This is a genomic window from Acidovorax sp. T1, from assembly GCF_002176815.1.
Taxonomy (GTDB): domain Bacteria; phylum Pseudomonadota; class Gammaproteobacteria; order Burkholderiales; family Burkholderiaceae_C; genus Acidovorax.
In genome coordinates this window covers 3,291,761-3,406,775 of record NZ_CP021648.1, presented here as the reverse complement: position 1 = coordinate 3,406,775, position 115,015 = coordinate 3,291,761, and the positions used below count along the sequence as shown (strand labels likewise).

107 protein-coding genes, 1 other RNA gene and 1 pseudogene (2 of these 109 cut by a window edge) are annotated in these 115,015 nt (G+C 64.0%); 87 read left to right on the top strand and 22 right to left on the bottom strand.

Going from position 1 to position 115,015, the window contains the following annotated elements; translation table 11 throughout:
• The 53 genes from CCX87_RS15865 to CCX87_RS15605 form a co-directional block, all read left to right on the top strand.
• Positions 1-101, top strand: the end of a protein-coding gene (locus CCX87_RS15865; RefSeq protein WP_198314727.1) for a glycosyltransferase. It extends 2,935 nt beyond the left edge of the window; 101 of the gene's 3,036 nt are visible here — the last part of the coding sequence; its start codon lies beyond the left edge, outside the window; it ends in the stop codon at positions 99-101.
• Positions 102-108: 7 nt separating this feature from the next.
• Positions 109-1,512, top strand: coding sequence for a rhamnosyltransferase WsaF family glycosyltransferase (locus CCX87_RS15860; RefSeq protein ID WP_087747668.1), 1,404 nt, complete (start codon positions 109-111; stop codon positions 1,510-1,512).
• The gene (locus CCX87_RS15855; RefSeq protein WP_087747667.1) at positions 1,509-2,351 is read left to right on the top strand and encodes an ABC transporter permease; all 843 of its coding nucleotides are present in this window, start codon (positions 1,509-1,511) and stop codon (positions 2,349-2,351) included. Before CCX87_RS15860 ends, CCX87_RS15855 begins: the two co-directional genes overlap by 4 nt.
• A complete protein-coding gene (locus CCX87_RS21690) occupies positions 2,341-4,812 on the top strand; it encodes an ATP-binding cassette domain-containing protein (RefSeq protein ID WP_087747666.1) in 2,472 nt (823 codons plus the stop codon). Before CCX87_RS15855 ends, CCX87_RS21690 begins: the two co-directional genes overlap by 11 nt.
• Positions 4,809-5,477: an acetyltransferase gene (locus CCX87_RS15845; RefSeq protein ID WP_087747665.1), complete on the top strand. Its 669-nt coding sequence runs from the start codon at positions 4,809-4,811 to the stop codon at positions 5,475-5,477. The genes CCX87_RS21690 and CCX87_RS15845 overlap by 4 nt, the downstream gene beginning before the upstream one ends.
• Positions 5,478-5,499: 22 nt before the next feature.
• Entirely contained in the window at positions 5,500-6,948 is a 1,449-nt protein-coding gene (locus tag CCX87_RS15840; RefSeq protein ID WP_157667138.1) for a DUF2142 domain-containing protein, read from the top strand.
• Between the two features lie 110 nt (positions 6,949-7,058).
• Complete coding sequence (locus CCX87_RS15835) at positions 7,059-8,318, top strand: acyltransferase family protein (RefSeq protein ID WP_143218317.1); 1,260 nt, start codon at positions 7,059-7,061, stop codon at positions 8,316-8,318.
• Between the two features lie 53 nt (positions 8,319-8,371).
• Complete coding sequence (locus tag CCX87_RS15830) at positions 8,372-9,511, top strand: DegT/DnrJ/EryC1/StrS family aminotransferase (RefSeq protein ID WP_087747662.1); 1,140 nt, start codon at positions 8,372-8,374, stop codon at positions 9,509-9,511.
• Positions 9,512-9,591: 80 nt separating this feature from the next.
• Positions 9,592-11,553, top strand: coding sequence for a TonB-dependent receptor plug domain-containing protein (locus CCX87_RS15825; RefSeq protein ID WP_088132865.1), 1,962 nt, complete (start codon positions 9,592-9,594; stop codon positions 11,551-11,553).
• Positions 11,554-11,564: 11 nt separating this feature from the next.
• Positions 11,565-12,506, top strand: coding sequence for an ABC transporter substrate-binding protein (locus tag CCX87_RS15820; protein ID WP_087747660.1), 942 nt, complete (start codon positions 11,565-11,567; stop codon positions 12,504-12,506).
• The gene (locus tag CCX87_RS15815; protein WP_087747659.1) at positions 12,503-14,545 is read left to right on the top strand and encodes a hybrid sensor histidine kinase/response regulator; all 2,043 of its coding nucleotides are present in this window, start codon (positions 12,503-12,505) and stop codon (positions 14,543-14,545) included. Before CCX87_RS15820 ends, CCX87_RS15815 begins: the two co-directional genes overlap by 4 nt.
• Before the next feature lie 20 nt (positions 14,546-14,565).
• Positions 14,566-15,258 carry a response regulator transcription factor gene (locus CCX87_RS15810; protein ID WP_158211981.1) on the top strand — a complete coding sequence of 231 codons (693 nt, stop codon included), beginning with the start codon at positions 14,566-14,568 and terminating at the stop codon, positions 15,256-15,258.
• A 106-nt stretch (positions 15,259-15,364) separates the two neighbouring features.
• A complete protein-coding gene (locus CCX87_RS15805) occupies positions 15,365-16,402 on the top strand; it encodes a glycosyltransferase (RefSeq protein ID WP_087747657.1) in 1,038 nt (345 codons plus the stop codon).
• Positions 16,403-16,419: 17 nt separating this feature from the next.
• Positions 16,420-17,532, top strand: a complete 1,113-nt coding sequence (locus CCX87_RS15800; protein WP_087747656.1) for an acyltransferase family protein — start codon at positions 16,420-16,422, stop codon at positions 17,530-17,532.
• 353 nt (positions 17,533-17,885) lie between these two features.
• On the top strand, positions 17,886-20,582 hold the full coding sequence (locus CCX87_RS15795) for a hypothetical protein (RefSeq protein ID WP_087747655.1): 2,697 nt from the start codon (positions 17,886-17,888) through the stop codon (positions 20,580-20,582).
• Between the two features lie 97 nt (positions 20,583-20,679).
• On the top strand, positions 20,680-21,027 hold the full coding sequence (locus CCX87_RS15790) for a hypothetical protein (protein ID WP_087747654.1): 348 nt from the start codon (positions 20,680-20,682) through the stop codon (positions 21,025-21,027).
• A 27-nt stretch (positions 21,028-21,054) separates the two neighbouring features.
• On the top strand, positions 21,055-21,315 hold the full coding sequence (locus CCX87_RS15785) for a transposase (RefSeq protein WP_232476419.1): 261 nt from the start codon (positions 21,055-21,057) through the stop codon (positions 21,313-21,315).
• 41 nt (positions 21,316-21,356) lie between these two features.
• On the top strand, positions 21,357-22,466 hold the full coding sequence (locus tag CCX87_RS15780) for a transposase (RefSeq protein ID WP_087747653.1): 1,110 nt from the start codon (positions 21,357-21,359) through the stop codon (positions 22,464-22,466).
• Positions 22,467-22,737: 271 nt separating this feature from the next.
• A complete protein-coding gene (locus CCX87_RS15775) occupies positions 22,738-23,049 on the top strand; it encodes a type II toxin-antitoxin system RelE/ParE family toxin (RefSeq protein ID WP_087747652.1) in 312 nt (103 codons plus the stop codon).
• 2 nt (positions 23,050-23,051) lie between these two features.
• A complete protein-coding gene (gene nadS, locus CCX87_RS15770; RefSeq protein ID WP_087747651.1) occupies positions 23,052-23,342 on the top strand; it encodes a NadS family protein in 291 nt (96 codons plus the stop codon).
• Positions 23,343-23,547: 205 nt separating this feature from the next.
• Positions 23,548-23,820 carry a BrnT family toxin gene (locus CCX87_RS15765; RefSeq protein ID WP_087747650.1) on the top strand — a complete coding sequence of 91 codons (273 nt, stop codon included), beginning with the start codon at positions 23,548-23,550 and terminating at the stop codon, positions 23,818-23,820.
• Positions 23,780-24,088, top strand: coding sequence for a BrnA antitoxin family protein (locus tag CCX87_RS15760; protein ID WP_087747649.1), 309 nt, complete (start codon positions 23,780-23,782; stop codon positions 24,086-24,088). Before CCX87_RS15765 ends, CCX87_RS15760 begins: the two co-directional genes overlap by 41 nt.
• A 1-nt stretch (position 24,089) precedes the next feature.
• A complete protein-coding gene (locus CCX87_RS21145) occupies positions 24,090-24,227 on the top strand; it encodes a hypothetical protein (protein WP_198314726.1) in 138 nt (45 codons plus the stop codon).
• Position 24,228: 1 nt separating this feature from the next.
• Positions 24,229-24,741, top strand: a complete 513-nt coding sequence (locus CCX87_RS15755) for a hypothetical protein (protein ID WP_198314725.1) — start codon at positions 24,229-24,231, stop codon at positions 24,739-24,741.
• A 21-nt stretch (positions 24,742-24,762) separates the two neighbouring features.
• Positions 24,763-25,389 (top strand): hypothetical protein, encoded by a 627-nt coding sequence (locus tag CCX87_RS15750; protein ID WP_143218316.1) that lies wholly within the window; start codon positions 24,763-24,765, stop codon positions 25,387-25,389.
• A gap of 32 nt (positions 25,390-25,421) precedes the next feature.
• A complete protein-coding gene (locus CCX87_RS15745; protein ID WP_087747647.1) occupies positions 25,422-25,748 on the top strand; it encodes a type II toxin-antitoxin system RelE/ParE family toxin in 327 nt (108 codons plus the stop codon).
• Complete coding sequence (locus CCX87_RS15740) at positions 25,738-26,028, top strand: helix-turn-helix domain-containing protein (protein ID WP_087747646.1); 291 nt, start codon at positions 25,738-25,740, stop codon at positions 26,026-26,028. The genes CCX87_RS15745 and CCX87_RS15740 overlap by 11 nt, the downstream gene beginning before the upstream one ends.
• Positions 26,029-26,307: 279 nt before the next feature.
• Positions 26,308-26,643, top strand: a complete 336-nt coding sequence (locus CCX87_RS15735; protein WP_087747645.1) for a hypothetical protein — start codon at positions 26,308-26,310, stop codon at positions 26,641-26,643.
• Between the two features lie 275 nt (positions 26,644-26,918).
• Entirely contained in the window at positions 26,919-27,788 is an 870-nt protein-coding gene (locus CCX87_RS15725; protein ID WP_087747643.1) for a hypothetical protein, read from the top strand.
• Between the two features lie 163 nt (positions 27,789-27,951).
• Positions 27,952-29,145: a trypsin-like serine protease gene (locus tag CCX87_RS15720; protein WP_087748410.1), complete on the top strand. Its 1,194-nt coding sequence runs from the start codon at positions 27,952-27,954 to the stop codon at positions 29,143-29,145.
• A 168-nt stretch (positions 29,146-29,313) separates the two neighbouring features.
• Positions 29,314-29,901, top strand: a complete 588-nt coding sequence (locus tag CCX87_RS15715; RefSeq protein WP_232476417.1) for a hypothetical protein — start codon at positions 29,314-29,316, stop codon at positions 29,899-29,901.
• Positions 29,898-31,643, top strand: coding sequence for a type I secretion system permease/ATPase (locus tag CCX87_RS15710; RefSeq protein WP_087747641.1), 1,746 nt, complete (start codon positions 29,898-29,900; stop codon positions 31,641-31,643). Before CCX87_RS15715 ends, CCX87_RS15710 begins: the two co-directional genes overlap by 4 nt.
• Positions 31,644-31,663: 20 nt before the next feature.
• Entirely contained in the window at positions 31,664-33,394 is a 1,731-nt protein-coding gene (locus tag CCX87_RS15705) for a type I secretion system permease/ATPase (protein ID WP_087747640.1), read from the top strand.
• A 60-nt stretch (positions 33,395-33,454) separates the two neighbouring features.
• Positions 33,455-34,822, top strand: coding sequence for an HlyD family type I secretion periplasmic adaptor subunit (locus CCX87_RS15700; protein ID WP_087747639.1), 1,368 nt, complete (start codon positions 33,455-33,457; stop codon positions 34,820-34,822).
• A gap of 5 nt (positions 34,823-34,827) precedes the next feature.
• Complete coding sequence (locus CCX87_RS15695; protein WP_232476416.1) at positions 34,828-36,189, top strand: TolC family outer membrane protein; 1,362 nt, start codon at positions 34,828-34,830, stop codon at positions 36,187-36,189.
• Positions 36,190-36,248: 59 nt separating this feature from the next.
• Positions 36,249-37,004, top strand: a complete 756-nt coding sequence (locus CCX87_RS15690; protein ID WP_087747638.1) for a glycosyltransferase — start codon at positions 36,249-36,251, stop codon at positions 37,002-37,004.
• Entirely contained in the window at positions 37,001-38,104 is a 1,104-nt protein-coding gene (locus CCX87_RS15685; RefSeq protein WP_087747637.1) for an MraY family glycosyltransferase, read from the top strand. The genes CCX87_RS15690 and CCX87_RS15685 overlap by 4 nt, the downstream gene beginning before the upstream one ends.
• A 140-nt stretch (positions 38,105-38,244) precedes the next feature.
• Positions 38,245-38,598 carry a hypothetical protein gene (locus tag CCX87_RS15680; RefSeq protein ID WP_087747636.1) on the top strand — a complete coding sequence of 118 codons (354 nt, stop codon included), beginning with the start codon at positions 38,245-38,247 and terminating at the stop codon, positions 38,596-38,598.
• 5 nt (positions 38,599-38,603) lie between these two features.
• Entirely contained in the window at positions 38,604-39,611 is a 1,008-nt protein-coding gene (locus CCX87_RS15675) for a glycosyltransferase (RefSeq protein ID WP_087747635.1), read from the top strand.
• The gene (locus CCX87_RS15670) at positions 39,604-41,484 is read left to right on the top strand and encodes an ArnT family glycosyltransferase (RefSeq protein ID WP_087747634.1); all 1,881 of its coding nucleotides are present in this window, start codon (positions 39,604-39,606) and stop codon (positions 41,482-41,484) included. The genes CCX87_RS15675 and CCX87_RS15670 overlap by 8 nt, the downstream gene beginning before the upstream one ends.
• An 87-nt stretch (positions 41,485-41,571) precedes the next feature.
• Positions 41,572-42,462: an acetylglutamate kinase gene (gene argB, locus CCX87_RS15665; protein WP_087747633.1), complete on the top strand. Its 891-nt coding sequence runs from the start codon at positions 41,572-41,574 to the stop codon at positions 42,460-42,462.
• A gap of 143 nt (positions 42,463-42,605) precedes the next feature.
• A complete protein-coding gene (locus CCX87_RS15660; protein ID WP_087747632.1) occupies positions 42,606-43,298 on the top strand; it encodes a response regulator transcription factor in 693 nt (230 codons plus the stop codon).
• 38 nt (positions 43,299-43,336) lie between these two features.
• A complete protein-coding gene (locus CCX87_RS15655; protein ID WP_087747631.1) occupies positions 43,337-44,806 on the top strand; it encodes a sensor histidine kinase in 1,470 nt (489 codons plus the stop codon).
• A 178-nt stretch (positions 44,807-44,984) separates the two neighbouring features.
• Positions 44,985-45,653 (top strand): nucleoid occlusion factor SlmA, encoded by a 669-nt coding sequence (gene slmA / locus CCX87_RS15650; protein ID WP_087747630.1) that lies wholly within the window; start codon positions 44,985-44,987, stop codon positions 45,651-45,653.
• Between the two features lie 171 nt (positions 45,654-45,824).
• A complete protein-coding gene (locus CCX87_RS15645; protein WP_087747629.1) occupies positions 45,825-46,529 on the top strand; it encodes a TetR/AcrR family transcriptional regulator in 705 nt (234 codons plus the stop codon).
• Between the two features lie 4 nt (positions 46,530-46,533).
• A complete protein-coding gene (locus CCX87_RS15640; RefSeq protein WP_087747628.1) occupies positions 46,534-48,330 on the top strand; it encodes an acyl-CoA dehydrogenase C-terminal domain-containing protein in 1,797 nt (598 codons plus the stop codon).
• A gap of 56 nt (positions 48,331-48,386) precedes the next feature.
• Positions 48,387-48,821, top strand: a complete 435-nt coding sequence (locus tag CCX87_RS15635; RefSeq protein WP_087747627.1) for a DUF2147 domain-containing protein — start codon at positions 48,387-48,389, stop codon at positions 48,819-48,821.
• A gap of 56 nt (positions 48,822-48,877) precedes the next feature.
• Positions 48,878-51,277, top strand: a complete 2,400-nt coding sequence (locus tag CCX87_RS15630) for a 3-hydroxyacyl-CoA dehydrogenase/enoyl-CoA hydratase family protein (protein WP_087748405.1) — start codon at positions 48,878-48,880, stop codon at positions 51,275-51,277.
• Positions 51,278-51,431: 154 nt separating this feature from the next.
• Positions 51,432-51,944 (top strand): DUF4442 domain-containing protein, encoded by a 513-nt coding sequence (locus CCX87_RS15625; protein ID WP_087747626.1) that lies wholly within the window; start codon positions 51,432-51,434, stop codon positions 51,942-51,944.
• A 12-nt stretch (positions 51,945-51,956) separates the two neighbouring features.
• Positions 51,957-53,156: an acetyl-CoA C-acyltransferase gene (locus tag CCX87_RS15620; protein WP_087747625.1), complete on the top strand. Its 1,200-nt coding sequence runs from the start codon at positions 51,957-51,959 to the stop codon at positions 53,154-53,156.
• A 267-nt stretch (positions 53,157-53,423) separates the two neighbouring features.
• Complete coding sequence (locus tag CCX87_RS15615; RefSeq protein ID WP_087747624.1) at positions 53,424-54,248, top strand: acyl-CoA thioesterase; 825 nt, start codon at positions 53,424-53,426, stop codon at positions 54,246-54,248.
• Positions 54,249-54,306: 58 nt separating this feature from the next.
• Positions 54,307-55,083 (top strand): enoyl-CoA hydratase, encoded by a 777-nt coding sequence (locus CCX87_RS15610; RefSeq protein ID WP_087747623.1) that lies wholly within the window; start codon positions 54,307-54,309, stop codon positions 55,081-55,083.
• A gap of 184 nt (positions 55,084-55,267) precedes the next feature.
• On the top strand, positions 55,268-55,828 hold the full coding sequence (locus tag CCX87_RS15605; protein ID WP_087747622.1) for a bactofilin family protein: 561 nt from the start codon (positions 55,268-55,270) through the stop codon (positions 55,826-55,828).
• A gap of 78 nt (positions 55,829-55,906) precedes the next feature.
• Here CCX87_RS15605 and CCX87_RS15600 read toward each other — a convergent pair whose 3' ends face one another.
• Complete coding sequence (locus tag CCX87_RS15600) at positions 55,907-56,320, bottom strand: acyl-CoA thioesterase (protein ID WP_087748404.1); 414 nt, start codon at positions 56,318-56,320, stop codon at positions 55,907-55,909.
• A 40-nt stretch (positions 56,321-56,360) separates the two neighbouring features.
• Here CCX87_RS15600 and CCX87_RS15595 point away from each other — a divergent pair, with 40 nt between their 5' ends.
• Together CCX87_RS15595 and CCX87_RS15590 are read left to right on the top strand one after the other, a co-directional pair.
• Positions 56,361-58,175, top strand: coding sequence for an ABCB family ABC transporter ATP-binding protein/permease (locus CCX87_RS15595; RefSeq protein WP_087747621.1), 1,815 nt, complete (start codon positions 56,361-56,363; stop codon positions 58,173-58,175).
• A gap of 46 nt (positions 58,176-58,221) precedes the next feature.
• The gene (locus CCX87_RS15590; protein WP_087747620.1) at positions 58,222-59,154 is read left to right on the top strand and encodes a 2-hydroxyacid dehydrogenase; all 933 of its coding nucleotides are present in this window, start codon (positions 58,222-58,224) and stop codon (positions 59,152-59,154) included.
• Positions 59,155-59,236: 82 nt separating this feature from the next.
• On the opposite strand, the gene lldD is transcribed toward CCX87_RS15590, so the two are convergent.
• From lldD to lldP, 3 genes are read right to left on the bottom strand one after another with little or no spacing between them, the layout of a single operon-like run.
• Positions 59,237-60,376 (bottom strand): FMN-dependent L-lactate dehydrogenase LldD, encoded by a 1,140-nt coding sequence (gene lldD, locus CCX87_RS15585; RefSeq protein ID WP_087747619.1) that lies wholly within the window; start codon positions 60,374-60,376, stop codon positions 59,237-59,239.
• Positions 60,377-60,408: 32 nt separating this feature from the next.
• Entirely contained in the window at positions 60,409-61,188 is a 780-nt protein-coding gene (gene lldR, locus CCX87_RS15580; RefSeq protein WP_087747618.1) for a transcriptional regulator LldR, read from the bottom strand.
• Between the two features lie 23 nt (positions 61,189-61,211).
• Positions 61,212-62,903 carry an L-lactate permease gene (gene lldP / locus CCX87_RS15575; RefSeq protein WP_087747617.1) on the bottom strand — a complete coding sequence of 564 codons (1,692 nt, stop codon included), beginning with the start codon at positions 62,901-62,903 and terminating at the stop codon, positions 61,212-61,214.
• Between the two features lie 572 nt (positions 62,904-63,475).
• On the opposite strand from lldP, the gene CCX87_RS20935 reads away from it, so the two are divergent.
• From CCX87_RS20935 to CCX87_RS15545, 6 genes are all read left to right on the top strand, one after another.
• Positions 63,476-63,790, top strand: coding sequence for a hypothetical protein (locus tag CCX87_RS20935; RefSeq protein WP_143218315.1), 315 nt, complete (start codon positions 63,476-63,478; stop codon positions 63,788-63,790).
• A 346-nt stretch (positions 63,791-64,136) separates the two neighbouring features.
• Positions 64,137-65,768: an AMP-binding protein gene (locus CCX87_RS15565; protein WP_232476415.1), complete on the top strand. Its 1,632-nt coding sequence runs from the start codon at positions 64,137-64,139 to the stop codon at positions 65,766-65,768.
• Positions 65,765-66,220, top strand: coding sequence for a MaoC/PaaZ C-terminal domain-containing protein (locus CCX87_RS15560; RefSeq protein ID WP_087747614.1), 456 nt, complete (start codon positions 65,765-65,767; stop codon positions 66,218-66,220). The genes CCX87_RS15565 and CCX87_RS15560 overlap by 4 nt, the downstream gene beginning before the upstream one ends.
• Before the next feature lie 30 nt (positions 66,221-66,250).
• Positions 66,251-67,234, top strand: a complete 984-nt coding sequence (locus tag CCX87_RS15555; RefSeq protein ID WP_087747613.1) for a Bug family tripartite tricarboxylate transporter substrate binding protein — start codon at positions 66,251-66,253, stop codon at positions 67,232-67,234.
• 55 nt (positions 67,235-67,289) lie between these two features.
• Entirely contained in the window at positions 67,290-68,267 is a 978-nt protein-coding gene (locus CCX87_RS15550) for an NAD(P)H-dependent flavin oxidoreductase (protein ID WP_087747612.1), read from the top strand.
• Positions 68,268-68,344: 77 nt separating this feature from the next.
• The gene (locus CCX87_RS15545; RefSeq protein WP_232476414.1) at positions 68,345-69,238 is read left to right on the top strand and encodes a LysR family transcriptional regulator; all 894 of its coding nucleotides are present in this window, start codon (positions 68,345-68,347) and stop codon (positions 69,236-69,238) included.
• A 94-nt stretch (positions 69,239-69,332) separates the two neighbouring features.
• On the opposite strand, the gene CCX87_RS15540 is transcribed toward CCX87_RS15545, so the two are convergent.
• The 3 genes from CCX87_RS15540 to CCX87_RS15530 form a co-directional block, all read right to left on the bottom strand.
• A complete protein-coding gene (locus CCX87_RS15540) occupies positions 69,333-70,367 on the bottom strand; it encodes a DctP family TRAP transporter solute-binding subunit (RefSeq protein WP_087747610.1) in 1,035 nt (344 codons plus the stop codon).
• Positions 70,368-70,444: 77 nt separating this feature from the next.
• Positions 70,445-71,743, bottom strand: coding sequence for a TRAP transporter large permease (locus tag CCX87_RS15535; protein ID WP_087747609.1), 1,299 nt, complete (start codon positions 71,741-71,743; stop codon positions 70,445-70,447).
• Positions 71,740-72,300, bottom strand: a complete 561-nt coding sequence (locus tag CCX87_RS15530) for a TRAP transporter small permease (RefSeq protein WP_087747608.1) — start codon at positions 72,298-72,300, stop codon at positions 71,740-71,742. Before CCX87_RS15530 ends, CCX87_RS15535 begins: the two co-directional genes overlap by 4 nt.
• A gap of 184 nt (positions 72,301-72,484) precedes the next feature.
• Here CCX87_RS15530 and CCX87_RS15525 point away from each other — a divergent pair, with 184 nt between their 5' ends.
• The 10 genes from CCX87_RS15525 to CCX87_RS15480 all read left to right on the top strand — a co-directional run bounded on the left by CCX87_RS15525 (position 72,485) and on the right by CCX87_RS15480 (position 82,758).
• Positions 72,485-73,432 (top strand): LysR family transcriptional regulator, encoded by a 948-nt coding sequence (locus CCX87_RS15525; RefSeq protein ID WP_087747607.1) that lies wholly within the window; start codon positions 72,485-72,487, stop codon positions 73,430-73,432.
• 367 nt (positions 73,433-73,799) lie between these two features.
• Positions 73,800-74,699, top strand: a complete 900-nt coding sequence (locus tag CCX87_RS15520) for a transporter substrate-binding domain-containing protein (RefSeq protein ID WP_087747606.1) — start codon at positions 73,800-73,802, stop codon at positions 74,697-74,699.
• 106 nt (positions 74,700-74,805) lie between these two features.
• Positions 74,806-75,564, top strand: coding sequence for an amino acid ABC transporter permease (locus CCX87_RS15515; protein ID WP_087747605.1), 759 nt, complete (start codon positions 74,806-74,808; stop codon positions 75,562-75,564).
• Between the two features lies 1 nt (position 75,565).
• Positions 75,566-76,237 (top strand): amino acid ABC transporter permease, encoded by a 672-nt coding sequence (locus CCX87_RS15510; RefSeq protein ID WP_087747604.1) that lies wholly within the window; start codon positions 75,566-75,568, stop codon positions 76,235-76,237.
• A gap of 26 nt (positions 76,238-76,263) precedes the next feature.
• Positions 76,264-77,001, top strand: a complete 738-nt coding sequence (locus tag CCX87_RS15505) for an amino acid ABC transporter ATP-binding protein (protein ID WP_087747603.1) — start codon at positions 76,264-76,266, stop codon at positions 76,999-77,001.
• 69 nt (positions 77,002-77,070) lie between these two features.
• Complete coding sequence (gene pyrC, locus CCX87_RS15500; RefSeq protein WP_087748402.1) at positions 77,071-78,114, top strand: dihydroorotase; 1,044 nt, start codon at positions 77,071-77,073, stop codon at positions 78,112-78,114.
• Positions 78,111-79,223, top strand: a complete 1,113-nt coding sequence (locus CCX87_RS15495; RefSeq protein WP_087747602.1) for an NYN domain-containing protein — start codon at positions 78,111-78,113, stop codon at positions 79,221-79,223. Before pyrC ends, CCX87_RS15495 begins: the two co-directional genes overlap by 4 nt.
• 13 nt (positions 79,224-79,236) lie before the next feature.
• The gene (locus CCX87_RS15490; protein ID WP_087747601.1) at positions 79,237-79,998 is read left to right on the top strand and encodes a DUF3025 domain-containing protein; all 762 of its coding nucleotides are present in this window, start codon (positions 79,237-79,239) and stop codon (positions 79,996-79,998) included.
• A gap of 88 nt (positions 79,999-80,086) precedes the next feature.
• Positions 80,087-80,968, top strand: coding sequence for a protease HtpX (htpX, locus tag CCX87_RS15485; protein ID WP_087747600.1), 882 nt, complete (start codon positions 80,087-80,089; stop codon positions 80,966-80,968).
• Positions 80,969-81,177: 209 nt separating this feature from the next.
• The gene (locus CCX87_RS15480) at positions 81,178-82,758 is read left to right on the top strand and encodes a methyl-accepting chemotaxis protein (protein ID WP_087747599.1); all 1,581 of its coding nucleotides are present in this window, start codon (positions 81,178-81,180) and stop codon (positions 82,756-82,758) included.
• A 67-nt stretch (positions 82,759-82,825) separates the two neighbouring features.
• Here CCX87_RS15480 and CCX87_RS15475 read toward each other — a convergent pair whose 3' ends face one another.
• From CCX87_RS15475 to cysK, 3 genes are all read right to left on the bottom strand, one after another.
• Complete coding sequence (locus CCX87_RS15475) at positions 82,826-84,343, bottom strand: DASS family sodium-coupled anion symporter (RefSeq protein WP_087747598.1); 1,518 nt, start codon at positions 84,341-84,343, stop codon at positions 82,826-82,828.
• A 126-nt stretch (positions 84,344-84,469) separates the two neighbouring features.
• Positions 84,470-86,212, bottom strand: a complete 1,743-nt coding sequence (locus CCX87_RS15470) for an NAD(P)/FAD-dependent oxidoreductase (RefSeq protein ID WP_087747597.1) — start codon at positions 86,210-86,212, stop codon at positions 84,470-84,472.
• A gap of 88 nt (positions 86,213-86,300) precedes the next feature.
• Entirely contained in the window at positions 86,301-87,218 is a 918-nt protein-coding gene (gene cysK, locus CCX87_RS15465; protein ID WP_087747596.1) for a cysteine synthase A, read from the bottom strand.
• A gap of 102 nt (positions 87,219-87,320) precedes the next feature.
• Between cysK and rnpB the strand changes: the two genes are divergently transcribed.
• Positions 87,321-87,768: RNase P RNA component class A (gene rnpB / locus CCX87_RS15460), an RNA gene on the top strand.
• Positions 87,769-87,841: 73 nt separating this feature from the next.
• Here the strand turns inward: rnpB and CCX87_RS15455 are convergent.
• The 4 genes from CCX87_RS15455 to CCX87_RS15440 form a co-directional block, all read right to left on the bottom strand.
• On the bottom strand, positions 87,842-88,636 hold the full coding sequence (locus CCX87_RS15455; protein WP_087747595.1) for an rRNA pseudouridine synthase: 795 nt from the start codon (positions 88,634-88,636) through the stop codon (positions 87,842-87,844).
• A 170-nt stretch (positions 88,637-88,806) separates the two neighbouring features.
• A complete protein-coding gene (locus tag CCX87_RS15450; RefSeq protein WP_087747594.1) occupies positions 88,807-90,504 on the bottom strand; it encodes an MBL fold metallo-hydrolase in 1,698 nt (565 codons plus the stop codon).
• A 69-nt stretch (positions 90,505-90,573) separates the two neighbouring features.
• Positions 90,574-91,326, bottom strand: coding sequence for a maleate cis-trans isomerase family protein (locus CCX87_RS15445; RefSeq protein WP_087747593.1), 753 nt, complete (start codon positions 91,324-91,326; stop codon positions 90,574-90,576).
• A gap of 96 nt (positions 91,327-91,422) precedes the next feature.
• Positions 91,423-92,385 (bottom strand): Bug family tripartite tricarboxylate transporter substrate binding protein, encoded by a 963-nt coding sequence (locus CCX87_RS15440; RefSeq protein ID WP_087747592.1) that lies wholly within the window; start codon positions 92,383-92,385, stop codon positions 91,423-91,425.
• Between the two features lie 99 nt (positions 92,386-92,484).
• On the opposite strand from CCX87_RS15440, the gene CCX87_RS15435 reads away from it, so the two are divergent.
• A complete protein-coding gene (locus CCX87_RS15435; protein ID WP_232476413.1) occupies positions 92,485-93,165 on the top strand; it encodes a LysR substrate-binding domain-containing protein in 681 nt (226 codons plus the stop codon).
• Here CCX87_RS15435 and CCX87_RS15430 read toward each other — a convergent pair.
• Positions 93,157-94,242 (bottom strand): IS630 family transposase, encoded by a 1,086-nt coding sequence (locus CCX87_RS15430; protein WP_087748270.1) that lies wholly within the window; start codon positions 94,240-94,242, stop codon positions 93,157-93,159. The two genes, CCX87_RS15435 and CCX87_RS15430, sit on opposite strands and share 9 nt — an antisense overlap.
• Positions 94,243-94,331: 89 nt before the next feature.
• Between CCX87_RS15430 and CCX87_RS15425 the strand changes: the two genes are divergently transcribed.
• A complete protein-coding gene (locus CCX87_RS15425; RefSeq protein ID WP_087747591.1) occupies positions 94,332-94,523 on the top strand; it encodes a hypothetical protein in 192 nt (63 codons plus the stop codon).
• A gap of 96 nt (positions 94,524-94,619) precedes the next feature.
• On the opposite strand, the pseudogene CCX87_RS15420 reads toward CCX87_RS15425, so the two are convergent.
• Positions 94,620-95,093: pseudogene (locus tag CCX87_RS15420) on the bottom strand (glutathione binding-like protein); the annotation flags it as partial.
• Between the two features lie 149 nt (positions 95,094-95,242).
• On the opposite strand from CCX87_RS15420, the gene dapF reads away from it, so the two are divergent.
• From dapF to CCX87_RS15405, 3 genes are all read left to right on the top strand, one after another.
• Positions 95,243-96,121 (top strand): diaminopimelate epimerase, encoded by an 879-nt coding sequence (dapF, locus tag CCX87_RS15415; protein WP_087747589.1) that lies wholly within the window; start codon positions 95,243-95,245, stop codon positions 96,119-96,121.
• On the top strand, positions 96,118-96,813 hold the full coding sequence (locus CCX87_RS15410) for a DUF484 family protein (protein ID WP_087747588.1): 696 nt from the start codon (positions 96,118-96,120) through the stop codon (positions 96,811-96,813). The genes dapF and CCX87_RS15410 overlap by 4 nt, the downstream gene beginning before the upstream one ends.
• A 196-nt stretch (positions 96,814-97,009) precedes the next feature.
• Positions 97,010-98,005 (top strand): tyrosine-type recombinase/integrase, encoded by a 996-nt coding sequence (locus CCX87_RS15405; RefSeq protein ID WP_087748399.1) that lies wholly within the window; start codon positions 97,010-97,012, stop codon positions 98,003-98,005.
• A gap of 39 nt (positions 98,006-98,044) precedes the next feature.
• Here the strand turns inward: CCX87_RS15405 and CCX87_RS15400 are convergent, their stop codons facing one another.
• From CCX87_RS15400 to cadR, 6 genes are all read right to left on the bottom strand, one after another.
• Entirely contained in the window at positions 98,045-100,309 is a 2,265-nt protein-coding gene (locus CCX87_RS15400; RefSeq protein ID WP_232476412.1) for a two-component system response regulator, read from the bottom strand.
• 29 nt (positions 100,310-100,338) lie between these two features.
• Positions 100,339-101,079, bottom strand: a complete 741-nt coding sequence (locus CCX87_RS15395; protein WP_087747586.1) for a GGDEF domain-containing protein — start codon at positions 101,077-101,079, stop codon at positions 100,339-100,341.
• On the bottom strand, positions 101,080-101,469 hold the full coding sequence (locus CCX87_RS15390) for a DUF1987 domain-containing protein (protein WP_087747585.1): 390 nt from the start codon (positions 101,467-101,469) through the stop codon (positions 101,080-101,082). It abuts the gene before it with no gap.
• A gap of 32 nt (positions 101,470-101,501) precedes the next feature.
• Positions 101,502-102,074 carry a SiaB family protein kinase gene (locus CCX87_RS15385; protein WP_087747584.1) on the bottom strand — a complete coding sequence of 191 codons (573 nt, stop codon included), beginning with the start codon at positions 102,072-102,074 and terminating at the stop codon, positions 101,502-101,504.
• A gap of 11 nt (positions 102,075-102,085) precedes the next feature.
• Positions 102,086-103,318: a SpoIIE family protein phosphatase gene (locus CCX87_RS15380; RefSeq protein WP_087747583.1), complete on the bottom strand. Its 1,233-nt coding sequence runs from the start codon at positions 103,316-103,318 to the stop codon at positions 102,086-102,088.
• A 91-nt stretch (positions 103,319-103,409) separates the two neighbouring features.
• The gene (gene cadR, locus CCX87_RS15375) at positions 103,410-103,922 is read right to left on the bottom strand and encodes a Cd(II)/Pb(II)-responsive transcriptional regulator (RefSeq protein WP_143218374.1); all 513 of its coding nucleotides are present in this window, start codon (positions 103,920-103,922) and stop codon (positions 103,410-103,412) included.
• Positions 103,923-104,026: 104 nt separating this feature from the next.
• Between cadR and CCX87_RS15370 the strand changes: the two genes are divergently transcribed.
• From CCX87_RS15370 to CCX87_RS15325, 10 genes are all read left to right on the top strand, one after another.
• The gene (locus CCX87_RS15370) at positions 104,027-106,300 is read left to right on the top strand and encodes a heavy metal translocating P-type ATPase (RefSeq protein WP_087747582.1); all 2,274 of its coding nucleotides are present in this window, start codon (positions 104,027-104,029) and stop codon (positions 106,298-106,300) included.
• 161 nt (positions 106,301-106,461) lie between these two features.
• The gene (locus CCX87_RS15365) at positions 106,462-107,523 is read left to right on the top strand and encodes a CobW family GTP-binding protein (RefSeq protein WP_087747581.1); all 1,062 of its coding nucleotides are present in this window, start codon (positions 106,462-106,464) and stop codon (positions 107,521-107,523) included.
• Positions 107,524-107,703: 180 nt separating this feature from the next.
• A complete protein-coding gene (gene dksA, locus CCX87_RS21685; protein WP_087747580.1) occupies positions 107,704-108,489 on the top strand; it encodes an RNA polymerase-binding protein DksA in 786 nt (261 codons plus the stop codon).
• Between the two features lie 46 nt (positions 108,490-108,535).
• Positions 108,536-110,242 (top strand): STAS domain-containing protein, encoded by a 1,707-nt coding sequence (locus CCX87_RS15355; RefSeq protein WP_087747579.1) that lies wholly within the window; start codon positions 108,536-108,538, stop codon positions 110,240-110,242.
• 116 nt (positions 110,243-110,358) lie between these two features.
• Positions 110,359-110,925, top strand: coding sequence for an ATP-dependent protease subunit HslV (gene hslV, locus CCX87_RS15350; RefSeq protein ID WP_087747578.1), 567 nt, complete (start codon positions 110,359-110,361; stop codon positions 110,923-110,925).
• A 102-nt stretch (positions 110,926-111,027) separates the two neighbouring features.
• Positions 111,028-112,353, top strand: a complete 1,326-nt coding sequence (gene hslU / locus CCX87_RS15345) for an ATP-dependent protease ATPase subunit HslU (protein WP_087747577.1) — start codon at positions 111,028-111,030, stop codon at positions 112,351-112,353.
• Between the two features lie 363 nt (positions 112,354-112,716).
• Positions 112,717-113,145, top strand: a complete 429-nt coding sequence (gene mraZ / locus CCX87_RS15340) for a division/cell wall cluster transcriptional repressor MraZ (protein WP_086926582.1) — start codon at positions 112,717-112,719, stop codon at positions 113,143-113,145.
• 8 nt (positions 113,146-113,153) lie between these two features.
• Positions 113,154-114,083 (top strand): 16S rRNA (cytosine(1402)-N(4))-methyltransferase RsmH, encoded by a 930-nt coding sequence (rsmH, locus tag CCX87_RS15335; protein ID WP_087748398.1) that lies wholly within the window; start codon positions 113,154-113,156, stop codon positions 114,081-114,083.
• Entirely contained in the window at positions 114,080-114,391 is a 312-nt protein-coding gene (gene ftsL / locus CCX87_RS15330; RefSeq protein ID WP_087747576.1) for a cell division protein FtsL, read from the top strand. Before rsmH ends, ftsL begins: the two co-directional genes overlap by 4 nt.
• Positions 114,388-115,015, top strand: the 5' portion of a protein-coding gene (locus CCX87_RS15325) for a peptidoglycan D,D-transpeptidase FtsI family protein (protein ID WP_087747575.1). 1,118 nt of this gene lie beyond the right edge of the window; 628 of the gene's 1,746 nt are visible here — the first part of the coding sequence; the start codon lies at positions 114,388-114,390; its stop codon lies beyond the right edge, outside the window. Before ftsL ends, CCX87_RS15325 begins: the two co-directional genes overlap by 4 nt.

Genomic DNA, 115,015 nt, shown 5'->3' with positions numbered 1-115,015 from the left:
ACCCGTTTTTTAACCCCAATCTGGATCCACTTGCCACCAGCCCCAAGCCGAAGTTTCCCGAAACGCCGTGGCCCCGCGCACTGACGATTGGGCGGGAGTAAGCAAAAAATGGCCAATCCTCTCATCCAGGCAGCCGCCTGGGGGCTGGCGCGCCTGGCGCGCTACCAGCCCGTGCAAAACGGGCTGCGCAAACTGGCCCGCGCCTACCACCAGGAACAGGTGGTGTCCGAGGCATCTTCAGGGCACGAGATTCCAGAGGTCACCTCCTTGGTGCCGCGCATTGCACAGGCGCAGGGCGGCACTCGGCTCAACTTGCTGGTGCCCGCGGTGTCCGAGCGCCATGTCTTTGGCGGCATCGCCACCGCCTTGCAGGTTTTCGATGCGCTGCGCCCGCATTTTGACCAGGCACGCATCGTTGTTACCGACGAAGCCACCCCCGAGCCGCGGGCCGAGGCCTACTACGGCAACTGGCCCATCGTGCCCATGGCCGGCGATGCAATACCCGAAAACCACATCGTCCCCGCAGGCTCACGCTGGGCACAAACCCTGGCCGTCCATGCCCAGGACTATTTCATGGCCACCGCCTGGTGGACTGCGCACAACGCGCTGGCACTGCTCGATTGGCAACAGGCCCAATACCCTGAAACAATCCAGCGGCGCATGCTCTACCTTATCCAGGACTATGAGCCCGGCTTTTACCCATGGTCGTCACGCTACCTTCTGGCCCAGGCCACTTATGCGCAGCCCGAAAGAATCCTTGCCATCATCAATTCCCACTGGCTGGCCGACTACCTCACTGCGCAAGGCCATCATTTCTCCAGCAGCAAAGTGCTGCAGCCCCAGCTCAATCCCGCGCTCGCCGCTGTGCGTGCACGCTGCGAAACCTTTCACAAAGAGCGCATATTGCTCGCGTATGGTCGCCCTGGCACCGACCGCAACGCCTTCAGTCTGCTCGTTGCCGCCCTGCGCCTGTGGGCGCACCAATACCCGCAGGCCAGTCAGTGGCGCATTCTCGCGGCGGGTGAAGACTTTGCGCCCATTGACCTGGGCAATGGCTGCCAACTGCACAGCGTGGGCAAACTCGGCATCGAGGCTTATGCCGACCTGCTGTGCCGCACCGCTGTCGGCTTTTCCCTGATGGTTTCCCCGCACCCCAGCTACCCGCCGCTTGAAATGGCCGCATTCGGCGCCAGGGTGGTCACCAATCGCTTTGCCAACAAAGACCTCTCCAGGGTGTCGCCCTCGCTGGTGGTGGCTCAGCCTCCCAATCCAGAAGGGTTTGCCAAAGCCTTGCTGGCCCTTACCCGAGACTTCGACGAAGCCCCTCAGACCATGTCCGTGGTGCCGGCTTCAGGCATCGCCTGGAACGATCCATTCCTCGACAACGCCGGGGCCGGATTTGCATGGGTCGCAGAAGTCGCGGCAGAGCTGCTCGGTGATGCGCCGCTTTCTCCTGCGACGCAAGCCATACCCGATTCCAACCCTGTAAAAACAAAGATACTTGCCTCGTGAACCCTCTTGCCCGCAGTGCGGCGCCTTTGGCGTCGGCCTCTCCCCTCAACCTGCTGCGCACGGTCTTGCGGCACCGATTCCTGCTGCGACAGTTGGTGCAGCGTGACGTTGCCAGCCGCTACCGTGGCTCCCTGGCCGGACTGGTCTGGTCCCTCTTGCTGCCCTGCGTCATGCTGGCGGTGTACTTGTTTGTTTTCGGCTACGTATTCACCCCGGTCCGTCGGGTGGGGCAAGAGGGCGTGAACGCTGCGTTTGCCCTGTCATTGTTCGCCGGCATGCTGCTGCATGGCCTGGTGGGCGAATGCCTGTCGCGCGCTCCAGCGGCCGTACTGGCCCAACCCAGCTACGTGAAGAAGGTGGTGTTTCCCATCGAACTCTTGCCCCTGGCCGTGGTGGGCACGGCCCTGGTGCAATTCCTCATAGGCTCAGCCGTACTGCTGCTGGCGCTTCAGTTCACGCAGGGTCTGCCGGTCACCGCCTGGCTGTGGCCACTGGCCTGGCTGCCTCTGTTGGCATTTGCTGCGGGGGTTTCATTCATGCTGGCAGCACTCACGGTGTACCTGCGCGACCTGGCCCAACTCACAGGCTTCGTGGCCACCCTGCTGCTGTTTCTTTCACCTGTTTTTTATCCCCTGGAGAGTGCGCCGGCAGGCTGGCAGCAATGGCTGTTGTTCAACCCGCTCACCGTGCCCATCGAGGTGACACGCAACCTGTTGATCAAGGGCACGGGCATCCCACTGGCACTCTGGGGTTGGCACGCCGTCGCCAGCCTGGCCGCACTCTGGGCCGGCGGGTGGATATTTCAGCGTGCACGCAAGGGATTTGCCGATGTCATCTGAAGCGCAATCCACCGACTGGGCCATCCGTGCCCAGGGCCTGGGCAAAATCTATCGCCTGTACGACAAGCCCCACCACCGCCTGCTGCAATCATTGTGGCGCGGGCGCAAAAACTACTATCGCGAGTTTGCCGCCTTGCACGACGTCTCCTTCGAGCTGGCGCGCGGACAAACCCTGGGCATCATTGGCCGCAACGGCGCAGGCAAGTCCACCCTGCTGCAAATCATCTGTGGCACCCTGAACCCCAGTGCGGGAAGCGTCGAGGTGCGGGGGCGTATTGCAGCGCTGCTCGAACTGGGCACCGGCTTCAATCCCGACTTTACGGGCCGCGAGAACATCACCGTCAACGCCGCCATCCTGGGCCTGAGCCAGCGCGAAATTGCCGAGCGGCTGGACGACATCATCGCCTTTGCCGACATCGGTCCTTTTATCGATCAACCCGTCAAGACCTACTCCAGCGGCATGTATGTGCGGCTGGCCTTTGCCGTGGTGGTGCATGTCAACCCAGACATCCTCATCGTCGACGAAGCGCTCGCCGTGGGCGATGCCTTGTTCCAGGCCAAGTGCATGACCCGCATGCGCCGCATGCTGGACGACGGCCTCACCCTGCTGTTCATCAGCCACGACATCGCCGCCGTCAAGGCCCTGTGCCAGCGCGCCCTCTGGCTGGACCATGGCCAGGTGCGCGCCATAGGGCCCACCCCCGAGGTCACGCGCGACTACGACCACGACTGGATCCGCCAGGCCAACGCCGCCCAGGCCCTGGAGCCGGCGGTGTTGCCACAGGTCCAGGAAGAGCAGGGCAGTGACGCACTCCTTGAGTCAGCTGTGGGCACGGGCGTAGGCACCGGCACGGTCGCCCTGCTGGCCGCAGGCTGGGGCGCTGGCAGCATGTTCGGCACGCAAGCACGCGCCCAATACGGCGACACCCTGCACCTGCGCCTGCGCCTGCAAGTGCGCCAACCCTGCCGTGATCTCGTGGTGTCCTACCACATCAAGAACCGCCAAAACCAGCACGTTCTGGGCGGCCACAGTGCCGACCGGCCCGAAATCCATTCCCGCGCATGGCAAGCGGGCGAAGTTTTCGAGCTCGCCTTTGACATCCCGGTGCACCAGCACCATGGTGACTACGCCCTCACTGTGCTGGCCGCCAGCATTGCCGATGTCGAGCACTACACCGATGCCACTTTCCACCTCTGGGCTGACGACATCGCCACCTTGCATGTCATGCCCCGTGCGCGCTTTCCCCTCAGCGACATGGTCGAGCCGCCGCAGGGGCTGGGCGTCACCACGCAAGCACCCTGGTTGGTGCTCGACGATTTTTTCCCCAACCTGCTCACCGGCTTCAGGGTGGCCGAATACAACGCCCACCTCAAGGCCTTCCCGCAGCTGTCGGTGCTGTCCACCCTGGGCAACTTTGCTGCAGAGCACACCCGCTACGCCCAGCGCTATCCGGCGCTGGCCAGCCGGGTGCGCCCCTACGCGCCCAGCTGGCTGGCCGGGGCAGGGCTGGCCTATCTGAACTTCCTCAACAACGCACACCAGTTCCTACCCGCCCTGCAGCAGCACCAGATCCCCTTTGTGCTAACCCTCTACCCGGGCGGCGGCTTCGGCCTGGACGAACCTGAAAGCGACGCCAAACTGGCCGCCGTGCTGGCCAGCCCCTTGCTGCAAGCCATCATCGTCACCCAGCCTGTCACGCAAGACTACCTGCAGCGCTTCACTGCCCAGCGGGGTCTCGCGCTGCCTCCACTGCACCGCATCGACGGCGTGGTGGTCAACCCGCTGTATTTTGATGCCGATGGTTCCGCTCGCGCCCCTGCCTTCGGCCAGGGCAAGACCACACTCGACATCTGCTTCGTGGCCGAGTGTTACATGCCCCTGGGCGCCAACAAAGGCTACCCCGAATTCATCGCCGCCGCCCTGGCCCTGGCCGACTGCCCCGAGCTGCGCTGGCACATCGTCGGCGGCGGCTTCACTGCGCAAGGCATCGACGTCAGCGCTCTTGAGAACCGTATCCATTTCCATGGCCGCCTTGAAACCACGGCCCTGCGCCAGTTCTATGCAGGCATGGACCTCATCGTCTCGCCCAATCAGCCGTTCTTGTTGCACCCAGGCAACTTTGACGGCTTCCCCACCGGCGGCTGCGTCGAAGCCGCCCTGTGCGGCGTTGCGGTCATGGCCACAGACACCCTGCAGCAAAACCCTGGCTATATCGATGGCACATCCATGCTGCTGCTCGACACCAAGGCACCCGCCCCATTGGCGGTGCAAATCGAAACTTCCATTCGCCGCCTGCATGCGGAGCCCGCCATGCTGGCCAGCATCGGCAGCGCCGGGCAAGCCTTCACGCGCCAGCTCTACGCCCCCGAGCGGCAGATCGGCCAGCGCCAGCACATCCTGCGCGCGGTGGCAACCCGCCTTGGCCTGCCGGTCACCCTGGCGGAGCATCCTGCGCCATGACACCCCTTCTCATCTTTGGCGCCAGTGGCCACGCGCGTGAAGTGGCGCAAGTGGTTCACGACATCAACCAGGCGCGGCCAGGCAGCTGGCAGTTGCTCGGCTTCATGGCCGACCCCCAGGCCCTGGCCCTGCACCCCAAGCCCCTGCCAGCGCCGCTGCTGGGCAACAGCGAGCAGGCGCTGGCCGCCCACCCGGATGCGCACTGCATCATTGCCGTAGGCAATTCCCAGGCCCGCCGCAGCATCGCAGCCCGGTTGCTGCAGCAGCACCCGGGGCTGCGCTTTGCCACCCTGGTGCACCCCTGCGCCTGGGTTGCAACAGGGGCCAGCGTAGGGCAGGGCAGCGTGGTGTTTGCCGGCGCCCTCATCAATGTCGAGACCGCCCTGGGTGCCCACAACAGCGTCAACCTCGCTTGCACCATCAGCCACGACTGCCATCTGGGCGACTACGTGAGCCTGGGGCCAGGGGTGCACATGGCCGGGGCGGTCACGCTGGGCGAGGCGGTGGATGTCGGCACCGGGGCCTGCTTTCGCCCCCGTGTCAGTGTGGGCGCCAATGCAGTCATCGGTGCCGGGGCTGCTGTGGTGTGCGATCTTCCGGGCAACAGTACGGCCGTGGGGGTGCCTGCGCGACCCTGGTCGGGCCCCACCGAAAGAGGCCAATAGCGATGAGATGCTTGCAATGCATATGACGATTCACGCCACCGAATCCGCCCGGCCTGGATCCGAAAAACCTGTCGCCAACAGCGCACACGCCAACCGACATCCAGGCCCCTGGGCGATTCTGGCAATGGTCCTTGCCGTGTGTGTCGGCATGGTGATGTGCGTCGTGCAGCCGGCACTGAACGCACCAGACGAGGACTACCACTGGCAACGGGCCGTGCAAGTTTCGCATGGCCAATGGTTTGCGGACAGGTATGGACGGCAAGACTACGGCGGCAATATAGACCTCGCTGCACTGGAATTCGCCCGTTGGGCAAATGCGCACTTCCAGAACGCATCCGCGTTCAGCCTCAGCCAGGCAAGGCAAGTCTCGGCAGCGCTTGAAAACAGCCAGGGCATGGTCAAGGCATCGTTTCCAAGCAGCGCCACCTTTTCACCGCTCGTGTACCTGCCCCAGGCCACGGGCATTGCTGCCGCGCGCCAATGGGGGGGCGGAGTCTTTGAGCAAATGATCGCCGGCCGAATGGCCAACCTGTTGGTGTATCTCGCGCTCATGGCCTCAGCGGTTTGGGTGGCTCCCGGCGGGCGGAGCCTATTGGTGCTGCTTGCGCTGACGGCTCCCGCGCTGCATCTGGCAGCGTCAGTCAGCGCCGACCCGCTCAATTTCGCCTTGCCGGCCTTGCTCTTCGCCTGGTGCCTGAGGCTGCGCCTGGATACAACGACAAGCCTGTCACGCCGCGGATGCCTGGGTTTGGGGCTGATGCTGATAGCCTTGTCTTTGCTCAAACCGATTTATTTGCTGCTGGGAGCAATGGCACTGCTCGTGCCTGAGCGGCATTTTGGTGGCCGCCGCAGGCGAAACGTTTTTTTGATAGCGACAATGGCTGTAGGGCTGGCGCTTACGCTGGCCTGGAATGCCGCCTATCCATTCATGCCGGGGCGTTATTGGGGAACGGGAGCCGTCCCGAAGACGGTCTTGCTGAACATTTTTCAGGCTCCCGTTACCAGCTTGGCATACTTTGTTCACAGCCTGACCCATCAACTACCCATTATGTGGCTGGACGGATGGGGCCGGATGGGCGGCTATCCGCCGCCCTTCATGACCCTTGCGTCAACGGCGCTTTCCTGGGCCGGATTGGCGACGATGCTGGCAATAGCCACCGTGGACGGGCATCAGCCCCGCGATTTGCGCGCCTCTGCGTTCATGGCGGCACTTGCCGCGCTGTTCACGTCCCTCATATTTCTGGCCTTCTGGCTGACCTTTTCGCCGCCAGGCTCGGCAGTCATTCAGGGCGTGCAAGGCCGCTACTTCCAGCTTGCTTTTTTGCTGATCGGATGGGCTTTGGTTTATGCGACACCCTTCGGAAACGCCCTTCGGCAGATTCGTTCTCCATTGCTGCTTCTGGGCCTCACATTGCAGATGGCGTCGTTGCTGCAAGGGGTTGAGAAATTTCGTTTTTACTGGGCCAATTGAGCCCCTTGTTGTCCATCAGAGGGTTATGCAGGTCATCCTTAACCGCCCATCGATGGGTGTCCCAGCGCATCGCATCCCGGCGTGCAGCAGCATGGCTCGGTAACACCCCCGTGGCAAAAACCGCCCCAAGTGGATATCCAGCCCCGCGTCTGGAGGCGCTCACCGGCGCCCGCTTTTTTGCCGCTGCTGCAGTGTTGCTCATGCACTTCGCCGTGGTGGATGCGCTCGGCGCGCGCGACGACAGCTGGCACGGGCAATGGCTTTCGTTTTGGGTCACCACCGGCGGCGCCGGTGTGGGCTTTTTCTTTTTGCTCAGTGGCTTCGTGTTGGCGCACACCTATGCCCGCGCCTTCGCTTCTGAAAGCTGCCCTCGTCACGCAACAGGTCTCCGGCGCAACGCCCATATTCATTTTTGGCAGGCCCGGGCAAACCGCATCTATCCCACCTACCTTGCCGCACTGCTGCTCACCACAGGCAGCGCGCTGTGGCTGGGGCACCTGGGGCTGACCCCATGGGCCGAATGCCGGCTGGACTCCTGTGGCCTCCCTTGGCTTCTTTCGCTAGTGCCCTTGCAAGCCTGGTTTCCCGACGTCCACATCCAGCAGCTCTGGAATGCACCCGGCTGGAGCATCGCTGCAGAAGCTTTTTTTTACCTCCTGTTCCCCTTCCTTGTCACACCGGTGCTGGCCTGTGTGCGGCGCTGGGGCTGGGGTGTCGTTGCCGCTTTATGGCTGGCACAAAACACAGCGTTTGCTGCCCTGAGTGCTCTGGTCGCCAGCGCAAGCGACCCCGCCACACAAGCCGGGCTGGCATTGTGGTTGGAGCGCTTGCCCCTGCTGCGCCTGCCTGAATTTTTGCTCGGCGTTGCGGCATGGGGGCTTTGGCGCCCAACATCATCCGCAGCCCCAGGACCGCCGGACAGCAACCCCGCGCTGTCCTCGGCCTGGGTTTTCTGGGGCCTATTGATTGCTCTCGGCGCCCTGTGGTTTCTGCCCGTGCCCGCCACCCCCGGCTGGCTGCACACGCTCGCCAGCGCCAAGGCTTACTCCCTGGCAGCGCCGCTATTTGCCTTGCTCGTTCTTCACCTGGCGCACGCCAGCGCAGGCAGTGGGCCATCACATCTGGCCGCACGCATTCTCGGTTCGCGGCCACTGGTGCTGCTGGGTGAGGCCAGCTATGCCCTCTACATCCTGCACTGGGCAGTCTTGCAAAGCCTCTTTGCCGTGTACCGGTCGGCGGGCGGCGCTCCTCCTGTCTGGGCCGGTTATGCCGCGCTCATCGGTGCCCTGGTGTTGTCCCTGCTGGTGCACCAGTTTTTCGAGCTTCCCCTGCGCCGCAGGTTGGCCGCACGCCAAATGGCCAGCCGCTGAGCGCCCCGTATCATTGCAGCGCACAACGCTGCGCCATTCACACTTGTACCTCCGTGATTTCACCGCCCTCTGCCTTCCCCCAGCCCATCTACGTTACCCGGCCCCTGCTGCCGCCGTTGGGCGAGTACACAGAACTGCTGCAAGACGTATGGGCCAGCGGCTGGCTCGCCAATGGCGGCGCCCAACACCGGGCCCTCGAAGCAGAGCTTGCCCAGTGGCTGCAGGTGCCCCACCTCAGCCTGTTCAACAACGGCACCATCGCGCTCGTCGTGGCCTGCCAGGCGCTGCGCCTCACGGGTGAAGTCATCACCACACCCTTCACCTTTCCAGCCACGCCGCATGTGCTCAGCTGGAACAAGGTCACCCCGGTATTTGCCGACATTGACCCGGAAACACTCTGCATCGACCCCGCCAGCGTAGAGCCCCTGGTGACCCGCCACACCACCGGCATCCTGGGCGTGCACGTCTACGGCGTGCCCTGCAACGTGGACGCCCTGGGCGCCATAGCCCACCGCCACGGCCTGCGCGTGGTGTACGACGGAGCCCATGCCTTTGGCACGCAAATCAACGGCCGCCCCATCGGAACCTATGGCGACGCCACCATGTTCAGCTTCCACGCCACCAAACTGTTCCACACCGCCGAGGGCGGGGCGCTGGCCGTCAACGACCCCGAACTCAAGCAGCACATCGACCTGCTCAAGAACTTCGGCATCAAGAATGAAGACGAAATTGTCCTGCCCGGTATCAACGGCAAGATGAGCGAGTTGCAAGCCGCCCTGGGTCGCGTGGTGTTGCGCCACGTGGCGGCTGAACGCCTACTCCGCGCCGCCATTCGCCAGGTGTATGAGCAGCGCCTTGCGGGCATCACCGGCCTGCGCCTGCACGCCATGCCTGGCGCCGTCACCGACAGCCTGCAATACCTCGTGCTGCGCGTCAACGCCGAGCAGGCCGGCTGCAACCGCGACACCCTGCACGAACGCCTCAAGCGCTACAACATCATCACGCGCAAATACTTCCACCCCCTGTGCAGCGACTACGACTGCTACCGCCACCTGCCCAGCGCCAGCCCGCAGCACCTGCCCAACGCCTACCGCGTGGCCTCAGAGGTGCTGGTGCTGCCGCTTTACGGCGCGCTCACGCCAGACGACGTGCACCGCATCTGCGATGCCATTCACTACAGCCTTCGCGCATGAAGCTGGCTTACAGTGTTGCGTGAGCAAGGTTTCATTTCAATATTTTCCGGATTCCTGGACCCATCGTGAAGCATTTCCGCATGTTGCGCCGCAGCCAGCCCCCATGGGGGATGTGCCTGATTTTGAGTATCGGCGTCACCATGGCAGCCCGGGCGCAAAGCACAGGTTACGAGCTGTCGGAGCGCGACTTCCTCAGCGAAATACCGCATGTCTATTCAGCTTCGCGACTGCCCCAGCAACTCGAAGACGCTGCCGGTGCCCTCACCGTGCTCGACCGCGAATTCATCCGCCTGACCGGCGCGCGCGATCTGACCGAAGTATTCCGCTGGGTGCCTGGCTTTCAGGTAGCCACCTCGGCAGGGGGGCGACCGGTCGTGGCCTACCACGGGCTCTCGGGGCAGATATCGCAGCGCATGCAGGTTTATGTGGACGGGCGCTCGGTGTATGCCCCTTATCTGTTTGGCGGCATTGACTGGAGTGCGCTGAGCGTACCCCTTGACGAAATCGAACACATCGAAATACAGCGCGGCTCCAACTCCGTCACCTACGGAGCCAACGCATTTCTGGGTGTCATCCACATCGTCACGCGCAGCGCCGCGCAAAGCGTGGGCGTGCGGGCAGAGGTCGTGCAGGGCAGCGCTGGCGTGGCCGACAGGCACATCCGTTGGGGCCATGCGCAGCCTGCCGCACAGTGGCGAATTGCCGCCGGCCAGCGCTCGGACGACGGTCTGTCAGGGCGTCCCGACAGCTACCGCACCGACTACCTGGACCTGCGTGCGGAATTCCAGCCCTCCAGTTCCCAGGAATGGTCCATCACCTCCGGCATCACCCGCGGCCACCTGGGTACCGGCTTCGAAGCGCGTGCGGGCGACCCCGAGCGCACCGAAGTCGCCGAGTCCGCATCGTTTCAGGCCCGCTACCGCCAGACGGTTGATCCGGGGCAAGAGTGGAGCCTGACCCTGTCCTCCACCCATGACAGCGGAGACGACAGTTTCGAAATCCCCCTGCTCGACAGCGACCCTCTGCGCATCGACGGGCGCAGGCAAGCCAACCGCTACGCGCTCGACTACCAGCATTTCAAAGACTTCTCATCGCAATGGCGTGCCTCCTGGGGGCTGGGCTACCGGCAGGAAAGGGTCACCTCGTCGCAGCTGTTCAACACCAGCAGCCCTCAAACCAACACGTCATCGTCGGCCTTTCTCAACGCAGAATGGAAACCCTCCGCGCACTGGACCCTGAACCTGGGCAGCCTCATTGAGCGCGACAGTTATGCCCCAGCGCAATGGGCGCCCCGGCTGGCCATCAACTGGAAACCGACGAGCCAGCACACCCTCAAGCTGGGCTACTCATCAGCCTTTCGCACCCCCAGTCTTTTTGAACAACGCGCTGATTGGCGCATCGTCAGCGAAGGCAAAACGCTGGACATCCGCTACCTCTCCAGCGGAGGACTCTTGCCCGAGAAGGTGAACGTCTGGGATCTGGTTTACCTGGGCCAATGGCACGAGCAGGGCCTCACGCTGGATGCCAGACTGTTCCAGGAAAAACTCTCGCGCATCATCACCGGCCGTCTGGTTCTGCTGCCATCGGTCGCCACCGACATTCCGAACGCCACGGCCTATGACCTGCGCAACAACGCCTCGGCAACCAACCGAGGCATTGAATACCAGCTGAGCTGGCGCCCCGCCCGCGGCACCATCGTCAGTTGGAACCAATACTTCGCCCGGCCCCAGGCCTCGCCCGATGTCATCGCAGAGACCATCGCGCGGCGCAGCACGGGCTTGCTGGTCTCGCATGCCTGGTCCAACGGGTGGTCCACGGGGCTCTCCTACTCCAGTGTGAGCCCCGTGCGCTGGCTGGGCGAAACCACGCAGGCAGGCTCGCAACGATTTGCCTCCCTGCGCGTTGCGCGCTCCTTTCGCTTCAATGACTCCAGCATGAACGTCGCCGTCCGATGGCGCCAGCCCCTGGGGCAATCCGATGAATTCCGCGAGCTGCAACGCGAGCTGCGCAAAGTGTGGGTTTCCGTGAGCGTGGAATACTGAGGCGCACGAATGTGACCCGCACCATCGTCACCACCATGCTCAGGTATGCCATGGGCACCGCAGGGGTGCTTTTATGCCTTTGCGCGCAGGCAAACACCCTGGGCATCGTCACCAGCGGCCAAGGTGCGGCCTACGAAGAGTTCGTCGAAGCCGTGCGCACCGAACTCAAATCCGTGCCGGGCCTCAAAATCCAGCTGCTCGCACCCGGCGCCGAAGGTGCAGCCGCGCGCCTGCCCGACGACACCTTCATGGTGCTGGCCGTCGGGGTGCAGGCCACACGCACAACCCTTGCCGCCCAGGCCGAAAGCCGTTGGCCCCTGCTGAGCGTCATGGTGCCCCGCACCTCCTTTGATGCATTGAGTCCGGTCCCGCGCAACGCGCGCCGCATCTCCGCCATCTACATCGACCAGCCGCCGCAGCGCCAGCTGGAGCTGATACGAATATTGCTGCCAACCGCCCGCAAGATCGCCCTGGTAGTGGGGCCCACCAACCAGCGCGACCTCGACGCCCTGCGCACGCTGGCCACCACGAAAGGCGTGACCATGGTCACGGAAAAAGCGGCCCGCGATACCGAGCTGTACCCGGCGCTCCAGTCCGTCCTGAACACCTCAGACGTGCTGCTGGCGCTGCCAGACCCCTACGTCATCAACGTCTCCACGGCACAAAACCTGCTTCTCACCGCCTTGCGGTCACGGGTTCCGGTCATCGGTTACTCGGCCGCCTATGTGCGCGCCGGTGCCTTGGCCGCCGCCTACAGCACGCCGCGCCACATTGGGCTGGAAGCCGCCCAGGTGGCGCGGCAAGTGTTGCGCGGCAGCACCATGCCTGGGCCACGCTATCCGCGCGACTTCAGCATCGCCATCAACCGCGCGCTGGCAGAAAGCCTGGGCCTCAACCTGCCCGAAGAGGCCGCCGTGCAGCAGCGCCTGCAAACACTGGAAGCCAGCGAATGACGCCCGGCCCCATCGCTGCACGGCTGCTGCGCCCGCTGGCCTGGCGCCACATGGATTTGCGTGTGCGCCTGATGTGGTTGGCCATGCTGCCGGTGCTGGTCTTTGCCATGGTGTGGGGCGTCTACGTGATTCGCCAGCGCGACGCCGACCTGGCGGCACAGCTGCAGCAACGCGCCCAACTGCTGGCGCGGCAACTGGCGGTAGCGGCAGACTACGGAATATTCTCCTTCAACCAGTCGGCGCTGGACAACATCGCCCAAGGGGTGTTGCGTGAATCGTCGGTGATCTCTGCCACCATCATCGGCGCCGACGGGCGGGTGCTGGCAACCCGCCACGCGCAAGAGCAGGGCGGTGCAATCCCCCCGGGCACGCTGCAGTCCATGCTGGACGCCTCCCGGCGCAACGGTGGTGGCGGGGTCAGTAAACACAATGTAAATTGGGTGGCCCACCTGGAGCCGGTGCGCACCCCCTTGCTCGCCGTCGAAGATCTTCCCGAAGGGGCGTCCCCGCAGCGCAGCGGCACCCTGCAAGGCCATGCCATTGTGCAGGTCAGCACACGCAGCATCCAGACCGAACTCCTCGAGTTTGGGCTGCGGGTCATGGTGCTGCTGGCGGGGGTGCTGCTCAGCGGCTGGATCATGGCGCGCCGCATCAGCAACAGCATCGACCAGCGCATCCAGGCCGTGGTCCAGGCGGCACAAAAAATTGGCGCGGGCCACATCGGCATCCGGCTGCCTTCCAGCTCCATCCCCTCATTTGCACGCCTGTCGCAAGACATCAACAGCATGGCCGGGCAACTCGAACAATCCCGCCAGCGGCTGGAGCAGCGCGTGCAAGAAGCCACCCAGGCACTGCGCGAGCAGCGCGATGCCGCCCAGCAGGCCAACCGCGACAAAACCCGGTTTCTGGCGGCCGCCAGCCATGACCTGCGCCAGCCCATGCACGCACTGAGCATGCTGCTCGCAGCCCTGAAAGAAGAAACCCGACCTGAAGAGCGCGCCACGCTGCTCGAGCGCATCGACGCCAGCAGCCAGGCCATGAGCGCCTTGCTCGATGCCCTGCTCGACATCTCGCGGCTCGACGCTGCAAGCGTGCACTTTCAGCTGAACCCGGTCGAACTGCAGCCCCTGCTGACGCGACTGCGCGAAACCTACGAAAGCCAGGCCGAGCGCCGGGGCATTGCGCTCGTCATCCATACCTCGCGGGCCTGGGTGCGCAGCGACCCCATGCTGCTCGAGCGCATTGTGGGCAACTTCCTCTCCAACGCCTTGCGCTACACCCCACAAGGGGGCTGCGTGCTGCTGGCCGTGCGCCAGCGCGGCGCAAACTGCGTCATCCAGGTCCGCGACAACGGCCCCGGCATCGCGCCACAAGACCAGGCCTGCGTCTTTCATGAGTTTGTGCAATTGCACAACCCCCAAAGAGACCGCAGCCAGGGGCTCGGCCTCGGGCTGGCCATCGTCCGCAGACTCTCCCAGCTGCTCGACCACCCAGTGGGTGTGCGCTCCTGCACCGGGCGCGGGGCCACCTTTCATGTCCAGCTGCCCCTGTGTGCCGAGGGTGCGCCCCCCTTCGTGCCAGCCGCCGAGCCCCCGCTGCATGGCGCATCCATGCAGGCATCGCCAGGGCTGCAGGGCTGCCGCATCCTTTTGGTGGAAGACGACGCCCTGGTGCGCGACAGCTACGCGCGCCTGCTCCAGCTGTGGGGGTGCGATGCCCGCGTCCATGCCAACGCCGACGCGGTATTCGCCTCACTGGGCCAAGGCGGCTGGCGCCCCCACCTGGTCATCACCGACCACCGCCTTGGCGGCGCGCCCAATGGTCGCCAGCTGATCGACGCACTGCGCCAGCACTGGGGCGCCGAACTGCCCGCCGCCATCATGACCGGCGACACCGAAGACGCCGACCTGCGGCAAGCGCGCACCGACACCTTGCGCGTGCTCTACAAACCCCTCCGGCCCGCAGAACTGCGCCAGGTGCTGGTGCAACTGTGGCACGCAGGTGGCAGCGTGCACCCGGCGACGGCTCCAGCCCCTTGAGAGCCTGTAACATCTCACCCGTGAAAATCCTCATTGTTGACGACCATGGCCTGGTGCGGGAGGGCCTTCAAGCCATCCTCAGCCGATCCGAGCTTTTTGCCCAATGCGTCGAGGCATGGGATGCCGCGACACTCTGGAGCCAGCTGCAGCAGCATGCCGACATCGACCTGGTGCTCATGGACATCCAGCTGCCCGAAACCAGTGGCCTGAGTTTGCTGGCAGACATCACGCAAAGGTTCCCCCGCCTTCCCGTGATCATGCTGTCTGCAGACCACGATGCCGGCATCGTTCAGCACTCGCTTGAGCAGGGCGCGCGCGGCTTCCTGCCCAAGTCATCGCTCAACCAGGTGCTGGTTTCGGCCATACGGCTCGTGGCCGCGGGTGGCGTCTACGTGCCGCCCGAAGCCCTGCAAAAACCGGCCATCCGTTCCGCGCCCCCCGCCCCCCTTGCACACCCCGAGCCGCTAGCCGTGGCCAACGTCGCATCCCTGGGGTTCACCGCACGGCAATCCGAAGTGCTGGGGCTGCTCCTGCAAGGCATGTCCAACAAGCAAATCTGCCGAGCACTCGACCTGGCGGAACCCACAGTCAAAATCCACGTCCGCGGCATCCTGCGCACACTGGGTGTCAGCAGCCGTGCCGAAGTGATCGCCAAATTCAGCACGCTCAACATGCCACCCCCCATGTCCCGGCACGCAGCCGCGGGCGGTTAAGTGATTGATCCGGTCCCTTGATGTATCAAAACCGTTCAGGCTGATACTGCCGAAGGGCGCAGGGTGAACAGCATCCAGTCCTTGCAACAAACCGTGCCGCATCCCTATGCAAATATTCTCCAAAATATTGCGGCGCACCACTGGCGCGCCCCAGGTCAGCGTGGTGGTGGCCAGCTACAACCATGCCCCCTTTGTTCAAGACTGCCTGCGCAGCGCTTTAAGCCAAGGCATTGACGGGCTGGAAATCATCGTCACCGACGACGGCTCCACCGACGCCACGGCCGAGCAGGTCGCCGCCCTGGCCCACCCCCGCATCCACCTGCACCGCTTTGCACAAAACCGTGGCGCCTGCGCGGCCATGAACGACGCCATCCGCCGCTCGCGGGGGCGCTACATCGCCGTGCTCAACTCCGACGACCTGTTCCTGCCCGGCAAGCTCCAGCGCCAGCTCCAGTATTTGCAGCAAAACCCCCAGGTGGGCGCCGTCTTTGGCTGGCCCGCCTTCATCAACGAACAAGGCCAGCCCTTTGACGACCCGGCCCACAAAGACCATGCCGTCTTCCACCAGCCCAACCGCAGCCGCCACCAGTGGTTGCGCCATTTTTTCGACCAGGGCAACGCCCTGTGCCACCCCACGGCCCTGATTCGGCGCGAGGTCTATCAAACCGCCGGCCTCTACGACCCCCGCCTGGCCCAGGTGCCCGACCTCGACCAGTGGATCCGCGTCTGCATGCGCTACGACATCCATGTGCTGCCCGAGCCACTCACCGCCTTTCGCATCCGCAGCCACCAGCAAAACGCCAGTGCCGCCCGGCCCGAAGTGGTGCGCCGTGACGCCTGGGAGCGCGCCTGCATCCTGCGCCACTACCTGCAATTGCCGCCCGCACAGCTGCTGCAAATCTTCCCCGAGTTTGCCGGCCAACCTGCCAGCCTGGCCGAACAGCTGGCCCGCCACGCCCTGGGCCTGGGCACGCCGTTTCACCAGCGCTTTGCGCTCGATGCGTGGTTTCAGGCGCTGCCCCCGGGCGGCCACCTCGACCACACCGACCCGGCTGCGCAACAGCTGGCCGACCGCGACCCCACCGCCTGGCAGCGCTACATTGCCGCCAGCGGTGCCACCGACCCGCACCGCATCCACACCTGAACACCGGCCCCCGTTCCATGCAAACCACCCAGCACACCTACCTCAGCCGCCTGGACCACCTGCGCTTTTTTGCCGCAGCGCTGGTCGTGCTGTTCCACTACTTTCACACCCAGCTGGGCGATCTGCGTTCGGGCAACCCCCTGGTCTCGCTGGTGGACGAAGGCCACACCGGCATCGCCCTGTTCATGGTCATCAGCGGCTTCATTTTTACAGTGATTGCAGGCGACAGGCACATCCACTACGGCGGCTTCATCAAAAACCGCGTGCTGCGCATCTATCCGTTGTTCATCTTTGCCGTCTTTCTGCAGCTGTTCATCAGCACCTACAACGACCACCGCAACTACGGTTTTTTGCAGCTGCTTGGCTGGCTCATGCCGTTTCGCTCAGAAACCGTTCCCCTGTCGCCCTACTTTGTTCAGCTATGGACCATCTGGGTTGAGTTCCAGTTCTACCTGATCTTCCCCTTCTTGCTCGCCTTCAGCCGGCGCCACGGCAGCCGCTACCTCTGGGCCTGGCTGGGCCTGTTGGTGCTGGTGCGCGCCCTGGTGTTTGCCGCCAGCGGCAGCGTGCGCTTTGTGGCCTACGAAACCATCTTCGGCCGGCTCGACCAATTCATCATCGGCATGCTGCTGGCGCGCCTGTGGCAAGCGCGCGCCACCCAGGCGGGCGGGGCAGTGGCCCCCAGCCTGCCGCCCCTGTGGCTGGCGCTGGCCGGCCTGGCCGTGCTGCTGGGGCTGCATGCCTTCAGCCGCAAGGTGGGGTTTTCAGAGCTGGCCAGCCCCTTGTGGATCATCTGGCCCGCGCTGGAAGCCGCCCTGTGGGCCGGCTTTGTCTGGGCCTATTTGTGCACGCGCTGGCCGGGCCCGCAGGCACTGCGCCAGAGGGCCGACCGCGCGCTGGCCGCCCTGGGGGCCGTCAGCTTTTCCACCTATGTGCTGCACAACCTGGTCATTGCAGCCTACAAAGCCCACCTGCCACCGCTGGCCACCGGCGCCGGCCCCGTGGCAGACGCCCTGGCCACCGGCGCCCTGCTGCTGCCGGTGGTGCTGGCACTGGCCGCCATCACCTACCACCTTATAGAACGCCCCTTCCTGGCCCTGCGCGGCAGCTACCTCCGGCAAGCCGCGTAATCATCCCCCGGCGCAGCCGCAGCGGCTGCGCCACGCGGCACGCGCTTAAGCAAGGCAAGCACAAGGCCAGGTGTCGAAATGCAATAGCTATGTTGTTGGCGTGCAACGGGGTGGGATTAATCCTTTGGGATTGTTTTGTTAAAGTTCATATAGGATTTGCTGCTCTAACTGATTGATTTATAAGGAAAAAAAACAAATCAAGAACGGGCTTAAACGCCCGAGGTGGTAGTCCCTCAGTTAAGCCATTCCAAACGGTAGTGTTGCTAAATTCCATCGATAGAATGGTGCAGTCGACGGGCGGGGCATCCCCGGTCTCTCGGTCGATTTTTTCAACGTTTGAAAGAGATTTAAATATGTACTTCTCCACCGGTATTCAGCTGAGCGAAGCCCTGGCCGCACTGCCCTCTGAAAAAGTTGGCTCCTTTATCGCTTTTGACCCCGCCTTCTACGCACAGACGTACATGGGCGCATACCAAGGCACGCTGTCGCCCCTTGAGCACTTCGTGCAAATCGGTGCAGATCGCTTCTACAGCCCCAACGCCAAGTTCGACCCCACCTACTACAAGAACGCGTTCGCCGACCTGAAGAACACGAACCTCAACGCTGCCGACCTGCTGTACCACTTCATGCAGTACGGCCTGGACGAAGGTCGCACCCCCAATGCCGAACTGGCTACGTTCAATGGCGCGGCTTACCTGGTGGCCAACCCTGATGTCGCCGCCTACGTGAACGCCAACCTGGCCCAGTTCAACAACAGCGTTTCCAACGGCGCTCTGGCCCACTACGTCAAGTTTGGCGCTGCTGAAGGCCGTGCTGCTCCTGGTACGTCTGTTTCCAATGGCCAGACCTTCACGCTCACTACTGGTCAGGACGATCTGACTGGCACGGCTGGCAGCGATACCTTCAAGGCGTTGATTGTTGAAAACAACCTGGGCGACGCCGCGCAAACCATTCAGGGCTTTGACACCTTGAACGGCGGCGCGGGTACCGACACATTGGATGCTACCCTCCTCGACAATGTTGTCATCAACTCCACCAGTGTTGAAGTAATCTCTTTGCGCACAGGTGATGCAGAGGATTACACCGTAGGTGTGGCTGCCGATGTGGCCAAGCTGAACAACAACACGCTGGGTGCCCTGACCATTGATGGCGCCGTCGGCTTGGCGACGATCAATACCGGTGAGTTTGCTTTGACCGTGAATGACATGGAAGCGACGACCGTCGCCCTGAATGTCGATGGCGCTGACGAAACCACGGTGACCTTGAACGGCACCGACGCCGCCCAGACCCTGAACCTGGCCTTCGACGGCGTGCTGGCCGTTGATTCCGACGCCACCGAAACCCTGAACGTCACCGTCAACGGTGGCGGTAGCTTCGCTGGTGAGGACGCTGACTATCTGTATGTTGTTGACGGCGACGGCGCCCTTACGGCTGCCACCATCACCGGCAACGGCGATCTGTACTTCGGTATTGGTGAAGACGGCGCGGCCCTGGAAACCCTGGACGCTTCCACTCTGGTGGGCGGTGTGGATGCACACCTCGATAACAACAACCAAGTGCTGGCCACGGTCAAGGGTGGCCAAGGCAACGATTGGTTCGAATTCCACGGCTCCCTGGCCGCCGACGCCGCCGTGACCCTGGGCGCTGGTGACGACTACTTGGAAGTGTACGGTCAAGCCGGTTCCGTCACCGTCGACGGCGGCGAAGGCGCTGATGAAATCTACGTTGAAGCCATCGCTGATGAAACCACCACTGTGACCGGCGGCGCCGGTGACGACGAAATCGAAGTCTGGTCGGAGGGCCTGCTGTCAGACGCTACCGTCGAAATCGACGCCGGCGCCGGTGACGACTCCGTTGACGTGTCCTCCAACGGCCTGGACGAAATCACCGCGGCACACAGCATCGACGGCGGCGACGGCACGGACGAAATCCGCGTCGATGGCCAAGTGCTGGAAGCCGAAGACTACATCGTGCTGAACGAACTGGTGCAGAATTTCGAAGAAGTCCGCTTCACCTCGAATGACACCACGGTCGATGCCAGCGAGTTGGCTGGCTACAGCAAGCTGACCTTCGAAACCGACTACAACACGGTAGAAGTGACCGGCGTTGCCGCCGATCAAGCCATCGTCCTGAACGGCGAAGGTGCTGACGTGGTCGTGGAAGCCGATGGCTATGATGTCGATGCCGAAGACTTCGGTGGCGATCTGAACATCACGGTGGACCAGATGTGGGACGGTGATCACAACATCGCCGCGTATGGCGACGACGTGACGCTGACCGTCAATGCCGATGCGGACAATGGCTACAGTGCCAGCGTCTACCTCTCCGGCGACTTCCAAACCGCCACCGTCACGCTGAACAACGCCTACGACGACGCCGACGAGCCGACCGATACCGCCTACGCATTCGTGGAATTCGACAGCGCTGATGCAGGGAACGCCACTGACTTGACGCTGCAAGGTGACGGCTACGCTTACATCTACAACACGGATGAAACTGCGCTGGCCAAGGTGGACGCTTCCGATCTGAACAGCCAGGAAGATGATGGCGAAGGTGCTTTGGTGGCTGCTTATGGCATGTACTACGAAACCTTCAACGCCTCTGTGGCCGAGACGGTGAAGTTGGGTGATGGTATCGACGAGGTCTGGTTCTCGTCTAATGCCACCGATACATTTGCATCGACCGTGGCCAAGATGGACACCCTGACTGGCCTGAACCTGGTGGCCGACGCCGACGACGCGACCCTGCTGGATACCGATCTGTCGGACGCGATTGGTCTGTATGACTATCAGGCTAGTAGCTCTGTTACTGGCTTCGAACTGTTCGAACTGAGCGACGCCTCCGCTGGCCAAAGCTCGCTGAACGTCGCCCTGCTGGAAGTGGCCGCTTCCGACAGCGACTACGTGGTGTTCGAGTTCAAGGGCAACACCTATGTCTACGGCGACGTGGAAGACGTGCTGGTCGATACCGTCACCAACAACGACCTGTTGATCAAGCTGACCGGTACCTACGACACCGATCTGTTGCTGCAAGCCATCAACGTCGCTTAAGCAGAACGTTTCGAATGAACGTGATGGCTTAACCGGCCTTGTAGGGGAAGTCCTTTTGGACTACCCCTTTTTTGTTTGTGATTTTGGAGATACTGCAATGGCAAGTTCGCTTTATGTAAAGAAAGGCGGCAGGATTACCGCCGACGGTGAGTACTACACCGACAATGACAACAAAGTGCAGGCTGTGTCGCTCAAGAACGTGAGCGGCACGTCGGGCGCTGATGGACTCGATGTTCAACTGAGCTTTGTAGACAAGGTCACCGGCTCAGCCAAGGACGACACCGTCACCATGCTCACGGTGGCCGACAAGGACTTCGGTGTGATGTCCTTGGGCAAAGGCTACGACACGCTGGTGTTGACCCGTGGCAACGAAATCAAGCCAAAGATTGAACTGGACACCATCCACCGCTTGATGAATAAAAGGACACCCACTTTAGTTGCCTAAATAATCAGCACGCCCTACACTCACCCCATGACCCGCCCCCGCTGCGCCCTCGTTTCCCTGGCCGATACGCCCTGGTACCACGTTGTCAACCGCTGCGTGCGCCGCGCCTTCCTGTGCGGGCACGACGCGCACTCCGGTCAGGACTTTGAACACCGCCGTGGCTGGGTGGAAACGCGCATCCGTGAATTGGCCTCGGTCTTTGCCATCGACGTGGCAGCCTACGCCGTCATGAGCAACCACTACCACGTCGTGCTGCGCGTGGATGCAGCACGTGCCCGTGTAATATAAAGGACACCCATGTTTATTAATACCCTGATAGACTTTCCGCCATGACGCGCCCTCGTTCATCCTTGATCTCCTTGTCCGACACCCCTTGGTACCACGTGGTGAATCGTTGTGTGCGCCGTGCTTTTTTGTGCGGCGCAGACGATGTGACCGGCCAAAATTTTGACCACCGCAGGGGCTGGATAGAGACCCGCATCCGCGAGCTGGCCTCGGTGTTCACCATCGATGTGGCGGCCTATGCCGTCATGAGCAACCATTACCACATGGTGCTGCGTGTGGATGCTGACCGCGCCGCTGCGCTCGACGATGAGGCGGTGTTGCGCCGCTGGACGCAGTTGTTTGCCGGCCCGCTGTTGGTGCAGCGCTATCTGGCGGATGACCGCAATCAGATGGGCGAGGCCGAGCGTGCCAAGGTGCAAGAGTTTGCCGCCCTTTATCGCCAGCGGCTGGCGGATGTATCGTGGTTCATGCGGGTGCTTAACGAGACCATTGCCCGCCAGGCCAATGCCGAGGATCGTTGCAAGGGCCGGTTCTGGGAGGGGCGCTTCAAAAGCCAGGCGCTGCTGGACGAACAGGCGCTGCTGGCCGCCATGGCCTATGTGGACCTCAACCCCATTCGCGCCGGCATGGCAGAAACCCTGCACGACAGCGCCCACACATCCATCGCGGCGCGCTTGGCCGAGTTGCAGGGCCAGCCATTTGTGCCTGTGATGGCCCCTGTGGCGCAGCCACAAGCCGCCACCGAGGCGGCCCCCATGCCCGCATCTGTGCCCGCATCTGAATTGCCTGGCCTGCTACCAGAGACAGAGCTGGCGGCAATACCAGAGGCGCCGTTGATGCCCTTTGATGCAACCGGCCGCTTTGAGCAGGCCATTCCCTTTGGCCTGCATGAATACATTGAGCTGGTGGACACCATGGGCCGCGCCGTGCACCCTGCCAAGCGCGGCGCCATACCCGCCACCACCCCGCCCATCCTGGCCCGTCTGGGCATGGACGCAGAAGGTTTTATCAACGCCGCCGACCATTTCTTCAAAGACTTTGCCAGCGCCGTAGGCACACCTGCGAAGCTGATAGAAATTGCTGCCCGCCGACAGCAGCGCGCGCTGCGCGGCCTGGCCGCTGCCCGGCGGGTGTTCGAGGCCCGCGCGGCGTGATCACAAAAGGGGTCAAAATTTGCCGGAGGCACAAGGGGTGAATAATCGGGGTTAGATTCCAATTAAAGGTCAAATATGCCTCTAGCCCTTATGCAGCGGGCGCTGGCAGCTATAAAAATATCATGTTTGTTATCGTATCAACATATAAAGAACATATAAAGGACACCCACGTTAGGTGGCCACGTTAGGAGGGGCATAAGCACTCTTGGCCAGCGGGGCGCTGGCTAGCTCAGTCTTTACATTATCCGCCATTGGCGTATATACTGATACTATGGAATTCATTGAAACCCCGACCTTCACTCGTCTGCTGGCCAGCTTGCTGACCGACGATGAATACCGGGCGCTTCAGAATGTTCTTGTGGAAAACCCCGCACGCGGCGATCTCATCCCTGGTGGCGGTGGTATCCGCAAGCTGCGTCACGCCTTACCGGGTCGGGGCAAAAGTGGCGGGGTGCGGGCGATCTATTACTGGATCAGGGACGACGACGAGATCTACATGCTGTTGATCTACCCCAAGTCCAAGAAAGACAACCTGACCGACCAGGAAACCGCCGTGTTGCGTGAATTTGTGAAGGAGCTATGACGATGGACCAAACACTGTTCGATGATCTGGTGCAAAGCCTGAAAGAGGCCAAGGCCATCTCGCGGGGTGAGATGTCGGCTGCCCGGCGAACCCGCATCGACGCGCCTGACGTCAAGGCGGTGCGTGAGCAGATCGGGCTGTCGCAAAGTGAGTTCGCCCAGCTGATGCACGTCAGCATCAAAACTCTGCAAAACTGGGAGCAGCATCGCCGCAACCCCACTGGCCCGGCAGCGGCCCTGCTCAAGATCGTCACCACCGCGCCGGATGTGGCACTCAAGGCGCTGCATGCATGATGCTGGGTTCATTGGTGCTGGGTTCATTGGGGCCTTTAAATTTCAAGCCAAATCAGCCTCAAGCAGTCGCGCTATATAAAGGACACCCACATTTAAAACACGTAGCCTTCTACACAGCACCCCATGACCCGCCCCCGCTCATCCCTTGTTTGCTGTCAATATAAAGTGTCTTGATCTCATTAATAACGTAACTACAATAAGTGCCATGCAGATCGAGTTCGACCCCGACAAGCGCGATAAGACACTGACGGAGCGTGGATTGGACTTCGCCCATGCCGGCGAGGTGTTCGCCGGGGTGAATGTGACCGCCGAAGATGCCCGGTTTGATTACGGCGAGCCGCGATTCACCACCGTCGGTGTGCTGGGTGGCAGGATGGTCGTCTTGGTCTGGACGCCGCGCGGCGAGGTTCGCCGCATCATCAGCATGAGGAAAGCCAATGAACGCGAAATTGCAAAATTCGCCCAAGCCATGGATTGACCCGGACGACGCGCCGGAATTGACTCAAGATTTCTTCGAGCAGGGTGAGTGGAAAATCGGTGAACAGCCTGTATCGGCACAAGCAGGCGCGGACGCGCTGCGTGCGGCGCTTTCCCGTGGTCGCCCCAAGGCGCAAAGCACCAAACAGGCCCTGACGGTGCGTTATGACGCGGAGGTCATCGAGGCCTTCAAGGCTACCGGCAAGGGTTGGCAGACACGGATGAATGACGCCTTGAAAGACTGGCTTCAAACGCATTCGCCCGCATGACATGACCCGCCCCCGCTCATCCCTGATCTCGCTGGCCGATACCCCCTGGTACCACGTCGTCAACCGCTGTGTGCGCCGGGCTTTTTTGTGCGGCCACGATGCGCACACTGGCAAGACAGTTGAACACCGCCGGGGCTGAAATGGCCGACACCTACCGCGCACGGTTGTTCGATTTGTCTTGGTACATGCGGGTGCTCAACGAGTCCATCGCCCGCCAGGCCAATGCCGAAGACGGCGTGAAGGGTTGCTTTTGGGAAGGGCGCTTTAAAAGCCAAGCGCTACTGGATGAGCAAGCGCTGCTGTCGGCCATGGCCTATGTAGACTTGAACCCAGTGCGTGCAGGCATGGCCGAGAGCCTGGAGGACAGTGCCCACACTTCGATGGCCGCCCGCCTGGCTGAATTGCGCGGCCATGCGTTCGAGGTGGTGGATGTACCTGCATCTGCACCTGCGCCAGCGGTACCCGCCAGGCCCAACATGGCTGCGCGCCGCGTGCCCCCAGCCAACACTCCGCAGTTGCTACCGGAGCAAGCGCTGGCCGCTTTGACCGCGGCGCCGCTGATGCCTTTTGACCCCACAGCGCGGTTTGCGCTGGCCGTGCCCTTTGGGCTGGAAGAATGTAATTGGGGTCAGATTCCAATTAAATGTTATTAGCTATTAAAATGGTAGCAAATTTTGTTCACTTTTCTAAAAGTTGACACTAGGAGCGATCTGCACGGCGCCCCCGGCGGCAACCACGCCAAATACCTTTCGTACCGTCTGGCCCATGAGCGCATGCAAGGCGCCATAGACGCAGGTTTTCCGCTGGAAGCGGTCGCCATCGCAGAAAGCCTGATCACCGACCGAATGCTGTCGTTTGCCAATTTTCACGAGGCGGGCTTTGACCCGGACAAAACCACGTTAGTCAAAGCAGCCCAGAAGGTTGCCAAAATTTGCCGCAAGACCACTAACGACGAACCGGGCGCCAAACTGGCCACCAAAGCAGAACAATGGGCCGCAGACCGCAACGCCGTGCTGCACGCCATTGCCAAAAGCAGCCAGGGCACAGGCCCCAAAATTGCTGCCGATGGTTTTGTAAAACACGCCCACGGTGTGGCGCAAAAGGGCATGGCGCTGGTCAAAGACATCAAGGCCTGGCACAGCAAGCAACTGCGCGTACAAAAAAGACACCCACATTCATTGAATATCCTGGGTCACACCCAGCTCAAGAGGACGCAGCGCAGCGCTATGCGCACCAACGTTGCTCGAAGCGGTGGACAGCCGGGGGCAAGTGTCCGGGCTGAGCCTGGCGGTGTTCTTTGATGGGACTCCGCTTGTAGCGTACAATTCGACGCATGGTCTTTGTTGAGTTACCCATCTTCGTGCGCTGCGCACAAGATATGTTTTCGGACGATGACCTGCGTGAGCTACAAGTTACCTTGCTGAAAAATCCGGCCGCTGGGGATTTGATTCTCGGTGGCCGAGGTCTTCGCAAGTTGCGTGTTCCGTTGCCTGGGCGAGGAAAACGAGGCGGCGCCAGAGTGATCTACTACCACTGGGTCAGCCATGATCAGTGCTTGTTGGTCTTTGCCTACGCCAAGAATGTGGCCGCTGACTTGACCAAGGACCAGCTAAGGCGCCTGGCCGATGTGATTGATGTGGAGGTGAACCATGGACGATAAGCAATTTGACGACCTGCTGGCGAGCGTTCGCGACATGGGTCGCCACATGCGTGGCGAAGTGGTTGTGGGTGCGAAGGTACGCGAATTTCCAGAGCCCGACGTCAAGGCCATCCGGGAACGTACTGGCCTGAGCCAGACCCGTTTCGCTTACCTGATCGGCGTCAGGCCCAAGACCCTCCAGAACTGGGAGCAGCACCGGGTTCGTCCGGCCGGTCCCGCCCGTGCACTGCTGAAGATTGTCGAAGCCAACCCTAACGCACTGACGCTTCTTCACGCTTGACGCGGCGAGGGAAATGCCCGGCCGCTAACTGGCCGGATTCAAATAAAAGGGACACTCACCGTTGTTCACCTGCAGGGCATTGAATAACTATTGATCCGGCGCGGTTTATTCATGAGACTCGATGCCGTTCACCCTGGGGTCGAAGGGGTGTGCCAAAGCAGTGCCCTGGCTTCGCCAGGCTCAGACCGAACGGATAGGGTAAGACATCTGAGACAAGTCGCCGATCAGGCGAAATGGGTCTTTGGCGACTGCAGTTATTGTGTAGTAAGCTATTAAAATATGAGCACAACCAGCGCCTTCAATGCACAAGCCCATCCCGGTGCAAGCCCTGCACAGGCGCCCAAGGATGCCGGCAACGAGTTGTTGCCCATCCAGCGCATGAGCGTCAAGTACGAAGGACTGGAAGACCGCATCGCACTGGACGTTGCCAGCGCACAAGGCCGGGTGGCACGCCTGTGGCTTACCCGCTATGGTGCAGACACCATGGTGCTCGCCACGGCCGCGCTGGTCGAGTCCTACGCCACGGTTCAGCTCGCCAAAGCCAGGGTAGCGCCCAGTGATGCCGAAAAATTCGCCAGTCTGCCCTGGCCACCCAGCAACTCACGGCCCGCCTGACCAAGCGCAATGCCCCGGCGGTAGAGCTGACACCTGGCAGCACAGAACACCTCGTTATTGGCTTTGCCGTGCCCCCCCGCAAGCACGGCATCCAGCTGGTCTTTGTCTGCAGGCCCGAAATAAAAGCCAGGGTGGTGATGCAGCCGGCAGAGCTCTTTCAATGGCTGTCGGCTGTGCAGCGCCAATACCAGCGGGCCGGTTGGGCGCTTGATGTGTGGCCTGCCTGGCTTAGCCAGCGGCCCGTGCAGTAATCCCGGCGCCGGCAAGACTTGGCTATGGCCCTACCCAAACCCCAACGATCCGGCGGCCCCAAAACCGCCGCTGGCCGCCAGGCCGTAGCCGGCAATGCAATGCGCACCGGCGCCTATGCCGCCCAGGTGGTGTTGCCGGGCGAGGACCCCGCCCATTTTCAGGAGCTGGAACAGCAGTTTCTGCACGACTTTGCCCCGGCCGATGTTGCCCAGAGCGCACTGGTGCACCAGCTGGCCGTCATCACCTGGAAAAAGCTCCGCCTCGACCGCATCGAGCACAGCAATTACCTCGGCTTCATCCACCGCGAATACCTGCCGCTCGAGCTGGCCCCGGTGGCGCACCTGCTGCCGCCCGTGGGTGCGCTCGACTGGGTCAACGCCCTGCGCCACCACAGCCTGGCCGAGCGCGATGCCATCGCAGCGGCTGTGCAACTCGCTATCACGTTGTCTGCAGTGCCCGCCGGTGGCTACCCGCCCGACACGCTCGCCCATATCCAGGCCCAGGCACCGCTGCTCTACCAGCACCTGCAGCTGCAAGCCGCCGAGTTCAACCAGCCCATTGCCGAGTCCGAATGGCTCACCACCGAAGTGTGTGGCAACGACGCGCAAGACGTCATCTTTCTCACCTATGGCTGCACCAGCTTTTGCGAGGTGCACGATGACGGCCAGTGGCTGCTGCGCCACCGCGACGCAGCCGAGGCAGCCATTCGGCAGCTGCAAGAAAAACGCATCCTCATGGCCATGCAGCAAAGCGGGCTCAACCGCATCCACGACGACCTCGAGCGCGCCTTCCAGCGCACCTTGAACGAACTGCGCCGCCAGCAAAACTGGCGCCGCGACCGCGCCACGGTCACTGTCACCCCCGAGCCCGCACCACAGCCCACCAACCCATGAAGCGCCATTTTGCAAATCAGACAGGTTCTCATTGACTGGCGGAAAACCCCATTCGCTTCGTTAATTGGCTGGGGACGTAGTTCCGCCGCGAAAGGCCGCTCCATTGCAAGGAGCTTGGGCCGTTGCCACAATCACCCCTTCTTTATTGATAGAGTTAATGCACATGGTCACCACAACCGCGTCCTACACGGGTGCCCGCTACCGCACCTACACAGGCGAGGGCTACGACGGCGTGGTGCGTGTCAGCTATGGCGGTTACTACGGTACCGGCACTTTGCTCTTTGATGGCCGTGCCATCCTGACGGCGGCCCATTTGTTTGACGGGGTGACGGGATTTGCCAACGTGGCTTTTGAAACGGCCAGAGGCAGCCATGCCGTCAGCGCCACCGATATTTTGGTGCATCCCGGTTACGACGCAGAGGGTAACAACGACCTGGCCATCGTGTGGTTGGCTGCGCCTGCGCCCATTGCAGCCAATCGCTACGACATCTATCGGGGCAGCGACGAGATGGGTCAGGTCTTTACGCTGGCGGGCTACGGTGCGAACGGCACTGGAAGCACCGGCGAGACCAGCGGTGGCGATCTCCGCCTTAAATCGTCCAACCAGTTTGATGCCGATGCGGCCACGCTCACCACGTACCTTGGGAGAGTGATGGCTTGGACGCCGTTGGCGGGCTCTCAGTTGATTGCAGACTTTGATAGCGGCACCCGTTCCACTGACGCGCTGGGTCGGTTGATTTATCGCAGCGACCTCGGACAAGGCCTGAACGAGGGGCTGATAGCGTCGGGTGACAGCGGTGGCCCGGCGTTTCTTGATGGGCAGGTCGCGGGTGTGGCCAGCTACACCGCCAGCCTGAGCCTGGGCGGTGTCGATCCGGACATCGACACCACCATCAACAGCAGTTTTGGCGAAATCGCTGCGTGGCAGAGGGTGAGTTACTACCAGCAATGGATTGACCAGAGCGTGCGCGCCAACTACCCGGACGCGCCGACCAGGCCGCAAGAGGTCAAGAAAGCGGTGGCCGAGGGCAACAGCGGCGCCACCTACGCCTACTTTCTGCTGCAATTTACCGGCGTGCGCAGCGGTCCCGACCAGGTGCTGAGCGTGGACTACGCGACGCGCAACGGTTCGGCACTGGCCGGGAGCGATTATCTTGCGGCAAGCGGTACGCTCAACCTCTACCCTGGCGAAAACCAGGCAGTCATCCCGGTAGAGATCATTGGCGACCACGCGCCTGAGCCCAGCGAAACGATCTATCTGGATGTCTTCAACCCGGTGGGTGGCAGCTTTGGGGCGGGCGTGGTCAAACTGACAGCGGTGCGAACCATCGTTGATGACGATGGATGGTTCGTATGACACAGGGTTCAGCGCAGTTTTTCAGCAGAGGCCGGGGGTATAGACGGCCTTGAACCGCATTCTGAAAAATTTTTCAAGATTTTGTGAGTTTCATATAGGAGTTTGATAGACTCCGCCTCCTATATGAATAGTGTGCTGCGCATTCCTCTCAACGCTTCGCCTGAACAGGTGAAGCGTTTGCAAGCATTGCAAACAGGTTTTGCGCAGGTGTGCAATGCGCTGGCGCCGCTGGTGCAGCAGACCAGGGTGTGGAACCGGGTGGCGTTGCACCACCTGAGCTACCGGCAACTGCGTGAGCGGTTCCCCGAGATGGGCTCGCAGATGGTGTGCAATGCCATCTATTCGGTCTCGCGCACGGCGCGGATGGTGTTCCAGCACCCGCAAAGCCCCTTCAATCTGGCGCGCCTGGGCGACAAGCCTTTGCCGCTGCTGCGCTTTGCCGACAGTTGCCCGGTGTACTTTGACCGGCACACGCTGAGCCTGAAGGCGGGGCAGTTGTCGATGTTCACGCTGGATGGGCGCATGCGCTTTCAACTGGCGCTGGCAGCGCAGGACGAAGAGCGGTTTCACACGCAAAAGCTGCGCGAGATTGTGTTGTCGCGGCGCAGCGATGGCGTTTATGAACTGGCATTCATGCTGGTGAGCGAAGCAGAGGGTGGCAATGCCCCGGCGCAAAAGGGCGCAGATGCAACCGATGCGGCTGACGGCGCCATGGGCGAGATTCCCGAATACATCGTGGTCGAAGAAGTGCAATGAAACCAAACCAAAAACCGTCCGAGCTGCGCGAGGCCATCGCCTCGCTGCGGCCCTATTTTGTGCGCACGGGCTGGTTCAGCCTGGTGTGCAGCCTGCTGGTGTTGGCGCCTTCGGGCTACATGCTGGAGGTGTATGACCGCGTGGTCAACAGCCGCAGCTACACCACGCTGGTCATGCTCACGCTGTTGGTGCTGGGCGTCTATGTGGTGATGGAGGTGCTGGAGTGGGCGCGCAGCGAGGTCATGCGCGCAGCCAGTGCGGAGCTGGACCGCAAGATGAGTCTGCGCATTTTTAATGCCATTTTTGAGGCCAGTCTGCGCCGGATTCCTGGGGGCACACAGCAGCCGCTCAATGATTTCCGGCAGGTGCGCGACTTTTTGTATTCGCCGGTGCTGCTGGCCAGCATGGAGTCTCCTGTTTCGCTGGTGATGATGGTGTTGCTGTTCTTGATCAATCCGCTGCTGGGCTGGTCGGCACTGGCGTTTGCCGTGCTGCAGACCCTGGTGGCGTGGCTCAATGAGCGCAACACCAAGCCGCCGCTGATGCAGGCCAACCGCGCGGCCATCGAAGCCCAGCAATATGCCGACAACACGCTGCGCAATGCCGAGGTGATCGAGTCGATGGGCATGCTGTGCGACACGCACCGCCGCTGGCTGGCCAAGCAGCAAGAGTTTTTGGGTCAGCAGGCGCTGGCGTCAGAGCGGGCGGGGGGCTTTCAGGCCATCGCCAAGCTGCTGCAGAACACGCTCGCATCGCTGCTGCTGGGGCTGGGCTGTTGGCTGCTGTTGCAGGACAAGCTCAATGGCGGCGCGGGGATGATGATTGTGGCGTCCATACTGGGCGGGCGCATGCTGGCGCCGCTGGTGCAGGTGGTGTCGCAGTGGCAGACGGTGGTGAATGTGCGCGATGCCTGGGCACGCCTGGATGCGCTGCTGGAGGCGGTGCCTGCGCGCGACCCTGGCATGGCGCTGCCGGCGCCGCGCGGCGCCCTGCTGGTCGAGCAGTTGATTGCGGCGGCGCCAGGCAATCCGGCGCCCATCTTGCGCGGTGTGCAGTTTGCGCTGGCGCCGGGCGATGTGTTGGCGGTGGTGGGACCTTCGGCGGCGGGCAAGACCACGCTGGCGCGCCTGCTGGTGGGGCTGTGGCCGGCGCAGGGCGGCAAGGTGCGCCTGGATGGCGCCGACATCCATACCTGGAACAAGGCCGAGCTGGGCGTGCACCTGGGCTACCTGCCGCAGGGGGTGGAGCTGTTCGAGGGCACGCTCGCCGAGAACATTGCGCGCTTTGCCGAGGTGGAAACCGCCAAGGTCGAGGCGGCGGCGCGTGCGGTGGGCTTGCATGAGTTCATTCTTTCGCTGCCGCTGGGCTACGACAGCCCGGTGGGGCCCGAGGGCGCGCGCCTGTCGGGCGGGCAGCGCCAGCGCGTGGGCCTGGCACGTGCGTTGTATGGCGACCCGGTGTTCGTGGTGCTGGACGAGCCCAATTCCAGCCTGGACGAAGAAGGCGACGCAGCACTGGCCCGCGCCATAAAGGAAGCCAAGGCGCGCGGCACGACTTTCGTCATCATGACGCACCGCACCAGCGTGCTGGGCGTGGCCGACAAGATGCTGGTGCTGCGCGATGGCCTGCAGCAGGCTTTTGGCCCCCGCGACGAGGTGCTGGCGGCACTGCACCAGGCGCAGCAACAGGCGCAGCAGCCCGCCGCGCCGGCAGCGCGTGGCCCGGCGCTGGCGGCATCCTGATTTTCACAAGGTAGCCTTTCATGACGACCCCTGGTTTTTTTGAACGCAGCGAGCTGACCCGGGCGCTGTGGGTTTTTCGGCGCGAGTTTGTGGTGGTGGGTGTATTCAGCATGGTGGCCAACGTGCTCATGCTCTCGCCCACGCTGTACATGCTGCAGGTATTTGATCGGGTGATGGTCAGCCGCAGCGAGCTGACGCTGCTGGCAATGTCGCTGATCACCCTGTTTCTGTTTGGCGTGATGGCATTTGCCGAGTGGATGCGCTCGCGGGTGCTGGTGCGTGCGGGCGTGCAGCTTGATGGCCTGCTGGGCACACGGGTGTTCAACGCCAGCTTCGAGGCCAATCTGGCGCCCTCGGGGGTGAGCCCGGCACGTGCCTTTGGCGACCTGATCCAGATTCGCCAGTTTCTGACAGGCAATGGCATCCTGGCTTTCTTTGACACGCCATGGACGCCCATTTACATGGCGGTGTTGTTCATCCTGCACCCGATGCTGGGCTTTCTGGCACTGTTCTTTGCAGCGGTGCAGGGGGCTCTGGCGTGGTTTGGTCACCGCTCCACGGTGGCGCCGGCCGAGGCGGCTTCCAAGGCGGGCAGCGAAGCGTCGGCGTATCTGCAGGGCAAGCTGCGCAATGCCGAGGTGCTCGAACCCATGGGCATGGTGCACAACCTGCGCCCGCACTGGGCGCAGCGCCATGCCCATGCGCAGCAACTGCAAGGCCGGGCGCAGGCGCTCACGCACCGCATCACGGCGTGGAGCAAGTTCATCCGCTACGCGCAGCAGTCGCTGGCGCTGGGCGCCGGGGCGCTGCTGGTGATTGATGGCCAGCTCTCGCCCGGGGGCATGATTGCCGCCAACGTGCTGATGTCGCGCGCGCTCGCGCCCATCGACATGCTGGTGGGGGCGTGGCGGGGTTTCATCAGTGCGCGTGGCGCATTCGGGCGGCTGGAAGCGTTGCTGGGCGCCCACCCCGAGCGCGACCCGGCGCTGTCGCGGGTGGCGCCGCAGGGCGCGCTCACGCTGCGTGACGTGGTGGCGGTGGCGCCGGGGCGTGCCGAGCCCATCCTCAAGGGCGTGAGCGTGGCGGTGTCGCGTGGCACCGTGACGGTGGTGCTCGGCCCTTCGGGCTCGGGCAAGTCCACCCTGGCGCGTTGCATGGTGGGCATCTGGCCTGGAGTGTCTGGAGAGGTGCTGCTCGATGGCTTGCCCATCGAGGGCTGGGACCGCAACGAACTGGGGCCTTACCTGGGCTATCTGCCGCAGGACATCGAGCTGTTCGAGGGCTCGATTGCCGAGAACATTGCACGCTTTGGCGAGGTGTCGCCCGAGAAGGTGATTGCCGCCGCGCGCAGCGCTGGCCTGCACGAGATGATTTTGCGTTTTCCCAAGGGTTACGACACGCCCATTGGCGAGGCCGGCAACCTGTTGTCGGGCGGCCAGCGCCAGCGCATCGGGCTGGCGCGCGCGGTTTATGGCGATCCGGTACTGGTGGTGCTCGATGAGCCCAACGCCAATCTGGACGACGTGGGCGAGGCCGCACTGGTGCGCACGGTGCAAGAACTCAAGGCCAAGGGGCGCACGGTGTTCCTGATCACGCACCGCCCAGGCGTCGTGGCGGTGGCTGACCGTGTGCTTATTTTGCGCAACGGCATGGTGCAGGCCGATGGGCCGCGCGACGAGGTTCTGGCGGCGTTGCGTGCGGCGCAGACGGCGCCCGCCAGCCCCGGTGCCTTGCGCCCCCAGGCCGCCTGATGGGCATGGCCTTGGCGGTTGGTCCTTTTTTATTGATGCCACTTTTTGTCGGGTACTGACATGGTCAAATCTTTGTTGTCTTTGGGTAAAAAATCGGGCGAAGTGCAGATGGATGCTGCGTCAGATGCTACTGAAAATGTAGCCGCATCGGGTTCGGGGCACCCCGGGCGCATCGGCTTGTGGGTGTTGGCCGCAGGCTTTGGCGGGTTTTTGCTTTGGGCGGCATTGGCGCCCCTGGACGAGGGCGTGCCAGCCGCTGGCACGGTGGCCATCGACACCAAGCGCAAGGCCGTGCAGCACCTGAGTGGCGGCATCGTGCAGGAGGTGCTGGTGCGCGAGGGCGACGAGGTGCAAGAGGGGCAGTTGCTGATCCGCCTCGATTCGGCCGTGGCGCGTGCCAACCATGAGTCGGTGCGCCAGCGCTACCTGGGCTTGCGCGCCATGCAGGGCCGTCTGCTGGCCGAGCAGTCGGGTCAGGCGACGATCACTTTTCACCCCGATCTGGTGGCGGCCAGCACCGACCCGTTGATCCGCCAGCAGATGCAAAACCAGGAGCAGTTGTTCATGACGCGGCGCAGCCTGCTGCGCTCGGATTTGCAGTCGATCGAGGAAAGCATTCAGGGCCAGGAAGGTTTGCTGCAGGCGTACAAGGGCATGCTGGAGAACCGCTCCAGCCAGTTGCGCCTGATCAATGAAGAGCTGGGCCATCTGCGGGGGCTGGTCAAGGAGGGCTATGCGCCACGCAACCGCCAGCTGGAGATGGAGCGCATGGTGGCCGATTCGAGCACCGCCATCGCCGACCTGCAGGGCAACACGGTGCGTGCGCGCCGCACCATCGGCGAACTGCGCCAGCGCGCGTTGTCGCGCCAGCAGGAATATCGCAAGGAGGTAGAGACCCAGCTGGCCGACGTCAGCCGCGAGGTACTGTCCGACAACGAGAAGCTGCGTGCCGTCACGGACGATCTGGCACGCACCGAGATCAAGGCACCGGCCGCCGGACAGGTGGTGGGCCTGGTGGCACAGACCGTGGGTGGGGTGGTGCAGCCGGGGCAAAAGCTCATGGACATCGTGCCCAAGGATGCGCCGCTGTTGCTCGAAGCCCATGTGGCGCCGCACCTGATTGACCGCGTGCATACCGATTTGCCCGTGGATGTGCGTTTTTCCTCGTTTGCGCATTCGCCCCAGCTCGTGGTGGGGGGCAAGGTGGTGTCCATCTCGGCAGATTTGCTGACCGAGCCGCAAACCAATGTGAGCTACTACCTGGCGCGTGTGCAGGTCACGCCCGATGGGCTCAAGCACCTGGGCAAGCGCCAGTTGCAGCCCGGCATGCCGGTGGAGGTGATCTTCAAGACCGGTGAGCGCTCCATGCTGACGTACTTGCTGCACCCGCTGACCAAGCGGCTGGCTGCATCCATGACAGAGGAATGATGGCCATGACATACCGCACTGCATTCGCGCCGCGCACCCGCCTGGCCAGCGCTTGCCTGGCCTTGCTGGGCATGGCGGCGGCGCTGCCCGCCTGGTCGCTGGACCTGCGCCAGGCCTATGAGGCGGCCTATGAGAACGATGCCACCATCCGCGCCGCACGCGCGGGTGCGCAGGCCAGCCGTGAGAAGCTTCCGCAGGCGCGTGCCCAGCAATTGCCCAATGTGAGCCTCAACGCGAGCCGCAATCACAACGACCTGACCAGCAAGACGCAGAACATGCTGGGCCAGCAGACGACGAACGAGAACCAGTACTACAGCGGCAGCCAGTCGCTTTCGGTGCGCCAGCCTCTGTACCGCCCCTATCTGAGTGCGCTGGTGCGACAGGCGCAGGCGCAGGTGGAAGATGCCGATGCAGCGCTCGAGCGCGATGAGCAGACCTTGGTCACGCGCGTGGGCGAGGCCTATTTCGATGCGCTGCTGGCGCAAGACCAGGTGTTGCTGATAGAGGCGCAAAAGGCCACCTACGCCACGCAGCTGGATGCCGCGCGCAAGGGCCTGGAGGCGGGAACGGGTACGCGCACCGATATCGACGAGGCCCAGGCGCGCTTGGATCTGACGCTGGCGCAGGAGCTGGAGGCGCTGCAGAACGTGGAGTTCACCCGCCGGCGCCTGGAGTCGCTCACGGGCCGGCCGGCGGATGTGCTGGCAAGCCTGGATGTGCAGCGGTTCAACCCGACTGCGCCCATCCCCGGGCTGGTGGATGCCTGGGTTGAGCGTGCCGAGCAGGCCAGCCCGGAGTTGCAGTCGTTGCGCGCGCAGTTGGATGCCGCAGGCATGGAGGTAGAGAAGGCGCAGGCGGGCCACAAACCGACCCTGGACGCCGTGGCGCAGTGGTCGCGCAGCAGCAGCGACACCGTGACCAGCGTCAACCAGCGCTATGACAACAAGAGCATCGGGTTGCAGTTGACGGTGCCGCTGTATGCCGGTGGCTACGTTAGCTCCACCGTGCGCCAGGCGGTGGCGGCGCAGGAGCGCGCGCGTGAGGCGCTGGAGGCTGCGCGCCGCGATCTGGGCGTGCGTGTGCACCGGGAGTTCCGTGGCATGACCGAGGGCGTGCTGCGAGTGAAAGCGCTGGAACAAGCCGTGCGTTCGGCCGAGCAGGCGGTGCTGTCGAACCAGAAGTCATTCCAGGCGGGCTCGCGGACCACGGTCGATGTATTGAATGCGCAGCAGCAGAAAACGACGGCACAACGCGATCTGGCGCAGGCGCGGTATCTGTACCTGGTCTCGCGCCTGCGCCTGCAGGCCCTGGCAGGCGATGATCGGCAGGCGAGTGTGGAGCAGGCCAACAGCGCACTCGTTCCTTGAGCGTCGCTGTGCAGCCATTGACAAGTGCGCTCGCATCGGATGACCGCGGAGCAGGGCCCTTGGTTGTCTCCGTGGTGAGCCATGGACACCAACCGCAGGTGCAGGCCCTGCTGAACGACTTGGCCCAGTTCAGTGCGGCCACGGTCTCCCGTGTGGTGCTCACGCTCAATCAGCCCGAGGCAGAGCCTCGGGCTCCGTCCAGCGGTTGGCCGTTCGTGCTGCAGATCGTACACAACGCGCACCCCTTGGGTTTTGGTGCCAACCATAACCGCGCTTTGGCCGGTGCCGCCGAGCCCTTCGTGTGCGTGCTCAACCCTGATGTTCGGTGGGATCGTTGTGATCCCTTGGAGGCGATGGTCCTGGCAGCGGCGCAGCCCGGAGTGGGCTGCTCCTATCCCGCTCAGTTCGATGACGCCGGTAATCGGCAGGACAGCGAGCGCGATTTGCCCACTCCCATTGCACTGTTGCGCCGCCATATGCTGCGGCGGCGCGAGACCCGGGTGGATTGGGTGAATGCCGCTTGCCTCGTGATGCCGCAACCTGTGTGGCAGCGGCTGGGTGGATTTGAAGAGGCCTATTTCATGTACTGTGAGGATGTGGACCTGTGCCTGCGTCTGCGCCTGGCGGGTCTGACGCTGGCGCGCGCGCAGGGGCAGGTGGTGCACGCCGGGCAGCGCGCCAGCCACCGGCGCTGGGAGCACCTGCGCTGGCATGTGCAAAGTCTGCTGCGCCTGTGGCGTTCGCCGGTGTACAGGCAGGCGTGCCAATTGTTACGTGCGCAGGGCAAGGGCGCGGATACCATCGGTCGCTCATGATCTGGTTATCTTTGGTTGCTTTTATGGTGGCGGCGCTGGCTGCTGGGCTTATCGTTCGCTGGATGAGCGGGCACGCTTGCAGGTATGGCAATGGCATGCCCCAGCGCTTTCACCTGGGCGATGTGCCCCGTGTAGGTGGTGCTGCCGTGCTGTTGGGCATGGGTTGCAGTTGGGCGCTGGGGGTGGCGCAGTCGCAATGGTGGGGGGACACCGGTTCACTGCGGCTGGGCGGCTGGGTGGGGTTGTGGCTGTTGGTGCTGCTGCCAGCGGCGGTGAGTGGGATTGCCGAAGACCTGACCCAGCGGTTGACGGTGCGCTATCGCCTGGCCTTCACCGGCATCTCGGGCCTGCTGGCCGTCAACTTGCTGGACATGGCCGTGCCGCGCTTGGGTTTGCCATGGCTGGACGCCCTGCTGGTGGCTGCGCCTTGGCTGGGCCTGTGGATTGCCCTGCTGGCCGTGACGGGGTTACCCCACGCCTTCAATATCATCGACGGTTATAACGGTCTGGCGGGCATGGTGGCCATCATCGTCTGCCTGGCGTTGGCCCATGTGGCGCTGCAGGTGGGTGACCGGGGGCTGGCGGCGCTGCTGGTCACCTTGGCGGCTGCGACCGGGGGGTTTCTTATCTGGAACTACCCGCGTGGCATGTTGTTTGCCGGCGATGGCGGGGCTTACATCTGGGGCGTGGTGATTGCCATGGCCAGCATTTCCCTGGTGCAGCGCAATGCGGATGTCTCACCGTGGTTTCCCATGCTGCTTTTGATCTATCCGGTGTGGGAAACGATTTTTTCCATCTACCGCAAGGTGGCTCGCGGGGTGTCGCCAGGGGTGGCAGATGCGTTACATTTCCACCAGTTGATCTATCGGCGCATCGTGCGCAGGGTGTTCCATGATGACGAGTCCCGCCGCATGCTCATGCGCAATAACCGCACGTCGCCCTATCTATGGTGCTTCACGCTGCTGACGGTGGTGCCGGCAGTGCTGTTTTGGAACAACACCATCTTGCTGATCTGTTTCTGTGTGCTTTTTGTGGTGAGCTACGTGGTGGCTTACATGGCTATAGTTCGGTTCAAGGTACCGGGCTGGGTCAAGGGCTGAACGCCTGTCCGGACTGAAACGGCAGACTGGCGGCTGATACAAAGGCCAGGCGGCAAGTGCCGGGGTTCCTGTGGTTGGCTGGGTCGCAATGACGGGTTCCTGAAAATCGGTTCTGCAGGCATGGAGTCTTATTTTTATTTATGTCGATTCCTTTGATGTTGCTCACGGTGTTGTGCGTGGTCGGAATTTCCCTGGGTCAACTGCTTTTCAAAAAGGCCGCCATGGCATTGCCCGTGCAGGCGCAGTTGGGAGACTGGTTTTTCAATGGGTGGCTGCTGGTGGCGCTTGCCTTGTATGGACTCACCACGGTGCTTTGGGTCTGGATATTGCGCAGCGCGCCCTTGCATCTGGCGTATCCCTTCATGGGCCTGGCTTTCATGTTTGTCCCGGTGATCGGTTGGTATTTTCTGGGTGAGCCCTTGCATTGGCAGACCCTGGTGGGCGGAGGCTTCATCGTGGTGGGCGTGACCCTGGCAGCGCAGGTGACTCCTTGAACGCCATGCGCGTCGCGGTGGCCATTCCCTGCTATCGGGTGACCCGGCATGTCATGGCCGTCATTGATGCCATACCCGGGTCGGTGGAACGTATTTATGCGGTGGACGATGCATGCCCTGACGGCAGTGGGGAGTTCATTCGGACGCACTGCACCGATCCCAGGGTGCAGGTGTTGTTTCACGTTGAGAACCAAGGCGTGGGCGGTGCCATTGCGACTGCCTATCGCCAGGCCATCCAGGATGACGTCGATGTCGTCGTGAAAATCGACGGGGATGGCCAGATGGATCCCCGGTTGCTGCCGTTTTTTGTGCGTCCCATCATGCTGGGCCTGGCCGATTACACCAAAGGCAACCGCTTTTTCCGGCCTGAATCGGTGAGCGGCATGCCTTTCGTGCGCTTGTTTGGCAATGCGGCCCTTTCATTCTTGACCAAGCTCACCTGTGGTTATTGGCGGATCATGGATCCCACCAATGGCTATACCGCTATTCACATCACCGCATTGCGTGAACTGCCTCTGGACAAGCTGGAAAAACGCTATTTCTTCGAGAGCGATATGCTTTTTCGCCTGAACACCCTTCGGGCGGTGGTTCGTGATGTGCCCATGGATAGCGTCTACGCGGACGAGCAGTCCGGGTTGCGAATCAAACAGGTGCTCCCGGAGTTCATGCGCAAGCATGCGTCGCGGTTATGGCGGCGTTATGTGTACAACTACCTTGTGCGCGATTTCAACGTTGGGTCGCTCTACAGTATTTTCGGGGTGGTTTTGCTGCTGGCCGGGGTATTGTTCGGCGGCTGGCACTGGATCGAAAGTATCTGGCGCAACCAACCCGCCACCAGTGGCACGGTCATGCTGAGCGCCCTGCCCATCATGGTCGGCATCCAGTTTCTGATCGCATTTCTGCACTATGACGTCAGCAGTGCGCCCACTGAACCCTTGAGCCGTTTGCTGGGCCGGCTTGGTGAGCCGGATTTGCTGGAAGCCTCACCGGCAACAGGGGAGCCGGATGCCTGACCGGGTGCTGGCGGCTCTTTCAGTTCAAAGCGGATACGGAGTACCTGCCTGGTCGGTGATGACTGCCGGAGTTGGCGCCGTTCTGCTGTTCCAGCTCATGGGCTGGACTCTTTGGCGCGCAATTTGGCAGGCTGCAGGCGGTGCGCGCGGCTTACCGGCCCTTCTGGTTCTGTTCTTTCAGCAGGTGTTGGGCATCGGTGGCGCCATGCTGGTGCTTTTGGGGCTGGCGTTGGTGGGCGCCTTTCATGTGCCTGGCATCCTGGGGGCTTGTGTGCCCGTGGCCCTGGCAGCCTTGTGGTTGAAGCGGCGGCCTCCGCCCCAGGCCCTGGCTCGGGGCGATGCGATCGATGGGCCGGCTGGCGCGGCGGGGGCAGGTGTTGCGCTGTGGGAGTGGGCGGTCCTGCTGGTCGGCATGGTCTTTATGGGCATGGCTGCCTGGCGCTTTCCCGGTCACTGGGACGATACCGCCTACCACCTTCCGCTGGCGCGCACCATCGTTGAGCACCATGGGCTGGTGGCGAACGAGTGGCTGCGCTTTCCCTACTTTCCGGCCTATGCCCAGTTGCTGTTTGCTGCCGGCCTGCTGCTGGACGCATCCCTGGCGCAGTGGCTCGCCAATTGGCCTGTGGTGGTGACCTTGCTGGGGCTGATGGGCGCGGGCCGCTGGCTTTTGGGGCACGCCGCATGGGGGGTGGCGGCGTGGCTGATTTACGTGCGCATGCCTTTGGTGGAAAGCATCCTGGGATTTGCCTACCTGGACGTGCTGTTGGGGTTGTATGGTACGGCGGCGGGGTTGGCAGCGGTGGTATGGGTGCAGGCCGACGGGCGCAAAGAGCACCGGTGGCTTCTGCTGGCGGGGTTGTGTGCGGGCATCGCCAGTGGCATCAAACTGCACGGTCTGGTGGTGGCTGCAGCAGTTGGCATTGGGGTAATGGTCTTGTCGGGGCCTTTGCGTCAAACCTTACGCAATCTTGCTTGGTATGGATTTGCCTGTCTGGCAGTTTGTGTATTCTGGTATTTGCGCAGCTACTGGGTTACAGGCGACCCTATCCATCCTGCCGGTGGCAGTGTGTTTGGTTACTACCTGTGGACGCCGCAGGATCTACAGGCTCAAGTTGCAGAGCAGGCAGTGCACGGAGTCCCCAAGCGGTGGGCGAATTTCCTTGATGGCTTGCTGAAAGTTGAGGCCATTTTCCTGTGCGCAGCTCTTGTAATCCCGGTGTTTGCATGGGGGCGCCGCCGCCCGTGGCTGCTGATTTGGCTGGTAGTCGTTTTATTGGTACTTTTTTGGTTCTGGGTCAGCCAGGTCTCCCGCTACCTGATGCCTGTCCTGCCACTGGGCGCGTTGTTGGCCTTGGCGCCTGTGCGCTACTTGCTGGTTTGGGGCGCTGCGAAACTCCCACCGGTGCGCGGCGCTGGGGCATTGCTGGCCGTCGCTGCATCGGCGCTGATGTTGGTCCATGTGGGGATCACTGGCAGCAAGCAGTGGCAGCAGCCGACGGTGCAGGCGCAACGCGCGGGGCGTAGTGACGTGATTTTGCTGGAGCGTGCGCAGGCGCTGCAGGCACAGCATGGCCACCGAGTTCTAAACTTCGGTTTTGAAAATGCCTTCTTTTTTTACAGCGGTCAGTTGGTAGGAGATTGGTTCGGGCCTGCTTCTTTTTCTCAGGCCATTGTTTGCGACGACAGTTGCCGCATTCGTTCCACTCAAGTGCTGAATTTAATGAATCGCTTCGGGATCCGGATGGTGTTGATCCATGCAGAACGGTTTCCGTTTGACAAGGGCGAGTTTTCTGAGCACCTCGATTTGATTGCTACACACGGTAGCGGATACCTGTACGCATTGAAAGAGTCCGCTCGGCCCCCTTTCTGAGCTATCGTATCAAGCGTTTATCCGGCCCTGTCGCCGCTATTTTTTGATCACACGTACTAACTACGTAATTTCATGGCTTTGCCCCCTATGACCGACCTTCTTTCGATAGCACCCCGCGACAAGGCTGAAATCCTGGCCCAGGCGCTGCCCTATATCCGCAAGTTCCATGGCAAGACCATGGTCATCAAATATGGCGGCAACGCCATGACCGACCCCGACCTGCAGGCCGACTTTGCCGAGGACGTGGTGCTGCTCAAGCTGGTGGGCATGAACCCGGTGGTGGTGCACGGGGGCGGTCCGCAGATCGAGACGGCGCTCAATCGCCTGGGCAAGAAGGGCCATTTCATCCAGGGCATGCGCGTGACCGACGCCGAAACCATGGAAGTGGTCGAATGGGTGCTGGCTGGTGAGGTGCAGCAGGACATTGTGGGCTTGATCAATCAGGCCGGCGGCAAGGCTGTGGGCCTGACGGGGCGCGACGGCGGCATGATCCGCGCGCAAAAGCTCAAGATGCTGGACAACAAGGACCCGAACATCGAGCACGACGTGGGCCAAGTGGGCGACATCGTCTCTATCGATCCCAGCGTGGTCAAGGCGCTGCAAGACGATGCCTTCATCCCCGTCATCAGCCCCATCGGCTTTGGCGAAAACAACGAGAGCTACAACATCAACGCCGACGTGGTGGCCAGCAAGCTGGCCGAGGTGCTCAAGGCGGAAAAGCTCATGCTGCTGACCAACACCCCCGGCGTGCTGGACAAGGCAGGCAAGCTGCTGACCGACCTGACGGCGCGCGAGATCGATGCGCTGTTTGCCGATGGCACCATCTCGGGCGGCATGCTGCCCAAGATTGCCGGCGCGCTGGACGCCGCCCGCGCCGGCGTGAATGCCGTGCACATCATCGACGGCCGCGTGCCGCACGCCATGTTGCTGGAAATCCTGACCGATCAGGCTTACGGCACCATGATTCGTAGTCATTGAGATGCCCCCCCTGAGTCGCTTCGCGCCTTCCCCCCAGGGGGACGCCACCCGTGGCCTGGCAAAGCCAGTTCCACGGTGGCACTGGCCTTTGCAGCGCCAGTTCCATCGGCTTTGGACTGTGCGTTGCGCCGTAGGGCGTTGACATGCGGCTGCTGCTGGTCGAAGACGACGTCATGGTGGCCAGCGGCATCAAGCTGGGGCTCACCGACGCCGGCTATGCCGTCGATTGGGTGGGCAGTGGCGAGCGCGCTGAAGAGGTGCTGCGCACCGAGTCGTTCGATGCGGCCATCATTGACATCGGCCTGCCCGCCATGGACGGCCTGGAGCTGACGCGCCGCCTGCGCCGCCCCGGCATGGCCAGCCCCGCCATGCCGGTGCTGATCCTCACCGCGCGCGATGCCCTGCACGACCGGGTGCAGGGGCTGGACCTGGGGGCCGACGATTACATGGTCAAGCCCTTCGAGTTGCCCGAGCTGCTGGCGCGCTTGCGCGCCTTGTTGCGCCGTTCGCAAGCAGCCACCACGGCAGTGCTGAGCTTTGGCCCGCTGGAACTCGACACCGCCGGGCGACGCGCCAGCATCCGGCTGGATGATGCCGAGCAGGTGATTGATCTCGGCCCCCGTGAATGGACGGTGCTGGAATACCTGCTGATCCACGCCCCCAAGCCGGCCAGCAAAGACAAGCTGCTGCAGGCGCTGACCGGTTGGGACAAGGAGATCACGCCCAACGCCGTCGAGGTCTATGTGTCGCGGCTGCGCGGCAAGCTGGAGCCGCATGGCGTGGCCCTGCGCTCCATTCGCGGCTTTGGCTACCGGCTGGAATTGCAACCGCAGTAAATCTGCGCGCCACCATGCAGCGGCCCCGACTTCGCGCGATGACGTCCGATCTGCGCAATCGGCTGCTGCTGTTGCTGGTGCTGCCGCTGATGGCGCTGGCCCTGGTGGGCATCTGGCTTGATTACCGCTCGGCGGACGAGGCTGCAGAGCGGCACGACCTGCGCCTGCTGCGCCTGCTGCCGGCCCTGGCCGATTCGGTGCTGGCCCCGCCGATCCACGACCGCGAACCGCCCTTGCTGCTGCTGGCACCGCCGGTGGAAGACTTTTTGCGCCAGAACGCGGGTTACGCGGCGTACAGCGTGCGCGACACCTCGGGCCGCCTGTTGCTTGGCGATGCCTGGGTGCATGCTGACGTGCCCACCACGCAGGCGCCCGAGTTCCACAGCGTGGAATATGGCGGCGTCACTTACCGCGTGGCGGTGCAGCGCGGGCGCACCGGTGCGGGTGAGCTGGTGGTGGCGCTGGCCGACGGGTCGGATCCGCGCCAGCAATGGGCGCAGCAGTTGCTGCTGCGGGTGTTGCTGCCCAACCTGGTGCTGGTGGGCGCGGCCGGGCTGGCCATCCACTGGGCCGTGCGGCGGGCCTTCAAGCCGCTGGTGGATTTGGCGCACGCGGTGGAGTGCCGCTCCCCCCGCGACCTGAGTCCGATCGACGAAGCCGCATCGCCCGCAGAGGTGCGCCCGCTGGTGCATTCGCTCAATCGCCTGTTCGCCCTGGTGAACGCGCAGGCCGAAGGGCAGCGCCGCTTTGTGGCGGACGCGGCGCACCAGCTGCGTACGCCGCTGGCCGGCCTGCAGGCCCAGGTGGAAGCCTGGGCCATGATGGCGCGCGCCGCCGTGCCTGCGCCGCTGTCGCTGAATTTGGATAAAAAACAGCCTCTAGCGCAGGAGGGACGTGCGCAAGGTGCTATTGTTTTAGGAGTTGATCAGATCGAAAAGCTGCGGGATGCCACGCGCCGCACCTCGCAGCTGGCGCACCAGTTGCTGGCCCTGTCGCGGGCGGATGCGCGCAGCCTGGATGCCCAGCCCTCGCAGCGCGTGGGCCTGAAAGACCTTTGCGAAACCTTGCTCGAAGCCTTTCTGGATGCGGCCACGGGCAAGGGGCTCGACCTGGGGCTCGATGTGCAACCGGTGCATGTGACCGGCCACGGCTGGTTGCTGCGCGAACTGCTGTCCAACCTGGTGGACAACGCCATCAAGTACACGCCGGCGGGTGGCGTGGTCACCATTCGCTGCGGTGTGCGGCGCAATGCCCTGGGCCCACCCCGGGTGTTTTTGCAGGTGGAAGACGACGGCCCCGGTGTTCCGGAGGCCGAGCGCGGGCGCGTGATGCAGCGCTTTTACCGGGTGCCCGGCACGGTGGGCGAGGGCACTGGCCTGGGGCTGGCCATTGCCGACGAGATTGCGCGCGTGCACCACGCATTGCTGGCCTTGGGGCCTGGTGTGCAAGGGCGTGGGCTGGTGGTGACGGTGGTTTTTCCGCCAGAGCTGGCGGCGGCGGGCGCCTGAACCCGGGGTCCAGACGCCTGCCGGTGGTGCCGAGGGGCTGTGCGAGAATCATTTCCACACATGATTTACGCCCTGCCCATGAACGCCATCAACGCCAAGTGCGTTCACTGCCTGCCCAGCGCGCTTGGGTGCCTTGGCGGTGTGCGCGGGGCCGGTGCTTGCCATTCTTCATTCCTGCATGTCTGAACTTTTGCCCACCCCCGAGCCCGTCAGCACTGCCGATGCGGCCGACAGCGCCGCTGCGCGCAAGCGGCCCAAACCGGGCGAGCGCCGGGCGCAGATCCTGCAGGCGCTGGCAGAGATGCTGGAGCAACCAGGGGCCGAGCGCATCACCACGGCGGCGCTGGCTGCGCGCCTGTCGGTGAGTGAAGCGGCCCTGTACCGCCACTTCGCCAGCAAGGCCCAGATGTTCGAGGGCCTGATCGACTTCATCGAAGAGGCCATATTCACGCGGGTGACGCAGATTGTTGGGCGCGATCTGGCCGATGCGGGACAACCCGTGGAAGGCGGCGCCCACCAGGCGGCGCGCGTGGTGGCGCTGCTGCTGCAGTTTGGCGAGCGCAACCCGGGCCTGGTGCGCGTGATGGTAGGCGATGCGCTGGTGCTGGAGCACGAACGCCTGCAGCAGCGCATGAACCAGTTTTTTGAGCGCATCGAATCTGCGCTGCGCCAGTGCCTGCGCGCAGCAGCGGGCGCGGCGGGTTCTTCCACGCCCACGGTGGATGCCCAAGTGGCGGCCAGTGTGCTGACCTCCTTCACGCTGGGGCGGTTGCAGCGCTACGCGCGTTCGGGTTTTCGTCGATTGCCAACAGATCATCTGGACGCTAGCCTCGCGCTGATGCTTTGATGGCCCAGACGCCTGCGGCCGCAAAGCAGGCGAGCCGTCCGCCCGCATGGCAACACTGGCCGGTGGCGCGTGAACAACGCCCGGCGACAGAAGCCTCCAAATTTATTTCAGGGACATGGGGCGCACGATAAAAAATACTGCAAAATAGAACGAACGTTCGTTTTATTTTGCATGTCCTCACCCACCCAACCCCGTCCCATCACCCGTATTTCACGCTCTGCCAGCGGAACGGGCCGCGCGCTGCAAAAGGGCCAGCAGACCAAGGCCGTCATCGTGGAAGCCGCCCTGGGCCTGGCCACCCACATTGGCCTGGAAGGGCTGTCGATTGGTGCGCTGGCCGACATCACCGGCATGAGCAAGTCGGGCGTCTTTGCCCATTTCGGTTCGCGCGAAGAACTGCAGATCTCGGTCATCCGCGAATACCACACGCGTTTCGAGCAGGAAGTGTTCTACCCGGCCATGGAGGCACCGCGCGGCGTGGCGCGTCTGCGGGCCCTGTTTGACAACTGGATGAAGCGCACCTCGATCGAAATCGATTCGGGCTGCATCTACATCAGCGGCGCCATCGAGTTTGGCGACCGCACGGGCCTGGTGCGCGACGCGCTGGTCAGCTCGGTGATGACCTGGCACGCCGCCATGAAGCGCGCCATCGAGCATTGCAAGGAGCTCGGCCAGCTGCGCGACGAGGTGAGCCCCGAGCAGATGCTGTTTGAAATCCACGGTCTCATTCTGGCGCTGCACTACGAAGCACGTTTTCTGCAAACCCCGGGGTCCATCGATCGGGCCATCACGGGGTTCAACAACATTCTGGCCCGCTGCAGCCAACCGGCTGCCGCCAAGGGTCGCCCCGTTTCCATCCAAGCCAACAAGGAGTAACCCCATGCCTACCTACACGCCGCCCCTGCGCGACATGCAATTCGTCATGCACGAAGTCTTCAAGGTCACCGACGAGTTCAAGGCAATGCCCCAGCATGCCGAGGTGGATGTGGACACGGTCAACGCCGTGATTGAAGAGGCTGGCAAGTTCGCCTCTGAAGTGATCTTTCCGCTGAACATCAGCGGCGACACCGAAGGCTGTGTGCTCGACCAAGCCACCCACGAGGTCAAGACCCCCACCGGCTTCAAGGACGCTTACGACAAATATGTGGAAGGTGGCTGGGCGGCCCTGAGCTGCGACACCGCCTACAGTGGCCAGGGCCTGCCTTTTGTGCTGAACCAGTGCCTGTACGAGATGATGAACTCGGCCAACCAGGCCTGGACCATGTACCCCGGCCTGAGCCACGGCGCCTATGAAGCCCTGCACGCGCACGGCACCGACGAGCAAAAAGCCCTGTACCTGCCCAAGCTGACCAGCGGCGAGTGGACCGGCACCATGTGCCTGACCGAACCCCATTGCGGCACCGACCTGGGCCTGCTGCGCACCAAGGCCGAACCCCAGGGCGACGGCACCTACAAGATCACTGGCAACAAGATTTTCATCAGCGCTGGCGAGCACGGCATGGCCGCCAACATCGTGCACCTGGTGCTGGCCCGCCTGCCCGATGCGCCCAAGGGCAGCAAAGGCATCAGCCTGTTCGTGGTGCCCAAGTACCACGTGAACGCCGACGGCTCGCTGGGCGAGCGCAACCCCATCTACTGCACGGGCCTGGAGCACAAGATGGGCATCCACGGCAACGCCACGGCGCAGATCGCCATTGACGGCGCCATCGGCACCCTGGTGGGCCAGCCGCACAAGGGCCTGGCTGCCATGTTTGTGATGATGAACGCCGCCCGTCTGGGCGTGGGCAACCAGTCGCTGGGCCTGACCGAAGTGGCTTACCAAAACGCGCTGGCCTATGCCAAGGACCGCATCCAGATGCGCAGCCTTTCGGGCACCAAGGCCAAGGACAAGCCGGCCGATCCCATCATCGTGCACCCCGACGTGCGCAAGATGCTGCTCACGGCCAAGGCCTATGCCGAAGGCGCCCGCGCGCTGCAGTGCTTTTGTGCCGTGCTGCTGGACAAGGAACTGAGCCACCCCGACGAAAAGGTGCGCAAGGACTCCGGCGAAATGCTGGCCCTGCTGACTCCCATCGTGAAGGCCTTCATCACCGACAACGGCTTTGAAGCCACCGTGATGTGCCAGCAGGTCTTTGGCGGCCATGGCTACATCAAGGAATGGGGCATGGAGCAGCATGTGCGCGACGCGCGCATCAACATGATCTACGAAGGCACCAACACCATCCAGTCGCTGGACCTGCTGGGCCGCAAGATCCTGGGCAACAACGGCGCCTCGCTCAAGAAATTTGGCAAGCTGGTGGGCGCGCTGGTGGAGGAAGAAGGCGTCAACGAGAAGATGGCCGAGTTCATCAATCCCATCGCCTACCTGGGCGACCAGATGACCAAGTTCACCACCGAGATTGGTTTCAAGGGCCTGCAAAACCCCGACGAAGTGGGCGCCGCCGCCGTGGACTACCTGCGCGTGGCCGGCCACCTGGTGTTTGGCTACTTCTTCGCCCGCATGGCCCAGGTGGCCCTGCGCGAAATCGCCGCTGGCAATGCGGACCCGTTCTATGGCGCCAAGCTGCAGACCGCGCGCTTTTACTTCGCCAAGCTGTTCCCCGAAACCGCCACGCTCATGCGCACGGCGCGCGCCGGCAGCAAGGTGCTGATGGACACCGACCTGGCGCTGGCCTGAACGGTGGCACATCGGCGGATATGACGGATTTCAAGCTTTTTAGCACTGGAGCCCTTATGTATAAAGCGGTAACAGCTATTATTTTAATAGCGTCTGCAGCGCCTGTCTGGGCGCAGATGACGCCCGAGGGACTGTGGCGCAACATCGACGACAAGACCGGCGAGGCCAAGGCAGAAATCCGCATCCGTGACAACGGCGGCGCATTGCATGGCGTGCTCGAAAAGCGCCTGGCCAAGGACGCCAGGCCCGATGACCTGTGCAAGGAGTGCAGCGACGACCGCAAGGACAAGCCGCTGCTGGGCCTGGAAATCATTCGCGGCGCCAAAAAGGCCGAAGGCAAGGATGTGTGGGAGGGCGGCAAGATTCTCGATCCCGAGAACGGCCGCAACTACACGCTGCGCATGACGCCTGTCGAGGGCGGCAAGAAGCTCGAAGTGCGCGGCTCCATCGGCCCCTTTGGCCGCACGCAAACCTGGGTCCGGGTGCAGTGACGCCATCGCGTTGCGTGCGCGCAGCGCTGCAAGGCCAAAAACAAGGAACGAAAGACATGTCCCGATTTCAAGTGAAGAAAGTCGCCGTCCTCGGCGCAGGCGTGATGGGCGCGCAGATCGCTGCGCACATGGTCAACGTCAAGGTACCCGTGGTGCTGTTCGACCTGCCTGCCAAGGAAGGCGCCAAGAACGGTATCGTGACCCGTGCCATCGACAACCTCAAGAAGCTCAAACCCGCGCCGCTGGGCGTGGCGGACGATGCCGCACTGATTCAGCAGGCCAACTACGAAGAGCATCTGGAGCAATTGCGCGACTGCGACCTCATCATCGAGGCCATCGCCGAGCGCATGGACTGGAAGCTTGACCTGTACAAGAAGATCGCGCCGTTTGTCGCACCGCACGCCATCGTGGCATCGAACACCTCGGGCCTGTCGATCACGAAACTGAGCGAAGCGCTGCCCGAGAACATCAAGCCGCGCTTTTGCGGCATCCACTTCTTCAACCCGCCGCGCTACATGACGCTGGTGGAGCTGATCAACACCCCCACCACCGCCCCCGAAGTGCTCGACCAGCTCGAAGCCTTCGTGACCAGCGGCCTGGGCAAGGGCGTGGTGCGCGCGCACGACACGCCCAACTTCATCGCCAACCGCGTCGGCATTGCCGGCATGCTGGCCACGATGAAGGAGGTCGAGAACTTCGGTCTGACCTATGACGTGGTGGACGACCTCACGGGCAAGAAGCTCGGCCGCGCATCGAGCGGCACGTTCCGCACCGCCGACGTGGTGGGCCTCGATACCATGGCCCACGTCATCAAGACGCTGCAGGACAACCTCGACGAAAAGAGCGACCCGTTCTACGGCAGCTTTGAAACCCCTGTGGTGCTCAAGAAGCTGCTGGAACTGGGCAACCTGGGCCAGAAGGCCAAGGCCGGTTTCTACAAGAAGGTCGGCCGCGATGTGCTGCGCTTTGACCTGGAGGCCGAAGAGTACGTGCCCGGCGGCCAGAAGGCCGACGAGGTGTATGGCCGCATGCTCAAGAAGCCTGCCGCCGAGCGCCTGAAGCTCCTGCGCAATGCCGAAGGCGCGCAGGGCCAGTTCCTCTGGGCCATTTTGCGCAACAGCTTCCACTACGCTGCGGTTCACCTGGGCACCATCGCCGACAACGCGCGCGACGTGGATCAGGCCATGCGCTGGGGCTTTGGCATGCAGCAGGGCCCGTTCGAGTTGTGGCAGGAGGCTGGCTGGCTCGACGTGGCGAAGATGGTCCAGGAAGACATCGACGCAGGCAAGGCGCTGAGCCGCGCGCCGCTGCCCGAGTGGGTCTTCAAGGGCCCCGTGGCCGAGGCCGGTGGCGTGCACACCGCGCAAGGCTCGTGGAGCGCATCTGCTAACAAATTTGTAGCGCGCCGCGCTTTGCCTGTCTACGCCAGGCAGCATTTCCCTGAAAAACTGTTGGGCGAATCGCTGCCCGACTTCAAGACCGCCGGCAAGACGCTGCACGAAGACGATGCGATCCGTCTGTGGACGCTCAATGACGAGGTGCTGATTGCCAGCATCAAGACCAAGATGCACGCCATCAGCCCCGACGTGTGCGAGGGCCTGAACCTGGCCGTGGAGCTGGCTGAGAAGGATTACCAGGGCGTGGTGGTCTGGTCGGGCGATGAGCCTTTCAGCGTGGGCGCCGACCTGCAGGCCATGCTGCCCGCCTTCATGATCGCCGGCGTCAGCGCGGTCGAGGGCGCGGAGCACGAAATGCAGCAAACCATGCTGCGCCTGCGCTACGCCAATGTGCCCGTGGTGTCGGCCGTGCGCGGCATGGCGCTGGGCGGTGGCTGCGAGCTGGCCGTGCACTCGGCGCGCCGGGTGGTGCACATGGAAAGCTACATCGGCCTCGTCGAAGTGGGCGTGGGCCTGGTGCCCGGCGCTGGCGGCCTGACCTACATCGCCCGCCGCGCGGCCGAGAACGCCGCCACCTCCACGGGCAAGGACATCCTGCCCTTCCTGACCGAAGGCTTCACCGCCGCCGCGATGGCCAAGGTGGGCACCAGCGCGCTCGAATCGCGCAAGCTGGGCTACCTGCTCGAGAGCGATGTCATCGTGCCGCACAAGGATGAACTGCTCTACACCGCCATCAACGAAGCCAAGGCCCTGGCCAATGGCGGCTGGCGCGCGCCGCACAAGCGCCTGTTCCCGGTGGCGGGCCGCAGCGGCATCGCCACCATCAAGGGCTCGCTGGTGAACATGCAGGGCGGCGGCTTCATCAGCCAGCACGACTTCCACATCGCCAGCCTGATCGCCGAAGTGGTCTGCGGCGGCGACGTGGATGCGGGCACGCTGGTGAGCGAGGAGTACCTGATGGCGCTGGAGCGCAAGGCGTTTTGTTCACTCATCGAGCACCCCAAGACGCAAGAGCGCATCCTGGGCATGCTGAACACCGGCAAGCCGGTGAGGAACTGATGAAGCACCCCCTGAGTCGCTTCGCGCCTTCCCCCTCTCCTTCGGGAGGGGGACGCACCCGGTGGCCTGGCAAAGCCAGTTCCACGGGTGCACTGGTGTGGGCCGAGCCAGTTTCTTGCGATGCTGGCGGTGCGCAGCACAGCGGGCAACCGCCATGAGCAGCGCACAGGTCCCAAACAAACTGCAGCGCTCGCTGATGCGCCTGGACGAGGCCCCCGCGTTTATGCGCGGCTTCGTGCAGAACATCATCCTGCGCCGCGCTGTGCCTTTCACCGGCACGGCCGGGGTGCAGTTTGTGTCGCTGGCGCCCGAGCGGGTGGAGGTGCGCCTGGCCAACGAGCATCGCGTGCAAAACCACATCGGCGGCGTGCACGCCTCGGCCATGAACCTGCTGGCCGAAACGGCCACGGGCATGGTCGTGGGCATGAACGTGCGCGACGACTGCCTGCCGCTGGCGAAAGACCTGAGCATGGCCTTTCGCAAGCGCGCCACCGGGGCGCTCAAGGCCGTGGCCACGCTCACGGCAGAGCAGCGCGCCGCCATGCAGGCCAGCGACAAGGGAGAGGTTCAGGTCAAGGTCACCGTGACCGACGAAGCCGGCGTGGAGCCGGTCGAATGTGCATTTACGTGGGCCTGGGTTCCATCCAGCCGCCCCGCCAAGAATTGAAGGAGTTACCCCATGGCCAAACAAGTCCAGGAAGCCTACATCGTCGCGGCCACGCGCACGCCCATCGGGCGCTCGCACCGCGGCTTCTTTCGCAACATGCGTCCCGATGACCTGCTGGCGACCACGCTCCGCGCCGCGCTGGCCGCAGCGCCGGGGCTCGACCCCGCAGCGATCGAAGACATCATCTGCGGCTGCGCCATTCCCGAAGCCCAGCAGGGCCTGAACGTCGCGCGCATCGGCGCGGTGCTGGCGGGGCTGCCCACCAGCGTTGGCGGCATCACCGTGAACCGCTTTTGCGCATCGGGCCTGTCGGCCGTGCAGATGGCCGCCGACCGCATCCGCGTGGGCGAGGCCGAGGTGATGATCGCCGCCGGGGTGGAAAGCATGAGCATGGTGCCCATGATGGGCAACTCGCCATCCCTCTCACCTTCGATCTTCGAGCGCGAGGGCGACGTGGGCATTGCCTACGGCATGGGTCTCACGGCCGAGAAGGTCGCCCAGCAGTGGAAGGTGAGCCGCGAAGCGCAGGACGAGTTTGCGCTGCAGTCTCACCTGAAAGCCCTGGCCGCGCAAAAGGCCGGCTACTTTGCCGACGAGATCACGCCCATCGACGTGACCGACCGCACGGCCAACCTCGAAACCGGCGAGTCCATCGCCACCACCCGCACCGTGGGCCTGGACGAAGGCGCACGCGCCGATACGTCGCTCGAGGGCCTGGCCAAGCTGCGCACGGTGTTTGCCGCGCGCGGCTCCGTCACGGCGGGCAACAGCTCGCAGACCAGCGACGGCGCAGGCGCGCTGATCCTGGCGAGCGAGTCGGCCATCAAGCGCTTTGGCCTCACGCCGCTGGCGCGCTTTGTGAGCTACGCCGCCAAGGGCGTGCCACCGCACATCATGGGCATTGGCCCCATCGAGGCGATTCCTGCGGCGCTGCGTTACGCGGGGCTCAAGCAGCAGGACATCGACTGGTTCGAGCTGAACGAGGCGTTTGCGGCGCAGTCGCTGGCGGTGATGAACACGCTGGGGCTCGATGCTTCCAAGGTGAACCCGATGGGCGGCGCGATTGCGCTGGGGCATCCGCTGGGTGCCACGGGCGCAATCCGCTCGGCCACGGTGGTGCATGCGCTCAGGCGCAACAAGCTCAAGTACGGCATGGTCACGATGTGCGTAGGCATGGGACAAGGCGCCGCCGGCATCTTCGAGGCGGTGTAACTGGCTACCGAGCGGGCGTGATGCGTCGTTGCGGGGGCCGTCGGGAAATCCTCACGTACAGGAAGTACGTTCCGGTTTCCCGCCCCCGCGCCTAGCCTGACGCCCGCTCGCTACGCCCTTGAGGGCAGGGTGTGAAGGCAGGAGATGCGGACCCCAGTCCTCCCCCACCGTTCGGGCTGAGCCTGTCGAAGCCCCTCAGCCCAGCACGAACCACTCCAACTTCACCAGCCTGCGCAACCACCACCCATTTCGCGGCACACTTGCGGCATGACTTCCATTCATCCTCTGGACGAAGCGTTGCAGCTGTCGTCCTCGACCCCCGGCCAATACGAAGGCACCACCCATGCGGGCTACTGGAACATGGTGGGGCCGTTTGGCGGCATCACCGCAGCGACGATGCTGCAGGCCGTTCTGCTGCATCCCGCGCGGCTGGGCGACCCGCTGTCGCTCACCGTCAATTACGCAGGCGCCCTGATGGCGGGGCCATTCACCGTGCAGGCCACGCCGGTGCGCACCAACCGCTCTACCCAGCACTGGACACTGTCGATCCTGCAGGCCGACGCCGAGGGCGCCCAGGTGGTCACCACCACCGCCACGGCGGTGACGGCTGTGCGCCGCGAGACCTGGAGCGCGGGCGACGTGCCCATGCCCGGCGTGCCGCAGCCGGCAGACTTACCCGCCATTCCGCCGGGCTTTGGTTCGGAGTGGCTCAGCCGCTATGAGATGCGGCCCGTGACCGGCACACTGCCGCGCGCCTGGGACGGCAGCGGCGACCACAGTCTGACCCAGCTGTGGATGCGCGATGCGCCTCCGCGCCCGCTCGATTTTTGTGCGCTGGCCGCACTGGCCGATGTGTTCTTTCCGCGCGTCTGGTTGCGCCGCGCGCACCGCGTGCCGGCGGGCACCGTGTCCATCACGGTGTACTTTCACGCCAGCGCGGCCCAGTTGCAGGAGACTGGCATGGGCTACTTGCTCGGCCAGGCGCGCGGGCAGGAGTTTCGCAACGGCTTTTTTGACCAGACCGTGCAGCTGTGGAACGAGGCGGGCACCATGCTGGCCACCAGCCACCAGATTGTTTACTACAAAGAGTAAGAAACGGGGCACTGCGCCGCCTTTATCTCCCACCATTCAGAACCTCCCAAAGACCACCATGACCGAAGCCACCCAAGACATCCTCGTGCACACCGAAGCGGGCGTGACCACCATCACCTTCAACCGCGTGGACAAGAAAAACTCCATCACCGCCACCATGTACGCCGCCATGGCCGATGCGCTGGCCGCTGCGCAAGCCGACGCCAGCGTGCGCGTGGTGGTGTTCCAGGGCGATGTGGCGGTTTTCAGCGCCGGCAACGACATTGGCGACTTTTTGCAGCAGCCACCTTCTACGCAGGATTCGCCCGTGTTCCGCTTCCTGCGCGGCATCGCCGCCTTCCCCAAGCCGGTGATCGCGGCGGTGTGCGGCCCGGCCGTGGGCATTGGCACCACCATGCTGTTCCATTGCGATCTGGTCTATGCCGGGGACAACGCGGCGTTCTCCATGCCGTTCGTCAACCTGGGCCTGTGCCCCGAGGCCGCATCGAGCCTGCTGGTGCCGCAGATGATGGGCTACCACCGTGCCGCCGAAGCCCTGCTGCTGGGTGAGCCCTTCATGGCCGAGGCCGCGCTGGAAGTGGGCCTGGTCAACCGCGTGGTGCCGCCCACGGAATGCAATGGCGTGGCGCAGGCGCAGGCCCGCAAGCTGGCCGCCAAGCCGCTGACGGCCCTGATCGAAACCAAGCGCCTCATGAAACAGGGCCAGACCCCGCAGGTGCTGGCCGTGATGGCCGAGGAGGGCGCCAGCTTTGGCCGCATGCTGCGCGAGCCCGCCGCGCGCGAGGCCTTTGGCGCGTTCATGGCAAAGCGCAAACCCGACTTCAGCAACTGCTGAAATCAGCGCCGCTCCAGTCAGCGGCTGCAACCTGCAGCGCGCCTTGAACGCTCCGCAACCGGTGTGACCGTGCAAGTGGTGCAAGTGCATGCAACCGGAGAACGATTTGGTTACCGATCTTGCGCGAGACTGTAAGGTGAAATGACCAGGCGCTTCTACGATCCCTTCTTTTCAAGGAGATCCGATGGCCGTGCAGAACCCCTTTTTTGGCAAGCGTGAAACCGAAACCTTCCAGCCCCGCCACAACCCGGTCACTCCCAGCAGCAGCGTGAACAGCGTGGCGCCCAGTGCATCGGCCAGCACGAGTGCCGCCACCGTGGTGGCCGCAACGGCAGCCAAGGCACCCGCAGAAAGCAGCGGCAGCAAGCTCACCGTGGGCCCCAACATCAAGCTCAAGGGGGTGGAGATCACCGATTGCGACACCCTGGTGGTGGAAGGCACGGTCGAAGCCACAATGGATTCGCGGGTCATCCAGATTGCCGAGCAGGGCGCGTTCCGCGGTTCGGCCGACATCGACATCGCCGAGATCCGCGGCGAATTCAACGGCACCCTCACGGTGCGCGACAAGCTCGTCGTCTTTGCCACCGGCAAGGTCAGCGGGAAGATCCGCTACGGCAAGCTGGTGGTGGAAGAGGGCGGCCAGCTGTCGGGTGAAATCGAGGTGGGCGTCGTGGGCGCCACTGCCCGCGCGGCGGGCGCTGCGCGGCCCGTGGACGCACCGGTGCCGGCAGTGGCGCTTGCCTGACCTGGGGGGCTTGTCCCGCTGGTCGTGCCCCGCAGGCGGGGGCGCGCCTGTGGCGCCACGGGCCCGGTCGCCGCAGGCTCAGGACTGAACGGGAACCGGGCGTGGCCGGCCTTCGGCGTCGATGGCCACATAGGTCAGTTGCGCCTCGGTCACCTTGAGGTATTGGCCCTGCTGGGCCATGCGCTCGGCATACACCTCCACATCCACCGTGATGGAGGTGCGGCCGATGCGCGTGACGTGGGAGAAGAACGACAGGATGTCGCCCACCCGCACCGGCTGCTTGAACACGAATTCCTTCACCGCCACCGTCGCCATGCGGCCCCGCATGTAGCGCGCCGGCAGCACGGCGCCGGCCAAGTCCACCTGCGCCATCACCCAGCCGCCGAAGATGTCGCCGTTGGCATTGCTGTCGGCGGGCATGGGGATGACCTTGAGTACCAGCTCGTGGCTGCAGGGCAACGCGGGCGGGGCAAGGGTGGGCAGGTCGGTCATAGGCACAATCTCGGTAAAACAACCATCGGAATTGTCCTTCATGCGCCACCACGGCGAGCTTTCTCCCCCCTCTCCTGAAAATCCCGCGCAAAAGCGCTCCGATTGGGCTACGCTCTCGCGCCTGCTGCCGTATTTGTGGCAATACAAGTGGCGCGTGGTGTTGGCCATCGTGTTCATGGTGGGCGCCAAGGTCGCCAACGTTGGCGTGCCGGTGCTGCTCAAGAACCTGGTCGATGCCATGGCGTTCAAACCCGGCGACCCGGCCGCCGTGCTGGTGGTGCCGGCCGGGCTGCTGCTGGCCTACGGGCTGTTGCGCCTGTCCACCTCGCTGTTCACCGAGCTGCGCGAGCTGGTGTTTGCCAAGGCCACGCAGGGCGCGGCGCGCTCGATTGCGCTGCAGACCTTCGAGCACCTGCACGCTTTAAGCCTGCGCTTTCATCTGGAGCGCCAGACCGGCGGCATGACGCGCGACATCGAGCGCGGCGTGCGCGGCATCGAGTCGCTGATCTCGTTCACGCTGTTCAACATCGGCGCCACGCTGATCGAAGTGTTCATGGTGCTGACCATCCTGGCGCTGCGCTTTGATGCCTGGTTTGCCTGGATCACGCTGGCCGCGCTGGCGCTTTACATCACCTTCACGGTGGTGCTGACCGAGTGGCGCACGCAGTTTCGCCGCCAGGCCAACGAGTTTGATTCGGCCGCGCACAGCAAGGCCGTCGATTCGCTGCTCAACTACGAAACCGTCAAATACTTCAACAACGAAAGCTTCGAGGCCCGGCGCTACGACGAAAGCCTGCAGCGCCTGCGCACCGCGCGCCTGAAGGCGCAAAGCTCGCTGTCGCTGCTCAACACCGGCCAGCAGCTCATCATCGCCACGGGCCTGGTGGCTATGCTCTGGCGCGCCACGCAGGGCGTGGTCGATGGCCGCATGACGCTGGGTGACCTGGTCATGGTCAACGCCTTCATGATCCAGCTCTACATTCCGCTGAACTTTCTGGGCGTGATCTACCGCGAGATCAAGCAGAGCCTGACCGACCTGGACAAGATGTTCACGCTGATGGACCGCGAGCGCGAGGTGGCCGATGCCCCCGGTGCGCAGCCGCTGGTGGGGCTGGCCCAGCCCACGGTGCGCTTTGAAAACGTGCAATTTGCCTACGACCCGGCGCGGCCCATCCTCAAGGGCATCAGCTTCGAGATTCCGGCGGGCAAGACGGTGGCCGTGGTCGGCCCGTCGGGCTCGGGCAAGTCCACACTGGCGCGGCTGCTGTTCCGCTTTTATGACATCCAGCAAGGCCGCATCACCATCGCGGGGCAAGAGATCCGCGATGTGACGCAGGCCAGCGTGCGCCAGGCCATTGGCATCGTGCCGCAGGACACCGTGCTGTTCAACGACACGGTGGCCTACAACATCGCCTACGGCCGCCCCGGCGCCAGCCAGGCCGACATCGAGGAAGCCGCCCGCGCCGCGCGCATCCACGATTTCATCGCCTCCACACCTAAGGGCTACGCCACCATGGTGGGCGAGCGGGGGCTCAAGCTCTCGGGCGGCGAAAAGCAGCGTGTGGCCATCGCGCGCACGCTGCTCAAGAACCCGCCGGTGCTGATTTTTGACGAGGCCACCAGCGCGCTGGATTCGGCCAATGAGCGCGCCATCCAGGCCGAGCTGCAGGGTGTGGCGCAGAACAAGACCACGCTGCTCATCGCCCACCGCCTGTCCACCGTGGTCGATGCGCACCAGATTTTGGTGATGGATGCCGGCCAGATCGTCGAGCGCGGCACGCACAGCGAGCTGCTGGCGCTGGGCGGGCGCTATGCGAGCATGTGGTCGCTCCAGCAAAGTGATGCGGCCGCTTGAACTGCACCTTCATTTTTCTCTGTTTTTCTTTCGCGATTTTTGACCCATGAAGCCCGTCCTTCTCGCCCTCATGTTTCTGTCTGAAGAGCACATCGCCCAGATGGCCCAGACCTTTGAAGTGATCTACGCCCCCGACGCGCCGCAGGCCGCCGCCGCCATGGCGCAGCACGGCAGCCGCGTGCGCGTGGTGCTCACCATCGGTGCGGTGGGCCTGGGCCCGGCGCAGATCGATGCGCTGCCTGCGCTCACGCTGATCTGCACGCTGGGCGCGGGCTACGAGAACGTGGCCGTGGCCCACGCCAAGGCGCGCGGCATCGTGGTGGCCACGGGCGCAGGCACCAACGACGACTGTGTGGCCGACCACGCCTGGGGCCTGCTGATTGCCGCGCAGCGCCGCATCCTGCCGCTGGACAAGGCCACGCGCGCAGGCATCTGGCGCACGGCCTTGCCGTTGCCGCCCAACGTGTCGCACAAACGCTTGGGCATCATCGGCCTGGGCACCATCGGCAAGAAGATCGCCCAGCGCGCGCTGGGCTTCGAGATCGAGGTGGGTTACCACAACCGCAGCGCGCGCACCGACGTGCCCTACCGCTACTTTGCCGATGTGGTGGCGCTGGCCGGGTGGGCAGACTTCCTCGTGGTCGCCACGCCGGGCGGCGCAGGCACCAAGCACTTGGTGAACGCGACGGTGCTCAACGCCCTGGGTCCACGTGGCGTGGTGGTCAACATCGCGCGCGGCAGCGTGATCGACACCACCGCCCTGGCCGCCGCGCTGCGCGAAGGCCGCATTGCGGCAGCAGGCCTGGATGTGTACGAGAGCGAGCCCGCGCCTCCGGCCGAGCTGCTGGACCTGGACAACGTGGTGCTCACGCCCCATGTGGCGGGCTGGTCGCCCGAAGCGGTGCAGGCTTCGGTGGATCGCTTCATGGAAAACGCCCGCCGCCACCTGGCGGGCGAGGCGCCTGTGACGCCGCTATGAGCATCAAAATGGCCTCTAGCGCTTATCTATCAAGCGCAAGCAGCTATTAAATGCATAGCGATTGTGGTCTGTGTGGCGCCGTTCAGGCTTCGCGCACCAGCAGGTCCCCCGTGATGTCGGCCACCTTGGCCACGCTGGTCAGGGTCATGGCCACGCGCATTTCTTTCTCCAGCAGCTCCAGCAGGTGCTTCACACCGGCCTCGCCCGCCGTTGCCAGCGCGTAGATGTAGGCGCGGCCGATCATGGCGCAGTCCGCGCCCAGGGCGATGGCGCGCACCACGTCCAGCCCGTTGCGGATGCCCGAGTCGGCCAGGATCTTGATCTGCCCCTTCACCGCATCGGCAATGGCAGGCAATGCACGCGCCGACGACAGCACGCCGTCGAGCTGGCGGCCGCCGTGGTTGGAGACGATGATGCCGTCGGCGCCAAAGCGCACGGCGTCCTTGGCGTCTTCGGGGTCCAGGATGCCCTTGATGACCATCGGGCCCTTCCAGAAGGCGCGGATCCACTCCAGGTCTTTCCACGAGATCGAGGGATCGAAGTTGGCGCCCAGGTAGCCCATGTAGTCCTGCAGGCCCGTGGGGCTGCCGCGGTAGGCCGAGATGTTGCCCAGGTCGTGCGGGCGGCCCAGCAGCCCCACATCCACCGCCCAGCGCGGGTGCGTCATGGCCTGCCAGTAGCGGCGCAGCGGGGCGTTGGGGCCGCTCATGCCCGAATGCGCATCACGGTAGCGCGCGCCGGGCACGGGCATGTCCACGGTGAACACCAGGGTAGAGCAGCCTGCGGCCTGCGCGCGCTCCAGCGCGTTCTGCATGAAGCCCCGGTCTTTCAGCACGTACAGCTGGAACCACATGGGGCGCTTGAGTTTGGGGGCCACCTCTTCAATCGGGCAGACCGACACGCTGGACATGGTGAACGGAATGCCATGCGCGTCGGCGGCGCGCGCGGCCTGCACTTCACCCCGGCGGCGGTACATGCCGGTCAGGCCCACGGGTGACAGCGCCACGGGAATCGAGAGTTTCTCGCCAAACAGCTCGATGCTGGTGTCCAGTTGGCTCATGTCCTTGAGCACGCGCTGGCGCAGTGCCACGGCGGCCAGGTCATCCACGTTGCGGCGTAGCGTTTGCTCGGCGTAGGCGCCGCCGTCGATGTAGTGGAACAGGAAGGGGGGGAGGAACTTTTGCGCTGCTGCGCGGTAGTCGGCGCTGGAGGAGATGATCACGATGGCTCTCTTATGGATGTGGGAGTGCGCGGCTACGCTGCTGGCTGCAGCGTTGGCGCCAGGTCAAGGGGAAGGCGCGTGGAACGTTCGCGCCGTGCGCGGTCTTCGTCCATGCGCTGGATGGTGGTGCGCACATGCTCCAGGTGCTCGCCAATGCACTCGCGCGCGCGTTGTGGGTCGCCGTCCACAATGGCCTGCATCAGCGCCTGGTGCTGCGCCGTGAGCGCTTGCAGCGTGACGGGGGCGCTCAGGCGGAACATGTCGTGGCGGTTGCGCTCCACGGTGGACAGCACCACGGTGAACAGGCTGTGCATCACCTGCACCAGCACCAGGTTGTGCGAGGCCTCGGCAATGGCCAGGTGGAACTGCGCATCGGCGCGTGCTGCCAGCTCGGCGTGGCCGCTTTGCTGGTGCTGCAGCATCACTTCAAAGCAGCGCTGGATGTGCGCCTTGTCTTGCGCGGTGGCGCGCTGCGCTGCCAGCCAGGCGGTGCTGGTCTCCAGCGCATGGCGCGTTTCCAGCACGTCGTAGCGGTAGTGGGGGTCGGATTCGATCAGGCCCGCCAGTGGCACCATGGCGCCCTGCAGCCACGCTGCGGGTTGGTGGGTCTGCTGCACATAGGTGCCATCGCCGCGCCGGGCCGAGAGCACGCCCTGGCTGGTGAGCTTCTGGATGGCTTCGCGCACCGAGGTGCGCGACACCCCGAGCACCTCGGCCAGTTGCCGTTCGGCGGGCAGCTTTTGTCCGGGCTGCAGTCCGCGGTCTTGCACCAGGGCAAGCAGTTTTTCGACAACGTGATCGGCTAGGCGCATGGGGGGCTCTCGGATTCAGGGTTTCAATGACCCGGAATCATCCACGTAAACACATAGGCCTGCAGCGTGCAGATGATGCCGATGATGGCGGCGAACACCAGGCTGTGCTTGACCGTGAAGCGGAACAGGTCCGATTCCTTGCCCGCCAGGCCCACGGCCGCGCAGGCGATGGCGATGGACTGGGGCGAAATCATCTTGCCGGTGACGCCGCCCGTGGTGTTGGCCGCCACGGTGAGCACGGGCGACAGACCGAGCTGGTTGGCTGTGGTGGCCTGCAGCGCGCCAAACAAGGCGTTGGCCGAGGTGTCTGAGCCCGTGAGGAACACGCCAATCCAGCCCAGAAAGGGCGAGAAGAAGGTGAACGCCTTGCCCGTGTGGGCCAGCGCCAGGGCCAGCGTGGCCGACAGGCCCGAGTAGTTGGCCACGAACGCAAAGGCCAGCACCATACCGATGGAGTAGATGGGGATGACCAGCTCGCGCACCGTCTCGCCCAGCGTGGCCACGGCCTTGGCGGGGGAGAAGCGGGCAAAGGCAATGGTCAGGACGGCCGCGATCAGGATGGCCGTGCCGGTGGCGGCCAGCCAGTTGAAGGTGTACACCGCGCCGTAGGGCGTGGCAGCGGCCACCACGGGCGGCATCTTGGCCACCAGCTGGTCGAGCATGGGCACGGGGATGCTGATGATGGTGGAGGCCAGGGGCCCGCCTGCGGCGAACAACGCCTTGAAGGGCTTGACGCTCCACAGCGTGACCATGCCCGTCAGAATGATGAAGGGCGACCAGGCCTTGAGGATGGCGCCTGCGGTGAGGGGCGTTGCGGCGCTGGCCGCCGGCTGGGCCGTGGTGTTGGCGGCGACGCTGGCCGTGGCGTTGTCGCTGGTGTCAAAGCGGAAGATGTGCTTGGGTTGCCACACCTTGAGGAAGGCCGTCAGGGCAATCAGCGAGACGATGGCCGAGGTGATGTCGGGCAGCTCGGGGCCGATGAAGTTGGCTGTCAGAAACTGCACCAGCGCGAACGAGCCACCACCCACCAGCACGGCGGGCCAGGTCTCCTTCACGCCGCGCCAGCCGTCCATGATCGCCATGATCCAGAACAGCACCAGGATCGTCATGAAGGGCAGCTGGCGCCCGGCCATCTGGCCGATGATGAACGGGTCGATACCCGACACCTGGCCTGCCACGATGATGGGAATGCCCATCGCGCCAAAGGCGACGGGGGCGGTGTTGGCGATCAGGCACAGGCCAGCGGCATACAGCGGCTTGAAGCCCAGGCCCACCAGCAGCGCGGCGGTGATGGCCACCGGCGCGCCAAAACCGGCCGCGCCTTCCAAAAATGCACCAAAGCAAAAGCCCACCAGAATGAGCTGCAAGCGCTGGTCGTGCGTGACCGACAGGATGGAGCTGCGAATGACGTCGAACTGCCCGGTCTTGACCGACAGCCTGTACAGAAACACGGCCGCCACAATGATCCAGGCGATGGGCCACAGACCGTAGAAGAAGCCATACACGGCCGAGGCCAGCGCGGCGCTGACCGGCATCTTGTAGAAGAGCAAGGCCACGCCCAGCGCCAGCAGCACGGTCACGGTGCCCGCCTGGTGGCCCTTGAGCCGCAACTTGGTCAGGGCCAGAAAGAAAAAGACGATGGGAATCAGGGCTACGAGCGCAGACAGCCAGATGTTCCCAGCCGGGTCGTAGTTTTGTTGCCAGACGGTTTGCATAACGGTCAGTGAGGCATTGAAACGCAGACAAGGGCCCGTGGCCCCTGGCTTTCTTCACCGCAGTGGATGCGCCGCTTTGGGGCAGCGTTGTCTCCGGCCGCTGGCCCCGCAGGGCAGGGCGCCTGAGGGGTGGGCTGGCATGAAAGCAGGCGGGGCGCCTTGCCTTCATTGGTAGACGTTGGACTAAATTGGTATGACCAAAAATGCTCCATCCGTGCGAATTGGTCGTATTTTGCGCCTTCTGGCGGGCCAAATCTTATAGGGTAAATACTGAGTCATGGTTTTTCGCGGTGGTTTGGGTTTTTTGGTCCTACCAGTTTGAGTGGACGTGGAGAGGCAGGTAACGGGCAGTGGCGATGGGTCCTGCCTGTTGTGGCTGTGGATTGAGTTTAGGCATACAAATAGCTTCTAGCGCTTGATATACAAGCGCTAGAAGCTATTGTTTTAGGAGCGATTGGCTTGCTTGCGCGCCGCGATCGACTTCTCTGCCAGGTTCACACCGACAGCCTGACCGGCGTGGCCAACTGGCCGCCCTCACTGGCTGCGAGGAGTTCTGCATCCGGCTGCCCGGCGTGCCCGCCGATGCTGCGCAGGCCATCGCCGAACGCATCCGCCCGGCTGTTGCCGCCGCCCGCCGCAGCCCCGAATACCAGGCGCTGCGGTTTCCCGGCAGCTTTGGCGTGATAGGCCTGGGGCCGGCTGATCCGCACTTCGGCCCCTGCATTCGCGCGCTGACCGTGCGCTGCACACCGCCAAGCAGCAGGAGTGCAACCGCAGCGGCCTTCTGCATGCAGGCGAAATGGCCACCAGCCATTGATATTCGTGCGCTAAAAGCTCTTGTTTTGATAGCGGAAATCACTTGTGCGCGGCGATCGACTTTCGGTTGAACTTGATGCGTCGGCTGCGGGTGTGCTTTCTACGTCGGTTTCTGCAGGCTCACCTGCCCATGGTGGGTTGATCTGTCCTGGGCGTCTTGCAGATCGGCTGACAACGTTTAAAGCCGGTTTCCCAGGTGAGGGCATGGCGGGCGGCGGGCCACGTTCGGGTTGCGATAGGTGTAAACCCGAACAATTGATGTGGGTGAAGCACCAATCAATTGTGTTTTGACCGTCTTCCGGAATGATGATCCTGTTGAAACAATCATCCGCAACAGCAATCGATGCTCTATGTGCACCAAAAAGCACGCAATCGTGATTGCCCCTCAAGCCCGTTGTCCCGGAAGGAGCTCAAACCGTGTCGGATCTACGTTTTTCTGCGCTGATGAAGGCCCGCCTGGAGGCTGATCCGCAGGCCACGGCCTTTGCGCATGGCGAGAGAATCACTACGGTGACGTCGTTGGCGCATCAGGTGCAGTGCATGACGGCCTGGTTGCGTTCGGTGGGCATAGGGCCGGGTGACCGGATGGCTGTCTGGCTGGTGAACCGGGTTGAGTGGCTGGCGTTGCTGATGGCGGCCGGGCGCATCGGTGCCACGGTGGCGGCGGTCAATACCCGCTATCGGCAGGAAGAGGTGGCCCACATCTTGCGCACCAGCGGCGCCCGCTTGCTGGTGACGCAGTTGCCCCACCAGCGGCTGGATTTTCTTGCCATCTTGGCGGATCTTGACGCCGCACGGGTGCCTGATTTGCAGCAAATAGCCGTGTTGGGCAGCGATGGCGCTGGGCCCTGCAGTGCTGCGGATCTTCCCGCTGGGTTGGTCTGGCCGCTGATGCCATTGAACTGGCAGCAATGCCCTCCCGAAACAGGCCCGGACGAATCGGACCCCGACACCACGGTGGTGCTGTTCTCCACCTCGGGTACCACCAAGGCGCCTAAGCTGGTCATGCATCCGCAGCGCACTTTGGTGGACCATGCGCTGCGTTGCGCGGCGGCCTACCGGCTTGGCGAGCCTGGCGCATGCTTGTTGACGCTGCTGCCCCTGTGCGGCGCTTTCGGACTGAACAGCACCCTGGCCGCATTCGCTGCTGGTGCGCCGGTGGTTCTGCCGGCCTTGTTCGAGGCCGACGAAGCCGCCGCGCTGCTGGTACGCCATGTGGTGACGCATTGCTTTGGCAGCGACGAGATGGTGCGTCGCCTGGCGGAAACTTCAGAGGCGGCGCGGCCGTTTCCATCGCTGCGCTTTTTTGGCTTTGGCGCGTTTACGTCGAATTTCACCGAAATCGCCCAGGCCTGCTGCGCGCGGGGCATTCCGCTGCACGGTCTGTATGGTTCCAGCGAGGTGCTGGCCGTTTTCTCGGCCCAGGCCAGCGACGCGCCGCTGACGCAGCGCCTGGAGGGCGGTGGCGTACCGGTGGCGGGGGCGCTGGCACGCATCCGTATTCGCGACGAAGCCACGGGCCAGTTGCTGGCACAGGGGCATTCGGGGCAGATCGAGATTCAGGCGCCCAGCTTGTTCCAGGGCTACTTCGGCAATCCCGCGGCTACCCAGGAGGCCATGACCGAGGGCTATTTCAAGACGGGTGATCTGGGCCATCTGCGGCCTGATGGCAGCCTGGTGTTCGAGACCCGCATGGGAGACGCCGTGCGTTTGGGCGGCAACCTGGTCAACCCGGCAGAAATCGAAGAACTGCTGCAGCGCGATCCCGGGGTGCGCGAAGCCCAGGTGGTTGCGGTGCCGATCCAGGGCCAGGATCGCCCGGTGGCCTTCATCGTTCCCGAGGCGGGCGGTGCGCCAGACATGGCCGAATTGGTCGCAAAGCTGCGCCAGTCCATCGCGAACTACAAGGTCCCCCAGCGGGTGTGGACGCTGCCTGCTTTCCCGCTGACCCAGGGTGCCAATGGCAACAAGATTTCCCGTGCGCAATTGCGCCAGATGGCGCAGGAACGCCTTGCCGCCGAAGCCCCAGCCCCTCAGGAGCACGCATGAACCCCCGTCACTTTGAAGATTTCGCGGTTGGCGAACAATTCACCAGCACGGGCCGCACGGTGACGGAAGCCGACCTCACCCTGTTCAACATGATTTCGGGTGACTGGAACCCCATCCACGCCGATGCCGAGTTTGCCGCCGGCACCCGCTTTGGCCAGCGCATCGTCCACGGTGCCTTTGGCGTGGCCTTGCTCACCGGTTTCATGCACCAGATGGGGGTTTTCGACGGCACCGCAGTGGCGATGCTGTCGCTCAAGGAATGGACCTTCAAGGCCCCCATCCTGATCGGCCAGACCTTGCGCTTGCACATGACGATTACCGAGCTCGCCCCCGGCAAGAGCGCCCGCGTGGGCCGCCTGGGGCGCCACCTGCAGTTGCGCGACCAACACGACCAGGTTGTGCAGGAGGGGCACAGCGATCTGCTGCTCCTCAAGCGCCCGGCCGCTGCCTGATTTTTCAACCACAACAACTCTGGAGACACCATGCAACAACAAGCCAAAACCACTCTGACCGCGCTGGCCCTGGGCCTTTTAGCGTCGGTCGCCGCCGCGCAGACCTATCCCAGCAAGCCCGTGACCATCGTCGTGCCGTATTCCGCCGGCGGGCCGGTGGACAACTTCATCCGCGCTTTGGGCCAGCAACTGTCCGATAGCTGGAAGCAGCCGGTGGTGGTGCTCAACAAGCCCGGCGCCAACGAAATCATCGGCGCCGACCAGGTCGCCAAAAGCGCGCCTGACGGCTACACCCTGTTCGCCGGCACCGAGGCTTCGCTCACCATGAGCCCGCACCTCTACAAAAAGCTTCCCTACAACGTGGAGACCGACTTCGTGCCCATCAGCCAGCTGGTCAATTTGCCGCTGATGCTGTTCACGCACAAGAACACCCCGGCCAACACCGTTTCGGAATTCGTGGAACTGGCGCGCAAGGCCAAGGCCCAGGGCAAGCCGCTGAGCTATGGATCTTCTGGTGCGGGCGGCATTGCCCACCTGCCGATGGTGACCTTTGAAAAGCAGGAAGGCATCTCCATGACCCACGTACCCTACCGGGGCGCGGCCAACCTGATTCCCGATGTGATTGCAGGCCAGGTGGACGCAGCGGTGCTGGCCGTGTCGGTCATCGAGCAGCATGTGAAGAGTGGCGCACTGAAGCCCCTTGCAGTGTCGTCCGAGACTCGCAGCGCAGCCCTGCCCCAGGTACCCACCTTCAAGGAGGCGGGAGTCAAAGATATCCACGCCATCTTCAGTATTGGCCTGCTGGCACCCAAGGGCACGCCGACGGCAGTAGTGGACAAGATCGCCGCCAGCACCCGGGCCATTATCACGACGCCCGACTTCCGCCAGAAAAACATCGATGCCTTCAGCTATGTGCCGGTGGCCTCTACCCCAGTGGAGTTCAAGGCTTATTTGAGCGGCAACAGCAAGCTGCAGGCCGAGCGGGTCAAGGCCTCTGGCGTGACGCTGGATTGAACCTGGCGCCTGCAACATCTTTTTTCGACCCCGTACCCTGACTGAACCCCAGCCCATGAACGCCATTACCTCCCGAATCCCCGCCGCGCTGCAGAACCTGGCGTTGCCCGTCATCGCTTCGCCGATGTTCACTGTCAGCTACCCCGAGCTGGTGCTGGCGCAGTGCAAGGCTGGCATCGTGGGCTCATTCCCGGCGCTCAACGCCCGCCAGCCCGAGTTGCTGGACGAATGGCTGCACCAGATGAAGGCTGATCTGGACGCTTACCGGGCAGCCAACCCTGGCCAGCCGGTGGGGCCCATCGCGGTCAACCAGATTGCGCATAGCTCCAATGGGCGCCTGATGCAGGACATGGAGACTTGCATAACCCACCAGGTGCCGGTCATCATCACCTCGCTGCGCGCGCCGGCCCGCGAGATCGTCGATGCCGTGCACAGCTACGGCGGCGTCATATTCCATGACGTGGTCAATGTGCGCCATGCCCAGAAGGCGCTGGAGGCGGGGGTGGACGGCTTGATCGTCGTGGCTGCCGGGGCTGGTGGCCACGCGGGCACCCAGTCGCCCTTTGCGCTGGTGGGTGAGGTGCGGAAGATCTTCGACGGCCCGCTGGCCCTGTCGGGGGCCATGGCCACGGGCGGGGCCGTTCTGGCCGCCCGGGCCATGGGCGCGGACTTTGCCTACATGGGCACGCGCTTCATCGCCAGCCGCGAGGCCAACGCCAGTGAGGATTACAAGCAGGCTATCGTGAAGGCAGGCGCCTCGGACATCATTTACAGCAACTGGTTCTCGGGCGTGCATGGAAACTATCTGCGCGAGAGCATCGAGCGTGTGGGCCTCGACCCGGAAAACCTGCCGGTGGGCGACAAGGCCAAGATGAGTTTTGCCGACGGCCGCTCCAAGGCCAAGGCCTGGAAGGACATCTGGGGCGCCGGCCAGGGCGTGGGGCAAATTCATGACCTGCCTGAAGTGCGGGAGATTGTGGCCAGGTTGCGCGCGGAATACGACCTGGCCCGCGCACGCATCTGTGCGGGGTGAGTGCGTCCGTGGTACCTGCCGACGCGGTAAGTGAGGGAGGGCGCAGGCCTTATGCTCGCCCTCCGGAGGTTTTGCCGTTGGAACAGTCGCCCTATTTGTTTTTTGCCGAGGTCGTGGAAGCAGGCAGTTTTGCCATGGCCGCCCGACGTTTGGGCATGGACCGCTCCAACGTTAGCCGCCGTATCAAGGAGCTGGAGCACAGCGCTGGTGTGCAATTGCTGCGCCGTACTACCCGCAAGATGGTGTTGACCGAATTGGGTGCGGCGTTCTACGAACAGTGCCTGGCAGTGCGCAGCGAGGTGGAGCAGGCCAAGAACCTGCTGCTGTCGCAGGGCGATGTAGTGCGCGGGACGCTGCATGTCAGCTGCCCGCCAGCGATTGGCCGCCTTTACCTGGTGCCCCTGTTCGAGGTTTTTTGCCGTCGCTACCCGGCGGTTTCCTTGCAGATCACCATGAAGTCGGGTGCACTGGATTTGATCGAAGAGCGGATTGATGTGGCCATTCGCTTCACCAACGAACCGTCGCAGCACCAGGTGGCCCGTGTGCTGGGGCGCACGCAATGGATTTTTTGTGCCAGCCCAGCCTATCTGGCCGAACATGGAACGCCCCAACTGCCTGAAGACTTGGCACAGCTGGCCTGGCTGGGCATGCGCACCCGCATGGAGTTACAGCTGCGCAAAGAGGCGGCCCTGCACCGTGTGGTGCTTCGCTCGCGGGTGGCTTGCCCCGACTATGCCCTGCTAGGGCAGATGGCCTGCGACGGGCTGGGCGTGTGTTTGTTGCCGGTCTATGTCGCTTCCCGCGACCTGGCCCGGGGTGGACTGGTTCAGGTGCTGGTGGACTACCAGATCGAGCCCACGCCGGGCAGTACTCTCTACGCCATCACCTTGCCGGGCATCCACTCGTCGCCCCAGGTCAAGGCGTTTGTCCAATTTCTTGCAGAAACCGTGCAGGCCGAATTCGCCCAGTGAGCTGTCACCCCAGATATCCATCTGATTTTAAAGCGAAAAGAGCTTCCAGCCCTTGATATTCAAGCGCTGGAAGCTCTTGTTTTGATAGCGAAAATTACTTGCGCGCCGCGATCGATTTTTCGGCCAGGTTCACCAGGTCGGCACCGATCTGGCCCTTCCACTTCTCGACCACGGGGCGCGTGGCCTTCACGAAGGCTTCGCGCTCGGCGGGGGTGAGCTGGGTCACGGTCACGCCGTGGCTGGCGATTTCCTTGAGCAGAGGTTTGTCGGCCTCGATCACGCCTTTGCGCGCAATGGCGATCTGCTCCTTGCCGGCGTCGATGGCGGCCTGCTTGACGATCTCGCGGTCGGCGGGGGTCCAGCTGTTCCAGATGTCTTTGTTGACCACAAAGATCAGCGGATCATTCATGTAGCCCCACAGCGTCAGGTGCTTTTGCGCCACGGTGTAGAGCTTGGCGGCCATATAGACCGACAGCGGGTTTTCTTGCCCATCCACGGCGCTACTGGCCATGGCGGGCTGGGCGTCGGCCCAGCTCATTTGCGTGGGGTTGGCGCCCAGGGCGGTGAAGGTGTCCAGGAACAGCGGCGAGCCCACCACCCGAATCTTCATGCCCTTGAGGTCTTCGGGCGTCTTGATGGCCTTCTTGGAGTTGGAGATTTCGCGGTAGCCGTTCTCGCCCCAGGCCAGCGGCACCACGCCGGCTTTCTCCAGTGTCTGGAACAGGCTCTTGCCCACTTCGCCCTGCGTGAGCGCGTCGGTGGCGGCGTAGTCGGGCATCAAAAAGGGCAGCGAGAACAGGTTGAGCTGCTTGACCTGGGGCGACCAGTTGATGGTCGAGCCCACGGCCATGTCGATCACGCCCTGGCGCAGTGCACTGAACTCGCGCGTCTGGTCGCCCTGGATCAGCGACACGCCAGGGTACAGCTTGATGTTGATGCGGCCCTGGGTGCGCTCGCGCACCTTGTTGGCCCACAGCTCGCCGCCCTTGCCCCAGGGGAAGGCCGTGCCCAGCACCAGCGACATGCGGTATTCGCTTTTGTACGCGGTCTGCGCCATGGCGGCGGGTGCGGTGAAAGCCAGGGCGGCTGCAGCGGCTACGGCGGAAGAGAGGAATGTACGCAGTTTCATGGAGTCTCCTTGCTATAAATTAAGTAGCTAATAGCGCTTATCTGAAAAGGGCTAGAAGCCGTTTTTACCAAAATTCGTCAATAACCGAGCCGGGTCGGCAGCCACAGCGCCAGTTGCGGGAACGCAATGACCAGCACCATGACGAGGAACATGGCCAGCAGCATCCAGCCCACCCAGCGCACGGTGGATTCCATGCGCACGCCGGCAATGCGGCACGACACCATCAGGTTGACGGCCAGCGGCGGGGTGAACTGGCCCAGCGCCACCTTGAGCGTGAGGATCACGCCGAACCACACCGGGTCCCAGTGGTAGTGCTGCATGATGGGCAGCAGCAGCGGCACGAAGATCAAGAAGATCGAAATGCCATCAAGGAACATGCCCACGGTGACCAGCAGTACGATGAGCAGTGCCAGCACGCCGTATTCGCCCAGGCCCGAGTTCACGATGGCGTTGGCCACGGGGTCGATCACGCCCAGGGTGGAGAGTGAATAGGCAAAGATGCCCGCCAGCGACACCACGATGAGGATCACCGCTGACAGCTCGCCCGATTCGCGCAGGATGGGGAACAGGTCGCGCACCGTGATGGTGCGGTACACCACCATGCCGACGAACAGGCCGTAAAACACCGCCACCACGGCCGCCTCGGTGGGCGTGAACCAGCCGGCGCGCATGCCGCCCAGGATCAGCACCGGCGCGGCCAGGCCCCACAGGGCTTCGCGCAGGCTCTTCCAAAAGGGCGGGCGGGGCATGGTGGCTTCAAGCGCGCCCATCTTGTGCCTGCGCGCCATCCACACGGCGGGCACGATCAGCGCGATGCCGGCCAGAATGCCGGGGATCATGCCCGCAGCAAACAGCGCAGGCACCGAGGCGCCGGGCACCAGCACCGAGTAGATGATGAACGCGACCGACGGCGGGATCAGGATGTCGGTGGCCGCTGCGGCCCCCACCACGCTGGCCGAGAACGAGGGTGGATAACCCGCGCGCGACATGGCTGCAATCATCACGCCGCCCACAGCCGCCGCATTGGCCGGGCCCGAGCCCGAGATGCCGCCCAGGAACATGGCCACGGCAATGGCCACCAGCGGCAGCATGCCGGGGCCGCGCCCCACGATGGCCACGGCGAAGTTGACGAGGCGCAGCGCCACGCCCGAGCGGTCAAAAATCGAGCCCACGAGCACGAACATCGGAATCGCCAGCAGCGGGTATTTGCCCAGTCCGGCGTAGAAGTTCTGCGGCACGGCCAGCAGCCCAAACCACTGGCTGTCGGCATTGGCCAGCGCGATGGCGGCGGCGCCGGCCAGGCCCAGGGCGGCGCCAATCGGCACGCCCACCAACATCATGGCCAGGAAGGCCACGAACAGCAGGGTGGCGATCATGCTGGGAAGTCTCCGTGGTGGTTTGCTGACGGCGTCTGGCGGCCCCGGCGGATGAACAGGCCGATGGCGCGCGCGGCGATCAGCGCCGAGATCACGGGCAGCCAGATCGAATACCACCACTGGGGCAGGCCGATGCCCGGCGAGGTCTCGCCAAAGCGGTAGTCGTCCCACACCACGCGCACGCTCAGCACGGCGATCAGGCCGAACAGCAGGGCCACCATGAGCGCGCCAAACCGCGCCAGCAGCTTGCGCCGGGCCATCGATCCGCCTTCGGCAAAGTATTCGATGCGGATGTGCTGGTCGCGCGCCACGGCGGCCGAACCTGCCACCAGCGCCAGCACGATCATCAGGAAGACCGAGATTTCTTCGGTCCATGCAAACGAGGAATTGGTGAAGTAGCGCACCAGCACGTTGGCGAAGGTGATGAGGGCCAGCGCTGCCATCACGATCACCGTGAGCCAGTCTTCGATGCGCAGCGAGCGGGGGGCGTTGTCTTCAGGCGCCAGGGACGGCGGGGCGACGGAATCCGTCGACCCGGTAGGGAAGGAGGGAGGCATGGGGGCAGGGTCTCAGGGAAACAAACATGGCGAATGCTGTCGCTCTGCCCGGCAGTGTTGTGCACCAGGGGCCTTGGACGGGGACGGCGCTGTGCGCGCCGCCGCACATTATGGGGTGTGTTGCGGTGCGCGCCCGCTTTTGCGTGGCCCGACGGCGACGCCAGCACGCGCGGATAATGCGGCGATGGAAACCAAGTGGCTTGAGGATTTTGTCAGCCTGGCGGAGACGCGCAGCTTCAGCCGCTCTGCCCAGCTGAGGCATGTGACGCAACCGGCCTTTTCGCGCCGCATTCAGGCACTGGAGGCGTGGGCCGGAACCGATCTGGTCGATCGCAGTTCTTACCCCACGCGCCTGACACCGGCGGGCAAGACGCTGTACGACCAGGCGTTGGAGATGCTGCAGGCCCTGCAGAACACGCGCGCCATGCTGCGCGCGCACACCAGCGCCAGTCGCGACATGATCGAGTTTGCGGTGCCGCACACGCTGGCGTTCACGTTTTTCCCGGCCTGGGTTTCAAACCTGCACGAGAAATTCGGCCCCTTCAAAAGCCGCCTCATTGCGCTCAATGTGCACGATGCGGTGATGCGTCTGGTGGAAGGGGGCTGCGACCTGATGATCGCCTACCACCACGCGTCGCAGCCATTTCAGCTGGACACCGACCGCTACGAGATGGTCAACCTGGGGCAGGAGGTTTTGTCGCCCTACAGCAAGCCCGATGCCGACGGGCAGCCGCTGTTTCGCCTGCCCGGCCGCGCGGGCCAGCCGTTGCCCTATCTGGGTTACGCGCCCGGGGCCTATCTGGGGCGCATGACCGAACTCATCCTCAAAGAGTCGGGCACCGCGATTCACCTGGAGCGGGTTTATGAAACCGACATGGCCGAAGGCCTCAAGGCCATGGCATTGGAGGGCCACGGTGTGGCGTTTCTCCCGCACAGCGCCGTCAAGAAGGATGTGCGCGCGCGCAAGCTGGTGAGCGCGGAATCGGCGGACCCGTCTGGCCTGCAGATCGTGATGGATGTGCGCGCCTACCGCGAGAAGCCCGGCGCCAAAGAAGCACCGAAAGGCACGGCGCAAGCCCTGTGGACCTATCTGCAGGGCGTGGGCTCCAGCCAGGGGGCGATGCGGATATGAACCCTGTTCTTGGTTGCTCGGGTATTTGGCATGGAGGGTTCTCTGGGCAGGCATTGATAGCCGGCGTGCACGCGGTGGTGTGCAGGTCTCAGCTGTGCTGTGGCACGAAGGTTGCTATATAAATTTTAGGTATTCGCAGGAGCGTGGCATGGCCAGTGGTCGTCTCATGAATGGGGCCAACCCTGTTGCCTGCAGAACCCGTCGGTCAGTCGTTTGCGGCGCGGCGCCTGAAAGCACCCTGCCGGATTGGCGCCGTGGTGAACAGAATGGCAGGTAAACCCGCTGTTCCGGACGGTGCGACTCGCTCACAATGCGGGTGTTGGAAAGTCTCTAGAATTTCATTTTTGCTTGATAGAAGGAACTGGATATGAAAAAGCACATTTTCGCGATGGCCGTGGTTGCACTGGCTGCCGGTAGCGCCTTCGCGCAGGCTAACGATACCCTGGCCAAAATCAAGTCGTCGGGCGGCATCACGCTGGGCGTGCGCGAATCGTCGGGCCTGTCGTACACGCTGGGCAACGGCAAATACGTGGGCTTTCATACCGAAATGGCCGAGCGCATCGTCTCCGACCTGCGCAAGCAGTTGGGCCTGACCGCGCTGGAAACCAAGTACCAGCCTGTCACCTCGCAAAACCGCATTCCGCTGGTGACCAATGGCACGGTGGACCTGGAGTGCGGCTCCACCACCAACAACGCCACGCGCCAGAAGGATGTGGCCTTTGCGGTGACCACTTATGTGGAAGAAGTGCGCATTGCCGTCAAGGCGAATTCGGGCATTGCAGCGATCAAGGACCTCAACGGCAAGAGCGTGGCCACCACCACGGGCACAACGTCGGTGCAGACCCTGCGCAAGAACGAGCGCGCCGGCGGCATCGACTTCAAGGAGGTCTATGGCAAGGACCACGCCGACAGCTTCTTGCTGCTCGAAACCGGCCGTGCCGATGCGTTCGTGATGGATGGCTCCATTCTGGCCGCCAACATCTCCAAGGCCAAGAACCCGGCCGACTTCAAGATCGTGGGCGAAGTGCTGTCGGTCGAGCCGATTGCCTGCATGCTGCGCAAGGACGACCCGGCCTTCAAGAAGGCAGTGGACGACAGCATCAAGCGCCAGATTGCCGACGGCTCGCTGACCAAGCTGTACGACAAGTGGTTCATGCAACCCGTGCCGCCGACCAACATCAAGGTTGGCTTGCCGCTGTCGGATGCCACCAAGGCCGCCTGGGCCAACCCCAACGACAAGCCCATGGAAGACTACGCCAAGAAGTAATCTCCCAGGATTGAACCGCCCCTTCGGACCGCGGGTTTGAAGGGGCTTTTTTGTTGGACGCCGCCCGCGGTGCCCAATAAATTCCGTTTGAAGAAGGAACCAACCTATGAGCTGGGATTGGCAGGTGTTCTGCGAAGACACCCTGGAGCGGCAGGCGGTGCAGGGCTGCTTTGGCAAGGGCGGCGACATCACTTACCTGGACTGGATGCTGTCGGCCTGGGGCTGGACCGTATCGGTTTCGTTGTGTGCGCTGGTGCTGGCACTGGTGCTGGGATCGTTCATCGGCACGCTGCGCACGCTGCAAGGGCGGCCCGTGGTGGTGCGGCTGGGCAATGCCTGGGTGGAACTGTTTCGCAACATTCCGCTGCTGGTGCAGATTTTTTTGTGGTACCACGTCGTGCCCACCATGTTCCCCGCCATGCAGGCCGTGCCGGGCTTCGTGCTGGTGGTGCTGGCGCTGGGTTTCTTTACCTCGGCGCGGATTGCCGAACAGGTGCGCTCGGGCATCCAGGCGCTGCCGCGCGGCCAGCGGTACGCCGGCATGGCCATGGGGTTCACCACCTTCCAGACCTACCGCTATGTGCTGCTGCCCATGGCGTTTCGCATCATCATTCCGCCGCTGACCAGCGAGACGATGAACATCTTCAAGAACTCGTCCGTGGCGTTTGCCGTGTCGGTGGCTGAACTCACCATGTTTGCCATGCAGGCGCAGGAAGAGACCTCGCGCGGCATCGAGGTCTATCTGGCCGTCACGGCCTGCTACATCGTCTCGGCATTTGCCATCAACCGCATCATGGCGTTCATCGAGAAGCGGGCGCGCATCCCCGGGATGGTGTTGGCCGGTGGCGCGGGTGGGGGGCACTGACATGAACCTCAGCCTTGATTTTTCCTTCTACAACTGGGACCTGATCTCCAACTTCGTGCTCAAGGGGCTGTATTTCAGCCTCATGCTCACGCTGGTGGCCACCATTGGCGGCGTGATCTTCGGCACCGTGCTGGCGCTCATGCGCCTGTCGGGCAAGAAGTGGCTTGCGGCGCCCGCCACCGTCTATGTCAACGGCATGCGCAGCATTCCGCTGGTCATGGTGATTTTGTGGTTCTTCCTGCTGGTGCCGGCCATCATCGGCCGGCCCATCGGTGCCGAGGTGTCCGCGGTGATCACCTTCATTGCCTTTGAAGCCGCCTATTTCAGCGAAATCATGCGTGCTGGCATCCAGTCGGTGCCACGGGGGCAGGTGTTTGCCGGCCAGGCCTTGGGAATGACCTACAGCCAGAACATGAAGCTGGTGGTGCTGCCGCAGGCGTTTCGCAACATGCTGCCGGTGCTGCTGACGCAGACCATCATCCTGTTCCAGGACACCTCGCTGGTCTATGCCATCGGCGCCTACGACATGCTCAAGGGCTTTGAAGTGGCCGGCAAGAACTTTGGCCGCCCCATCGAGGCCTATCTGGCGGCGGCCGTGCTGTATTTCGTGATGTGCTACGCCCTCTCGTGGATGGTCAAGCGCCTGCACCAGAAGATCGCAATTATTCGCTGATGCGCAAGAGATTGAGGAACAAGTTAATGATCGAACTCAAAAACGTATCCAAGTGGTATGGCCCCGTGCAGGTGCTGACCGATTGCTCCACCACCATCCAGAAAGGCGAGGTGGTGGTGGTGTGCGGTCCCTCGGGTTCCGGCAAGTCCACGCTGATCAAGACCATCAACGCGTTGGAGCCCTTTCAGAAGGGCGAGATCTATGTGGATGGCGTGGCCGTGCACGACCCCAAGACCGACCTACCCAAGCTGCGCAGCCGCGTGGGCATGGTGTTCCAGCACTTCGAGCTGTTTCCCCACCTGTCGGTGACGGACAACCTGACCATCGCGCAGATCAAGGTGCTGGGCCGCAGTGCAGATGACGCCAAGAAGCGCGGCCTCAAGATGCTGGAGCGCGTGGGCCTGATGGCGCACAAGGACAAGTTCCCGGGTCAGCTCTCGGGCGGGCAGCAGCAGCGCGTGGCCATTGCGCGCGCCCTGAGCATGGACCCCATCGTGATGCTGTTCGACGAGCCCACCTCGGCGCTGGACCCAGAAATGGTCGGCGAAGTGCTGGACGTGATGGTCGGCCTGGCCAACGAAGGCATGACCATGATGTGCGTGACCCACGAAATGGGCTTTGCCCGCAAGGTCAGCAACCGCGTGATCTTCATGGATGTGGGCGGCAAGATCCTGGAAGACTGCTCCAAGGACTCCTTCTTCGGCCACCCCGAGGCCCGCCAGCCACGCACCAAGGACTTTCTCAACAAGATCCTGCAGCACTGAGCACGCAGCACTGAGCACGCAGCGCTGGCGAATGCCCGATGGCGGGGCAGTGATGGGACAATGGCGGCCATGACTGCCGCCCCAGACACCCTCACCATCACCCGCCCCGACGACTGGCACCTGCATGTGCGCGACGGCGAGCCCCTGCACACCGTCGTGCCGCACACCGCCGCCCAGTTCGGCCGCGCGATCATCATGCCCAACCTGCGCCCGCCCGTGACCACGGCGCAGCAGGCGCTGGATTACAAGGCGCGCATCCTGGCCGCTGTGCCCGCAGGCATGGGCTTCGAGCCGCTGATGACGCTGTACCTCACCGACAAGCTGCCGCCCGAAGAAATCGTGCGTGCGAAGGCGGCCGGCGTGGTGGCCTGCAAGCTCTACCCCGCAGGCGCCACCACCAACAGCGACGCGGGCGTGACCGACCTGCGCAAGATCTACCCCACGCTCGAAGCCATGCAGAAGGCCGGCATGCTGCTCCTGGTGCATGGTGAAGTGACCAGCAGCGACATCGACCTGTTCGACCGTGAGGCCGCGTTCATCGAGCAGCAGCTCATCCCGCTGCGCCGCGACTTCCCCGAGCTGAAAATCGTTTTCGAGCACATCACCACCCAGGATGCCGCCGACTACGTGCGCGAAGCCGACCGCTTCACCGCCGCCACCATCACGGCGCACCACCTGCTGTACAACCGCAACGCCATCTTTACCGGCGGCATCCGCCCGCACTACTACTGCCTGCCCGTGCTCAAGCGCGAAACCCACCGCGTGGCCCTGGTGCAGGCCGCCACCAGCGGGTCGCCCAAGTTCTTTCTGGGCACCGACAGCGCGCCGCACCCCGCGCACCTCAAGGAACACGCTACCGGTTGCGCGGGTTGCTACACCGCGCACGCCGCCATCGAGATGTATGCCGAGGCGTTCGACAACGCGGGTGCGCTGGACCAGCTCGAAGGCTTTGCCAGCTTCCACGGCCCCGACTTCTACAGCCTGCCGCGCAACACCGGCACCATCACCCTGCGCCGCGAAAGCTGGACGCCGCCAGACAGCTTCGCCTTCGGCGAGGCCGAGCTCAAGCCCTTGCGCGCGGGCGAAGCGCTGCCGTGGCGGCTGGTGAAATGAGCCTGCAGCAGGAGCCGCGCAAGACGGCGACGGCCAGGAACATGGCCGTTTTCATTGATGCGGACAACCTGAACGATGCGACGGCGTTGGATCATGTTCTGACGGACTTGCGCCATCGCGCAGAAAGAGTGCTCTACAAACGCGCCTACGGCCGTGTTGACAGCCTCAAGGGCATCGAATCGGTGCTGTGGCGCCATGGCGTGCGCCCGGTCAGCAACATGATCGTGAACAAGGTCACCACGGACAGCGCCTTGGTGATTGATGCGGTAGAGGCAGTTTGCACCCAGGACATCGATACGGTGGCCATCTGTTCCGGCGATGCGGACTTTGTCCCCTTGGCTACCTATGTCAGAGAGCGTGGTTGTCATGTTCTTTGTTTCAGTCTCTCCAACAAAATCTTTGCGAACCCCGAGAGCTTCTATGACGAAGTGACCCTGCTGGAGGTGGTTGACAAGCCGCAGGGTTTGGCAGCTTCGGAGGTTGTATCTCCCGCTGGTGCTGCGACTCCTCAACGCTCTGTGGTGGATGTCGCAGAGGTCGCCCACGCTGCGGTGGGTGCATCAACGGTGGAGACCCGGCTTGAACCGTTGCAGCTATCGATCCAGGAGATGGTCGATCAGGTGCTCAAAGCGTTCCCTTCACTCAACAGCGGCCAAAGCCAGCATCTCAGCCAGGTGGTGGCCGTGTTGCGCCAGCACGGCATCCTGGGCAAAACCACGAAGACGTCAGCGTGGTTTGCGAAGCTTGGCGCCTTCTTCCAATTGACACCTGCGCAGAAGCCCAATCAGATCGCGTATAGCCCCGGTGCTCAAGTGCATAAAGCCGCTATCGCTCCCGCAAGCACGGTCTCAAGCTTGCCCGCGACGCCAGTCCCGCACATGGTCCAGCGGGTGTTGAAGGCGGTGCCGGATCTGAGAGACGGGCCGCAGATGCTCAGCCAGGTAGTTCCCGTTTTGCGTCAAAAAGCCATTCTTGGGAAAACGACCAAGTCAACGATTTTTTTTGGTCAGTGGGCTGCTCATTTCAAGCTCTCACCCAAGGGGCAGCCAACGCAAGTCACTTACATGGCGCCTCGGTCCAGCCAAGAGACTGTTCGTGTCCCCCAGTGACGGGAGCCGGTGGATGGTGGGTGTTGATTGGGATGCCCCCTGGCTGGATGCCATCCGCAATCAGGGTGTGAGTGTTCAACGCGAGGTGCTAGAAGGAAAGACCACGGCGCAGGCCCTGAACGCCATCTCCACGGCGCTCATTCGCTTCGTCCCCCACACCGACCTGCCCGATGGCATCGCCTACGAGCAGTTCATCTTCGACACCGGCCGCGTGCCCACGCGTGACAACCTGCATGACTTTTTCAACGGCTTGGTCTGGCAGCAGTTTCCGCAAACCAAGCAGCGGCTGAATCAGTTGCAGGCGCAGGCCATTGCCGCCGATGGCGTGCAGGCGGTGCGAGGGCCGCTGCGTGATGCGCTCACCGTGTTCGACGAAAACGGCGCCCTGCTCAGCGCTCCGCCTGCGCTCTGGGCGGCGCTGCGGGCGCGGGACTGGCGGCGGCTGTTTGTCGACCTGCGGCCGCTGTGGCGCGAGGCCCGGCTGGTGTTGTTCGGCCATGCGCTGCTGGAAAAGCTGGTTTTTCCACGAAAACCCATCACAGCGCATGTGTATCAAGCGCAAGCAGCTATTGATTCGGTAGCATCGCTCGATGCCTGGCTGGCGCAGTCGCTGCAACCCGAGCGCCTGGTGACCAAGCCGTTTGTGCCATTGCCCGTGCTGGGGATACCCGGCTGGTGGCCCGGAAACGAGAACTTTTCCTTCTATGATGACTCCCTCGTCTTTCGCAGCGCGCCCCGCAAAAGCAATCACACCATGGGATCTGCCGTGCTGTGACACCGGCTTGAAGGAGCGCGCGGCCACCCCCATGTGTGCCGCTCAAGGCTTCTAGGGCCAGACAACCCCGCCTCTCTGTGGAGAACCCATGAAACGTATTATTTTGTTCCTCTTGACCAACGTGGCCGTGGTGGCCGTGCTGGGTGTTGTTGCCAGCCTGCTGGGCGTCAACCGCTACCTCACGGCCAACGGGCTGAATCTGGGCGCGCTGCTGGGCTTTGCCTTTGTCATGGGGTTTGGCGGCGCCATCATCTCGCTGCTGATCAGCAAGCCCATGGCCAAGTGGAGCGCGGGCGTGCAGATCATCGAGCAGCCGCGCAATGCCGATGAAGCCTGGATCGTTGAAACCGTGCGCAAGCTGGCCGAGAAGGCCGGCATTGGCATGCCCGAGGTCGGCATCTTCGAGGGCGATCCCAACGCCTTCGCCACGGGTGCGTTCAAGAACTCGGCGCTGGTGGCCGTCTCGACGGGCCTGCTGCAAGGCATGACGCGCGAGGAGGTGGAGGCCGTGATCGGCCACGAGGTGGCGCACATCGCCAATGGCGACATGGTCACCATGACGCTGATCCAGGGCGTGATGAACACCTTCGTGGTGTTCCTGTCGCGCGTGATCGGCTACGCGGTGGACAGCTTCCTCAACAAGAACAACGAGAACCGCTCGGGCCCAGGCATCGGCTATATGGTCACCACCGTGGTGCTCGATATCGTGCTGGGCTTTGTGGCTGCCATCATCGTGGCCTGGTTTTCGCGCCAGCGCGAGTTCCGCGCCGACGCCGGTGCCGCCCAGCTCATGGGCCGCCGCCAGCCCATGATCAACGCCTTGGCCCGCCTGGGTGGCATGCACCCCGCCGAGCTGCCCAAGAGCATGGCGGCCATGGGCATTGCCGGTGGCATCGGCAAGCTGTTCAGCACCCATCCGCCGATTGAAGAGCGCATTGCCGCGCTGCAGAACGCACAGCAGCAAGGCTGATCGGGTTCCCTTTTCGGCCCTTCCCAAGGGAAGGCCGCTGCAGCGCTTTGCGCTGCAGCGGCCTTTTTATTGCCAGTTGGGCAGGCAGATCTTGCGGAGATTTAAGAGGGTGTAACTTTTTGTCGATAAGCTGGGGACTGCCTGCAACCCAATGCCGCGTAGCGTCGCGCCCAGGTTTTTGTTGACTTTTATTCTCTTAAGAACGCTTTATGTCCATCTCTCACGCACGTGTTGCGGTCCGCCTGGCCCTGGCCTTTGGTGTTGTCTGTCTGGTCATGTCGCTGTCAGCGGCCATAGGCATTTGGCGGCTGGCTGACTTGCAGGACATTGCCGATGACCTGGGCGGTGCCTCGTCCGAGCGCGCGTTGTTGGCGCGCGAGTTGCACGCTATCGTGGTGCTTAGCTCAGTGCGCGCCGAAACCCTGCTGGAAATCGACAACCCCACCTATGCCGCACGCATCGATGCAGACCGCAAAGTCACGTCGGCCCGATCCTCTGAAGTGCGCAAGCGGCTGGATGCACTGGCGGCAGACCCGCAATCCCAGGCACTGTTCGATGCCATTGACAAGTCGGGCAACGGCTTCCGTGCAGTGCGTGACGACCTCGTCAAGCGCCGCAAGGCGGGCGAAGCCCTGCCGCCAGACGCCATTGCCAACCAGCTACGGCCTGCAGCCGACGCCTATGCTGCATCGGTGAACAAGCTGGCCGAGTACCAGCGCCAGCGCGTGGCCGAGGCCCGCGAGGCTGCAGCCCGCAGCGAAAGCCAGGGCATCACGCTGCTGGCGGCGGGCTCGCTGGTGGGGCTGCTGCTGAGTCTGGCCTGCGCCTGGTTGCTGTCTCGCTCCATCCTGCAGCCTCTGGCCCATGCGTCCGAGGTGACCGACCGCATTGCCGAAGGCGACCTCACATCCCCCGTGCAGCAGCCGAAGGCGGGCAGCCGTGACGAATTGCAGGCCCTGCTGGCACGCCTGGGTGGTATGCAGGCACGGCTGGCCGAACTGGTGGTGGGCATGCGCCAGGCCAGCACTTCGGTGGCCGGCGCCAGCAGCGAGATCGCTGCGGGCAATAGCGACCTGTCGGCGCGCACCGAGCAGACGGCGTCCAACCTGGAAGAGATCGCCGCCAGCATGGAAGAACTGCTGGCCACTGTGCGTCACAGTGCCGACGCCGCCGCGCAGGCCAGCCACCTGGCCACGGGCGCGAGCGATGTGGCCCGCCGGGGCCGCGAGGCGGTGGACCGCGTGGTGGGCACTATGGACGGCATCGCGCTGTCGTCGCGCCGCATTGCCGACATCACGAGCGTGATCGACGGCATTGCGTTCCAGACCAACATTCTCGCGCTCAATGCGGCGGTGGAAGCTGCCCGTGCGGGTGAACAGGGCCGTGGTTTTGCTGTTGTGGCCAGCGAGGTGCGCAGCCTGGCCCAGCGCTCGGCCACCGCGGCCAAGGAGATTGGTGGCCTGATCGGCGACAGTGTGCGCCAGGTCGATGAAGGCGCGAAGCTGGTGCATGCCGCGGGCGACACCATGGGCGAGATTGTCGATTCCGTCCAGCAGGTGGCCACCATCATTGGCGAGATCAGTACGGCGGCCCGTGAGCAGACCACCGGCCTGAGCCAGGTGGGCGAGGCGGTCTCGCAGCTCGACCAGATGACTCAGCAGAATGCGGCGCTCGTGGAGGAGTCTTCGGCCGCTGCCCAGGGCCTGCGCGCGCAGGCGCAGCAACTGGCGGAGATGGTGGATGCGTTCCGGTTGCCTGCTGCAGCGGGCGGCGTGAGAGCGCTGCATTAAAGCCCGGGATTGTTGATGGACGCGGGGCTTTGCCCGCAGCCCCGGCGCCCTGCATTGAGGCGCAGGGTTAGCGCACCATGAGGCCCATCCAGGGCCAGTAGGTCAGCGCAAAAATCACCAGCAGCACCGAGCCCACCACCGTGATCATGAAGCCGGTGCGCACAAAATCACGGGCCTCGAAGGTGTCGGTGCCGTAGGCAATCATGTTCTGTGGCGCGTTCACCGGCAGGATGAAGCCGAAGCTCACCACGAACTGCAAAATCATGGTCATGCCCACGATGTTGATGCCCGGCGTCTGCACGGTGGACAGCACGCTGATGATGATGGGAATCATGGTGGACGCCAGCGCCGTGGCACTGGCAAAGCCCAGGTGGATGACGATCAGAAAGCCCGACAGCAGCATCAGGATGGCGAATGCCGAGGCCATCTGCAGGCCCAGGTTGGTCACGATGAGTTGCGCCAGCCAGCCAGCGGCCTTGGTCTGCAGCAGGGCCGAACCCACGCTGATGCCCACGGCAAACAGCACCACGGTGCCCCAGGGGAAGCCCTTTTGCGACTGCTTCCAGTCCATCACGCCGATGCGCGGAAACAGCATCAGCGCCACGGCTGCGATGGTGGTGGAGGTGGTGTCAAAGCTGTGCAGCACCTTTTCGGTGGACCAGAACCCCAGCAGCGCCAGCACGATGGCCAGCAGCTTCCACTGGTTCACCGTCATGGGGCCCAGCTCCTGCAATTGCTTGCGGATGGTTTCCTGGCCCCCGGCAATCTCGTGCATTTCGGGCTTCATCATGCGGGTCATGATGAAGAACAGCGCCACCGTCAGCAGCGCGGCAAAAGGCGCTGCGGCCACGAACCATTCGCCCCAGGTGATCTGCGCGCCCAGCTGTTTTTCGATGAAGCCGATGGCCACCATGTTCTGTGCGGCGGCGGTCTTGATGCCCACGTTCCAGATGCTGGCGGTCTGCGCCGTGGTGATCACCAGCAGGCCGGCGAAGCGGCTTTTTCGGTCCACATTGAAGGCCAGCACAAAGCCCATCATGATGGGCATCAGGCAGGCCACGCGGGCGGTGGTGCTGGGCACGATGAACGACAGCAAAAAGCCCACGATCATGGCGCCAATGACGATGTGGTGCGTCTTGGCCCCCACCTTGGAAAGCACCGTGAGCGCGATGCGCCGGTCCAGCCCGGTGGCCGTCATGGCCGAGGCAATGAAGCACGCCGCCGCCACCAATGCCACGGCACTGTTGGCAAAACCCGAGAGCGCCAGGCTGAGCGAAGCCCCGGTGCCCATGGCGGTGGTCATGCCCGGCTTGGCGGCGCTGGGCGCGTAGGCCAGCAAAAAGAGCATCAAGGCGCCAATGACCACGGCGCTGACCGAATAGTCGAGCGCCTCGGTCATCCACACGATCACGGCAAACGCCAGAATGGCCAGCATGTAGTGCCCGGCCAGCGGCAAGTCGGCAGGGGTGGGCAGCAGCAACACGGCCACCATGGCCGCCAGAGCCGCCCACAGCCCAAAACGTTTGATCAGCCCCGCTGGCGCGGGGGGCGATGCGGGAAGGGGTGTTGCGAGCGGTGCGGTCATGGGTGGGTCCTGTTGCGTGGCAACCTTGCCACCTGCAGTGTGCCGCCCCGGTGCGTCTGCGGTTTGATGGATGTCAAGAAACGCGGCGGCCCCGCGGTGGCCGCGCCGCTTGCGAAACCGCCGTTGTCAGGCCGCCGCGCCCAGCAGGCTGCGTGCCACGGCCTCGCCCACCTTGATGCCGTCCACGCCCGCCGAAAGAATGCCTCCGGCGTAGCCTGCACCTTCGCCGGCGGGGTACAGGCCGGCGGTGTTGGGGCTTTGCAGGTGGTCGCCGCGGTCGATGCGCAGCGGCGCCGACGTGCGCGTCTCCACGCCGGTGAGCACGGCGTCGGGCATGTCAAAGCCCTTGATCTTGCGGCCGAACACGGGCAGGGCCTCGCGCATGGCTGCGATGGCGTAGCCGGGCAGTGCGCCCTGCAGATCGCCCAGCGTCACGCCGGGTTGGTAGGACGGCTGCACGCTGCCCAACTCTTTCGATGGCCGGCCGGCGATGAAATCGCCCACCAGCTGGCCGGGCGCGCTGTAATTGCTGCCGCCGAGCACATAGGCGCCCGATTCCAGCTGGCGTTGCAGCACGATGCCCGCCAGCGGGTGGTGCTGGCCGGCGGCCAGGGCCTCGACGCCGTGCGTGGCGCCCAGCGTGGCTTCGTAGGCCGCAGGGTCGCGCGGATAGTCGCGCGGATCGATGCCCACCACCATGCCGGCATTGGCATTGCGCTCGTTGCGCGAATACTGGCTCATGCCGTTGGTGACCACGCGGCCCGGCTCGCTGGTGGCGGCCACCACGGTGCCGCCGGGGCACATGCAAAAGCTGTACACGGCCCGGCCATTGGCGGCGTGGTGCACCAGCTTGTAGTCGGCCGCGCCCAGCAGCGGGTGGCCGGCGTGGCGGCCCCAGCGGGCGCGGTCGATCACGCCCTGCGGGTGCTCGATGCGAAAGCCGATGGAAAACGGCTTGGCCTCCATCTGCACACCCCGCTCGTACAGCATGGCAAAAGTGTCGCGCGCGCTGTGGCCCAGCGCCATCACCACATGGGAGGCAGCGAGCGCGGTGGTTTCGCCCGTCGCCTGGTTCAGCACCGTCAGGCCGCGCAGGTGGCGGCCTTTTGCACCTTCTTCCACGATCACGTCCGTCACGCGCTGCTCGAAGCGGATCTCGCCGCCCAGCGCGATGATCTGCGCGCGCAGGCTCTCCACCACCTTCACCAGTTTGAAGGTGCCGATGTGCGGATGCGCCACGTACAGGATTTCTTCGGGCGCACCGGCCTTGACGAACTCGGCCATCACCTTGCGGCCCAGGTGGCGCGGGTCCTTGATCTGGCTGTAAAGCTTGCCGTCGCTGAACGTGCCCGCGCCGCCTTCGCCAAACTGCACATTGCTTTCGGGGTGGAGCTCGCGCTTGCGCCACAGGCCCCAGGTGTCCTGGGTGCGTTCGCGCACGTTCTTGCCGCGCTCCAGCACGATGGGTTTGAAACCCATCTGCGCCAGCACCAGTGCCGCGAAGATGCCGCAGGGCCCAAAGCCCACCACCACCGGGCGCAGGGGCAGATGGGCCGGGGCCTGGCCCACGGGCTGCCAGGCCATGTCGGGCGTGGGCTGGATGTGCGGGTTGCCTGCGAATTGGTCGAGCAGGGCGGCTTCCTGCGCGGGGTCGGCAAGTGCGATATCGACGATGTACACCGCCAGCAGATCGGCTTTGCGCGCGTCAAAGCTGCGCTTGAAAACCTGCAGCGTGGCAATGCCGGCGGCATCGGCCAGGCCCAGCGCCTGCGCGGCGAGTGCGCGCAGGGCGGCTTCGGGCTGGGTGTCGGGGTTGGGGTCGGACGGCAGCGCAGACAGCGGCAACCGGATTTCAGAAAGGCGGATCATGGTCTTGCGGCCCGTGGTTATCGGGCGAAGGGCAATGCAGGGGAGGGGAGGGGGATTTTACCGGCCGCATCCAACGGCCTTTTCTCGGTTAAGCCGGCAAAAAGCCTTCCACCGACAGATAGCGCTCGCCCGTGTCGTAGTTGAAGCCCAGCACGCGGCTGCCCGCGGGCAGTTCGGGCAGTTTTTGCGCAATGGCGGCCAGCGTGGCGCCGCTGGAGATGCCCACCAGCATGCCTTCCTCGCGGGCGCTGCGGCGGGCGTATTCGCGGGCCGGCTCGGCATCGACCTGGATCACGCCATCCAGCAGGCTGGTGTCCAGGTTCTTGGGGATGAAGCCCGCGCCAATGCCCTGGATGGGGTGGGGCGCGGGCTGGCCGCCGCTGATGACGGGCGATTGCGTGGGCTCCACGGCAAACACCTTCAGCTGCGGGAACTTGGCTTTCAGCACCCGCGCCACGCCCGTGATGTGCCCGCCGGTGCCCACGCCGGTGACCAGCACGTCCAGCCCGTCGGGGAAGTCGGCCAGGATTTCTTGCGCCGTGGTGCGCACATGCACGTCGATGTTGGCCGGGTTCTCGAACTGCTGCGGAATCCACGCCCCGGGCGTCTGGGCCTTGAGCTCCTCGGCACGGGCGATGGCGCCCTTCATGCCTTTTTCGCGCGGCGTCAGGTCAAAGCTGGCGCCATAGGCCAGCATCAGGCGGCGGCGCTCGATGCTCATGCTGTCGGGCATCACCAAAACCAGCTTGTAGCCCTTGACGGCCGCCACCATGGCCAGGCCCACGCCGGTGTTGCCGCTGGTGGGCTCGATGATGGTGCCGCCGGGTTTCAGGGCGCCGGATTTTTCGGCGTCTTCCACCATGGCCAGCGCGATGCGGTCCTTGATCGAGCCGCCGGGGTTGCTGCGCTCGGACTTGATCCACACGCTGGCGCCCGGGCCAAACAGGCGGTTGATGCGCACATGCGGGGTGTTGCCGATGGTTTGCAGGACGTTGTCGGTTTTCATGGGGAGTCTCCTGAAAAAAGAGGGGGTGTCCGCGCATTCTGGACCAGTTGATCGCTCATTCGGAGCATATGGATATGCCGATCGGGGGATAATCGCCCCCGTGAAGCGCGCCAGACCGCCGCTGGTGCAATCTGGGAAACCAGGCACTGGAGGAACGTCCGGACTGCACAGGACAGCGTAGCAGCTAACGGCTGCCCACCGTGAGGTGAGGATCAGAGCAACAGAGACGAGTTTGGGAGTGGAGCAACCCTTGGGTGTTCTGTGGGTCGCCGGCGCAAGCCGGTGCCGAATGGCGGAAGCCAGTCGGTTCTCGGCGTAAGCCGAGAAAGCCCACAGCCACCTTGGGCGCTCCGCGCCCAAGGTGAAACGGGCAATCTCTACGCGCAGCAATACCAAGTAGGCCAGCGTTGATGTGGTTCCGCAGAGCTGGCGGGTAGGTAGCATCGAGCCGTGGTGGCGACACCCGGCCCAGAGTAATGGCGGTCACGCCGCTGGCCTTCGCAAGAGGGCCAGTGGTGCACAGAATCCGGCTTATCGGCGCGCTTCACACTTTTCATGAAAACAGGCGCTGGCGCTTATCCAGAAAGCGCTGATAGCTATCGTATGGATAGCGTCATGCCCTGCTAAAACCGCTCCCACGGCTGCAGATAGCGCCACTGCCCCTCGGGCACCTTGGCCAGCGGCACGCGGCCGATGCGGATGCGCTTCATGGCCACCACCGACAGGCCCACGGCCTCGCACATGGCGGGCACCTGCCCGGGGCGGATGCCCTTCAGGGCAAAGCGCAGCTTGGTTTCGCTCTGCCAGCTCACCTTGATGGGCGGCAGCGGGCGGCCGTTGAACGACAGGCCGTGGCACAGGCGCTGCAGGCCGTTGGGCGCGATGTCGCCCTTCACCTCGACGATGCACTCCTGCTCCAGCGATTCGATGTCTTCGGCCAGCTTGCGAGCGATGCGCTTGTCTTGCGTGTAGACCACCAGGCCGCTGGCCTCGGTGGGCAGCGGCGTGAAGCATTCGAGCTGCTTGAAATGGCGCTGCAGCACGCGGATGCCCGAGGCGTCTTCGGCCAGGTGGGATGCGGCATTGAGCAGGGTGAGCGCCTGTTGCGCGCCCTGGCTGCGGCTGGCGTGGGCCGCTTGCCCTGTGGGTGCGCCTGGCAGTCCCAGGCCGGCTTCAAACCCCGCTGGCTTGTGCAGCAGCAAGGTCACCGGGGTCAGCTCCAGCAGGCTGGCATCGGGCGCCACCGTCACGGCCTGGTCGGGGCGCACGCGGGCGCCGGGGGCTTCCACCACCTGGCCGTCCACGCTGACAAAGCCGCCTTCGATGAACTGCTCGGCCGTGCTGCGCGAGCAGTTCAGTTGTTCGGCCACGCGCTTGGCCAGGCGGATGTGGGTGGGGTCGGGGTTTTTGTCGGTCATATAGGAAATAAGGTGAGCATTCGCCGGATGCGGTTCGATGGTGCAGTGGCCTGATTGTCGGCGGAGCTTTTTGAAACCGGCGCTGCCTTCACGCCAGTGCCACCGTGGAGCCGGCTTTGCCGGTCCACCGGTGGCGTCCCCTGGGGGAAGGCGCGCAGCGCCTCAGGGGGTCAGTTGTTCCCGGGCTGCAGCGCGCGAATACGCTCCACATGCGCCAGCAGCGAGCGCTGGGCCACGGGCCACAGGCGCGGCGGCACGTCGTCATAGGCGTGCTGCACCCACTCTTGAATGCTGCCATCGGGCAGCGCCTGCAGGGCGGCCAGCACCTTGGCCTCGCGCGCCAGGCGGTGGGCTTTGAGCTGGGCGATGGCGCTGCGCGCCCCATGCACCGGGCCTCCCAGCACATAGCCATGCGCGGGCAGGATGAACTCCACGCCGTGTTCGGCGCAGGCGGCATCGAGCTGGTCGAGCGAATCGAGGTAGTCGGCCATGTTGCCGTCAGGCGGGTCGATCACGGTGGTGCTGCCGTTCAGGATGTGGTCGCCGCTGAACAGCAGGCCGTCTTCCTGCAGCAGCAGGCACAGGTGGTTGGCCGCGTGGCCGGGGGTGTGGATGATCTGCAGGGTATGGGTGATTTTGCCATCTAGCCCTTGTCCAATAAGCACAAGTAGCTCATTATTTTGTAGCGAACGGTCGGGCGTGAACTGGCTGGCGGCGCGGGCCGTGGGGGCCGATGGCAGGCCCAGGATGGGCGGCCTGGGTTTGCCCGCCTGCACGCACAGCGCCTGCAACGGCGCGGCGCCGGGCGAGTGGTCGGGGTGCGAGTGGGTGCACACGATCATGCTGATGTCGCCCCCGGCGGCGCGCCAGAGTTTGTCCAGGTGCTCGGCATCGGCCGGGCCGGGGTCGATGGCGATGAAGCCGGTAGCCGGGTCGCCCACCAGGTAGCTGTTGGTGCCGGGGCCGGTCATCACGCCGGGGTTGGGCGCGGTCAGGCGCTGCACGTTTTTGAGCAGCGGCACGGGGCGTTCGGTCTGCCAGTCGAGCGGGTGCACGATCTGCCCGTCGGGGCAGACTAGCGCCAGCTCGCCAAACGGCGCTTCGTCTTCCATGTAGCGCGCTTCCTTGCCCGCCAGCAGGCCTGCGCGCGGGCAGCTGACCCACAGCGGCTGTTCGTGCGCCACAGCATCCAGCACCGCCTGGGTGCTGGCGAACTTTGCCAGGCGTTGCAGCGTGCGGATGGTCGGGAAGATCATGAAGAATTGCCCCGCCTCATGCCGCGCCAGCGCGTCGGCTGGGCGCACCCACACGGGCTCGAACTGTTCGGTCTCGTCGGCCACGGGCTCCTGGCCCTCGGGCATGCGGGCCACGAGGAAGGGCACCTCGAAGCGGCGCGCCAGGTCGCGGTCGGCCGTCCAGTGGGCCAGCAGGTACACGCTGTCGGCCGCCAGGCGCAGGCCGCGTGCGCTGCACTGCGCGGCAAACGGCTGGTGGCGGTCGATGGCGGCGATGTCTTGCGCATCGGCCATCTGTCCTGTGCGGGGGGCGTGGGCATGGCGCGCCAGCAGCACGCCCAGCTCTTCAAAACTCTCGCGGATGGCGGCAATCGCCTGGGTGAGGTGCAAGTCGTCCTGTGCGGGGCGGCGGTCGGCGGCGGCGTGCGATTCGGGCGACGCGTCGAGCGCATCAATGCCGCCGCCGGGGAACACATAGGCGCCGGGGGCAAAACTCGCGTTGGGCGAGCGCCGGGTCATCAGCACCTCCAGCGCCCCATCGCCCGCTGCATCGCGCAGCAGCAGCACGGTGGCGGCAAGGCGGGTGGCAACGGGTTCGCGGTGGGGGTGGAGTTGTTGGCTGATGCGGGGCATCAGGCCATTATCGGGTTTTGCCTTGCAGCGGTGGAGTGTGGTGGCGCGGTGTGGTGTGCCGAACTTCCTTCAATACCTGCCCGACAGCAGGGCGCCCGCGTTGGGTACCCTGGTTTCGAGGCCCAGGCGCTGGAGCATGGCCCAGGTGGTGCAGACCGCGGCCGAAACCACGGGCACACCCAGCTGGTCCTGCGCAAGCTGCACCGACGCCAGAGACGGCATCTGCACGCAGGCCGAGATCACCACCACGTCCACGCCACGTGTGTCCAGGCGCTGCACGATCTGTGCCGGTGCCGCAGGGTCCTGAGCGCCCACCTGCAGGTTGTCGGGAATCTCCAGCGACAGACTGTCATGCACCGCAATGCCCTCGTGCTCGATGTAGTCCACGACCAGTTGGGTCAGCGGCTTCATGTAGGGCGTGAGTATCGAGACCTTCTTGGCGCCCATGGCCTTGAGCCCCTCGACGAGCGCACCCGCACTCGACACCACGGGTGCGGGCTTGCCGTTGCCCACGGTGACTTCGTGCAGCCGCTTTTCGGACGCGCGGTGGTAGCCCAGGCCCATGCTCATGATGGCCACTAGGCAGGCATAGCCCATCACGTCCATCTTGCCGTCCGACAGCTCCAGCGCGCAGCGGTCGGAGTCGCGGTCCATCGCGGCCAGCTCTTCCTTGGTGACCTTTTGCATGCGCATGCGACTGGAGTGAAAACTGAAGCGCTCCGGCAGCACCTGCTCGCGGGCGCGCAGCATGGCAGGGATCTCGGTTTCCATCGTGGTGTTGGAGCTGGGCACGATCTGCCCGATGCGGTAGGTGCGTTGCATGGCGGTCTTTCAGGAAAAAATGGGCAAAGCGCTGCCCGCCCGGCGCGCACGGCGCCGTGAACAGGTCACGCAAGGAGCTTTGGGGTGGGCGGCGGGTCAGTCGGCCTTGATGCCGGCGCCCTTGATGGTTTTGGCCCAGTAGGCGGTTTCGGTCTTCACCAGGTCACCCAGTGCCTCGGGCGGCAGGTAGCGCAGCTCGATGCCTGCGGCGTCCGCACGCTGGCGGGTTTCGGGTAGCTCCAGGGCCTTTTTGACCTCACCCGTCAGCTTTGTGATGACTGCTGGGGGCGTGGCGGCAGGGGCGAACAGGCCCACCCAGGCTTCGAGCTTGAAGTCCGGCATGCCCGCTTCAGCCACGGTGGGCACATTGGGCAGGCCGGGGTGGCGCTTGCTTCCGGTCACGGCAAAAGCCTTGAGCTTGCCACTCAACACATGCTGTATGACCGAAGGCGGCGTGGTGATGAACACCTGCACCTGGCCTGCCAGCACGTCGGCCACGGCCGGGCCCGAGCCGCGGTAGGGGATGTGGGTCATGAAGGTGCCGCTTTGCTGCTTGAAGATCTCGGTGCCGATGTGCGACAGCGAGCCGTTGCCCTGCGATGCGTAGTTGACCTTGCCGGGGTTGGCCTTGACGTAGGCAATGAACTCCTTGAGGTTGTTGCCCGGCACCGAGGGGTGCACCGCAATCACGTTGGTGGCCACGGTGAGCAGCGCCACCGGAGCGAAGTCCTTGGCTTCCCAGGGCAGGCTGGGCGACAGCGCCGGGTTGCCCACGTGGTAGGCCGAGTACGAGATCAGCAGGTTGTAGCCATCGGCCTTGGCGCGGGCCACCGCACCGTAGGCCACATTGCCGCTGCCACCCGCCTTGTTGTCGATCACCACGGGCTGGCCCAGGATGCGTGTCAACGGTTCATTGAGCAGCCGGGCCGAGGTGTCTACCACGCCGCCGGGCGGGTTGGGCACGGTGAGGGTGACAGCCTTGGTGGGATAGCTGTCCTGCGCCGAGGCCAGGCCCGAAAGGGCCAGTGTGGCGGCCAGCAGGCTGTGTTTGATCGTCATGTCTGTCTCCGTTGGAATGGTGTAGTCAGGGTATTGTGGAAACAAGACAATCGGCAGTCCAATATATTGTTGGTCTTGATCTATACCTGAAAAGTATCAATGGAACTGCGGCACCTGCGTTACTTCATCGCCTTGGCAGAAGAGCTGAGCTTCACGCGCGCCGCGCGGCGCCTGCATGTGTCGCAACCGCCGCTCAGCCTGCAGATTGCGCAGCTGGAGGCCGAGCTGGGCGTGCAATTGTTTGTGCGCACCAGTCGCCGTGTGGAGCTGACGCTGGCGGGCCAGGCGTATCTGGTCGATGCCCGTGCGGTGCTGGATCGGCTGGACGCCGCGCGCCAGCGCGTGGGCGCCATCGGCCAGGGGCAGGCGGGGCGCATTGAGGTGGGGCTGTCGGGTTCGCACTTTCTGGGGCCGTTTCCGGCGGCACTGGCGCGCTACCGGCAAAGCCACCCGGGCGTGGACGTGGTGCTGCACGAGATGCAGCCCTCGCTGCAGCAGGCGGCCCTGCGCGACAAACGCATCGATGTGAGCATCTCGCGCACGGCGGTCAACGACGATCAGCTCTCCAGCACCCTGCTGTGGCCCGACCCGGTGGTCGCCGCGCTGCCGCCCGGCCACCCGCTGGCGGCGCGCAAGGTCGTGGCGTTGAAGGATCTGCGCAGTGAAGCCTTTGTGATGCTGCGCCGCGATTCCTCCGCCCATGCCGAGCACATGGTGCAGTGTTGCGTGCAGGCGGGTTTTGCGCCCCGGTTGGCGCAGGCCACGGTGGAACTAGTGTAGTGTTGCATTCTGTTTGGAACTTAATCGGCTATTGGCGCGGATGACCTTTTGCAGGATGTCGCGAGCGTTCTTGGTCCAGATGAACGGCTTGGGGTTGGTGTTGTGATGCGCGATGTACTCATCGATGGCCGAGACGAGTTCGGGCACGCTGGTGAACACCCCGCGGCGTAGCCGGTTCTCGGAGATGTCGCGAAAGAAGCGCTCGACCATGTTCAGCCACGATGCCGAGGTTGGCGTGAAGTGCATGTTGAATCTGGGGTGCTTGGCCAGCCACTCCTGCACAGCTGGATGCTTGTGCGTGGCGTAGTTGTCGGCGATCAGATGCAGCGTCTTGTCCTTGGGCGTCTCCCGATTGATTTGACGCAGGAACTTCAGCCACTCGATGTGGGTGTGGCGCTGCTGGCACTGGCCGATGACCTGACCGTTGAGCACGTTGAGCGCAGCGAACAAGGTGGTTGTGCCGTTGCGCTTGTAGTCGTGCGTCATGGTGGCCGCGCGCCCCTTCTTGAGCGGCAGCCCGGGCTGCGTTCGGTCCAGCGCCTGCACCTGGCTCTTTTCGTCGCAGCACAGCACCAGCGCATGCTCGGGCGGCGACATGTAAAGCCCCACGATGTCTTCGAGCTTTTGCACGAACTGCGGATCGCGCGAGACCTTGAAGCCGCGCACGATGTGAGGCTTGAGACCGTGGGCCTGCCAATGGCGCATCACGGTGCTGGCGCTGACGCCCAACTCAGCGGCCATCGTGCGCGTGCTCCAGTGCGTGGCCGCCTCGGGCTTGGTCTGTGTGGTTAGCTTCACAAGCTTGGCCACATCCACCTTCACCGGCGGTGCGCCGCGCGGCAAGTCGCGCTCGATACCTTGCAGCCCCAATTGCAGGTAGCGTTCACGCCAGCGCGCCACCTGCACGCGCCCAATGCCAAGCTGCTCGGCAATATCCTTGTTTTGCAGCCCCTGCGCGGCCAGCAGCACGATCTGGGCGCGCTGGGCCAATCTGACGCTGGTGCGCTTGGAGCGCGCCAGCCGGCTCAGCTCGCTTTCCTCTTCATCCGTCAACACAATCGTCGGGGCAACTCGCAATTTTTCACTCCAATGCAAACCGTAGTAGAGCATTGGAGCGTGGTTGCTCAATTAAGTTTCATTAAGAATCAAACACTACACTAGCCGCTGTGCTGAGCCTGGTGGCTGCGGGGCTCGGTGTGGCGTTGGTTCCCTCGTCGATGGGCGTGCTGTTCGGACACCGCGTGCTGCTCAAAACGCTTGGCGCCAAGGCACCGCGTGCCGATGTGCATGCGGTGCAAAGGCGGGACGATGCCCTGGGTGTGGTGCCTGCGTTCGTACGGCTGATGGGTGGCGCATGAAGAGCGAATCGCTCTTCTCGGCCGCCATAGCTTAGGGTGCCACCCATCCAGCCTTGCGCTCCCACCTGTCCTCGCTTGGACAGGCGAGCATGGGCATCAACCCCGGGCAGGAATGTTCAGCCCCTTGGCCACCGCCGGGCGCGCTCCAAAAACATCCAGCACGCGCTGCACTTCGGTGAACTGGTCAAACTTCACCAGATCGCTCGCGCCATAAAAGCCGACCAGGTTGCGCACCCAGGGCCAGATGGCAATGTCGGCAATGGTGTACTGCTCGCCCATCACCCACTGGCGGCCTGCCAGGCGCTGGTTGCGCACGCCCAGCAGGCGTTTGGAATCGGCCACGTAGCGGTCGCGCGGGCGTTTGTCTTCATAGTCCTTGCCCGCAAACTTGTGGAAGAACCCCAACTGGCCAAACATGGGGCCCACGCCGCCTATCTGCCACATCACCCACTGGATGGTTTCGTAGTGCGCGGCGGCGCCCTGGGGCATCAGCTGGCCGGTCTTGTCGGCCAGGTACAGCAGGATGGCACCCGATTCGAACCGCGCCAGCGGCTGGCCGCCCGGGCCATTTGTGGGTGATGGCAAAGGCGGAATGGTCGGGCATGGAGGTGTCCTGGCGGGTGGCAGCCACAGCGGCGCCACAAGAGCGCAAGACTAATCCGGCAGTGAAACCGGCGCTGCCCGAGGTGATTGGCAGCCCACCGACGATAATCCAGCCCATGCAGATTCGCTTCACCAAAATGCAGGGCGCGGGCAACGATTTCGTGGTGCTCGACGAAACCGAGGGCCGCCTGGGCCTGACGCCAGCGCACTACCGCCTGCTGGCCGACCGCCACTTCGGCGTGGGTGCCGACCAGATCCTCACCGTGCGGCCCTCGCCGGGCGAAGGCATTGATTTTGAATACGTGATCCACAACGCCGATGGCGGCGAGGTGGAGCAGTGCGGCAACGGCGCGCGCTGCTTTGCGCGCTATGTGTACGACAAGGGCCTGACCGCCAAGGACACCATCCGTGTGCAGACGCTCTCGGGCGTGATTGCGCCCCGGCGCACGCCCGACGGCCGCGTGACGGTGGACATGGGCCGCCCGGTGTTCGATGCGGCACGGGTGCCCTTTGATGCGACCGGCCTTACGCCGGTGGTCCAGGATTTGGGGCAAAAATGGCCTCTAGCCCTTGCTGATAAAGCGCAAGCAGCTCCTATATTTGTAGCGGTTGTGTCCATGGGCAATCCGCACGCCGTGCAGCTGGTGGAGGATGTGGACACCGCGCCCGTGGCGCAGACCGGCCCGCTGATCGAATCGCACCCGCGCTTTCCGCGCCGGGTGAATGCCGGTTACTTGCAGATCGTGGACCGCGGCCATGTGCGCCTGCGCGTGTTCGAGCGCGGCGCGGGCGAAACCCTGGCCTGCGGCACGGGCGCCTGCGCTGCCGTGGCGGCGGGAATTCGCCTGGGGCTGCTCGATGCGCAGGTGGATGTGCACACGCGCGGCGGCCTGCTCACCATTGCCTGGAGCGGCCACGAGGCCGACTCCGTTTTCATGACCGGTCCGGCCATAACAGTTTTTGACGGCCAGATCGAACTCCCTGACACGTTATGACCACCAGTTCCCCCATCTCGCCCATCACTGAAGACGACATCGCCCAGTTCCTCATCCAGACGCCCGGATTTTTCGAGCGCCACGCCGAGGTGCTGGCCAGCGTGCAGATCACCAGCCCCCACGGCGCACGGGCCGTGAGCCTGCAGGAGCGCCAGGCCGAAATGCTGCGCGAGAAGATCAAGGGGCTGGAGCAGCGCATCATGGACATGGTGCGCAACAGCCATGAGAATGCCGCCATCGCCACCAAGGTGGACCATTGGGCCAGCGCCCTGCTGCAAGTGCGCGACCCCATGGACCTGCCCCAGGCCGTGGTGGACGGCGTGCGCACCCTGTTCGATGTGCCGCAGGCCGCCGTGCGGGTCTGGGGAGTTTCGGGGGCCTATATCGACGCCGACTTTGCCCAGGGCGCCAGCGAAGACGCCCGTGCGTTCGCCACCTCGCTGACCATGCCGTTCTGCGGCCCCAACCTGGGGTTTGAACCTGCGGTCTGGCTGGCACAGGAGGATGGTGCGGCGGCCCAGTCGCTGGCCCTGCTGCCGCTGCGCGAAGGCGCCGTGGACAGCGCTGCGCCGGCGTTCGGCCTGCTGGTGCTGGGCTCGCCCGACCCGCAGCGCTTTGACGCCACCATGGGCACCGACTTCTTGTCGCGCATGGCCGAGCTGGCCAGCGCGGCATTGCTGCGTTTGCACTGAGAGGCTGAGAGTCTTTCATCCATGCCCGCCTTGCACGCCAAAACACACCGGCTCGTCGTTGCAAATACTCGCCATAGCCCGAGCTATGGCTGTGTTGTGCGCCTAGACCCGGCGTGTTTTGACGCGCCTTTCGGGCACGGCCGAAAAACGCTCAGCCTCTGAGCCGCCACCCCAGGCACTGGCCGGGTTCCTGCGCATGGCTGACCTCTCCAAGCCGCAAAGCACCGTGGCGGCTGCGCCCGATCCGCTGGTGCTGCGCTACCTGGAGCATGCGCGCGTGGAAAAGCGCCTGGCCGCGCGCACCCTCACGCTGTACACGCTGGACCTGGAAAAGCTGGCGCAGCTGGCGGCGGGCGTGAACCTGCCGCTGCTGCAGCTCACGAGCGCGCACATCCGCCGCTTTGTGGCCCAGATGCACAGCGGCGGGCGCAGCGGGCGCGGCATTGCGCTCATCCTGTCGGGCTGGCGCGGTTTTTTCATTTGGGCCGGGCGGCAGGGGCTGATGGCGCACAACCCGGTGCAGGACGTGCGCGCGCCCAAGGCGCCCAAGCCTTTGCCCAAGGCCCTGGGCGTGGACGACGCCGTGCGCCTGGCCGAGTTCGACAACACCGGCGCCGACCCCTGGCTGGAGGCACGCGATGCGGCCATGGTGGAGCTGCTGTACGGCTGCGGCCTGCGCGTGGGCGAACTGGCCGGGCTCGACGCCATCCCCCATGCCGACACCCAGCGCTTGGGCCGAGGCTGGGTCGATCTGCAGGCGGGCGAAGCCCATGTGTTCGGCAAGGGCAGCAAGCGCCGCACCGTGCCGGTGGGCACCGCTGCCACTGCGGCGCTGGGGGCCTGGCTGCAATTGCGGGCCACACCGTTTGGCGGTGAGGGCTCGGCGCGGCTCGATACCGCCCTGTTTGTCGGCCAGCGCGGCAAGCGGCTCACGGCGCAGTCGATCTGGCTGCGCCTGCGCCAGCGCAGCCAGCAGGCGGGGCTGACCACGCCGGTGCACCCGCACATGCTGCGCCACTCGTTTGCCAGCCACCTGCTGCAAAGCAGTGGCGACCTGCGCGCCGTGCAGGAGCTGCTGGGCCACGCCAACATCACCACCACGCAGGTCTATACGCGGCTCGACTTTCAACACCTGGCCAAGGTGTACGACGCGGCACACCCGCGTGCGCGCAGGAAACCTGGGGGCGCGTGAGCCCCGGGCCACTGCCGACGCGTGCTGCCGGCGCTCTTTTCAGGATTGCGCCAGCCAGCGCAAAAGGTCGGTTTTTTCCATGGGGTAGGCGATGTGGTAGCCCTGCCCGTGGTGGCAGCCCATGGCCTGCAGCGCTTGCCATGCAGCAGCGTTCTCGATGCCTTCGGCCAGCACCTGAAGTCCCAGCTTGCGTCCCAGCTGCACCACCATTTCGGCCACGCGCCCGCCGTGCGGGGCATCCAGTTGCTGCACGAAAGTGCGGTCGATCTTGATGCGGTCCAGCGGCAGCCGCTCCAGGTAACTCAGCGAGGAGTAGCCCGTGCCGAAGTCGTCAATGGCGATGGTGACGCCGTGGGCGCGCAGGGCATTCAGCGTGGATTGCAGCAACTGTGTGGGCAGGACCACCACGGATTCCGTGATTTCCAATTCCAGGTGGTGTCCCGCCAGGCCGTTGGCCGACAGTGCGGCGCACACCATGTCGAAAAAGCCGGGGTCGCGCAGCTGGACCACGGAGACGTTGACCGCCATGCGCGCAGGTGCCAGTCCGGCCATTTGCAGTTCACGCAGGGTCTGGCAGGCCATCTCGAGCGCCCTCTGGCCCAGGGGCAGGATCAGGCTCGAATGTTCGGCCACGGGGATGAATTGGTCTGGCGGCACCAGGCGGCCATCGGCGGTGCGCCAGCGCAGCAAGGCTTCCAGTCCGATGACATTGCCCGTTTCGAGATCGACCTGCGGCTGGTAAACCAGAAACAGCTCAGCGTTTTCTATGGCCTTGCGCAGTTCTGAGAGCAGCACTGCGCGCTCTTTCGCTTCTGCGCCCATGTGGGCCGCGTACTGCAGTTGCTGACCGCGGTGATCGCGCTTGGCACGCTTGAGCGCGATGGTTGCGTCCTTGACGAGGTCGTCGCCCGTTCTGGCACCCTGGGGCAGCAGCACATACCCACAGGTCATTGATACCTTGTGGGGCGTGTCGTTGATGGTCAGCGGGTCGCGCACGCAGTCCGGCAGCTGCTGTGGTGGAACCATGTGTGCGGGCCCCAGGATGCCAAAGGTGTCGGGCCCCACGCGGGCCAGCATCACTCCGGCGGGCAGGACTTCGGCCAGGCGCTGCGCAACGGCACTGAGCAGGCGATCGCCGAAGCGGTGCCCCATCATCTCGTTGGTGGCGCTGAAGTCGTCAATATCGACCAGGGCCAGCATCATGCCTTCCGTGCCGCGTTGCACGCATTCACCCACCTTCTCAATAAAGTAGGCCCGGTTGGGCAGCGAGACCAGCGGGTCGGAATAGGCCGACCGGCGCAGGCGTTCCAGCAACCCCCGGTTGCGCAGCAAGGTGCTGAAACTGACACAGAAGAAATCGAGCAACTGCCGATCGGGCCCGATGGCCGGGTCCGCCAGTTCGATGAACACCACCATGTCCTGGTCGCCGGGGCTGCCGATGTACAGGGCCAGTCCGCGGTCATCGCCAAAGACGTTGTCGCCGCAGCAGCGGGGCGGTGGCAGCACGCCGGGCGCAGCAAACGGCTGGACGGGGTTGTCCAGCGCGTTGCCCCGTGTGTCGAGGGCCCGGTGCAGTAGGCGCAGCATGGTCGCATCAGGCAGCGCGGCCATGGGCAAGTCCAGCAAGCCCGCGAAACGTCCCGTGGCGGCTTGCACGCGGTAGGTGCCGGATGGACCTGCCGTGGTATCCCGAACACAGGCCAGTGCTTGCCCCGGCACACCCAGCAAGGCTGCGAGCTGGGTGATGACCCCGGTGGCGAAGGCGCTCAGATCGGTGTGCTCCAGCAGCGCTGTGCTGGAGCACACGATCGCTTCCATGCTGCGGCGACTGGCCTCGAAGGCGCACAACCGCTGGTAGCCTTGCACGGATCTGGCCGCGATGGCCCCCCAGCGATCCGGCGTCAAATCGGTCTTGGAGTGGTAGTCGCTGATGTCATAGCGCAAAAGCGTGTCCAGATCGGGCACGCAGTGCGGGGCTTCCGTGCGCAACACGAGGCGTGTCTTGCGCAGGCCGGCGGTGTGGCGCATGAAATCGAGCAATGCCAGGCCGCCGCCCGCGTGCTGCGATACCAGGTCCATCATCACCACGGCCAGGTCGGCCTCGCCCAGCAGCAGCGCGCGTACGTTATCGCCATGCGTGCAATGCACGAGTTCCAGCGGGCGGTCAAACAGCCTCAGACCTGCGGATGCGTCGCGAATACCGTCATGCACCTCGGGGTCGTCGTCGATGACCAGCACCCGCCAGGCTGGCAGTTGCGAGCTTGCACAGCGCAACGGGTCTGTGGCGGTAGTGGAGGACATCATTTCAGCACGCATCACGGACTGCCTGCGATTTAGCTCGGCACAGTGTCGACCGCACGCACTACCTGGTTGCGGCCGCCGCGTTTGGCGACGTACAGGGCTTCGTCGGCAAGCCCGTAGGCGTCATCGAAGCTGCCGCCGCGTGACAACTGGCTCACACCGAAGCTGGCCGTGATGCGGCTGCCATCAGGGAGGTTGAATGCGTGGTTCTCGATGGCTTCGCGCATCAATTGGGCAACCTGCTCTGACGTTTGCGCCTCCTGCTGTGGCAGGAGCACGGTGAATTCTTCCCCGCCGACGCGGCCGATGAGGGCATTGGGGGGCACCACGGCCTTGAGGCTGTCCACAACGCCCAGAATGACGGTGTCCCCCACGGGGTGGCCAAAGCTGTCGTTCACGCGCTTGAAATGGTCAATGTCCAGCACGATCAGGGCCAGGTCGTGTTGCAGGGCGTGCTGATTGACGCGCTCGATGATGGCGGCGCGGTTGAGCACGCCCGTCAGTGGGTCGTGCGTGGCGCGGTATTCGAGTTCTGTGGCCAGGTCCTGCAGGCGCTGGTTGAGCAGGGTCATCTCCAGCTCGGCGCGGTCGCTGCGGCGCACCAGGCGGCGCGTCTCGCGCAGCAGGCGCTCATAGGCGGCCAGCAGATCGCCCAGCGCCTGGCGGTACGCGTCACCCCCTGCCGCAGTGCCCGTCTCGTAAACGGCACGGGCATCCAGCATCGACCGGTGCTCGGCCTCGAAAAGATCTGGCGCTGGCTTGGCTGAGTCCATTCAGGCGGGTCTCACCGTGTGGCTGACGAAATGAATGGCCGGAAAGTCCTCGTGCAGTTCCTGCCCGAACTCGAAAATGGTGTCGTCTTCCTCGTCGTGGTACCAGTTAAGGGCAATGTGGTTGCCGGCCTCCGCCGCCTCGTCGAGCGCTGCGATCACATTGAACAGCATCTTGGTGCTGGAGCTGTTGAAGTACGCCAGCGCGATATTCACTTCTACCTTGCTGTCCTGCAGCGTGCCAAGGAACTCCTTCAGGCGCTCGATGACCTGGCCGTAGAAGGCGGCTGCATTCTCGGGGTAAGACTCGCCGCGCAGGCCCAGGGTGTGGGTGTCAAATCGAAAATCCACCTCTGGGGAGCTGGGTGTGGGGGCGATGTAGAGGTTGTCCATTCGTGATCTCTGTTCGTTGTCGGGCCGGCGCGTCAGATCGCGGCCTTCAGATAGAAAACCGCGGACCCGTTGGCGCTTTCGGGCGGTGCAAAATCAAATTCCAGGGGTTCGCGCGCATCCCGGGCCATGGTGAGCAGGCCCATGCCGGCACCTTTGCTGCCCTCGGGCGTTTCCTCGCGCAGCGTCATGCGGTAAGCCTGCTTGATTTCTTCGGGCGACATGCCGGTCAGCGTTTCCAGCTTCGTGCGCAACGCATCGCCCGTTTCGGGGTGGACGGGATTGGCACACAGCAACAGAAAGCTGCCATCGTCCTCGCGCCGGATGCAGACCGAGCCGTGGCGCAGCTCGCCATTGTCCTGGCTGGGGGGGGTGAGTGCATCGGACGAGTAGTGGATGATGTTCTGCGCCATTTCAACGAAGGACGAGAACAGCTTGCGTCGCGTCGGGCCCGCCACGCCCGCACTTTCGAGTTGCAATTTCACCGCCTCTGCCATGGCGGCGACGATGTTTTGCGAGAAGTAGCCCACGTAGTAAAAAATGACCTGGTGCTCTCGCGCCAGATGGAAGAAGGTGCCATATTCCTTGGCAACGGCAGAGCGGATCATTCGAAGTCTCTTCAGGTACGGAAACAGAAAAACGTCACGTCGTCGCGGCGGTGGTGCTCGCCCTGCCACTGCTGCAGCGCGGCGAGTACATCGCGATTGAGCTGGGCAGGGGTGCTGCTTGCCAGGCCCCGCAACAGCTCACACAGGCGGCGCTTGCCAAAGGCGATGGCGCGCGGGCCGCCCACCTGGTCCACCAGCCCGTCGGTGGTGGCGAACACCAGGCTGCCCGCAGGCAGGTCCACCGCCACGTTGCGCCAGGCGTAATCGAGTTCGCTGTCCACATAGCCCACGCCCTTGCGCTGGCCTTCGACCACGTCCACCTGATCGACGCCGGGGCGCAGCACGAACAGCGAAAGGCGGGCTCCGGCAAAAACCATCTGGCGGGTGCCGGGCTCGTACCAAAAGCATGCGGCATCCATGCCATCGTCGGAGCCTGGTGTGCCGTCCTGGCCACCGACCTGGCCCAGCATCTGCTTGATGCTGCGGTTGACGATGGCGAGCAACGCGGCGGGATCGCGCGCCCCTTTTTCCTTGATCGCCTGGCTCAGGCTGCTGGAGGCGATCAGGGTCATGAAGGCGCCCGGAACACCGTGCCCTGTGCAATCTGCCACGGTGGCAAACCAGCCGCCGTCATCCACGCTGAACTGGTAGAAATCACCGCCGACGACATCGCGAGGCTCCCAGACCAGATCGGCCTCGGGGCAGGCAAGCGAGAGAATTTCGCGCGAGCTGCGCAGGGCAGACTGTTGAATCACGCTTGCATATTCGATGCTGTGCATGATCTGGCGATTGCGCGCGGCCTGAATGTCGGCCACTGCGCGCATGAGCTGCAGGCCGTTGCCCACGCCGGCAAATTCGTTGTTGCGGGTAATGATGAAGCCGTCGGACAAGGCTTTTTCGCCGAACTCGACGGCCTTGAAGGTCAGCGTCTCGATGTCCATGGATGCATCAACGACCAGTGGCTCTTTGTCCATGAAAGCGATGCAGCTCTTGCGGCCGTAAAGTTCCAGGCGAAATGGCTTGCTGATCTGCGAGAGGAAGATGTCGCGATTGATCAGACCGATGGGTTGTTGGCCCTCTACCACCGGCAGGCTGACCAGCTCGCGGTGCTGCGTGAACGTCTCCAGCACCTTTTCGTTGGTGGACTCGGTGGTCATGCAGGGAGCCGGTGTGCACAAGTCTGCAGCGCTGGGCTGGCGGAAGCGGGGCCGGAAGTCGCTCAGATACGCGGAAGACTCAGACATGTGGGCGCCATAAAAAGTGTACAAGAATGTTACGACTTGTATGTGACTGAACCGTGACGTTTGTGTCATTGAGATGGATGCCTCCAGGCTGTCAGCCTGTCGGGTTGTTCACGGCGCCAGAGGATTCTTGCGACGCTGTCGTGGCCTTGTGCGCCGCTGTGCGCGCATGCGTGCCGTGCACATGGCCCGGGTGCGGGCGGCTTGGCCGGTTGGCCAGGTCGGTCAGCTCATTGAGGATGCCGCAGTGGGCGGCGTCTTGCGCCTCGTGGCACTGTTCGCGCAGGTTCTTGAGCTGCTTTTCGAGCTGGCGCAGCTCACGGATGCGCGCGGCAACATGGCCGATGTGCGCGTCCAGCAGGGCGTTGACATCGCCGCAGTTGCGGGTGGGCGCGTCCTTGAAGCGCAGCAGGGTGCGAATCTCGTCCAGCGTCATGTCCAGGCCCCGGCAATGCCGTATGAAGGACAGGCGTGCCGCCTGGGCTGCGTTGTAGATGCGGTAGTTGCCCCCGGTGCGGGCGGCCTCGGGCAGCAAGCCTTCGCGTTCGTAAAACCGGATGGTTTCGACCGGGGTGTGGGTCAGGGTGGCCAGCTCGCCGATTTTCATGGGATGCGCCGCTTGAGTGGTGGTATCGCGATGGTACGCCGCGGGCGTGCTTGACTCTGTAGTGGCATCAGGGTTTCCAATGGATGCCAGCAAGGAAAGCAACCATGACCCCATCCCCACACACCCCGCCCGCCACGTCCGATCCCTGCAGCCATTGTTCGTCCGATGCGTTCATGGACAACGCCCCCGCGCAGCGCCATGCTGCCAGCGCGCCTGGCGCCGCCCGCGGGACGGTTTTTCGCATCGCCACGATGGACTGTGCGGCCGAGGAAAGCGAGATCCGCCACGCTGTGGCAGGTGTTTCGGGCCTGCGCGGCTTGTACTTTCAGCTTGCTGCCCGCACGGTGGCCATTGACGCGGCGCCTGCGGTGATGCCGCAGGTCCTGGCGGCCATCCGGCGGGTGGGGTTTGATCCGCAGCCCCTGGCCCAGGAGGGTGGGGATGCGCACGCACACGGTCACCTGCCAGGCGCCGAAGGCCTCGTGCGCCTGGGTTTGGCGATCGCGCTGGCCGTGGCCGCCGAGCTGCTGGCGTATTTGGCGCCAGATCAGCGGGTGTATCAGGTGGCGGGCATGGCGCTGGCCGCCGTCGCCATCGGGCTGGCTGGTTTTTCCACCTACCGCAAGGGCCTTGCCGCGCTGGGGCGCGGACGGCTCAACATCAATGCGCTGATGACCGTGGCCGTGACCGGCGCTTTTGTGATCGGCCAGTGGCCCGAAGCGGCCATGGTGATGGCGCTGTATGCCATTGCCGAGCTCATCGAGGCCCGCTCGGTGGACCGGGCGCGCAACGCCATCAAGAGCCTGCTTGACCTGGCGCCCGATACGGCCGAACTGCGCCAGCCTGGCGGCGCCTGGCAGCCGGTTGCCGCAGCCGCAGTGCGGCTGGGCGCGGTGGTGCGCATCCGGCCCGGTGCGCGCGTGCCGCTTGATGGCGTGGTCATCTCGGGCGCGAGTGCCGTGAACCAGGCGTCGGTCACGGGCGAGAGCATGCCTGTAGACAAGGCAGCGGGCGACACCTTGTTTGCCGGCACCATCAATGACACCGGCACCCTGGAAATGCGGGTGACTGCCACGGCCAGCAACACCACGCTGGCCCGCATCATCCACGCGGTGGAACAGGCGCAGGCCAGCCGCGCGCCCACCCAGCAGTTGGTGGACCAATTCGCCGCCATCTACACGCCGGTGGTGTTCGGGCTGGCGGTGGCGGTGGCAGTGCTCATGCCCTGGCTGACAGACGTGACGTGGCTGCAGGCGCTTTACAAGGCCCTGGTCCTGCTCGTGATTGCCTGCCCGTGCGCACTGGTCATCGCCACGCCTGTCACGGTGGTGAGCGGCTTGGCCGCAGCCGCGCGGCGCGGCATTCTCATCAAGGGCGGGGTCTATCTGGAAACCGCACACCAGCTCAAGACCGTTGCGTTCGACAAAACCGGCACCATCACCGAAGGTCGGCCCTGCCTGGTGGCGACCGAGGTGCTGCCGCAGGAGGGGCTCACCCCGGTGCCAGAGGCGCAGGTGCTGCGCTGGGCCGCCGATCTGGCGGGGCATTCCGACCACCCGGTGTCGGGGGCCATCGCACAGGGGTTGGCTGTGGCGCAGGTGGCGCCCCCTGGTGGCGCGCTGGAGGGCTTCACGGCCTTGCCGGGGCGCGGCGTGCAGGCCCGCATCGCCGGGCAGGCGCTGGTGCTGGGCAACCACCGCCTGATCGAGGAGCGTGGCCTGTGCAACGCCGGTATCGAGGCCCGGCTGGCAGCCCACGAGGCGCAGGGCCGTACGGTGACGCTGCTGGCGACGGATATCGCCGTACTGGCCATTTTTGCCGTGGCCGATACCATCAAGGACCGTTCGCGCGAGGCGCTGGCCACGCTGCATGCGATGGGCGTGGCGTCGGTGATGCTGACGGGCGACAACACCGTGACGGCCCGCACCATCGCCACTCAGGCGGGCATTGATGAGGTGCAGGGCAACCTTTTGCCGCAAGACAAGCTGGCAGCCATCGAAGCCCTGCAGGCGCGCCATGGTCTGACGGCGATGGTGGGGGATGGCATCAACGATGCCCCCGCGCTGGCCCGGGCCGACATCGGCATCGCGATGGGGGCGGCGGGCACCGACACGGCCATGGAGGCTGCCGATGTGGTCATCATGAACGACGACCTGCGGCGCATTCCTGAGCTCATCCGGCTGTCGCGCCAGGCGCGCGCTGTGCTCTGGCAGAACATTGCCCTGGCGCTGGGCATCAAGCTGGTTTTTCTGGGGCTGGCGCTGTTCAACGGCGCCTCAATGTGGATGGCCGTGTTTGCCGACATGGGGGCCAGCCTGATCGTGGTGTTCAATGGCCTGCGCATGCTGCGCGCGGTGGACAAGGCGCCAACGAAATAGGGCGAAATGGCGCCTGTTCCCGCAGCAGGCGGCCTGGTTTGGCGGTGTCCGGCACGGGCTTTGCTCCCCCGCTAAACTCATCCCTTTTTGCGGCCTGGCTTGCCAGCGGCGCACCATTTGGCAGCCGGTTGCACGGCCCGTTGCTTATCCCAAGGCTCCCCATGTCCCTCATTCCTGTCACCATCCTCACCGGCTTTCTGGGTTCCGGAAAGACCACGCTGCTCAAGCGCCTGCTGAGCGAAGCCCATGGCCAGAAAATCGCCGTCATCGAGAATGAATTCGGCGAGGAGAACATCGACAACGACATTCTCGTGACTGAATCGAAGGAGCAGATCGTTCAGATGAGCAATGGCTGCATCTGCTGCACCATTCGCGAAGACCTGCGCGAGACGCTGCAACTTCTGGCGGCCAAAAAGCGCAAGGGCCTGCTGGACTTCGAGCGCATCGTGATCGAGACCACCGGCGTGGCCGACCCCGGCCCCGTGGCGCAGACCTTCTTCATGGATGAGGAAATCGCCGAAACGTATCTGATTGACTCCATCATCACGCTGGTCGATGCCAAGCACGCGCCCCAGCAGCTCAATGACCGCCAGGAAGCGCGCCGCCAGGTGGGTTTTGCCGACCAGATATTCCTGTCCAAGACCGACCTTGTGAGCGCCGAGGAAACCGATGCGCTGATCCATCGCTTGAAGCACATGAACCCGCGCGCGCCCATCAAGGCCGTGCACTTTGGCGAGGTGCCGCTCAAGGAGGTGCTGGATTTGCGGGGCTTCAACCTCAATGCCAAACTGGATATCGATCCGGACTTCCTCAAGGAGGAGGACGCAGAGCACGATCACCATGACCACGCCCATGGCGAGCACTGTGACCACCCATCGCACCAGCACGGCCATGAAGGCCATGGGCACCACCACCACCATCACGACGATGATGTGAAAAGCTTTGTCTACCGATCGGACCGCCCGTTCGATCCGGCCAAGCTGGAGGATTTTCTGGGTGCCATCGTCAACATCTATGGCCCGCGCATGCTGCGTTACAAGGGCGTGCTGAATATGAAAGGCACCGACCGCAAGGTGATCTTTCAGGGCGTGCACCAGCTCATGGGCAGCGACCTGGGGCCGCAATGGGCTGAAGGAGAGGCGCGCACCAGCAAAATGGTCTTTATCGGCATTGATTTGCCCAAGGACATCTTCCTGCAGGGGCTGGAGCAGAGCCTTGGTTGACCGGTTTTGACGGGGGAGGCGGGGATTGCCCCACATCCTTATGTGTTGTATCTGCAACGTTTTCGTTTGCGTCCGCCCAGGTCGATACAATCGCGCCCCGGTAAAACCCCGGAAGGCTTGCCACCCGCCCTTGGCTGCCTGCGCAGCCCGGGCCAGCCCGTTACGCGAGGAGTCCCGTCAGTGAAAGCCGAAACCAGCAAACCCAAGGCGGCCGCAAAAGCGGCCCCATCCGCGGCACACAGTGCTGCCGCCCCAGCGGCAACCAAGACTGCTGCAAAGGCTGCTGCCAAGGTCGCCCCCAAAGCCGCCAGCCCGGCAGTGGCAGAGGAGCCCGCACAGGTTTTGCGGGCTGGCAGCCAAGTACCCGTGCGCAGCACCCGGCCTTCATCCCGGCTGGCCCAATTGACCGTACCATCCATGGCCCAGGCAGTGGCTTCGACCGCTGCCAAAGCCAGTTATCAACACACCATGCCCACGACCGCGCAAGTGCACCCCACCTACACGGCTGCCAAAAAAGACCCCAAGCTGGCGAACAACTGGAAGGCCAAAACGGCCGAAGAGCTGACCGACGCCGAAGTGATCGCGATGCCCGACAGCGAGTACATGAACGACAAGCAGATGGCGTTTTTCCGCCTCAAGCTCGTTCAACTCAAGCAGGAAATCCACAACAGTGCCGGTGAAACCACCGAGCACCTGCGCGAAGACACCGTGGTGGTGCCCGATCCCGCCGACCGCGCCACCATTGAAGAAGAGCACGCGCTCGAGTTGCGCACCCGCGACCGCGAACGCAAGCTGCTCAAGAAGATCGAGCAGTCCATTGCTCGCATCGACTCGGGTGACTATGGTTATTGCGACGAAACCGGCGAACCCATCGGGGTGGGTCGCTTGATTGCCCGCCCCACCGCCACGCTGTCGCTGGAAGCGCAGCAACGCCGTGAACTCAAACAGAAAATGTTTGGAGACTGAAGGCCGAGCGGCTTCATATTTCCATGCGCACCCGTTCTGACTGCCTATGAGCAAGGAAGAAACCACACCCGGCGGCCTGCTGTCCAAGGTGGTGCGGTTTGTGCGCAACCCCACGGTTAACTGGACGGAGCTCGACTCGATCCAGGCCGACCGGGAAAGCCAATACAGCAAGCAGATGCTCAAGGAGATGATCGAGCGCAAGCGGCGCAACGACTTCGTGCGCCGCCGCGAGTTTGATCAACTGCGCAAGCTGCGCCAGCGCGAGGTGCTGCAGGGCGATCGCGCGGAAGACCCCGCGGGTCGCCCGTCGTTCTTTCAGAGCAGCATGGCGTCACCCGACGGGCGCGCCGTCACGCTCAAGAAGATCGACGAGATCGAAGCGCAGATGTCCCAGCAGTGGTGGAAGGGCAAGCACACGGCAGATGCCCCCACCCAGCCTGCCGACATGCAGCCCCAGGGCCAAGAGGAGGCCGCCGCGCGCGCCTATGCGCTCACCCGGCCGGGCACTTTGCAGGCTCCGCTGGAGGTCAGGCCCTCGGTGGCGCCGTTGTTTGCGGACGACAGCATGGCCATTGCGGGGTTTGGCGGCAAAGATGCCCCCATGCGCGCTGGCGCACCCGCAGCGTCTTTCAGCCCTGCCGCAGCCGAACCTGAACCCGCAGTCGAACCGGAGGAATTTGTGCACGAACCCGATCTGGAAGAAGCCGCCATCCGGTTTGCCAATGGCGACCATGCCGGCGCCGAGTCTGGCCTGCGGGATGTGCTTGCCCAGCACCAACAGGATGACCCGCTGCAGCAGCTGGAAATCTGGATGACGCTGTTTGACCTGTACCGCGCAACCGGCCAGCAGGACCGTTTTGACACCCTGGCGATCGACTTCGCCGCGCGTTTCAGCCGGTCGGCACCCCTGTGGTTTTCGATGCCCGAGCAGCTGGGGCTGGCCTCTGCGGCTGCACCCGTCGTGGCGCCTGCGGTTGCACGGCGTGATTTCAGCTGGGCTGCACCTTCGACCGTGGCCGTGTCATCGGTGGCCGCGTTGCAGGCCGCGTTGGCCCGTGCCACCCCGCCCTGGACTTTGGCCTGGGGCCGCCTGACCGCCATTGACGAGGCGGCCGTGCCGCTGCTGGCCGATCAGTTCATCCAGTGGGCCAATCGCAGTGGGCAGTTTGTGTTTTCCGGCGTGTCTGCGCTCAATAGCCTGCTTGAGAGCAAAACCCAGTCGGGCGACCGCTCCAGCAGCCCTGAGTGGTGGCGCCTGCGCATGGCGGTCCTGCGGCTCATGGCCAGCCCGGATGAGTTCGAGCTGGTCGCACTGGACTACTGCGTGACCTACGAAGTCTCGCCGCCCTCGTGGACTGCGCCGCGCTGCGGTTATTCGGACAGCGAACATGCGGCCGCAGGGGTGCAAGCGGCCGGACACGATCTGCTGGCTCCCGAGGCGGCCGATGCCACCGTGCCTGCAGTGCTCGAATCGCCCCCTGCGACGATGCTCAGTGGCCACATTGACGGCGATGCCGCGCCACTGCTGGAGCCTTTCCAGGCGCTGGCGCGACCTGGTGAACCCCTGATCATCGACTGCGACCGTCTTATTCGTATCGATTTCGGCGCCGCCGGCTCGGTGCTCAACTGGGCTGCCGAGCAGCAGTCCCGTGGCTATGTGGTGCAGTTCCACAATCTGCACCGCCTGGTGGCGATCTTCTTCAATGTGATCGGTGTCAGCGAGCACGCCTGGGTTGTGCCGCGAAAAAATTAGTGACAAGCCACTGAGCCACTGAGCCACTGAGTTGCGTCGCGGCGGTCACTGGCCTGGGTGGTGCCCGTTTGGACGCATGCTTGCAAAATGGGCGGCTATCCCCATCTGCCGCAGCTATGGACTCATCAAACGATAACCACCCGGTTTTTCACGGCACCACCATCCTGAGTGTGCGTCGCCAGACACCCCAGGGCCTGCAGGTCGCCATTGGCGGCGATGGCCAGGTCACTCTGGGCAACATCGTTGTCAAGGGCACGGCGCGCAAGGTGCGCAAGCTCTACCATGGCAAGGTGCTGGCGGGCTTCGCCGGTGCCACGGCCGATGCCTTCACGCTGTTCGAGCGTTTCGAGGCCAAACTCGAAAAGCACCAGGGCCATCTCACCCGTGCTGCCATCGAGCTCACCAAGGACTGGCGCACCGACCGCGTGCTGCGCCGCCTCGAAGCCATGCTGGCCGTTGCCGACGCCAGCGCCTCGCTGATCATCACCGGCAATGGCGATGTGCTGGAGCCGGAGCAGGGCATCGTGTCCATCGGCTCGGGCGGCGCCTACGCGCATTCGGCCGCCAAGGCGCTGCTCAACCACACCGATCTGTCGGCCCAGGACATCGTCAAGCGCTCGCTGGAAATCGCCGGCGAGCTGTGCATTTACACCAACATGAACCACACCATTGAGACGCTGTAGGCCGGCTGGGTGGAAGGTTTGTTGATTATTTTGATATGTTTTTGATAGCTACTAACGCTTTATAGGTAAGCGCTAGAGCCATATTTGACTGGAATTTCTGCCATGTCGTCCATGACCCCCCAGGAAATCGTTTCCGAACTCGACAACCACATCGTCGGCCAGGCCAGCGCCAAGCGCGCCGTGGCCATTGCGCTGCGCAACCGCTGGCGCCGCCAGCAGGTCGAAGGCAGCCTGCGCCAGGAAATCACGCCCAAGAACATCCTCATGATCGGACCCACCGGCGTGGGCAAGACCGAGATCGCCCGGCGCCTGGCGCGCCTGGCCGATGCGCCTTTCATCAAGGTGGAGGCCACCAAGTTCACCGAAGTGGGCTATGTCGGCAAGGATGTGGATGCCATCATCCGCGACCTGGCCGAAATGGCTGTCAAGCAGACGCGCGAATCTGAAATGAAGAAGGTGCGCACCCGCGCCGAAGATGCGGCCGAAGAGCGCATTCTGGATGTGCTGATTCCGCCGGCCCGCGCGGCGGCGGGCGCCGAGCCGGCCACGGACAGCACGGCGCGCCAGGTGTTTCGCAAGAAGCTGCGCGAAGGCAGCCTGAACGAAAAGGACATCGAGATCGACCTGGCCGAGAGCCGGCCCCAGGTGGAGCTCATGGGCCCGCCGGGCATGGAGGAGATGACCGAGCAGTTGCGCGGCATGTTCAGCCAGATGGGGCAGGGCAAGCGCCACACCCGCAAGCTCAAGATCGCCGAGGCCCTGAAGCTGCTCACCGAGGAGGAGGCCGGCAAGCTGGTCAACGAAGAAGAGATCCGGGCCCGCGCCATCGCCAGTGCCGAGCAGAACGGCATCGTGTTCATCGACGAGATCGACAAGGTGGCGGCGCGCCAGGAGACCAGTGGCGCCGACGTGTCGCGCCAGGGCGTGCAGCGCGACCTGCTGCCGCTGGTGGAGGGCACCACGGTGTCCACCAAATACGGCATGGTCAAGACGGACCACATTTTGTTCATCGCCTCCGGGGCCTTCCACCTGTCCAAGCCCAGCGACCTGATTCCCGAACTGCAGGGGCGCTTTCCGATCCGGGTGGAGCTCGAATCCCTGTCAGTGCAGGACTTTGAAGCCATCCTCACGCAAACCCACGCCTCGCTGGTCAAGCAATACCAGGCGCTGCTGGCGACCGAGGGGGTGACGCTTGAATTTCTGCCCGAAGGCATCACGCGCCTGGCGCACATTGCCTTCGATGTGAACGAGCGCACGGAAAACATCGGTGCCCGCCGCCTGGCCACCGTGATGGAGCGGCTGCTGGACGACGTCAGCTTCGATGCGGCGCGACTGTCTGGCCAGACGGTCACCGTGGATGCGGCCTATGTCGACACGCGCCTGCAAACCCTGAGCCAGGACGAAGACCTGTCGCGCTACATCCTCTGAGGCGGATTCGCCACCCCGGCGATCCTTGCGCTGCCTGGCGTTGCGTTGCCATGCCGCAGCGCTGTCTGCGGCTTCGCGCCTGTGCCGACGCAGGTGGCTAATCCGCGCCGGCATCAGTCCCGCCTTCAGGTATCACTTGCATAGGCAGTTCTAAGTGCTTATTGGATAACGGATTTTGTCGTTTTCGTTTCTTCGAAATCGCTTCTAAGTCATTGATTTCATTGCAAAAGTTTGTTGCACGCCCCCTTGTTTTGAGCGCTTTTCCTGCTACAGTGCAAAAAAGTGCAATTAAGTGGTGAAAAGTGCCCTTGAGCTTCGATATCCGGGTTCAAGGGGCCATCGCCCGAATAGGGGAATCGTTCCGTGTTTCAAGGTGCCTCGTCGCTGAGTCTCGATGCGAAGGGTCGGCTGTCTGTGCCGACCCGGCACCGTGACGTCCTGAGCGCGACGGCGGCGGGCCAACTCACGATCACCAAGCACCCCCATGGCTGCCTGATGGTGTTTCCCCGTCCGGAGTGGGAAAAGTTTCGCGAGCGCATCAGTCAGCTGCCCATGTCTGCCCAGTGGTGGAAGCGCATCTTTCTGGGCAATGCCATGGACGTGGAGATGGATGCCACCGGTCGCGTACTGGTGTCGCCCGAGCTGCGCGAGGCGGCCGGCATTGCCAAGGACGCCATCCTGCTGGGCATGGGCAATCATTTCGAGTTGTGGGACAAGGCCACCTACGACGCGCAGGAAGCGCAGGCCATGCAGGGCGAAATGCCCGATGTGTTCAAGGATTTCTCTTTCTAAGGCCCGTGGTGACCCCTGATCTGCAACACACCACCGTCCTGCTCGATGAAGCGGTTGACGCGCTGCTGGGCTGTGCCGGCCCCGCGCTTGCTGGCACCTGGGTGGATGCCACCTTTGGCCGGGGAGGGCATTCGCGCCGCATTCTGCTGCGGCTGGGGCCGCAAGGGCGCCTTGTGGCGTTTGACAAAGACCCTGAAGCCATCGCCGAAGCAACGCGCATCACCGATGCGCGTTTTTCCATTCGGCACGAAGGTTTTCGCCATCTGGCGGATTTGCCGCCGGGCAGTGCGGCCGGGGTGCTGATGGACCTGGGCGTGAGCTCGCCCCAGATCGACAGCCCCGGGCGGGGCTTCAGTTTCCGTTTCGACGGCCCGCTGGACATGCGCATGGATACCACGCGTGGCGAGAGTGTGGCCCAGTGGTTGGCCACTGCCGAGGTTCAACAGATTGCGGAGGTGATACGTGACTACGGTGAAGAACGGTTTGCTGGCCCCATTGCAAAGGCGATTGTTGCGCGGCGCGAGGAACGGGGCCCCCTTGCAACCACCGCCGAGCTGGCCGATCTCGTGGCTGGTGCGGTCAAGACCCGCGAGTCGGGCCAGAACCCTGCAACGCGCACATTTCAGGCTTTACGGATTTTCATCAACGCTGAACTTGAAGAGCTGCAGCAAGCACTAGAAGCCAGCCTGCATGTGCTGCGGCCTGGTGGTCGGCTGGTGGTCATCAGCTTTCATTCGCTCGAAGACCGCATCGTCAAGCAGTTCATTGCGCAGCACTCCAAAGAGGTGTACGACCGCCGTGCGCCCTTTGCCCCGCCCAAGGTCATGAAGCTCATCGCGCTGGACCGCATCAAGCCCAGCGCGGCCGAAGTGGCGGCCAATCCCCGTTCGCGCAGCGCCATCATGCGCGTTGCCGAGCGGACGGAGGCCGCCGCATGACCCGGCTCAGCCTCGTCTTGCTGGTGGCGGTGATGGCCAGTGCCTTGTATCTGGTGCACACGCAGTATGAGTCGCGCCGCCTGTTCACCCAGCTGGACCGGGCCGTTTCCGAGTCGCGCCGGCTGGAGACCGAACACCAGCGGCTGCAGGTGGAAAAGCGCGCGCAAGCCACGCCGCTGCGGGTGGAAAAGCTGGCGCGGTCGCAGTTGCAGATGCGCACGGCCACCCCTGCCATCACCCAGTATGTCGCCGATCCTGCCGGTGCCGCTGCCGATGTCGCCACGGCCGCTTCGGGGGCGCAGCCATGAGCCGCAGCGTGCTCTACACCTCCAGCCCGCTGCTGGCCAGCAAGACGCCCGTGTGGCGCAGCAAGTTCATTGTTGCCATGATTGCGCTGGGCTTCGTGGGGTTGGGCGCGCGTGCGGCCTATGTGCAGGTGTTCGGCAACGCCTTTTTCCAGCGCCAGGGCGAGGTGCGTTTTGCGCGCACGCTCGAATTGCCCGCCAACCGCGGCAAGATCCTGGACCGCAATGGGCTCATCCTGGCCTCCAGCGTGCCGGCGGCCAGCATCTGGGCTATCCCCGAGGATGTGGAGCAGGACAAGCCCGAGGTACGCGCCAAGCTCAAGCAACTGGCCCGTCTGCTGGACATGCCCCAGTCTGAACTGAGCGCCAAGCTGGCCGATGAGGACAAGACTTTTGTCTGGATCAAGCGCCAGCTCGACTGGGACGTGGGTCAGCAGATCACGGCGCTGGACATCAAGGGCATTTACCAGCGCAAGGAATACAAGCGCCAATACCCCGAGGGCGAGTCGGCCGCGCATGTGGTGGGCTTCACCAATGTGGAAGACAAGGGCCAGGAGGGGATGGAGCTGGCCTTCAACAGCGAGCTGGCCGGGCGCGCCGGCTCGCGCCGCGTGATCAAGGACCGCC

Excerpts from the sequence above, each read along its gene's own strand:
- CCX87_RS15550 (WP_087747612.1), top strand. The coding sequence starts at position 67,290 with ATGAACGCCATTACCTCCCGAATCCCCGCCGCGCTGCAGAACCTGGCG.
- CCX87_RS15745 (WP_087747647.1), top strand. The coding sequence starts at position 25,422 with ATGGTCTTTGTTGAGTTACCCATCTTCGTGCGCTGCGCACAAGATATG.
- CCX87_RS15445 (WP_087747593.1), bottom strand. The coding sequence starts at position 91,326 with ATGCAACGCACCTACCGCATCGGGCAGATCGTGCCCAGCTCCAACACC.
- CCX87_RS15755 (WP_198314725.1), top strand. The coding sequence starts at position 24,229 with ATGGCCGACACCTACCGCGCACGGTTGTTCGATTTGTCTTGGTACATG.
- CCX87_RS15380 (WP_087747583.1), bottom strand. The coding sequence starts at position 103,318 with ATGTCTGAGTCTTCCGCGTATCTGAGCGACTTCCGGCCCCGCTTCCGC.
- CCX87_RS15845 (WP_087747665.1), top strand. The coding sequence starts at position 4,809 with ATGACACCCCTTCTCATCTTTGGCGCCAGTGGCCACGCGCGTGAAGTG.
- CCX87_RS15480 (WP_087747599.1), top strand. The coding sequence starts at position 81,178 with ATGTCCATCTCTCACGCACGTGTTGCGGTCCGCCTGGCCCTGGCCTTT.
- CCX87_RS15510 (WP_087747604.1), top strand. The coding sequence starts at position 75,566 with ATGAACCTCAGCCTTGATTTTTCCTTCTACAACTGGGACCTGATCTCC.
- CCX87_RS15790 (WP_087747654.1), top strand. The coding sequence starts at position 20,680 with ATGGCAAGTTCGCTTTATGTAAAGAAAGGCGGCAGGATTACCGCCGAC.
- CCX87_RS15470 (WP_087747597.1), bottom strand. The coding sequence starts at position 86,212 with ATGATCCGCCTTTCTGAAATCCGGTTGCCGCTGTCTGCGCTGCCGTCC.
- CCX87_RS15475 (WP_087747598.1), bottom strand. The coding sequence starts at position 84,343 with ATGACCGCACCGCTCGCAACACCCCTTCCCGCATCGCCCCCCGCGCCA.
- CCX87_RS15660 (WP_087747632.1), top strand. The coding sequence starts at position 42,606 with ATGCGGCTGCTGCTGGTCGAAGACGACGTCATGGTGGCCAGCGGCATC.
- argB (WP_087747633.1), top strand. The coding sequence starts at position 41,572 with ATGACCGACCTTCTTTCGATAGCACCCCGCGACAAGGCTGAAATCCTG.
- hslV (WP_087747578.1), top strand. The coding sequence starts at position 110,359 with ATGGACTCATCAAACGATAACCACCCGGTTTTTCACGGCACCACCATC.
- CCX87_RS15785 (WP_232476419.1), top strand. The coding sequence starts at position 21,055 with ATGACCCGCCCCCGCTGCGCCCTCGTTTCCCTGGCCGATACGCCCTGG.
- dapF (WP_087747589.1), top strand. The coding sequence starts at position 95,243 with ATGCAGATTCGCTTCACCAAAATGCAGGGCGCGGGCAACGATTTCGTG.
- nadS (WP_087747651.1), top strand. The coding sequence starts at position 23,052 with ATGGACCAAACACTGTTCGATGATCTGGTGCAAAGCCTGAAAGAGGCC.
- CCX87_RS15765 (WP_087747650.1), top strand. The coding sequence starts at position 23,548 with ATGCAGATCGAGTTCGACCCCGACAAGCGCGATAAGACACTGACGGAG.
- CCX87_RS15540 (WP_087747610.1), bottom strand. The coding sequence starts at position 70,367 with ATGAAACTGCGTACATTCCTCTCTTCCGCCGTAGCCGCTGCAGCCGCC.
- CCX87_RS21690 (WP_087747666.1), top strand. The coding sequence starts at position 2,341 with ATGTCATCTGAAGCGCAATCCACCGACTGGGCCATCCGTGCCCAGGGC.
- CCX87_RS15815 (WP_087747659.1), top strand. The coding sequence starts at position 12,503 with ATGACGCCCGGCCCCATCGCTGCACGGCTGCTGCGCCCGCTGGCCTGG.
- CCX87_RS15740 (WP_087747646.1), top strand. The coding sequence starts at position 25,738 with ATGGACGATAAGCAATTTGACGACCTGCTGGCGAGCGTTCGCGACATG.
- CCX87_RS15530 (WP_087747608.1), bottom strand. The coding sequence starts at position 72,300 with ATGCCTCCCTCCTTCCCTACCGGGTCGACGGATTCCGTCGCCCCGCCG.
- CCX87_RS15410 (WP_087747588.1), top strand. The coding sequence starts at position 96,118 with ATGACCACCAGTTCCCCCATCTCGCCCATCACTGAAGACGACATCGCC.
- CCX87_RS15805 (WP_087747657.1), top strand. The coding sequence starts at position 15,365 with ATGCAAATATTCTCCAAAATATTGCGGCGCACCACTGGCGCGCCCCAG.
- CCX87_RS15800 (WP_087747656.1), top strand. The coding sequence starts at position 16,420 with ATGCAAACCACCCAGCACACCTACCTCAGCCGCCTGGACCACCTGCGC.
- CCX87_RS15615 (WP_087747624.1), top strand. The coding sequence starts at position 53,424 with ATGACTTCCATTCATCCTCTGGACGAAGCGTTGCAGCTGTCGTCCTCG.
- CCX87_RS15775 (WP_087747652.1), top strand. The coding sequence starts at position 22,738 with ATGGAATTCATTGAAACCCCGACCTTCACTCGTCTGCTGGCCAGCTTG.
- CCX87_RS15625 (WP_087747626.1), top strand. The coding sequence starts at position 51,432 with ATGAGCAGCGCACAGGTCCCAAACAAACTGCAGCGCTCGCTGATGCGC.
- CCX87_RS15400 (WP_232476412.1), bottom strand. The coding sequence starts at position 100,309 with ATGATGTCCTCCACTACCGCCACAGACCCGTTGCGCTGTGCAAGCTCG.
- CCX87_RS15635 (WP_087747627.1), top strand. The coding sequence starts at position 48,387 with ATGTATAAAGCGGTAACAGCTATTATTTTAATAGCGTCTGCAGCGCCT.
- CCX87_RS15685 (WP_087747637.1), top strand. The coding sequence starts at position 37,001 with ATGATCTGGTTATCTTTGGTTGCTTTTATGGTGGCGGCGCTGGCTGCT.
- CCX87_RS15520 (WP_087747606.1), top strand. The coding sequence starts at position 73,800 with ATGAAAAAGCACATTTTCGCGATGGCCGTGGTTGCACTGGCTGCCGGT.
- CCX87_RS15655 (WP_087747631.1), top strand. The coding sequence starts at position 43,337 with ATGACGTCCGATCTGCGCAATCGGCTGCTGCTGTTGCTGGTGCTGCCG.
- slmA (WP_087747630.1), top strand. The coding sequence starts at position 44,985 with ATGTCTGAACTTTTGCCCACCCCCGAGCCCGTCAGCACTGCCGATGCG.
- CCX87_RS15605 (WP_087747622.1), top strand. The coding sequence starts at position 55,268 with ATGGCCGTGCAGAACCCCTTTTTTGGCAAGCGTGAAACCGAAACCTTC.
- CCX87_RS15535 (WP_087747609.1), bottom strand. The coding sequence starts at position 71,743 with ATGATCGCCACCCTGCTGTTCGTGGCCTTCCTGGCCATGATGTTGGTG.
- CCX87_RS15595 (WP_087747621.1), top strand. The coding sequence starts at position 56,361 with ATGCGCCACCACGGCGAGCTTTCTCCCCCCTCTCCTGAAAATCCCGCG.
- htpX (WP_087747600.1), top strand. The coding sequence starts at position 80,087 with ATGAAACGTATTATTTTGTTCCTCTTGACCAACGTGGCCGTGGTGGCC.
- CCX87_RS15725 (WP_087747643.1), top strand. The coding sequence starts at position 26,919 with ATGGCCCTACCCAAACCCCAACGATCCGGCGGCCCCAAAACCGCCGCT.
- CCX87_RS15390 (WP_087747585.1), bottom strand. The coding sequence starts at position 101,469 with ATGGACAACCTCTACATCGCCCCCACACCCAGCTCCCCAGAGGTGGAT.
- CCX87_RS15515 (WP_087747605.1), top strand. The coding sequence starts at position 74,806 with ATGAGCTGGGATTGGCAGGTGTTCTGCGAAGACACCCTGGAGCGGCAG.
- CCX87_RS15405 (WP_087748399.1), top strand. The coding sequence starts at position 97,010 with ATGGCTGACCTCTCCAAGCCGCAAAGCACCGTGGCGGCTGCGCCCGAT.
- CCX87_RS15495 (WP_087747602.1), top strand. The coding sequence starts at position 78,111 with ATGAGCCTGCAGCAGGAGCCGCGCAAGACGGCGACGGCCAGGAACATG.
- CCX87_RS15640 (WP_087747628.1), top strand. The coding sequence starts at position 46,534 with ATGCCTACCTACACGCCGCCCCTGCGCGACATGCAATTCGTCATGCAC.
- CCX87_RS15780 (WP_087747653.1), top strand. The coding sequence starts at position 21,357 with ATGACGCGCCCTCGTTCATCCTTGATCTCCTTGTCCGACACCCCTTGG.
- CCX87_RS15600 (WP_087748404.1), bottom strand. The coding sequence starts at position 56,320 with ATGACCGACCTGCCCACCCTTGCCCCGCCCGCGTTGCCCTGCAGCCAC.
- lldR (WP_087747618.1), bottom strand. The coding sequence starts at position 61,188 with ATGCGCCTAGCCGATCACGTTGTCGAAAAACTGCTTGCCCTGGTGCAA.
- CCX87_RS15555 (WP_087747613.1), top strand. The coding sequence starts at position 66,251 with ATGCAACAACAAGCCAAAACCACTCTGACCGCGCTGGCCCTGGGCCTT.
- CCX87_RS15435 (WP_232476413.1), top strand. The coding sequence starts at position 92,485 with ATGGAACTGCGGCACCTGCGTTACTTCATCGCCTTGGCAGAAGAGCTG.
- cysK (WP_087747596.1), bottom strand. The coding sequence starts at position 87,218 with ATGAAAACCGACAACGTCCTGCAAACCATCGGCAACACCCCGCATGTG.
- CCX87_RS15440 (WP_087747592.1), bottom strand. The coding sequence starts at position 92,385 with ATGACGATCAAACACAGCCTGCTGGCCGCCACACTGGCCCTTTCGGGC.
- CCX87_RS15450 (WP_087747594.1), bottom strand. The coding sequence starts at position 90,504 with ATGCCCCGCATCAGCCAACAACTCCACCCCCACCGCGAACCCGTTGCC.
- hslU (WP_087747577.1), top strand. The coding sequence starts at position 111,028 with ATGTCGTCCATGACCCCCCAGGAAATCGTTTCCGAACTCGACAACCAC.
- lldP (WP_087747617.1), bottom strand. The coding sequence starts at position 62,903 with ATGCAAACCGTCTGGCAACAAAACTACGACCCGGCTGGGAACATCTGG.
- CCX87_RS15505 (WP_087747603.1), top strand. The coding sequence starts at position 76,264 with ATGATCGAACTCAAAAACGTATCCAAGTGGTATGGCCCCGTGCAGGTG.
- CCX87_RS15490 (WP_087747601.1), top strand. The coding sequence starts at position 79,237 with ATGGTGGGTGTTGATTGGGATGCCCCCTGGCTGGATGCCATCCGCAAT.
- CCX87_RS15670 (WP_087747634.1), top strand. The coding sequence starts at position 39,604 with ATGCCTGACCGGGTGCTGGCGGCTCTTTCAGTTCAAAGCGGATACGGA.
- CCX87_RS15825 (WP_088132865.1), top strand. The coding sequence starts at position 9,592 with ATGTTGCGCCGCAGCCAGCCCCCATGGGGGATGTGCCTGATTTTGAGT.
- ftsL (WP_087747576.1), top strand. The coding sequence starts at position 114,080 with ATGACCCGGCTCAGCCTCGTCTTGCTGGTGGCGGTGATGGCCAGTGCC.
- CCX87_RS15705 (WP_087747640.1), top strand. The coding sequence starts at position 31,664 with ATGACGACCCCTGGTTTTTTTGAACGCAGCGAGCTGACCCGGGCGCTG.
- CCX87_RS21145 (WP_198314726.1), top strand. The coding sequence starts at position 24,090 with ATGACCCGCCCCCGCTCATCCCTGATCTCGCTGGCCGATACCCCCTGG.
- CCX87_RS15695 (WP_232476416.1), top strand. The coding sequence starts at position 34,828 with ATGACATACCGCACTGCATTCGCGCCGCGCACCCGCCTGGCCAGCGCT.
- CCX87_RS15525 (WP_087747607.1), top strand. The coding sequence starts at position 72,485 with ATGGAAACCAAGTGGCTTGAGGATTTTGTCAGCCTGGCGGAGACGCGC.
- CCX87_RS15620 (WP_087747625.1), top strand. The coding sequence starts at position 51,957 with ATGGCCAAACAAGTCCAGGAAGCCTACATCGTCGCGGCCACGCGCACG.
- pyrC (WP_087748402.1), top strand. The coding sequence starts at position 77,071 with ATGACTGCCGCCCCAGACACCCTCACCATCACCCGCCCCGACGACTGG.
- CCX87_RS15560 (WP_087747614.1), top strand. The coding sequence starts at position 65,765 with ATGAACCCCCGTCACTTTGAAGATTTCGCGGTTGGCGAACAATTCACC.
- CCX87_RS15760 (WP_087747649.1), top strand. The coding sequence starts at position 23,780 with ATGAACGCGAAATTGCAAAATTCGCCCAAGCCATGGATTGACCCGGAC.
- CCX87_RS15720 (WP_087748410.1), top strand. The coding sequence starts at position 27,952 with ATGGTCACCACAACCGCGTCCTACACGGGTGCCCGCTACCGCACCTAC.
- CCX87_RS15645 (WP_087747629.1), top strand. The coding sequence starts at position 45,825 with ATGTCCTCACCCACCCAACCCCGTCCCATCACCCGTATTTCACGCTCT.
- CCX87_RS15795 (WP_087747655.1), top strand. The coding sequence starts at position 17,886 with ATGTACTTCTCCACCGGTATTCAGCTGAGCGAAGCCCTGGCCGCACTG.
- CCX87_RS15395 (WP_087747586.1), bottom strand. The coding sequence starts at position 101,079 with ATGGACTCAGCCAAGCCAGCGCCAGATCTTTTCGAGGCCGAGCACCGG.
- CCX87_RS15675 (WP_087747635.1), top strand. The coding sequence starts at position 38,604 with ATGCGCGTCGCGGTGGCCATTCCCTGCTATCGGGTGACCCGGCATGTC.
- CCX87_RS15365 (WP_087747581.1), top strand. The coding sequence starts at position 106,462 with ATGTCCCTCATTCCTGTCACCATCCTCACCGGCTTTCTGGGTTCCGGA.
- CCX87_RS15700 (WP_087747639.1), top strand. The coding sequence starts at position 33,455 with ATGGTCAAATCTTTGTTGTCTTTGGGTAAAAAATCGGGCGAAGTGCAG.
- cadR (WP_143218374.1), bottom strand. The coding sequence starts at position 103,922 with ATGAAAATCGGCGAGCTGGCCACCCTGACCCACACCCCGGTCGAAACC.
- CCX87_RS15630 (WP_087748405.1), top strand. The coding sequence starts at position 48,878 with ATGTCCCGATTTCAAGTGAAGAAAGTCGCCGTCCTCGGCGCAGGCGTG.
- CCX87_RS15860 (WP_087747668.1), top strand. The coding sequence starts at position 109 with ATGGCCAATCCTCTCATCCAGGCAGCCGCCTGGGGGCTGGCGCGCCTG.
- CCX87_RS15710 (WP_087747641.1), top strand. The coding sequence starts at position 29,898 with ATGAAACCAAACCAAAAACCGTCCGAGCTGCGCGAGGCCATCGCCTCG.
- CCX87_RS15455 (WP_087747595.1), bottom strand. The coding sequence starts at position 88,636 with ATGACCGACAAAAACCCCGACCCCACCCACATCCGCCTGGCCAAGCGC.
- CCX87_RS15370 (WP_087747582.1), top strand. The coding sequence starts at position 104,027 with ATGACCCCATCCCCACACACCCCGCCCGCCACGTCCGATCCCTGCAGC.
- CCX87_RS15840 (WP_157667138.1), top strand. The coding sequence starts at position 5,500 with ATGACGATTCACGCCACCGAATCCGCCCGGCCTGGATCCGAAAAACCT.
- CCX87_RS15735 (WP_087747645.1), top strand. The coding sequence starts at position 26,308 with ATGAGCACAACCAGCGCCTTCAATGCACAAGCCCATCCCGGTGCAAGC.
- CCX87_RS15680 (WP_087747636.1), top strand. The coding sequence starts at position 38,245 with ATGTCGATTCCTTTGATGTTGCTCACGGTGTTGTGCGTGGTCGGAATT.
- CCX87_RS15385 (WP_087747584.1), bottom strand. The coding sequence starts at position 102,074 with ATGATCCGCTCTGCCGTTGCCAAGGAATATGGCACCTTCTTCCATCTG.
- CCX87_RS15610 (WP_087747623.1), top strand. The coding sequence starts at position 54,307 with ATGACCGAAGCCACCCAAGACATCCTCGTGCACACCGAAGCGGGCGTG.
- CCX87_RS15590 (WP_087747620.1), top strand. The coding sequence starts at position 58,222 with ATGAAGCCCGTCCTTCTCGCCCTCATGTTTCTGTCTGAAGAGCACATC.
- CCX87_RS15355 (WP_087747579.1), top strand. The coding sequence starts at position 108,536 with ATGAGCAAGGAAGAAACCACACCCGGCGGCCTGCTGTCCAAGGTGGTG.